Source organism: Lacinutrix jangbogonensis, assembly GCF_000797445.1.
Classification (GTDB): Bacteria; Bacteroidota; Bacteroidia; order Flavobacteriales; family Flavobacteriaceae; genus Lacinutrix; species Lacinutrix jangbogonensis.
In genome coordinates, this window is the sequence record NZ_JSWF01000027.1 from 1 (window position 1) to 115,343 (window position 115,343).

Below are 115,343 nucleotides of genomic sequence, written 5' to 3' on the forward strand. Positions count from 1 at the left end.
TTTTTTTATATTTAAACTAGTATTAGTTTTAGTTTTTAGTTTTGTTGTTAGATTTAGATTTTGAACCTACTCTAGACATTGCACATCTAAACCCAATATAGGATGTAGCCATATTCTGTGGGAAGTAACGTCTTTGAGCTGGATCTAACCAGTACTCTCTATCTCTCCAAGATCCACCTTTAAATACGCGAGCTTCGTCGTTTACTAAAGATGTTCTTTTTTCACTTTTATCCCATTCTCTAATTAAGTTTCCAGCAGAATCAATCTCTGTTGAGTGTTTAGGAGAATTATACATTTTGCTAGTTGTAGAATTTTCTTCTTCACCTTCTTCAAAGTCAGAAAAATTACGTGAAGAGCGTCTGTCTCCATCTCTAAAGTTACGGTTGTCACTTCTGTCAAAATTTGTTCTTAAATAAGTTTCGTCCTCATCAATAGGTGTTTGAGCAATTTCACCAGGTAAATCTCTTGCGATAACTTTTCCGTTTGGTAAAGTATCATAAACGATGTCATCTGTGGTTACAACTTTAACAGTGCCATCTTCCATAATAGCATTTTTGGTATAAACGTTTCCTCTATAGTAGTTAAAATCGTTAAACTCATCATCTACTATTGGTCTGTAAACATCGGCAACCCATTCGGCTACATTTCCAGCCATATCGTATAAACCGTAATCGTTAGGAGCATATTTTTTTACAGAAGCTGTAATATCAGCACCATCATCAGACCATCCTGCAATTCCACCATAATCACCTTTTCCTTGTTTAAAGTTTGCTAACTGATCTCCCTTTATTTTGCGTTTTCCAGAACGTGTGTACTGTCCTTCCCAAGGATATTTTTTACGACCTCTATAAGCATTATAACTTCTAATTTCAGATAAACCTAAAGCGGCATATTCCCATTCTGTTTCTGTTGGTAGTCTGTATTTAGGAGAAATAATACCAGTTTGCCTTGAAGCATAAACATTAATTTCTTCGCCATTAGCATCTGTTTGTGGCTTTAATTTTCCACCTCTTAAAATTTCTTCATTCCCTCCAAAAGTTTGTGTTGGAGCATTGATATAAGTGTCTGTACTAAAATTAGCATCTGCAGTCGATTCGAATTGGCTATCTTGTTTTAAGTATCCTTCTTCTTGTAGCGCTTTTTCTTGAACACGATCCGACCTCCAAGTAGCATACTCGACAGCTTGAATCCAACTTACACCAACAACAGGATATTGTCCATAACCTGGATGGCGTAAATAATTATTTGTCATTACTTCGTTAAAACCTAAACGGTTTCTCCAAACTAGAGTATCTGGCACAACGCCTTCATATATTTTTCTGAAGTTTTCATCTTCTGGTGGATAAACCTGCTTAATCCAATCTAAATACATCAAGTAATTTTGATTAGTTACTTCAGTTTCATCCATATAAAACGATTGAACGTGTTGTTGGTTTGGTGCATTGTTCCAATCATGCATAACATCATCTTGAACGCGTCCTTTTGTAAACGTACCGCCTTCGACAAAAACAGTTCCTGGAGGTGTTTCTTGTTCTTTAAATTTTGTGTTGTATTGAAATCCGCCTTCTTTAGCATTAATTTCCCAGCCAGTTGCACTATCTACATTTGATCCTCCAGATCTAGCACATCCAACCAAGGTGAGTGAAGCCGCTAATAACATTAAAATCCTTGATACAATTACTTTTTTCATACTAATACGTTTATGTAAGCTAAGTTATGTTATGTTTTTTATGGAGACGCAATATAATAATTCTACATAACTCTACAAGCTATTTTGTAAAATTAACTTAAAAAAAAAATCGCGCTTCAACCCACTTTATTTACAATACATCGATGTCTTTATATCTTTCTTTTAAAGATGTTTTGAGTCATTATAACGTGCGTTTTTCTAATTTATTATTGTAATTTTGAAACGTTTTTATGAAAATGTTAAAAATGTAATAATAACATTAAATTAATTACGTTATTTAAAACAATGAAAAAGATATTATTTAGTATTACAGTACTGCTATGTACTTTAGTACACGCTCAACAAAAGAAATTTAGTCTCACTTGGAACACTCCTAAAACCTTAAATACAGAAGGTTATAGCTTGACAGTGCCTGATTTCTTCCCTAAAGAACATTATAGTTTTAATTTTAGTAATGGTCTTAATTTTGTAGCTCAATGGAAAGCTAATAGCTATATTAATGAAGGTAGTATTACTTTAACAAATGTAAAGTATGCTGCTATTTCAAAAGCCGAATTAAAAGATCTTGATTTAAAAACAATTCCCTCTTCAATTAAATATAGTTTAAAAAACACTCAAGCACGTGAAGATAAAAAGGCATATCTAACAGTTTCGGCTATCATTAAAACAGGAAGTAATACGTATAATAAACTACTCTCCTTTACTGTTAATTACAAAAACTCTAATGTTTCTTCAAACAAAAGTTATAAGCGGCCAATTTCAAATTCTGTATTGAGTTCAGGAAGCTGGTTTAAATTTGGAATAAATAGATCTGGAGTATTTAAATTGTCTAAAAGTTTCCTTAATGATTTAGGAATTAATACTAATAGTTTAGACCCAAGGACGATCAAGGTTTTTGGAAATGGAGGCCAAATGATACCTTATTTAAATGATGATAGTTATCCTATAGATCCAATAGAGAATGCTATTAAAGTTGTTGGGGAAGAAGATGGTGTATTTAATGACGGTGATTATGTAATGTTTTATGGTGTTGGACCTAAAGGGATTGTAGACGACCCTTTAATTAATACTAATCTTAACCCATATGAGGACGTTGCGAACTATTATATAAATATTGGTTTTGGTAATGGTCAAAGAATTCAAAATATGGTGGAACCTTCTGGTAATGCTACAACTACCATTTCTACGTTTCAAGATTACCAATTTCATGAAGTAGATGAATATAACATTGCTTTTGTTGGAAGAAGATGGTTTGGAGATAAACTCGATATAGAAACAACAAAAACCTTCGATTTTAATTTCCCAAATTTGGTTACAGCTGTGCCCGTTAAGTTTATTTTTAGTGGGGCATCTACATCAGTAAATACTACCAGTTGGACTTTAGGAATTAATGGTAGTGATATAGCAACTCTTACAACACCTGGAGCGGCAAACGATAACTTTGGAGTTGGAGCTATTTATGAAAATGATATTTCTATTGCTTCAGATAATATCTCTGTACGCGTTGATTTTGATAAACTAGGCGTGCCAAGTGCAGTAGGTTATATAGATTATATCTCATTCGAGGCAACAAGGGAACTCAATTTTAGTGGTAATCAATTTGAGTTTTACAACAATGAAACAGCTCAAAACACTGGTGTTGGTATGTACACATTAACTAATGCTACAGGAGTTTCAGAAGTTTGGGATATAACGGATATTAATAATATTACGAATAAGTTAAATACTGAAGCAACTTTAAATTTTAAAGCGAATTTGGGAAGTTTAAAAAAATATGTAGCAGTAACAATCTCAGATTTATATGATCCCATTTTACTAGGAAATTCTTCTGTTGCAAATCAAAATATTAAAGGAACTATTTTTAATGATAGTCAAGGTAGTTTTGAAGATGTTGATTATATTATTGTAACGCCTAAAACACATTTAAGTCAAGCACAGCGATTAGCACAAATTAATAGAACTCAAAATGATTTAAACGTAAAAGTAGTGACTATAGAGTCCGTTTATAATGAGTTTAATACCGGGAATAGTGATATTGCTGCGATTAGAAATTTAGTTAAGTATGTTTACGACAACGCAAGTGCTCCAGAAAACAGGTTGAAATATTTATGCCTTTTTGGAGATAGTTCATTCGATTATAAAGGAAGAACATCTTCAAATACTTATAATGTCCCTTCTTGGCATGCTTACGATAGTTATAATTTAACTAATTCATTTATTTCTGATGATTTTTATGGTTTGATGGATTCTGGTGAGGGAACCATGGTTGCTTCAGATTTGTTGGATGTTGCAGTAGGTAGAATATTGGCAGATTCTCCAGAGCGCGCCAAACAAATGGTAGATAAGGTTGCTGTTTATTATTCTAAAGAAGCATTTGGTAGCTGGAGAAATAATATTATTGCAATATCAGATGATGTAGATCATTCTTGGGAAAAAATATTACAAGAAACTACAGACGAAATTGCAGATGAAATTACTACAGAGAAACCTTTTTTAAATGCAGTAAAAATTCATTCGGACTCATACCAACAAGAAGCTTCTGCCGGTGGAGATCGTTATCCAGAAGTAACTACGGCTATGGCAAATGCAATTGAAAACGGAGCGTTAGTCGTAAATTATTTTGGACATGGAGGAGAAGACGGATTAGCAACTGAGAGGTTTTTTCAAAAACCAGATGCCCAAAACCTTAGAAACGATTGTAAATTAAACTGTTTTGTAACGGTAACTTGTGAGTATACACGATTCGATAATCCACTTCGTCTTACAGCAGGAGAGTTAATTTATTGGAATAAAAGTGGAGGAGCAATTTCACTAATAACGACCACTCGACAAATTTTTGTGACTGTGGGCGTAACATTTAATAAAATTTTAGAGGAATATTTATTTTCTTATAATGATACTGATGATTTTGGAGATAATGAATATCCAACAATGGCAGAAGCACTTCGTTTAACGAAAAATGATAACAGTATTGCCGGAATTAGTCAAAAATATCTAGTGTTTTATATTGGAGATCCAGCATTAAAATTAGCCTTTCCAAAACCTAACGTGAGATTAACCAAAATAAACGATATACCAGTGGCTAGTAATACTGAAGTTTTAGAGGCTTTAAGTTATGCAAAACTTTCTGGCGAAGTTACAGATGAATTAGGTAACCTCTTAACTAGTTATAATGGGAAAGTAGTTACAACTATATACGATAAACCAATACAAAGAGAAACCTTAGCAAACGATAATACTATTGATGCAGGACAACTTATTAAGTTGCAATACGAAACTTTAGGAGAGGTAATATTTCGAGGCCAGTCTACTGTAACAAATGGTGAATTTGAATTCGATTTTATTGTGCCTAGAGATATTGGTATTCCAATTGGTTTTGGAAAAGTAAGTTTTTATGCATCCACTGAAATTCCACTTAGCGATCAATCTGGAGGAAGTATCAATACACTTCAAATTGGAGGTATTAACGAAGATGCCGCTGAAGATAATCAAGGGCCAAACATAAATTTATTTATGAATGATGAAAATTTTGCTTCTGGTGGAATAACAAATGAATCTCCATCATTGTTAGTGAAATTACAGGACGAAAACGGAATAAATACAGCCAGTGGTATTGGTCATGATATTGTCGCTTTATTAGATGGAGATGAAGTAAATCCATATGTGCTTAATAACTATTATGTAACCGAGTTAGATAACTATACAAAAGGGAGTTTAAGTTTTCCGTTTAGAGAATTAGAACCAGGATTACACACATTAACATTAAAAGCTTGGGATGTTTACAATAATTCATCAACTGCAGAGTTACAGTTTAGGGTTTTCGATGAGGAAGAACATTTAATAATAGAAAATGTACTTAACTATCCAAATCCATTTGTAAACTATACCGAGTTTTGGTTTAGCCATAACAGTTCTGAAATCTTAGATGTTTCAGTACAGATTTTTACAATTTCCGGAAAAATAGTGCGTACGCTAAATGGACAAACTACTGGAGTTGGTTCTAAATCCACAAGCTCAACATCTCGCGATATTATATGGGATGGAAGAGACGATTTTGGAGACAAAATTGGAAAAGGTACTTATGTTTACAAATTAAAAGTGCATTCTAATGCTACAAATAAAACTGTAGAAAAAATCGAGAAACTTGTTATCCTGTAATAAAGAATTATATTTGCCAAATAAATTAATTTATGAAAAAGAATATTTTAATAATAATTGTATTAGTTTTTGCTTTTAAAAGTAACGCTCAAAATTCATTTCAAGTTGAACCTTATCAAGATTCAAGAGTAATAACAACAGGTGTGCCTTTCCTTTTAATTGCTTCAGATGCAAGAGCTGCAGCAATGGGTGATATGGGAGTTGCGACTTCTCCAGATGCTTTTTCACAACAATGGAATGCATCAAAATATGTGTTTTCAACAGATAAATCTGGTATAGCTGTAAGTTATACGCCATATTTAAGTAAGTTGGTTAATGATATATTTCTAGGAAGCGTTACTTACTTTAATAGAATAAATGAGCAAAGTGCTTTTGCTGCAAGTTTTAGATATTTTTCTCTGGGAGACATTGAATTTGTTGAGGATGAAAATTCAACACCACTTTTACAGTCTCCAAACGAATTGGCAATAGACTTATCTTATGCATTGCGATTAAGCGACCAATTTGGTATGGCGGTTGGAATGCGTTATTTGCGTTCAGATTTAAAATTAAATTTTGGGGATAATGATGTCACGGCAGGTAGTACTTTTGGAGTAGACATTTCTGGATACTATCAAAGTGAAGAGGAAGCTTATAACGATTTTAATGGCCGTTGGAGAGGTGGTTTTGCACTTCAAAATTTAGGACCAAAGTTTAAATATGATGAAGGTGGTCAAGAAAATTTTCAGCCTACAACATTGCGTTTAGGTGGTGGTTTCGACTTTATTTTCGATCAATACAATAAATTAGGAGCAACCGTTGAGTTTGCTAAATTATTAGTGCCAACACCTCCAGTTAGAGGTAGAGAAATAGAATATGTAGATGATAATGGTGATGGTATGTATAATGCAGCAGATGACACTTTTATTGGTGAGAAAGACGTTATTATAAGCGGTCAGGATAATAATGTAGATTTCGTTTCAGGTATTTTTCAATCTTTTGGTGATGCACCAGGAGGAGGAAAAGAAGAATTGCAAGAGTTTACTTATGCAGTAGGATTAGAGTATTTATACCAAGACTCTTTTGCTTTTAGAGCAGGTTATTTTAATGAGCATGAAACTAAAGGAGCACGTAAGTTTTTTGCTTTAGGAGCCGGTTTTAAATACAATGTTATTAATATAGATTTATCATATTTATTCTCAGCATCAAAAGTGCAAAGTCCATTAGAAAGTACATTGCGTTTTTCTTTAACGTTTAACCTTGGTGAAGGCGAATATACAGAGTACTAAAGCAAATAATATTTCAAAAAATAAAAAACTATTGCCTAAAGCAATAGTTTTTTTGTCTAAATTAGTTTTTAGCTTTTTAATTATAACATATGAAAGAAGTCAAAATAGAATCGAAACTTTATGTTTTCGATAGTTTAGAAGACACTCCAAAAGACATCCAAGGTTTAATGCAAAATGCAATAGAAGCTAGAGATAACGCTTATGCGCCCTATTCTAAGTTTCATGTTGGTACAGCTTTATTACTCGATAATGGCGAAATAATTTCGGGTAGTAATCAAGAAAACGCCTCTTATCCTTCAGGGTTATGTGCAGAACGTACAGCTATTTTTTATGCAGGTGCTAAATACCCAAAAGCAAAAGTTGTAAAAATGGCTATTACTGCTGCTTCTCAAAATCAAAAAACAAATACCCCAATTCCTCCTTGTGGTGCTTGTCGACAGTCTATTGCAGAATACGAAACAAAGCAAGGTCAACCTATAGAAATCTATTTTATGGGAGAAATAGGTGCGGTAATGAAGTCTAATTCTCTAGCTAACTTATTGCCATTTGGCTTCGATTCTTCTAACCTATAACGTTTTCGTGAAATAAAAGAACGTCTACTTGTTATTTTAGTCAATTTTCACTTTTGCAATACCAAATCAAAGTGTTACTTTTGTTACTCAATTTTTTTGAAACACTTTGTGTATTAAAGTAAATCAAAATATTTTGAGTATAATGGTTTTTAATTTACCAAAAGAAACACCAAAAATGCAGAAAATAACTAAAGAGGTTTACCTTAAATGGTACGAAGACATGTATTTCTGGAGAAAGTTTGAAGACAAGCTTGCTGCAGTTTATATACAACAAAAGGTTAGAGGATTCCTTCATTTATATAATGGTCAAGAAGCAGTATTAGCGGGAGCTTTGCATGCAATGGACTTAACTAAAGATAAAATGATTACTGCATATCGTAATCACGTTCAGCCAATAGGTATGGGTGTAGATCCAAAACGTGTAATGGCAGAATTATTTGGTAAAGCAACGGGAACCTCACAAGGTTTAGGCGGTTCTATGCATATATTTTCTAAAGAACACCGTTTTTATGGAGGGCATGGTATTGTAGGAGGTCAAATTCCACTGGGAGCAGGAATGGCTTTTGGAGATAAATACAATGATATAGATGCCGTAACTATTTGCTGTTTTGGAGATGGAGCTGCTAGGCAAGGTTCGTTACATGAAACTTTTAATATGGCAATGCTTTGGAATTTACCTGTAGTATTCGTTTGTGAAAACAACGGTTACGCCATGGGAACATCGGTAGAGCGTACAGCAAACCATACCGATATTTGGAAATTAGGTCGTGGATACGAAATGCCTTCTGGACCAGTAGATGGTATGAATCCTATTAAAGTTGCTGAAGCTTTCGATGAAGCTATTACACGTGCAAGATCAGGTGGAGGACCAACGTTTTTAGAAGTTAAAACATACCGTTACAGAGGGCATTCGATGTCTGATGCACAACACTATAGAACAAAATCTGAAGTAGAAGAATACAAGAAAATTGATCCTATTAAGCAAGTAAAAGATGTTATTCTAAAAGAGAACTATGCTACTGAAGACGATTTAAAAGCAATCGATAAACGCGTTAAAGCCTTAGTAGCTGAATGTGAGAAATTTGCAGACGACTCTCCATATCCAGAAAAAAGCTTAATGTACGATGTTGTTTACGAGCAAGAAGATTATCCATTTATAGAGCACAAAATAAAATAAGCTATGGCAGAAGTAATAAACATGCCGCGTTTAAGCGACACAATGGAAGAGGGCACTGTAGCAAGCTGGCTTAAAAAAGTGGGTGATAAAATTGAAGAAGGCGATATTTTAGCTGAAATTGAAACAGATAAAGCGACTATGGAATTTGAATCCTTTAATGAAGGAACTTTACTTCACATAGGTATTCAAGAAGGCGAAACTGCAAAAGTAGATACGCTTTTAGCTATTATTGGTGATGCTGATGAAGATATTTCTGGTTTATTAAAAGGAAATACTTCCGAAGGTCAAGAACCTATTCCAACTGAAAACAAAACGGAAGCTATCATTGAGAGTGTAAGCGAAGAATCTAATCAATCTGAAGTTTTACCAGAAGGTGTTATAGTGGTAACTATGCCACGACTAAGTGATACTATGGAAGAAGGAACTGTGGCAACATGGTTAAAGAATATAGGTGATACTGTAGAAGAAGGTGATATTCTTGCCGAAATTGAAACAGATAAAGCCACAATGGAATTTGAATCTTTTCAATCTGGAACATTATTATATATTGGCTTAGAAGAAGGAGATTCAGCAAAAGTAGATGCTTTATTAGCTATTATTGGACCAGCTGGAACAGATGTTTCATCCATAGCTAAAAGCTTTAAAATGTCAGGTTCTTTAGATAGAAATGAAGAAGCGCCAAAACAAGAAGTAGCAAAACAAGTAGTGCCAAAAGCAGAAATAAAGAAAGAAGTACCTAAACAACAAGTTTCGGTTTCGACTTCAAATTCATCTTCCAACGGAAGATTATTCGTGTCTCCTTTAGCTAAGAAAATGGCAGAAGAGAAGGGGATTCAACTTGATCAAGTACAAGGTTCTGGAGAAAACGGACGTATAGTAAAACGTGATATAGAAAACTTTACGCCACCTGTTGCAACGGCATCTGTTTCTACAGAGAAATTTGTAGCAACTGGACAAGAAGATTTCGATGAGATTCCAAACTCAAACATGCGTAAAGCCATTGCTAAAAACTTAGCGAAGTCGAAATTTACTGCACCACATTATTATTTAAATGTGGAGTTTGATATGGAAAATGCAATGGCATTTAGAGTACAATATAACTCGATTCCAGATGTAAAAATCTCTTATAACGATATGATTGTTAAGGCATGTGCTTTAGCATTACGGGTCCATCCACAAGTTAATTCGCAGTGGTTCGACGATAGAATGAAATTAAATAACCACGTACACATTGGTGTAGCAGTAGCAGTGCCGGATGGACTATTAGTGCCAGTAGTTAAATTTGCTAATGAACAGAGTTTGCCTCAAATAGGAGCAGCAGTTAGAGAATATGCAGGCAAAGCAAGAAATAAGAAATTGTCTTTAGACGAAATGGAAGGCAGTACATTTACTATTTCTAACTTAGGAATGTTTGGTATCGAGAGTTTTACTTCTATTATTAACCAACCAAATTCAGCAATATTATCTGTTGGAGCAATTGTTGCAAAACCAGTAGTTAAAAACGGACAAGTAGTTGCAGGAAACACTATGAAATTGACTTTAGCTTGCGATCACAGAACCGTTGATGGTGCAACTGGAGCGCAGTTTTTGGAAACATTAAAAGGGTTTATTGAAAACCCTGTAACCATGTTGGTGTAAATTATTTTCAACTTTAAAACTAATCTTATATTAAATTATAAATATTAAATTTAAATAAAAATGAAAAACTATAAAGGAATAATATTAATAGCATTTCTTGGATTTTTTATGCTAGGTAATGCACAAAAAAAGAAAGTAGCAGTAATTACTTTTTATGCAGACAAAACGATTGATTTGTCGGCCTTAAGTGCATCAGCAGATTTAATAGCAAAAAATACAGAACTAAGTGATGATCCTGATTTTAATTTAACGGAGCCATTAAAAAAACTGCATAAAGCTTTTTTTAGCGAATATGCTAAGAATTTCGATTTCGAAATTATTGATGAAAATGAAGTGTTATCTAATGAAACCTACAAGGCATTTGTGCCAACTTACCAAGAAGGGAATACGTTTTTAACAAATGTAGAAACAACGACAGCTATAGAAGGTTATAATGTAATTCCTTCATATAGAAAAAATATTAAAGATTTAAAAGGTGTAGCAGAAGCTTTAGGAGTAGATGCTCTTCTATTTGTTAATTTATCATTTGGATTTGTAAAAACAGGAATAGGAAGTTTTGGTTATGTTAGTGTACAAGCTAGATATAGTATGGATTTGTTTACAAAAGATAATAATAGTATTTTTCAGTTTAACGAGATTGCAGGTTCTAAAAAGAAGGCTGTTATGGTCGCTGGAATACCTGTTATGAAACCAAATAAAATACAACCAATGTGCGTAAGTGCTGTAGATAAATTAATGAAAGATCTAAATAAGAAAGTACAGCGTTTAGCAAAAAAGGCTAATAAAAAAATGAAATAGGGTTTTACCTTTTTTCAACACATATTAAAAAGCCTGATTCAACAATTTGATTCAGGTTTTTTTTACCTTTAAACTCAAATAAAAAAAAACAAATGAAAACACTTTCAGTACTTAGCTTATTAGCCTTATTTATAAGTTGTGACTCTTCAAAGAAAGCAGCAAGTCAAACTAAGACTACTACGACCACCACAACCACAGTTGAAACCAAACCAAAGGATAAAGCAATAGACTTTGTTAATGCAGACGAGATAAAAGAAATCGTTTCATTCTTGGCTTCAGATGCTTTGAATGGAAGAGACACAGGAAGCGAAGGTATAAACGAAGCTGCAAATTATATAGAAACTAAGTTTAAGACGTATGGTTTAAAGCCTTATTTTGAAACCTATCGCGATAATTTTAAATTTGGAGCACTAGACGCTTACAATGTCGTTGGTTATTTAGAAGGTACAGATCCAAAACTTAAAGACGAGTTTATACTTATAGGAGCACATTACGATCATCTTGGTAGCGCTAAAGATGTAAATGGTGATACCATTGCAAATGGAGCAAACGATAATGCAGCAGGAACAAGTGGCGTATTGTCTTTAGCAAAATATTTCTCTGAAAAGAAAACGAATAAAAGGAGTATTATTTTTGCAACCTTTACTGCTGAAGAAAAAGGATTATTAGGTTCAAAGCATTTAGCTGAAAGACTAAAAGAAAATAATATTAATTTGTATACAATGATTAATATTGAAATGATTGGTGTGCCATTTGTAGGCAGAGATTACGAAGCATTTATTACAGGTTATGAACTTTCTAACCTTGCCGAAATAATGAATAACTATGCAGGCGAAAAGCTTATTGGAGCTTCAGATGTGGCTAAAAAATACGGATTGTTTAAACGTTCAGATAATTATGCGTTTTACCAAGCGTTTAAAACACCTTGTCACACAGTATCGTCTTGCGATTTAACTAACTTCGATTTCTACCATCATGTAGACGATGAGGTCGATAAGTTAGATTATCCTTTTATGGCACGATTAATAAATAAATTGGGACCAGTTTTAGAGCAAATGGCTAATGCTCCAACTCAAGATATTAAAATGAATGAGTAAGAATATAATTATTACAGGAACAAGTAGAGGTATTGGTTTTGAGTTGGTACATTTATTTGCCAATCAAGGACATAATGTGTTAGCGTTGTCAAGAAACGCACAACCAGTTAGTAATTTACATTTCGATAATATCGAGTCTTTTGCTTTCGATTTAAGTAAAAAAGAAGACTATAAAAAAGTAGAAGACTATGTTGCTAAAGAGTGGAAGCATGTCGATATACTTATTAATAATGCTGGAACACTATTAAATAAACCTTTTGCAGAAACTTCTATGGAAGATTTCGAGCACGTTTATAAAACCAACGTTTTTGGTGTTGCAGAGATGACACGTTGCGTATTGCCTTTCATGAAAAAAGAAAGCCATGTCATTACTATAAGCTCGATGGGTGGCGTGCAAGGTAGCGTTAAGTTTCCTGGTTTATCTGCGTACAGTTCTAGTAAAGGTGCTGTAGTGACTTTAACAGAGTTATTGGCCGAAGAATATAAAGAGACAGGACCAAGTTTTAATGTATTGGCTTTAGGAGCGGTACAGACCGAAATGCTAGCTGAAGCTTTTCCTGGTTATCAAGCACCAACAACAGCATTAGAAATGGCGCAATATATTGCAGACTTTTCTTTAAATGGGAATAAATTTTATAATGGTAAATTGTTGCAAGTTTCTAATTCTACACCTTAGGTTTTAGAAGTTAAGCTCTCTTTTCTTCTATTTGTTAGGTTTTTAATAAAAAGAAATGGACTCTAAATTCTCATTCAAAGTCCATTTTTTTTACTAAACTAATAGCGTTTATTATTGCTAATTATATAACAAGCAATAATTGCGCTTTTAGCGCATAGGTTATTTTATAATTTCACCTTAGTAATTTTCCAAAACTGACCATGGTATTCACCAGTTTCAGCAATTTGAATTTTATTTTCTTCACTATCATTAACTATGTCTAAAGATTGATCTGTAAACATCCCATTTGTTATTCGATAATATTCATTATCAATAGGAACAATTGTCCAGATAGTACTCAAATTGTTACTTTCATTTAGTACAGGTCTGTTTTGATTTGGTCCTTCAATACAATCTAATTTTTTAGACATTCCTTGCCAGGCAGTTGTTAATGTATATTTATTTGAGTTATCTACATTTGTAAGCTTCCAAAGCTGTCCAGAGTAACTATTAAATTTTGTTAAAATTGGTTTATTGTTTTTGCCATCGTTAACAATATCTAGTGATTTATGTTCTCCAGGCCATTTAGCGGTTAATTTATAATAAGCATTACCATCGAAAGCATTATCATTAATTTCGTCATCTAGTGCTTCTTCAAAATGTACATCTTCAACATGTTCTTTGTTACCATTACTCCAATTAATTAAATCTACGAAGTTAAACCCATCTTGTGCAGATATGGTCGAAATTGTAAAACATAAAAGGGCACCTAATAATATATTTCTAATTTTCATAAGGGCTAAATTTAACTACGTGATGGAAAAACTCCTTGAAGTGCAATAATATAATTTACAGCTAAATAAGGATTCCTAATGTTGAATGATTGCTGATTACCTGTATTAGAAGCTTCACCTTTAGAATTACTTATTTGGGCATTTGATTGATTACCAACAGTTATAAATGAACTAGAACCTTTAGTAAATTCATCTCCACTTGTTGTCTTTGGGTCTAATTCAAAACCAGGAAGTTGAGTAGAAATACTATGGGTGTGACTTGGCAGATTATTAACAGTTAAAGTGATATTTTCCTGCCCACTTCTTTGCCCAAGTCTAAAAGTTGACAATCCTGGACCAGTTCCTGGAGCTATAGCGCTTCGCCCTCTTAAATCTGGTAAAGCAAAAGTGGTTCTGCCATCACCACCATAAGTAGTGCCTAATATTGAAAACAGAGCACTGTTAGAAGATATAGCTAATAGTCGCCCATCACAAAAAGCCCATCCTCTTGGCGCAAAATTACCTCCAAACAGAGAAACCTCTCCTATAAAAGGTTCAATTGATACAGTTTTTTCTTTTTCATTGTTTTTTAGGTTCGTTATTTCTTGTTTCATATCATCTAGCTCAGCGACTAATTGATCAAGAGCTTTACTATTGGATTGCTCTACAGTAGTTGAAGAAATAAGAAATGTGCTAACAAGAGTGATAACGCACACTGCTATTAGCGAAGATTTAATGAATTTTGATTTTTTCATCTTAAGTGTTTTTAATTAATAGTTAGTGCCTACTCTGTTAGGGTTTTTCGGCTTAACACCCTTTTTGCAAATTAAATATCCATTTTTTTTATTGTAGCTGCTTATTTGGGGATCTCCTTAGCGATAAATATTTCGGAAAAACCAAAACCTAAAACCTCAATTGGAAATTTCTTCTAGGGTAATGAGATTGTCATCAGGAATACGGTCTATCATTTTATTATAAGGATCTATACCTGCTTTTATAGGTAATTTCTCTGTGATATATGTAAATATTGATTTTCCGGGATTTACCCAAATTTTCTCAAGAATCAAGGGTGACTTTATGGTCATCCCTTGTTCGTTTTTAATATCATTATCGAATACTGCGATTTCAAGTAAGTTGGCTTTATCTCCAGTTACTAATAATTTGCCATTACCATCAAAATATTTTTTTGAGCTTTCAACTTCAATGGTTACTTCATATGTGTTGTCTGCGACTTTTTTATAAGTAGCTTCAGTAACTTTGTTAGAGTAAAGTGTAATCTTTTCAAAACTATCTTCTAAATAATATTGTAGAGAATCTGGAGTTGCAGATTTCATATAATCATACCATTCTAAAGTTGTTGTAAAAGGTGCTTTTGCTCTAAACCGAGCAGCCTCCATATAGGCTTTAAAAGCTTCATTTAAATTATTTTCACCTATTAAATCTTGAAGTCCATAAAGTATCAACCCACCTTTTTGATACCAAACGTAGGCTTGGTTATCATTATCAAGTAACGTTTTTTCAAATTTACTTTCGTTAGCTCTACTTCTTAAATAGCGATCTAATTCTTCTTTTAAAAATTTCTGCATCGCATCAACACCATATTCTTTTTTCATAACCATCAGCGAAGAATACTCAGCCATTGATTCTGAAATTTGATTGGAACCTCGTGTAGCAGATGGAGTAACTTGATGTCCCCACCACTGGTGTGCTACCTCATGAGCCGTAACGGTATATACATAATCCAAATCATTTGGATCGCTAAAATCACCTACCCAACCAAAACTTTCAGCAAACGGAACCGTATTTGGAAAGGATTGCGCAAAATTAGAATATCTTGGAAATTCAAGTATTCTCATTTGACTGTATTGATATGGGCCATAATTTTCAGCATAATAATCCATAGAGTGTTTTACGCCTTTTACAAAACGATCAATATTATAGGTATGGGTAGGATGATGAAATATCTCGATATTTACTTTTTCTCCTTTTTTACCTGTCCAAACTTCTCTATGAACGTTATATTCTGCTGATGAAATATTATAGAAAAAATCTAACTCACCTTCCATTTTGTAAGTGTAATATTTTCTACCATTTTCTTCCCATTCATTTTCTAAATAACCAGGCATTATAGCAATTTGATCTGGTGCTGTACTTACAGTGCCTTCAAAAGTTATATAATCTGCATCATCGTTAAATAATAAATTATTCAATCCCCATTCATCTGTTTGTTCAGGTAACGTATAATCCTTAATGGGTAAATCGTGTTTTTTTCTATTTTGGTCACTGGTTAATTCACCTTGAGTATTATAACCAAAAGAAGGAAAGAAGTCGTTATTTAAAAATGTACCATTGTAAACAATCTTAGAGCCTGAGCCTTCATTAGGAAATCCTTTATAAGAACCAGTGACTTCCAAAGTCATGCTAATGGTGTCATTAGGCATTAAAGGTTTATCGAAAGCATAAATTTCATAACCAAAATCATCATAACGTTTACCTAATTTAGGAGCATTACCTTCAATAGTAAATGTATTGACTCGCTTTTTCATTAAGCCTTCTGCTCCCCAGTTTAAATGTAATGAATCAATTGCTACATTCGATTTATTAACCATTTTATAAGTGACCTTTATTTTTGCTGACCTATTTTCAGGAAATAAATCGGCATTAATTTTAACATCAATAACTTTTGGCTGGGCGATTTTATCATATTTGCTCAGTTGTTTTTCATAATCTGCAGATCCAATTGTTCCTTGTTCTGAAGTTGTATAGTTGTTTAATGTTTTTGTGTTGTAATTAATAAAAGCGCCAGAACCAATAAAAATGGCGAACAAAATAGCGAAAGCTGAAATCGTTCTAATATTTATTCTTTCTTTGGCTATTTGCCAACGGGCTTTTCGACCGGAATCTGTTCCTCGCTTCCAAAAAAGATAACCTATAACTAATAAGACGCCTCCACAAGCCAACCAATAGGTTCTAAACCAGAACAACGACTCCGAAAAATGCCCAAATCCATTCATGTCAGACAGCGTATAGCTTGGTGAATAACTATATAAATATAAGTTGTTATTTACATCTGCTAAACTATTTAACCCAAAAAGGAATACCCAAATAGCAATGGCTATTACATGTCCCATAAACTTTTTGGTCACTAAAGAGTGCACGAAAAAGGCTAATAAAACGAAAATGATGTACTTAGGGAATTCAATTAAATACAAATCTGTGAAGTACATTTCAAATTCAAAATTGAAATAACCCTTAATAATTTGATTGATTACACCACTAACTAGAATCATGTTTACTAAAACAAAACTGATCATTACTAAGGCCAAAAATTTAGACCCATATACTAAACGATTAGGTAATGGAAGAGAGCCAAATATTTGATTGTAATTGACATTGCGTTCTCTGTGCAATACTTCACCTGTCATAAATACAATAAGAATAAAAATAAGAATGACATATGTGGCATCTTTCATTTCTAACATATAATAGGTGAGCGGTAACGAGGGTGTTCCATAAATAGGCGCACCAAACCATCCATCAAAAAAGAGGAATAGTACAGCAGCAATTAAAATGGCTCTAAAAAACTTATCTCTAGTAATATTTTTAAACTCCATAAATGCTAAACCAAACAATAATTTAACATTCAGACCTTTGGAGAAAATTTTTGAAACACTAGGAATTTTAGTCAGTGCAGAAGTTACATTGTCTTCATCTACATTGTCTTTTTTCTTTTTTGAGGTATAGTTTTTATTTAAAAATTTCTGAAAGTCAAAACTAAATAAAGTAAATAGAAATACCACTACACCTAAACCAACCCAAATAATACGATTCCAAATTAACATACCAGAAAATGGAACCGTTAAACTATTTTGTTCTTCGGGTGTCCAGTATTGAATGGTGTTTTGATAGGTGCCTAACCCAAATGGATCAAGCAGGCTTACTAAATTTGTGTTTTCAAGATCCTGGGTTAAGGTTAAAGAAATTAAATATGTAATAAAAAGAATTGCGCCACCAGCATAAGCTAGCATTACTTTTTTTGTTAAACTTACCAAAGCAAAGAAAATACAACCCGCAAAGAAAAAGTTAGTCCAATAAAGCATTAATGTAGGTTGAATATAATGCCAGAGATTAAATGCCGTAAAGCGTTCTGGTTCTTCATAGCCCGCAAAAGGACCTATTAAAAAACCAATTATTAATCCAACATGCAAGCCCAAACTGATCATAAAAAGGACAGACATAGAGCCAAAAAACCGACCTAATAAATAGCCTTTTTCACTAATTGGATATGAGAAATAATAATTCTCTGTTTTGTGTTCTATATCTCTATAAACAGGAACACCCATTATGGCACTAGAAAGCATAATACCAAAAATGCTTATGGTTGTTAACATGGTAGCTATGGCGACCGGAGAATTTACAAAAACTTTTTCTGATGCTGGACCGTTTCCTCCAATGGCTACTATCAATCCAAACAACATTAGAATCCCAAAATACGCCCAAGTTGCTGGTCGTTTTAGTCTGTATTTAATTTCGAATAAGAATATTTCTTTAAACATAATTGAATGATTTTAATAAATGAGATTAAACAATTATGCTAAAGTAGCATCCATTCGAGAAGTGATTTCAGTGAAATATACATCTTCTAAATCTGCAGCAGTTGCTTGAAAAGAGGCGTCAGGTTGGTTATCACTTAATACATGAATAACAGTTTTCCCTGCTTTTAAATGTGTAGAAATAACTTGTAAATCTGATTGGTAATTTAATAACTCATTTTTTTCAATCGCTTTTGTCCAAACTTTGCCTTTTATTCCTTCAGTTAAATCACTTGGATTTCCTTTAAGGACTACTTGACCAAGACAAATAATTGCCATGTTATTACATAAGTTAGAAATATCATCAACAATATGTGTCGATAAAATAACGATGGTATTTTCTCCAATTTCACACAATAAGTTATGAAAACGATTACGTTCTGCAGGATCTAAACCTGCTGTAGGTTCATCTACAATTATTAATTTTGGATCACCAATTAAGGCCTGTGCAATACCAAAACGTTGTTTCATTCCACCAGAATATGTTCCTAAACTCTTATTGCGAACATGCCATAAATTAGTTTTATTTAATAGGGATTCTACCAAATCTTTACGCTCTCCTTTGTTCGATATTCCTTTTAAAGAAGCAATATGATTTAACATATTGTAAGAACTTACTTTTGGGTACACACCAAACTCTTGCGGTAGGTAACCCAGAATTTTTCGTACTTCGGCTTTGTCTTTTAAAATATCTAAATCACCTAACATCACGGAACCTGAATCTGCTTGTTGCAAGGTTGCTAAAGTTCTCATTAATGATGATTTTCCTGCTCCGTTTGGTCCTAAAAGGCCAAACATGCCTTGAGGAATATCTAGGGTAACGTCTTTTAAAGCTTGAACACCGTTTGAATAGGTCTTGCTAAGGTTCTTGATTTTTAACTCCATAATTAATAGCTGTTTTTTGGTTGGTTAATATTTGAAAGATAGTTAAAATATTGATAATGAAGACTTTTTGTAATAATTTGAATCTATTTTAATAACTTGTATTGGTTTGGAACCTTAGGTGTCAATGCGGTTATTGTAGCGTTTTTGTGAAATTATTTTTTTTTGATTTGGTTAAAAATCGTGAAGTATATAAAACTCAAATATTACTTAAGGAATTAAATGGGTAGTCCAAGTCCGTTTTATGCATTCTGGAATAGTATTGTATGTTAGCACAACTTTGTTTCCATCATCTAAAACAGTTTTGCTTTAAAGATGTAAAAAAGGAAATGAATTTTATAATAGAAAATTAGTTCAGGTTTCTAATGTTACACCTTGTTTTTTTAGGGTTTTAATATTTAAACAGACATGTCATGGATGGTTTCGTAACTAATTTCGGTAAAAAAAAACCATATAACTCTCCAAGTAATCATTGCTCGGGCAATAAATTAGACACGTCTTAAGTTAGTCTTTCGTTATTTATTTATTTATTATTAATTCTGAATCAATTAAATCAATTAGTTTTTCTGTCATTAAGATCATGTTCTCATATTCAGTAAGAAGCTGTTTATTATTAAAGATGGAAAGTACAAAGCCATTTTTAAATGTTTGGTTTTTTAATAATAATTCAATCTTTTCCTTCGAGAGTTCTGTTTTTGCGCCATCAGTTCCATTTGATACTTGAAAAGTATAGTTTGAAATATCCGATTCTAGGTCTGTAGTACTAAAATATATAGGGTAAATGTAATTTTCAAAATCATATTGCATATGAGTTTCTAAAAAAGATATTTGCTTGTAACCCAATTGTGAATTTATAAGTATGTCCTTAATTAAATCATTAGATATAATAGCAAGATTTCCAGAGTTTATTAGTTCTTGATACGTGTTATCATTTTTTTTTAAAGGATACCAAATTTGGACATTTAAATTATTCAAATTAAATTCATCTGGAATCACTTCTTTTTTATTATTAAAAAAATCAAGGATAGTTTCTGCAGAGCTAACAGATGTTTCTCTTGTTGTGATATAAGTTTTGAGTTCGATTAAATTAAGATTTAAATCAGATTTAATTCCTGATAAATAGTTAAGTTCCTTTATTCTAGTTTTACGTTCTCCGTTATTATTATTTATTGCTAAAGCAATTAAAATTCCAAGAACCACAAGTACAATTTCTCCAATGGCATAAATGAAATACTTACTGAATTTGTTTTCAGTCAACATTTTTTGTCTAATTTTTCTAAAGAATTTTATCATTGGTTGATGGTTGGTCTTAGTGAAGGCTACCGTGTTGTCTTATATAACATCGTTTCAATATTGAAGCAGGTTTGTGCAGATTTTATATCAGTAGTTAGTTTAATTTCGAAGTTCGCCATTTTTTTTGACAAAGTCTAGTTCTAAAAACACAAACATTCACCAATCATACTACAAAAGCCTAAAATAGTACTACCTTTGCTGCTTATTAAAAGAGGTAGCCTACATAAATAGAGTTTATCTCACAAACTAAATTTATGTCATTCAAATTATTGGGCCTTTCTGAGCCTATACTAAAAGCAATTAGTAAAAAGGGATACGATACACCTTCGCCAATTCAAGCAAAAGCAATACCACCTATTTTAGATGGATACGATGTTTTGGCATCTGCACAAACAGGAACAGGTAAAACCGCAGGTTTTACTTTGCCAATGCTTCATATATTAAGCGAAAATCCTAAAGAGAAATTTAGACCTATTCGCGCTTTGGTGTTAACACCAACGCGAGAATTAGCAGCACAAGTATATGCTAATGTTAAGGAATATAGTGAGTTTTTAAATTTGCGTAGTACTGTTATTTTTGGTGGTGTAAACCAGAAACCACAAGTATCAAATATTAGAAACGGAGTCGATATTTTGGTAGCAACACCAGGACGATTATTAGATTTGGTAAATCAAGGACATATCTCGCTTAAACGTATAGAGATATTTGTTTTAGATGAGGCAGACAGAATGCTTGATATGGGTTTTTTGCGCGATATAGAGCGCGTTATGAAATTAATGCCAGACAGAAGACAGAACTTAATGTTCTCTGCAACATTTTCTAAAGATATCAAAAAGTTAGCGTTTACTATTCTTAATAATCCAGTACAAGTAGAAGCAACTCCAGAAAACACAGCTGTAGAAGCTATTTCTCAAAAAGTATATCGTGTAGCAAAAGCCCATAAAACAGGTTTGATAATTAAGCTTATTTCTGATGGTGATTGGAAACAAGTGTTAGTTTTTACACGTACTAAGCATGGTGCCAATAACCTAACTAAAAAGCTGATTGGAGCTGGTATTACAGCAGCAGCTATTCATGGGAATAAAAGTCAAGGTGCGAGAACTAAAGCTTTAAAAGGTTTTAAAGATGGACAAGTTCGTGTAATGGTTGCAACAGATATCGCAGCTCGTGGGTTGGATATTCCATTATTACCACACGTTGTTAATTTCGAAATCCCAAATATTTCTGAAGATTACGTACATAGAATTGGTAGAACGGGTAGAGCAGGAGCAAAAGGAGAAGCAATCTCTTTAGTAAGTGCAGACGAAACTACTTTTTTAAGAGACATACAAAAACTTATAGGCGAAAAACTGCCAGTTGAAATTATGGAAGGTTTCGAGCCCGATCCAAATGCATCAACTACACCAATAAAGCCGGGACAGAATAGACAGCCTAGAAATAGTAAGCCAAAAGGTTCTGGTGATAAATCTAAGAGTAATTCATCTTCTGGAAGCGGAGGAAGAAACCGTAATAAAAACAAAAGTAGAAGCTCTAATAACGACAGACGATCTAATAGTTCTAGAAGTTAAAATGACTAAAGAATTAAAAGAAAAAATAATAGAAGTTTGCGATAAGAAGATTGCACAAAAAGGAAATACCGTTGGTCTTTCCTTTTATGCTTTTTTTAAAAACAAAAACGATAATCCTAAATTATTAATGGAAGCAGCAACTTGGTGGATTGAAACACACCAATTAGATCATTTTGAAAAAGCTGTGAAAATTAAAAATATGATTGCTTAATTATGTCACAACCAAACAATCCACTTCACGGTATTAAGTTAGAGCAAATTGTAACCGATTTAGAAGCTCATTATGGTTGGGAATACTTGGGTTACAACATAAAGATTAAATGCTTTACAGATAATCCCTCAATTAAATCTAGTTTAAAGTTTTTACGCCGTATGCCTTGGGCTAGAACTAAGGTGGAAAACTTATATTTGGAGTATTTAAAGAAAAATAACAAATAGTTTCCTATTACTTTTACACGTATTTAAATCACTCAATTTTGTAGTGTTTCCGAGGTCTCAGTTCTATTCCTAAAACCACTATTTCTTCCCGTATCGTTTTTCTAAAATAGCAATTCGCATGCGATGATGTCTTTGTAATAATATTGGATAGAAATTAAAAATCACATTTATAATTATAGTAAATAATCCAAGTATAAATTTAGCATCAAACAAAAAACAGAAGCTCATTAACGTTAAAATAATAAACGGTATCAAATGACCAAATTCTGATTTTTTAGATTGTATCACAAAACTTTTAAACCCATCTCGGTTACCATTAAAATAGCCTTTTTGTTTGTTTTTGTTTCTCCAAACAGTAGCCAATAAAAAGGATCTAAAAAAATCTACTTTTAAATACTTGAAGGTGCGCTTTAAGGATTTAGAATTTTTAATGCTATAGTAACTTTCTGGTAAGAGTTTTTGAGTAGGAAAAACAAAACCGGTGAAAGCGAAAACACCAGTGACTATAAGATTTAAATATGCGGCCACTAACACTATTACAGCTGATGATTTTATAGGAAAAGTACCTGCGTATACAAATATGGAAATTGTTTGGTAAGCTAAGAAAAGCGCTAAAAGCGAAAACGCGATTTTTTTTATCATAATATTATTCTATTTGTCTTAAACCTTCATAAACAATGATGCCTACGGCGTTAGCTAAATTTAGACTGCGCACATGATTGCTATAGAGCGGAATTTTAAATAACTTATCGGAATATTTCTCAGTGATCGCTTTAGGTAATCCTTTAGATTCTTTTCCAAAGACTAAAAACAAGTCATCTTTATATTCAATATCCCAATGTTTTTTTGTGCCATGACTTGACAGAAACACCATTTTTTGTTTTCATTTTTGGCAAAGAAATCATCAATATTATCGTAATAATGTAAATTGAGATGTTGCCAATAGTCAAGACCTGCTCTTTTTAGTCTCGCATCTGTAATTTCGAATCCAAACGGTTTTACTAAATGTAAATTAGAGCCAGAAGCTAATGCGAGTCTGCCAATGTTTCCAGTGTTATTTGGTATTTCGGGTTCTATTAAAACAATATTAAGCGCCATTTTTTTTGAAGATTTTTATAAATATTATACGAATTAGAAGTACCCAAGGAAAGCCATGAAGTAAAACATCGAACCAGTCTTTTAGTTGCATACCATTTGCACCACCTAAAATCCATTTTATTTTTCCCCAAAGATGAGGTTCTGGAAAAAAAGGAGCTAAACCTAAAGTAAGGCATAATAGAATAATGATTCGATAGTCGTTTAGTATTTTCATGGCGTTATTATAAATACATTTTCATTTCAATCATATGTTTTTTAAAACCATTGTTTTTATACGCTTTTAATGCAGAAGCATTGTCTGAGTAAACTTCTAAACGGACCTCAAAAATATTCTTTGAGATAGACCATTTTTTAAGTTTTGCAATTATATTTTGAATAATTCCTTGACCTCTGTATTCAGGTTTAACATACATAAATCCCATATAGGAATAGTTAGTGTTTTTATGATAAGATTTGCTCTCAATAATTTTTGAATAACCAGATGCGATAATTTCATTTTTAAAACAGGCAACAATAGTTTTAGCATTATTTGAAGTTATCAAGTAGTCTAAATCATAATACGTGCAATTGTCTTTTAAATTACTATCAAAAGGACGTTCGAATGCTATTAAGTCTTGTTCAAAATCTAATAATGTAGGCAGGTCTTCTAAAGTTGCTGATCTATAGGTAATAGGATCCATCATTATTAAGTTTTTATGAATTTAAGATATTATCTACAAACGCTTTTATTTTTTTTGTTCCATTTTTTGATAAGTGTTTTATAAACGCACTCCCAATTATAGCTCCTTTTGCATATTGAGTAGCCTGGCTAAATGTTTCGTTATCTAAAATTCCAAAACCAACAATTTGCGGGTTTTTTAATGTCATATGTGCAATGCGATTAAAGTAGTTTGTTTGTTCTGAACCAAAACCAGAGTTGCCTCCTGTTACGCTTGCACTACTTACCATGTAAATAAAACCGTTAGATATAGAATCGATAAAATTAATGCGTTCTATGCTTGTTTGTGGAGTGATTAGAAATACATTTATTAATCCGTATTTTTCGAATGTCGCTTTATACTGTTCATTATAAACATTTACTGGTAAATCTGGAATTATTAATCCGTCGATGCCAATGTCTTGGCATCTTTTACAGAAGGCTTCCACACCATATTGCAGCATAGGATTAAAATAGCCCATAATTATTAATGGAATTGACACCGTTTTACGAATGTCTTTTAGCTGGTTGAATAGCACTTCGGTTGTCATTCCGTTTTTTAAAGCTTGTGTTGAACTCGCTTGTATTGTTGGACCATCTGCTAAAGGATCACTAAATGGTAAACCTATTTCAATCATGTCTACACCATTTTCTTCTAGGTTTTCTAGTATTGAAACCGTATCGTTTAAATTGGGATAGCCTGCTGAAAAATAGATAGAGAGTAGTTTTTTGTCCTCTTGTAATTTTTTGTTTATTCTGTTCATATTTGTCATTCCTGCAAATTGAGGAATCCATTTTTAATTATTCTTTTTTTTTCTGCGTTAAGGATTGAAAGGTTTGTTTGAGCTCCTCGCAGAGAGCGAGCCTTGAAAGCCTGACCCTTGTGGTAACGCTATAATTATTTTACAAATCGAAATAATCAATGTAATTCTGTAAATCTTTATCACCACGACCAGACAAATTAATCACGACAATATCATCTTCTTTAAATTTTTTATGATCAAAAATAGCTAAAGAGTGTGCTGTTTCAATTGCGGGAATAACACCTTCTAATTGACTTAATTCTAGACCTGCTGTCATAGCTTCATTATCTGTTATCGAAATAAATTCAGCACGACCAGTTTTATATAAATGTGCATGCATTGGTCCAACACCAGGATAATCTAAACCTGCAGAAATAGAGTATGGTTCTGTAATTTGTCCGTCGTCTGTTTGCATGAGTAGTGTTTTACTACCATGTATAATACCTTCTTTTCCTAACACAGAAGTTGCAGCACTTTCACCAGAATGAATACCTTTTCCCGCGGCTTCCACAGCGATTAGTTTTACGTCTGTATTTTCTAAATAATGATAAAATGCACCAGCTGCATTACTTCCACCACCAACACAAGCAACAATATAATCTGGAGTAGTTTTTCCTTCTTTTTCTTTTAACTGCCATTGGATTTCTTCTGAAACTACCGATTGAAAACGGGCAACCATATCCGGATAAGGATGAGGTCCAACCACACTACCAATAATATAATGTGTGTTTACAGGATTATTAATCCAATCTCTTATGGCTTCGTTTGTTGCATCTTTTAAAGTACGGCTTCCTGATAAAGCTGGAACGACTTTAGCGCCTAGCATTTTCATTCTAGCAACGTTTGGAGCTTGACGTGCAATATCAATTTCTCCCATGTAAACAATACATTCCATGCCCATGAGTGCGCAAACGGTTGCAGTTGCTACACCGTGTTGTCCTGCTCCAGTTTCGGCAATAATTCGTTTTTTACCTAAGCGTTGTGCTACTAAAATCTGACCAATAGTATTGTTGATTTTATGAGCTCCTGTATGGTTTAAATCTTCGCGTTTTAAATATATTTTTGTATTGTATTTTGCGCTAAGCCTTTTGGCTAAATAGAGAGGAGAAGGGCGGCCAACGTAATCTTTTAACAATTGATCAAACTCCTCTTTAAAAGACGGTTCTGCCATTATTTTTAGGTAATTCTGTCGTAACTCCTCTACATTAGGATAGAGCATTTCTGGAATGTATGCACCTCCAAAGTCTCCATAATAACCTTTGTTGTTAATGTTGTATTTCATTTTTATAGTTTTAGTCGGTAATGAATTCAATATCTAACACGAGATATTAAATTGCTTTCCTAAACTTATAATATATAATTAGCATCTATTAATTTTTGCTGAAAGGCTTTTAGCTTTGCAGCGTCTTTTAATCCAGCAGCTGTCTCGAACTTACTATTTAAATCAAAAGTGCAACACAAATCTGATTCTGGTCTTTTTAAGAATAGTAATAGTGACTCCATTTCTTTTGGTCCAATTCCACCACTTAAAAAGTAAGGTTTTATAGATGGATATTTTTTTAGAACGTTCCAGTTAAAAGTATAACCGTTTCCACCTGGTTCTTTGCCTTTGGTATCGAATAAATAATAATCGCAAACCTCTTCAAAAGGATCTAAAACTTTAAAATCGAATTGATTTTTTATAGAAAACACTTTAATAACTGTAATGTCTAGTGCTTTAAGTCTTTCACATAATTCTGGTGTTTCCTCACCATGAAGTTGTACGCCTTGTAGCTCGTATTTTTCTACTTTACCTCTTATATAATCGAATGTAGAATTTACGAAAACACCAATTTTATTAATGTCTGCAGAAATTTCTGGAATAATGCCATTAAAGTAACGTGGTGATTTTTCGAAAAAAATGAAACCCATATAATCTGGTTTAAGTTCTGCAACATCAAGGATGTTGTTTTCATTTTTCATTCCGCATATTTTTAGTTTCATAATCTTAAATTTTTTATAAATTGTTTTGCGCTTTCTCCAGCATTATCTGTTTTCATAAAGTTCTCACCTATTAAAAATCCTTTGTAACCAAAAGGTTGTAAAGTTTTGATGGCTTCAATATTACTAATTCCACTTTCTGATACTTTTATAAAGTCGTTTGGAATTAATGAGCTTAATTGTTTACTAGTTTCTAAACTGACTTCAAACGTTTTTAAATTTCTATTATTAACACCTAGCATATCTAAACTAGGCATTATGGATTTGTTTAATTCTTTTTCATTATGAACTTCTAGAAGCACCTCTAAATTTAAGCTTTTTGCAAATTCTGAAAACTGTTTTATTTCCACTTTGGTTAATATACCAGCTATTAGTAGAATAACATCTGCTCCATAAGCTTTGGCTTCCATTATTTGATAATCGTCTATAATAAACTCTTTACGCAGTAGTGGTAAACTACAGCTAGATCTCGCCGTTAGTAAATCGTCAAGTGAGCCTCCAAAATATTTACCATCTGTTAAAACAGACATGCCACAAACTCCAGATTCTTCGTAACCTTTTGCAACATCGAACACGTTTAAATCGTGATTAATAACTTGTTTTGATGGAGATCGTCGTTTGTGTTCAGCAATAATTCCTGTGGTGCTGGCTCCTAATTTCTTAGCCAAAGAGATCGTTTCTCTTTCAAACAAAATAGACTGCTCTAATTGCTTTGTTGGAATGAGTTGCTTACGAAGGTTTACTTCGATGCGTTTGTCTCTTGTTATTTTATCTAATATGTTCATGTTATATCTTGCCTTCAGTTTAATTGATTCCGTAAGTTTTCGGAATTGTATCGATAACTTTTTTTGTAGGTTTTCGATTCAATTTTATAGCAGCTCAAAAATCACTAGAAGTGGCGGTTTATTTTTTACTCAACTCTATTAAGCGTTCTAAACTTTCTTTGGCTCTTCCGCTTTCTAGGCTTTCTTTTGCTAATTGAAATCCGTCTTGGTGCGAAATATTATTTACGGTTGCAATTGCTAACCCTGCATTCGCACAAACAACATTGTTTTGTGCTTCGGTTCCTTTTCCTTTAATTATGTTTTTAAAAATTTTGGCCGCTTCTTTTATAGAGTGACCTCCAAAAATTTCTGATTGTTCAATTTGTTTTACGTTTAAGTCTGAGGGTCTTAACATCGTTTCAGAGTTATTAGAAATTATCTTGGTTTCTCCTGTTAAAGAAATTTCATCATAACCATCTAGCGCGTGAACGATGCTGTAATTTTTATCTGTGTTCTGATAAAGATAACCATATAGTCTTTGTAATTCTAAATTAAAAACACCCACCATTTGGTTTTTTGGAAATGAAGGGTTAACCATTGGCCCGAGCATATTAAAAAAAGTTTTTACACCTAATTCTTTGCGGATAGGAGCAACATTTTTCATGGCTGGATGAAATAATGGCGCATGTAAAACGCATATTCCAGCTTGATCTATAGATTGCTTTAAAAAGTCTGATTTATTAGAGAAATGAACACCTAAAGCTTCCATAACGTTTGAAGATCCTGAGGCAGATGAAACACCATAGTTTCCATGTTTTGCTACTTTAACGCCTGCTCCAGCGGTAACAAAAGAAGATAAGGTAGAAATGTTAAACGTGTCTTTTCCGTCGCCTCCAGTGCCACATAAATCGATAGCATTAAAATCGGATAAATCTATTGCTACACATAACTCTAAGAGTGCGTCTCGAAAACCTTGAAGCTCTTCTAGTGTAATGCTACGCATCATGAAAACCGTAAGAAATGAAGCGATTTGGTTTTGATTGTATTGCCCTTCAGAAATATTAACCAAAACGTTTCTAGCTTCTTTACTGGAGATGTTTTCGTGGTTTATTAACCTGTTTAGTAATTTTTTCATTTTTATTTCTAATGCTTTCCGAAGGAAAGATAACTATTATATTAATTTTAATTGTTTATTTTTATTGACTTGTTTGATTGTGATTGTTTACTGCTATCGCAAGTTGAATACTAGCTATTTATCCAGTTTTCTAAAATCTGTTTTCCATTAGGCGTTAACACACTTTCTGGATGGTATTGTACTCCTTTTACATCGTAAACTCGGTGTCTTAAAGACATTACTTGTCCATTTTTATCAAAAGATGTGGCTTCCAGTACTTCAGGTAAATCAGCATCTACAACCCAAGAATGGTATCTACCAACTTCTATTGTTTTGTCCATGTTTTTAAACAAGGCTTCATCATCAACACAAATTTCAATTTTTGTTGCAACACCATGGAAAACGGTTTCTAAATTCACTAAACTTCCCCCAAAAACTTCACCTATTGCTTGTTGTCCTAAACAAACTCCAAGAATACTTTTTGTTGGAGCATAGCGTTTAATAATGTCTTTTAATAAACCTGCTTCATCAGGGATTCCTGGTCCTGGTGATAATACTATTTTATCGTAGGCATCAACTTCTTCTAAAGTTAATTTGTTGTTTCTTTTTACGGTTACTTCACAATTTAAGTCTTCTAGATAATGGACTAAGTTGTATGTGAAACTGTCGTAGTTGTCTATTACTAATACTTTCATAATATTTGGGTTATTCTCGCAAAACTGAGAATCTTTTTAATTATAGTTTCTAACTTATGTTTTGAGCTAACTCAATCGCTTTTGTAAGTGCTCCTAATTTATTATAAACTTCCTGTAATTCGTTTTCAGGGTTAGATTTTGATACTAAACCAGCTCCTGCTTGCCAATGTAATTCGTGGTTTTTACTTAAGAATGTTCTTATCATAATCGCATGATTGTAATTACCTTTAAAGTCCATAAAACCAATAGCTCCGCCATAAAACGCACGACTCGTTTTCTCGTATTTTTCTATAAGCTGCATCGCTTTATGTTTTGGTGCACCACTTAAAGTTCCTGCAGGAAAAGTGTCAGCAACCACCTGCATCGTTGGTGTATTATTGTGTACTTTTCCAGTGACCTTACTGACTAAATGAATAACGTGTGAGAAAAATTGTGCTTCTCTATACGTTTCAACTTTTACTTGGCTTCCATGTCTGCTTAAATCGTTTCTAGCTAAATCTACTAGCATAACATGTTCTGCATTTTCTTTTTCATCTTTAGCTAATTGCTTTGCTAATTCCGCATCTTTTTCATCGTTTCCTGTACGTTTAAAAGTTCCTGCAATGGGATGAATTTCTGCAATTCCTTCATTGACCACTAATTGTGCTTCAGGAGAGCTTCCAAAAATTTTAAAATCGCCATAATCAAAATAGAATAAATATGGTGAAGGATTAATGCTTCTTAAAGCGCGATAGACATTAAACTCGTCTCCTTTAAATTTTTGAGAGAATTTTTTCGAAAGTACTAATTGAAAAACATCACCTCTAGCACAATGGGTTTTTGCTAATGCTACTTGTTCTTTGTATTCATTATCTGTTAAATTAGATTCGATTTCGGCGTCTGTAGAAAACTTGTAAGATGCAAAGTTTCTAGATTTTATTAAATGCAATATTTCATCAATATTATCATCACCATCATTAAAACAGTGTGCAAAAATGTAAGCTTCATTTTTAAAGTGATTTATGGCAATAATGTTTTGGTAAACAGCGTAATAGATGTCTGGAATATCTATAGAATTTGGTTTTTTTGAAATTTTAATATCTTCAAAATATTTTATAGCATCGTAAGAGGTGTAACCAAAAATGCCATTATTTATAAATTTGAAACTCTCCTTAGAAGTTACTTTGAAGCGTTTTGTGAACTTATGAATCATTTTTGGTACATCTGTAGTCCTATTTCTTAGCTTACTTCCATCTGGAAATGTTTGCTCTATAGTGTCTCCCGAAACTTTTATTGAAGCAATAGGATTGAAACAGATGTATGAAAAACTGTTATCATTAGCATGATAATCGCTACTTTCTAACAAGATGCTATTTGGGAATTTATCGCGAATTTTCAAATAAATACTCACAGGTGTAATAGTATCTGCAAGGATTTTTTTGTAATTAGTGTAAAGGCTAAAAGTCTTCATTTATGCTGAATTTATTTCAGTATCTCAATGCAATGAGATGTTATGTTTGTTTAGGATTCTGAAACAAGTTCAGAATAAAAAAAAAGGCTTGTCGTGAATGACAAGCCTTTTGTATGTTTGGTTAAATATACGTAAGAGTTTATTCACGAATTGAATTTCGGGAAGTCCACCACCATGTATGATTTAAATTTGTGTTCATATTAATTTTAAAATCCAAATATATAAATTGAATGTTAACTTTCAAATTATTTTTAATGTAAATATTTGTTAAAAGAGGTTTGTGTAAGGATTTCTGTATTATTTTTATAAAATGAAGGTGTATGTTTTACTATTAGTTATTTTGTTTTCTGCATGTAAACAAGAAGAAGTTCAAAAATTAGATGCTGATCCGGTTGTAGTAATTGAGAAAAGTAATGCTAAAGATATAGATTTAACGGTTTATAATTTTAATGAACTTGAGCCGCTATTAAATAAGAAAGACGGTAAAGTATATGTTATAAATTTTTGGGCAACTTGGTGCGCACCTTGTGTTAAAGAATTACCGTATTTTGAGACTCTAAATGAAGAGTATAAAAATATAAATGTAGATGTCGTTTTAGTGAGTTTAGATTTCCCTAAACAATACGATACTAAACTGAAACCTTTTATAACTAAGCATAAACTAAAATCTAGAATTGTAGTTTTAAACGATGTCGATAGTAATACATGGATTCCTAAAGTTGATAAAGATTGGACTGGAGCTATTCCTGCTACAATAATATATAACAATAGTAAGAGAACGTTTTATGAAAAATCGTTTAACTTAGAAGAGTTAAAACTAGAAGTTAATAAATTTATTGAATAGAAGTTTTTAACTTGAGATTCCTTTGGTATTCATTGTTTAATTTTTTGTAATAGTGAATTCATGAATCTTTCGATTTCGCGGGAATGACAATATTAAAATAAACCTCAATTAATAGTTAATGCGATGGTATTCGCGGATGTAAATTTTTAAAATAAAATAACATGAAAAAAGGAATTAAATTGATGCTGCTAACAGCAATAGTTTTTGGTGTTTGGTCATTCACTAAAGCAGAAGAGAAAGGAGATAATGGTTATAAAGTTGGTGATGAAGTTACCGATTTTAGATTAGAGAATATAGACGGGAGAATGGTGTCTATGGAAGATTTTAATGAAGCTAAAGGCTTTATTATTACCTTTACTTGTAATACTTGTCCTTATGCAGTGGCTTATGAAGATAGAGTGGAAGGTCTTAATAAAATGTATGCTAAAAAAGGCTATCCTGTAATAGCAATAATGCCTAATAATATTGAGGTTAAACCTGGAGATAATATGGGGGCTATGCAAGAACGTGCTAAAGAAAAAGGATTTACTTTTCCATATTTAATGGATGAAGATCAAAGCGTTTATCCGCAATTTGGAGCTACAAAAACACCACATATTTACGTTGTTCAAAAAATGAATAACGGAAATATTGTAAAATATATTGGAGCTATAGACGATAATTACCAGAATGCAGATCAAGTAAAGAACAAATATGTTGAAGATGCAGTTAATGCATTGTTAGTTGGTAAAGAGGTTGATGTCACTGAAACCAAAGCAATTGGTTGCTCCATAAAAGTATAAAAACAAGTTTATTAAATATTAAATTAAGCCTGAAGTTGTAACACTTCAGGTTTTTTTTCGTCTATATCATAAGGAAACGTTAAATTGATTAACTTTGTACCCTAAAAATTAATAATGTCAGATTTATCACAAGAGCAATGGGCTCAACAACTAAAGGCAGATGATAATGCTTTTTTATTAGATGTAAGAACAGAAGAAGAAGTAGCAGATGGTTTTATTCCAAAGGCTAAGAATCTAAATATATTTAAAGGGCAAGCCTTTATTTATGAATTAGAAACATTAGATAAAAATAAAAACTATTATGTGTATTGTAAAGCAGGAGGACGTAGTGGTCAAGCCTGTGCTATCATGAACCAAATGGGATTTGAAAACACTTATAATCTAATGGGTGGGTTTTCAGAATGGAGAGGTGAAGTAGAAGAATAGAATAATCAATCAATCAATCAATCAATCAATCAATCAATCAATCAAAATATTTTTATTATGAGAAACTCAGCAAAAGTAATCGTGCTAATTTTAATGGTAAGCGTCTTCAGTTGTTCTACGAAAACTAAAAGTGGAATAACAGTTGTTTCTGTAGAAGAAATGGAAACTTTACTAGATATAGATAATGTTCAATTAGTAGATGTAAGAACTCCCAATGAGTATAAGTTAGGGCATATATCACATTCTCAAAACATAGATTTCTTTTCTCCTACTTTTGAAGCTGATATCGTTAAATTAGATAAAGAAAAACCGGTAATACTGTATTGTAAATCTGGAAAAAGAAGTGCAAAATGCGCCGAAAAGATGCTAGAAGCTGGTTTTGAAAAAATTTACGATTTAAAAGGTGGTTTTACAGAATGGCAACATGTAGATTTTAAAATAAAACTTTAAGCTTGACAGACAAAGATATCTATCTTGTTCTATAAAAAAAAAACTCTAAGATTCTTAGATCTTGGAGGTGTTTTTTTTTATATCAAAAGCTAAGCCTTGTAATCTCCAATACTTTTATTTCGTTTTTTTTATGAAAATGGCGTTTTATTAAAGTAGATAATTGTTAATGTTTTGGTAATTAATCATTATTGTTTAATTTTTCACTAAATTTGTTACACAAAATATTTAAATTATGAAACATCAAGCTATTTTCTCATTAGGTCTTATTTTTATTTTCTTAACAACAACGGGTGTGAAAGAAAACATTGATTTTGATAATTTTCAAGCCAAAGCATATTATTTTTCAAAGTCTAAAATGGAACTTGGAAAGTGGGGAGCAACAATGAGTGAAGCTCAGAAAAAAGACGTTGCAGCTCGTTTAAAGAATAGATTAGAAAAAACCTACGTTTTATCTTTTAACAGAGAGGAATCCTTTTTTTATGAAGATGAAAAATTAGATGCATTATCTGGTGCAACAGATTCTTGGGGAAAAAACTTTAGCCCAGGAAAACAATATAAAAATATTAAAACAAATAGTCAGATTCAGAATCAAGAAATCTATGGTAAAAAGTTTTTAGTAAAAGATAGTTTGCAATCTATAAATTGGGAAATGAGTAGTGAAAGTAAGGTTATTGGGAAATATAATTGTATGAAGGCAACAGCCTTAATACCAACCAATGAATTAACTTGGTACTCCTTTTCATGGAGTAAACTAGCAAATGAAAAAGAATCTAAAGGCGACGATGATTCTATTAAGCAAGTAGAAATGACACAAGTAGAAGCTTGGTATACTTTGCAAATTCCTGTAGGGCATGGACCTCTAGAGTATTGGGGATTACCAGGTTTAATTCTTGAAGTAAGTGCAGATAATACAACTTTATTATGTTCTAAAATTGTAATGAATCCAAAGGAAGAAATCACTATTAAAGCACCTAAAAAAGGAGATGTGGTTACAAAAAAAGAATACCAAGATATTGTAGTAAAGAAGATGAAAGATTATAGAAGTAATAGAATGGGAAGACGTTAATACAATTCTAAAATTTTTTATAAAAAAAGCCACAACTTGAAAATTGTGGCTTTTTTTGTGGAGGTCGAGCGACAGAGTTCGAACTTTTTGAATGAAGATATTGAGTTAATAACCTCTAAGACTATTAATTTATAATTTGAAACAACCACCCATTCTTTCTATTTCTGCTCTGGAAATCCTCATTTTTTTAGCAAGGATTTGCCAGTTGGAAACTACCTCAAGGATTTGGTCAATAATTAATTGAGCTTCTTTTGGGTCTAATCTAAAGTAAGGAGCAACCGATAATGCTAGTTCTAAATTTTGAGAGTTATCCTCGCTGTCTATATTCAATTTATGTCCATTACCACCTTCTATTGGGTTTATATCATAGGCAGGAGAAAGTGTCCAACCGCCTTCAGATAATATAAATCCGTGATTACGCAAATGATCATCTGTGTTAGAAACACAAATATTGAACACTACACGTGTCCATAACTTTACTAAATCTTCATCTATGTTTGCACCATTTTGCATCAAGAACTCTACAAGGTCTAAATAGCTTACATCATCTTGATGGTCTACACCATCAGTATAACCCAATAAAGTCATAGCCGATGCGAAGTGAATGCGTTGTCCGTCTGCAGTTCTATCAAAACGTTTGGTAATGAAGGTGTGTTGATGGTGTGAAAACTTCTGTATTCTTGACGCTGCCATATCAATTCCACATTGAATAGCCATTTCATAAATAAGCTGTTCCCAAGCACCAATATCTTTATCGTCGTTACCGCTTGGGAACTTTGCAATCCATAAAGAGCCGTCTGTATCTTGAACATTTGCTTTAGGCCTTGCGCCACCTAAAGAAGAACCAGGAGCCATTAACATATTTAACCATTGTAAATACTCTGGATCATCTGGTGCATCATCTCGTTCTAATTGTAAACTTGCATATTCTAAATCTCTTAAAGCTGTCCACGGAGGAGCTGACATTTGTGCATTGTTGTCTAGAAATGGACCATCTGCAGCAGTTTTAAAACGTAGTGCACCCATTCTATTTGCATCAAAAACACCAAGAACATAATCAGACTCAAAAAGGGTGCGTGGTTTACGCTCTTCTTTTCTAGCTATTGCGGCTTCTTTTCTTCTCATTAATAATCTTCCCCAACGATCTGGAGAGGAGTCCAGAAAAATACCGAAATTGGACTTGTCTTCATTCAAATATTGTGGTCCTGAAAATAGTTGTAAATCTGGATCGATAGCTGTAGCTTCTTTAAGTTTTAGCCATTCTGAATTATACTCAAATGAGAATAGCTCTTTTCCTTTGTTGAGAGAAGCATATAACATTCCCATTAGGGTAGGCTCATTAAAACCTACCCAATGAGCATACACTAATATTTTTTTTCTTTCAGCACTCATTATTTATTGTTTTTCTTTGGAGCTCGTTCTTTAACTGTTAAATCAGCATCTTGAATTTTACGCCCTAAAGTATCATCATTTGCTACTGTTAAAAGATCTTTTTCTAAACCTAAAACTAATAAGGTTTGCAAGTAATTGCCCATAGATACAGATCCTTTACCTTCTTCAATTTTCCAAAGTGTAGACCTACCAATGTTTGCTCTTTCAGCAACCTGCTCTGCGCTTAACTTTCTTCGTAATCGCGCTAGGCGGATATTCTCTCCTAATTGAGAAAGAATTTTCTCTGCTTTAGGTAGTAATATAGTTTTCTTTTTAGGCATAATGTATCATATAAGATACAAATATACCATTTTTTGTTTCATATATGAAACGTTATGTTTATTTTATAAATAAGGGCTAATGAGGAGAGTAGTGTTGATTTAATATAAAAAACCCTCGTAATCTATTGATTATGAGGGTTTGTGGAGTCGGAGAGAATCGAACTCTCGTCCAAACAAGTAAGAAAGTAGCTTTCTACACGTTTATTTTCTTCTTAGTTTTTCGAGTTTAAGCTGGTTAGAAAAAACCCACTTTAACCTTATCTTCTTAATCTCGAAAAGGCAACAAAGCAGTACCTAATCTAAGTTAATATTTACGATGTCTTAAATAGAACGCCATTAACTAAGGCTTTCTGGAGACATAAAGCTTGCTCACCTAGTGAGCCGAGGCTTAATCCTACTATAATTCGGATTAGGCAGCTAAAGCGTAGTTATTCTCGCCGTTTAAAAAGTTGACTTAGCCTTTTACGTGTTTCAAAATCATTACACGACGTGCTTACTAGTTAATTAATCTCGCTGTCAAAACCAGTCGACCCCATTTAAATGAAACAGTGAATTTTTAATTTACAAAATTGAATTTATCCTGAACTCGTGTCAGAATCTCATCAATTATATTTCAAGTGTTTTTTTTATAGCGTTACCCATTTCTGCTTTTAAGATCAAAAATGGGTCAGGCTTTCCGCTATATCTTTTGCTGAAAAAAGCAAAAGGATGCCGCTTCAATCCTTAACGCATCTACCAAGAAACATTATAAAAAGCTTCAAGGACTGCAAAATTACTAAAAATATTAATTCAAAAGCCATACCAAACACCTTTTTTTATAGAATTCAACTAGACTTATTGTTTTAAACCGAAAAGTTTCGCTTTTGTGTTGTAATGAAGTTGTTTTTTATAAATATAGCATCGTTAAGTTGATAAAAAAGAGCAAAATTAGAATTCAAAATTGGGATTTTGCAGAAAAAGAAAAAGTCTAGTTCAGTTCATTTGCGAAACCCTAATTATAAAAGTATTTTAGCAGAAACAAACAGATCCTTCCAAATGAAATTCGCCATAATTAAAGAACGTAAAAATCCACCAGATCGTCGTGTGGTTTTTTCTCCTCAAGATTTAACAACTTTAAAAAATAAATTTTCTGATGCTGAGATTGTTGTAGAGTCTTCAGATATTCGTGTGTTTAGTGATTCAGATTATCAAGACTCGGGTATTAATGTTTCAGAAGATGTTTCAGATGCAGATGTTATGTTTGGTGTAAAAGAAGTGCCAATGGATGCTTTAATTCCCAATAAAAAGTATTTTTTCTTCAGTCATACTATTAAAAAACAACCATATAATAGAACGCTTCTAAAAGCCGTTTTAACAAAAAACATCGAGCTATACGATCACGAAACAATTGTAAAGCAAAATGGAGCTAGGCTAATTGGTTTTGGACGTTATGCTGGTTTGGTTGGCGCATATAATGGGTTTAGAGCTTTAGGATTGCGTGATAAATTATTCAACTTACCAAAAGTAGAAACACTAAGAGATCTTGATGCTGTGAAAGCGGAACTCGATAAAATAAAATTGCCTAATATTAAAATACTACTTACCGGAACAGGTAAAGTGGCTAAAGGCGCTAAAGAAATATTAGATCATTTAAAAATAAAAGATATTAGTGATGCGTTATACTTAACAAGCGATTTTACAGAACCAGTATACTGTATGGTAGATGTTATGGAATATGCAAAACGAAAGGATGGTAAAGTAGGCGATAAGTTTGCCTTTTATAAGGATGCAACAAACTACGAAAGTAATTTTATGCCGTATGCAAAAGTAACAGATTTCTTTATTGCTGGTCATTTTTATGGCGATGGAGCCCCTTATTTGTTTACAAGAGCAGAGGCAAAGCATCCCGAATTTAAAATTAATTTGGTTGCCGATATTTCTTGCGATATCGATGGTCCTGTTGCAAGTACTATTAGACCTTCTACCATAGCAGATCCTTTTTATGGCTACGATGCGTTAACAGAAAAAGAAGTCGCTTTCGACGCTAAAGGAGCTATTACAATGATGGCTGTAGATAATTTACCTTGCGAATTGCCAAAAGATGCAAGTGAAGGTTTTGGAGATATGTTTTTACAACATGTAATTCCTGCCTTTTTTAACAACGACGAGAATGGTATTTTAAAACGTGCTAGAATGACCACAAGTGAAGGTAAGCTAACACCACGTTTTGCCTATTTGCAAGATTTTGTAGATGGAAAAGAGTAGTGCTAATTATATAAAGTAAATATGCAACAAACAGCAGTAGTAACTGGAGCAGCATCAGGTTTAGGATATGAGTTAATGTTATTATTAGCTAAGGATAATTACAATTTAGTTCTAATAGATATAGATGAAGTAAAGTTAGAATTAATACAATCAGAACTTAAAAAAAACCACAGTTGTAATGTAAATATTATACCTGTCGATTTAAGTGAAAATAATAGTGCAGAAACTGTTTTTACTGCAATAAGAAATATTAAAATAGACGTTCTAGTTAATTGTGCGGGTTTTGGAGTTTATGGTTCTTTTATTAATACCAATTGGAAGCAAGAGTCTTCTATGTTAAATTTGCATATTATTACTATTACACATTTAACAAAACTAGTTTTACAGGGCATGATTAAGCAGAATCAAGGAAAAGTGTTAAATGTATCATCAATAGCCGCATTTCAACCTGGTCCAATGATGGCTTTGTATTATGCTTCTAAATCTTATTTGCTTTCATTTTCTGAAGCGATAGCAAACGAACTTAAAGACACTGGAGTTTCTGTCACGGTGCTGTGTCCAGGCCCTACTAAAACGTGTTTTCAAGAAGTAGTGTCTAGCACATCTTCAGAAAATAAAATTGGTTTTAATATGGCTTGCCCTAAGGCAGTTGCCGCTTATGGTTATAAAGCAATGTTAAAAGGTCAAGTAGTTGCAATTCCAGGAGTACTTAATAAGATTTTAGCAAATTTGCCACGCTTTTTAACTAGAAACAGAACAACATCGATTGTTAGAAAGATTCAAGAAAAAAATAGAGAAAAAACTTCAAATACAGAAGTGTTAATAAACGAAGTTTTATAGATTCTAAATTAGGAGATTTTAAATACTAGTTGTTATATTTATAGCGTTAAATAATAAATTATGAAATTAATAAAATATGTATCCGTCTTAGCGTTATTATTTACGTTAGCATCTTGCGATAACGATAACAATATACCTTTAAATGAAAGTACTGTAAGTGGAGAAACAAATCCGTTTTTACAAAATTTTGGAAATGCTATTCAAGCGCGGTTTATAGGAACAGTTGTAAACGAAGAAAATAACCCAATCGCTGGTGCTACTATTAACGTAGGTTCTGTGTTTGCAACTACAGATGCTAACGGCGTATTCTCAATAATTAGTGCCACGGTTTATGAGAAATTTGCCGATATTAAAGTCAGTAAATCAGGTTTTATAACTAGCTCACGCGCTTTAGTGCCAACAAATGGTGTAAACCAAATAAAAGTGATGTTGTTAGCTTTGGAACCAGTGGCGACTATATTTGCTGGTCAAGCACTAACTATAGATTTGCCCGATGGAACAGAAATAGATTTTACTGGAGATTTTACAAATCAATTTGGAGGACCATATCAAGGAGAAGTCGATATTATTCTTAAATCATTAAATGTAGATAATGATGATTTTCAACTTATGATGCCAGGGAATTTAACTGCAGAAAACACAGAAGGAGAGTTAAGAGTTTTAGAATCTTACGGAATGATTGCTGTAGAGCTAAGAGGAGAAGGAGGTGAAGTGTTAAATGTCTCTGCAGGAACCCCTACAATCATTAGAATTCCTATAGGTAGTAGCGTTACCAATCCGCCGGCTACAATTCCACTTTGGTATTTTGATATAGATAATGGGTATTGGAAAGAAGAAGGCTTTGCTACTTTAGAGGGGACAAGATACATTGGTGAAGTAACACATTTTAGTTTTTGGAACTGCGATGCACCTTTTGAAACGGTTGATTTTTGTATGACAATTGTAAACGAAAGTGATAATCCTATTCCTAATATTTTAGTACAGTTAGAAAGAGATGCTTCTGGTTGGTCTTCTACAACTTCTGGTTATACAGATGAAAATGGATTAGTTTGTGGTTTAGCTCCAGCAAATGAAACACTAACATTAGTTATTCCAGATTTTGGGTGCTTGAATAATGATTTTTCAACTTCATTAGGGCCCTATTCTGAAGATCAAAATATTACAGTTACTGTTTCAGGTAGTTCTGTATTGATAACTAATTTTACAGCTACTTTTAACGATTGCAATGGTGCTGCTATTACTAATGGGTATCTAGAACTGTTTTATAATAATCAGTCTCAAATAATACCAATTACAGATGGAGCCATTTCTCAGGTAATAGATTATTGTGCAACAGATAATTTTTATTCTATTCAAGCTGTAGATTTAACTAACAGTCAGTCTACTGCAGTTTTTAGTGGAAACTTTACAGTACCAAATACTGACTTAGGAACCGAAATGTCCTGTGTAGATATCATAGATACCGATGCTGATGGTGTTTTTGATATAGACGAAGATAGAAACGGAAATAATAATTTTGATGATGATGATACTGATGCTGATGGCACACCAGATTATCAAGATGAAGACGATGAAGGTGATGGCATAAATACAGCAGATGAAGATGCCAATAACGATGGGAATCCAAGGAATGATGATACTGATGATGATGGTGCTCCAGATTATTTAGACGATATTGATAACAATTTAAATATCAGTTTAAATGTTTTTAATGCTGAAGTCTATGAGGTGGGTTGTGATATGAACACGTATATCTATGACTTTTCAATTTATTATGAAAACGGCAATTTCCCAAATTTCACTTTTGGTTATTATGAAACTTTTATCGATGCAGAAAGTGAAACAAATCAATTATCGATGCCTTATACAGCGTTATCTGCAACTTCTATATATGTAAGAGTAACAAGTATCATTACAAATCAAAATACTGTTGCTATAATTACTTTATTGGGTTACCAGGATAGCGATCAAGACGGATTGTTTGATTGTGAAGAAATTGGCGGTCTTGACTTTTTTGATTCTTCATGTAATCCAAACGGAAATATAACAGACCCTAATAATGCAGATACTGATGGTGATGGTTTTAATGATTGTTTAGAATCTAATTTTGGATCAGATCCAAATGATGAAAATAGCGTACCAATTAGCCCTATAATTACCGTGAATGATCTTACTGTTACAGAAGGCGATGAAGGCACTGTAACGGTTACTTTATCTAGTCCGGCAATAGATACTATAGAATTGACTCCGTCATTTGGAGCAAGTGATGTCATTGTTTTAACAGCAATCTTTATTTCTCCTGGGGAATCTTCAGGTAGTTTAGTTCTTGTTGCTACAGAAGATACTGTAATAGAAGGAACCGAAACCACTTCCATTACATTTAATATTGATCAAGGTACAGTAGATTCTATAATTCCAGGAACACTTACAATTCTAGATAACGATTAGAGAGTTAAAATTAATTAAAAAAGAGGTGCTTTTGAGTACCTCTTTTTTGTTATAATAAATTCAATATCCTTAAGACTTCAACAGATCTATCATCATATCCATTTCTTGTTTTAGCTTATCGTTATTTCCATTAAAACCAACAGCTCTAAAATTTATTTTTCCACTTGGACCAATAATTATTTTAGTTGGTATTCCTGTAATGCCGTATTTTTTAGCCACTTCATAATCGTTACTATCTTTAACTTTTCCGTCAATTAAAACATGGAAATCGTAGTTATTGTCTGTTATAAATTTAGCAACATCTTTTTCTCTGTTTTTGCCATCTTCAAAAGTATCTACAAATAGTAACACTACATCTTCGTTGTCTTTATATTTTTCTACAACTTGCTGCATACTTGGGAAAGACGCTTTACAAGGGCCACACCAAGTTGCCCAGAAATCTAAAATCACCGTTTTTCCTTTTAAACTTGCTAATGCAATGTCTTCGCCATCTAAGTTTTTAAGTGTAAACTGTGGTGCGTCTTCATCAAGCATAGATTCTTTGAGTTCTGCTAATTCTCTATCATGATTTATTTTGTCGATACCAGAAAGAATAGTTTCAAAATCTTTAGCGTCTGGGTTTAGAGAAGAGTATGCAGTTTTGTACGCCGCTTTCATTTTACTAGAACCATTGCCTTCACTTAAAAATGCTTTTGCTTTATCGGTAGCTAACTTATATTGCTTGTCTGTTACTAAAAATTCAATATAGCGATCGTTTACATCACTACTTCTACCATCACCAATGGCTTCAGCTTGGTATTTAATAGCTTCTTTAATGTTGCCTAATTTGTATTGCAGTAAAGCATAAGTATCAGCATACATGCTGTATGTGCTTTCCATACTTTTTACGTATTGCTTTTCTGTATAGTACGTTGGTTTATTAGCGACATCTTTTTTAGCTTCCATTAGTAAATCTAAAGAGGTTTTAGAAAGTTGTGAAGCCATTTCCATATTTTCACCTTTTTCTGCAGCTGGCCAAGCGACACTATTATAAAGTCCTGCTTTATCACTAGCGCCTTTAATTTTACTAGCATAAGTTTTAAAGCCTTCGTGGTCTCCTGCTTTAAACTTTTCAACAGCTATAGCTCTTGCAGCATAAGATAGAGAAGGGATCACACCAAAAGAAGTTTCTATTGTATTAAAAACAGTCTCTTTTTCTGCTAGTGTTTTTGCATCATAAAAATTGTCCATTAAGGATGCTTGTTTTAATTTTCCTTTTGGAAATTTTGTCATTGCAATCTCAGCTATCGAATCTAAACCTTTTGTGTTTCTTAGGTTTCCGTAAATGTTTCGTATTTGACTATAGTCTTCTTCAGATAATTCTTTTTTAGAAGCTAATTCTGCCAACATTGTACTTGCTAATGCTTTTCCTTTTTTGCTATCACTTCTTATCACATTGCTTAAATACCTAATACCCCAAAGTGCTTTAAGTTCTGGGTTTGCAGTAAGATCGGCTTCCATTGCTTCTGCTAACGCATCTGCATCGCCTTCTAATCCATAGCTTTGGCCATTGCCAGATCTAAAGGCTTCTATACTAGAATTACTTCCAATAATAGCATTTCCGGCCTTATCTAAAACAGGAAATAGATAGCCTTTTTTATCATTATTTAAATAGTCTCCATCTACCTTTAAATTTAAAGCAATAGCAGAAACAGAATCTGGAATTGAAAGTGTTGCTTTACCATTTTCGAAATCTAAATCGTACGGATAGGCTTTGTAGCCATTAAGCATATAGTAAAGACCTTCCATGTTTTTGTCTTCACCATTATACGTAATCGTAATTGGTTTATTATGTGTTACTACATCTGTGGACATTTCAAAATCTCCTATTGTTAACGTATTTACAATTTCTTTTTCTTCCGTTTTACAAGAAAAAACAAGGAGCACTAAAAGTAATAAGCCAGCTGGTAAATGTTTCATTTTTTATGTTTTTAGTGTTTATTTATTTCTATAAAATTAGCAAAAGGAAAATTAACAATGTATTAATTAAATGTATTATTTTGATTTTTAGTGTTTAAACGTTTAAAAATAGAATATCCAAGTTGAAGAAATAGGCCAAACGAGACTGTAAATAACCAAACTTCTTTATTCGTAGTAGGATGAAGCACCATGTCGAAAATGGCCCTAAACAGTTGAAGCGGATCGCTTAGTATTTCCCATGAATTATAGCGTAAAAAACGACCAATATAAACACCAAAGGCGGACAAGTAAATGGTAGTTATAATTAGAGTTTTAGCTATTTTTTGGTTAAAAAAATCGAGCAATGCCCTTTTCATCTGAAATAAAGAAAAATAGAATAATAACATACCTGTAATGGCGAACGCGCTAATGACTAAAGTGTCTATCCAAATGTTTTTAAAACTGCTTTTACTTAAATGAAACAAATCGGTAATTATATAGGGCGCATTGGGTAAAAATGCTAGCCAAATAGCAAAAATGAAAAAGAAACTAATTTTATATGTTTTCTTTGTCTCTGATAAATACATTGTAATTACATAAGGAATAATGGCTAAGAATACATTCCATACCAAAAAAAGATAATACAAGGTTTTGGTTATTGAAATTCTTATAAATAGCAGGCCAAAGCTAAAAAGCATCAATAGAAAGATAATAGGAATTGATTGCTCGCTTTTTGGAAATAGAAAGCTATTTATATTAGGCACACCAATCTTTTTGATCAATTTGAGTTCGTGAATCTTAGATTTCATTTTTAATGTGTTTTTTGTTAATGATTATATCTGTAATCAAAGCGAATACAGCACCTAAAGTATAAGCGATGAGGTCCTGAATACTAAAGAAGGTTCCAAAAATTATAGCAATTAACCTGTTGTCTCTTAAATTAAGAAAGTCTAGAATGTTTGCCAATTGTAATAACTCGATTGCAAATGCAATTAATAGCACAATTATAGCGAGTGGCATAGGTTTAATTTTTATAAAGCTTTTAATAAAAGAGTACAATAGGATTACCACTAGAAAGTCTCCAAAAGTGTGCCGTATAAATCCGCCTTTTAATAGCAGTGCAATGGCAATTTCTATAAGCAGTAAAGTGTAAAATACGGCGAAGTAATAGGGTTGAAATGTCGTTTTCATATTTTTTTTAATTTTGATAGTAATAGGTTGTTCGTTTTTGGTGTTTCTTTTATAGGAGAAAATCTTTAGAAGGCACGTTTCATAGTATTGCTCATTTTTTAGCGAAGTAAATAGCACGTTCGTTATGAAACTTTTGAGAAATAATAGTGCACTTGGTTAAACTGAAAATTTTTTAGCTCTAAGCATAGAATCTAAGGTTCTAAAACCAGCGTAGTCCAGTAAAATTTTATGTTCGGGAATCGCTTTTGAAATTAAATCGTTTTTAAAATCTAAAGGTTCATCGTCGTCTTTTCTACTATTGTCTCCACTTATTAAAACAAATTCAGTTTTGCCCGCTTTATAAAATTTTCAGCGGCTTCAAGGCTGTATTTGTAATATAAATTAATACGATTTTCATTGTTGAATGTGCTTGCTTCTATTACTAATTCAATCTTATTTTTAGGCGCTTTTTCTATTTTTGAAAACGTTTTATCGTCAGTATTAAAAATAAAGATACAGTTACATATTACTGCGAATGTTACTATAAGCAAAGTGATTATAGTTAGTCTTTTTGTATATGCAATAAGTTTATTTTCATTCTTTTTCATACTATAAATTTTTAATAATTTGAATTTGTTTTGTAGAAAATATTACGTGACGTAAGGCATCCATATTAGTCTTTAATAAAGGTTTGAAATCTAGGTTATGAAATACGTTTGCTGCTTTACCTATGTGATATGATTTTAAATAATATGTTAAATAATCTGGAAGAATAATGGTGCCCAAAATTACTGCTCCATATAAATACGGACTTCGTTTTCCATTGCCAAAACTTAAATATTGTAATGCAATTTCATCTTCAACTTCTGTGCTATAACCTGTTAAAACATGGTAACAATCGTGACGCTCTACTTTTGGAATAAGCTCGAAATTATTTTGATCTAGAAACAAGCCTAAGTTAAATCCTAAACTTTCTTTAGAACAGGAGAGGAGTTCTGTTTTAGTAATGTCCCAAGGTTTATGGTTTTTGTATATACGTGTGTATATTTTACTAGAAATGGCGAAGAGCCAATTAATAAGTTGTTTTCTTAATTTTTTCATGCCATCTTTTCTTTCGTGAACCAAACCCAAGATTGAGCCGTTGTTATAAAAGCTGAAACTAAAAAACTTATAAAATAGAGTTCGTAATAAGTTGTGGTTGCTCCTAAAGCACATAATCCAAACATTAGTATTATGTAATAAGGGAAACATCTTTTTGCAAGGGAATAGTTGCTTTCATCTTCCTTTTTTAAAAACCAGAAAACAGGACATATGGTTAAAATAATAACTAATGTAACACAAATACAAATGGGTATTATTGATAATAGAACTAAGCCTAATATATCTTGATCAAATTCTTCAGTAAAATTAATTATCCAGAAAACACATGTAGCTAATAGCGTGGATTTCCCTATGTTCGATGGGAGATTCATTAGTTGTATGGTGTTTCGGAGTTATCGTTTTCTTGGAAGTTGGCGAAGGTGTATTCTTGCCAATTTCTAGTGTTGAGTTCTTTTAAGTAGGCTTTGTGTTTTACAAATATGGCTTGATTATTAACGGGGCCTAATGTTCCTTTTTTGCGTAAATTATTTAAGAGAAAAGCATTGTTATTAGAGAGGCGAATAAGGTAATTTACATCTAGAGATACTGCATTATTAATGTTGTATTTAGTAATAAATGAGTCCCAATTAACTGTGCTTAATCCAATGAGTAAAACAAAAGCGACTTGTGTGTTCATTCTAAAAAGGAACAATAGATTTTTAGTCTGAAGCACTTTTAAGAAGGTTGTAATAAGTCCAATAAACGTTAGTAAAAGATAGATGTAAACACCAACACGTTTATAGGTAAAGCCATAAGCTGTGACGTAGTGGTTGTTTTTTAACGCAATAAGAATGACTAAAGCAGCATTCAAAATAATCCAAGCAAAAGACAAATTTTTCAGAGCTTGAGTGTCTTTATAGAAATTAAGGTTTCCACGAAAAAAATACAGAATGATAACAATAGCTATTATAATTGAAGCTATTAGTGCATTAATACCGCTATGAACCTGGCTTGAAAGCACAACAGCATTTGATGTCGTTCCCGAATTGAGTGCAATAATATCTGTAACCAAATAGAAAACAATTAGTACATTTAGTAATAACATGAGTGTTGTGCCTAATTGTTTTTCTTTTTTTAAATTTTCTTCTGAAAAGTTTTCAGTTTGAATAAGTGTATTCCCAGTTTCTAAATCAGATGTTGTAGCACTTTCTACTTGAACAGGATTAATAATATTGTTGAATAAATAATAGCCTAAAACCGAAAATAAAACCCATTGTAGATTGATGAATTTAAAATTAATTTTAGAGATTAAATCATTAAAAACAGTGTTTCCATTTTTATAAAGTAAAATAAATACGATGCTAAAAATTAACGGAATGCCAATTAGTTTTACCCATTGTAAAATATCTATATCTTGTTTTAGTTTGGGTTGTTCTTTCTTTTCATCATAATCAAAATTACGATGAAAAAATCCGGCAGTAGTTGTATAAATGCCATTTAGCCAGTTTACAAAAACTGAAGATTTGGATTGGCTAATACTACCTACTAAAGTGAAAAAAGCAATACAATTGGTGATAATAGCTACAATAGAATTTTGAAAAAACACTAAAACAGCAGTTATTATGTATAGGCCGGCATACATTAATATTGTTTTATTTTTAAAAGTGTTGGGATTTCCAATAATTAAAATAACAAGTGCTAAAAGGCTAAAAAGTGATAAGTTTAAACCTATACTTTGACCATAAAATAAAGTGCTAAATAAAAGAGACGAGATAATGATGATTGTTTGTTTCATGAGTTTATATTTATTGTTTTTTAAGGGCGCATGTAGTGTGCTTGTAAATTTTTTTTAGGTGATTTAATTTTTAAAAGACTTGTGTTATAAGTTGTGTTAAAAGTACTTTGAAATACAAAGTGAATATGTAAAAAAAAGGATCTAAGTTTTATGTATTAATTTTTCTAGGGCGTTAATGTGTTTTTTGAATTCTGCTTTTCCTAACGGAGTAGTGCTATATCGTGTGTTTGGTTTTTTTCCAATAAACTGTTTCTCAATTTTAATATATTCAGCTTTTTCTAGTCCCTTAGTGTGGCTGGCTAAGTTACCGTCGGTTGCGCCTAATAGTTCTTTAAGCATATTAAAATCGGCATATTCATTCACCATTAATATAGACATAATGCCTAACCTAATTCTGTGATCGAATAATTTATTTATGTTCGTTATTATGCTCATATTACTTCCTGCGAATACAGGAATCTAATTTGTTTTTACTGTTTTCGTTTACTATAATCAATCTCATTATCATCAATACTTTTAATTTTTCTAAATAGAAAAGTTATGCCGTAAGTAAAGCAACCAATTATTATCGAAAAAGGAATTAATACTATAGCACCTTGTTTCGTTGTTTTACGCGTAGTCTGTTGCTTAGCAGTTGCTGCAGAGTTTTTTGTTATTTCTTTGCCATCAATTATACCATTTTTGTCTGTATCGTAGAACGCAACACGGTCATCAAATTTAATGTTCGAATAGTAAGTATAAAGCATACCACAAGAGTAAACTAAAAGGGTTGCTATTATGGCTATTTTCAGTGTTTTACTCATTTTGTATCGTATTTTAAATGCATTATTGTACCATATATTATGTGCATGACACCAAAGCCAAGTACCCAAAAATAAAAACCAAAACTAGGCATTAAAGCGCAGATTAGGCCTAAAATAATCTCAGTATAGCCTAAATATTTAATGTCTCCAATACTATATTTCGATGCGCTCACTAATGCTAGTCCATAAAAAATAAGCATGAGAGCAGCGGTATGCCCATAGCGTGCTTGATTTAATATAATCAATATATAAAGTCCACCAACGAGTAAAGGAATGAGAAAATTAAAAAGTAACCGTTTGGAAGAGATATCCCAAATTTTTTCACCAGTCTTCTTTGCTTTTCTTGTCGTTAAATAAATGCCAGTAATAATACTCAAGGACGCAACGCCAGCTAATATTGCAACGCATATTTTAAAAATAGTGTCATCTAGAAGTAAGTCAGTGCTATAAGAATTAGTTACAATATAATAGGCGGCAGCTGCACCAATTAAGGCATAAACACCAGCTAAAATTCCAGATAAACCACTTAACGATATAAAGCGTGAACTTTTGTTCATCAAGTTTTTAATCTCGCTAATGTCTTTTAAATAATCTTTGTTGTTCATGATAAAGTACTTTGAAATACAAAGTAATATAAAATAATTCATTCTCGCAAGTAAATTGTTTCTCAATATTTAGTAAATTTATATTCTAAACTTAAAAATACAATGGGATTATTATTTGCAATTGCAAACATTTGTGGAGGACTTTTATTAGGACTAACAACATTAGACAAATGGGATGGCGAAAAAAACTTTTTTAATAAAATCGCAGGTTTTTTAGCGCCTTTCCAAACGGTTATAGGTGGTGTCCTGGTCGTTTTAGGTTTGTTAAGTGTAATAAGAAGCGGTGGATTAATTGGTGCTATTTATAGTGTCGCTAGTATTCTTGGTGGACTTTTATTACTAACAGATGTATTTAGTAAGGTGCCAGCGTTAGAAGATGCTTTGAGAAAAATATCAGATAAATTGATGCCTTTTAAGGCAATAATTGGAATTTGTTTAATAGTAATTGGTCTTCTTAGACTGTTTTAATTGAATCCAGCAGAAGATTACATACTAGGCCAACCAGAACCATACCGTACTATCTTATTACACGTTCAGGTTATTATAGAACATACAATTCATGAAGCTGAATTAAAATACAAATGGCGCATTCCATGCTATTATGTTGGTAAGCGTCCCGTTTGTTATCTTAATGCGAGCCATAAAAATCAATTTGTAGATGTTGCGTTTTGGCATTCTAGTTATATCACTAAATACACAGAACATTTAGTAGATGAAAAACGTAAGGTTGTAAAATCTTTGCGTTACAAAACGTTAGATGATGTAAATGATACTGTTCTAATTTCTATTTTGAAACAAGTTAATAGTAATAAAGAGTCTGGTTTTTATAAGAAGTAATACTGTCATTCCTGCCTAGGCAGAAGTCCACAAAAAACAACTTGATGACAATGGATTCCTTTCTTACTAAAATGAATTCAGCACAAGTAGCAGGAATGACAAAACTTACTGCATTGATTTCGGTGCCCGTATTAGGGTTGATAAAAAACTGCTAAAATTATGAGACCCATTGCAATACGGTGGGTTCTTAGTTAATTTACAAGTGCATAAATAGGCTGTTTTGTCTTCTTCAACAGAAAATTTCATTGAAGGCGTTGCTTCTGCTTTTCTATGCGACCCATTGCAAAATGGCTGATCGTCACCATGACCACAAGTACACCAAGAATAGTTTTTTCCTGCTTCTAATTCGCATTTAATTGGCGCATCGCCACCTCTTATGTTATTTTCTTTCTAATCTCCTAAAGTGTATTAACTAACTTTCTAATAGCGACCAAATTAGTCATTAAACCTTCTAAATTATCTAAATGCAACATATTGGCACCATCACTTTTTGCATTTGCAGGATCAAAATGCGTTTCTATAAATATACCATCTACGTTATTTACAATGCCCGCACGTGCAATGGTTTCTATCATATCTGGTCTTCCGCCTGTAACTCCAGCACTTTGGTTTGGCTGTTGTAGCGAATGTGTAACATCTAAAACTGTTGGTGCAAATTCGCGCATGGTTGGAATACCTCTAAAATCTACTATCATATCTTGGTAGCCAAACATGGTACCGCGATCTGTAATCCAAGCCTTATCGCTTCCAGCATCTTTTACTTTTTGCACAGCGTGTTTCATCGCTTCCGGACTCATAAACTGTCCTTTTTTAAGATTGACTACTTTTCCTGTTTTTGCAGCAGCAACCACTAAATCTGTTTGGCGCACTAAAAATGCAGGTATTTGTAAAACATCTACATATTGCGCAGCTTTTGCAGCATCGCTTACTTCGTGAATGTCTGTAACTGTAGGAACGTCGAATTTTTCTGAAACTTTAGCCAGAATCTCTAATGCTTTCTCGTCTCCAATACCTGTAAAACTGTCAATGCGACTTCTATTCGCTTTTCTAAAACTGCCTTTAAAAATGTAAGGGATTTCTAATGTATTACTAATTTCTAAAACACGTTCTGCAATTCTAAAAGCCATGTCTTCGTTTTCAATAGCACACGGACCGCATAAAAGAAAGAAGTTGTCGCTATTTGTATGTTTTAATTTTGGTATGTCTTGCAGTTTCATGTAATGAGTTTTCAAAAGATTAAAGTACAAAGTTAATCAAATTAATAGGTTACACGACTCTTTAAGATTTTGCTTTTATACCATTTATAAACATCCAAATGGACATCATTAAATTTGAAAGTACAAAGAGACCTCCAATTATTAAAAATGCACTAGTGTTCGCAGACACTTCGGTTATTTTAATAACATCACTTAGATAGGCTAATACAAGATAAAAGGATAGACAAATAAATAGACTGCCAAGAATGATATTTACAACCCTGTTAGGTTTTATGAGTTGCCATATAAATGGAGTAACCAAGAGTAATATTAAGTATGGACTCGCGCCTTCATTGTTTCTAATGTCTAAAAACCAATACACAATAATAGCTGTAAAATAAATATGCGGAACATATTTAGAGAGGTGTTTAATGGATTTCATGATTGGTTTAGTTTCAGTTTACAACGCAAGAATTTATGATTTAGTGTGTTGTTATAGTAATAACTTTTTTTAAAAGTTTATTAGAGATACTCGATACAAAATTTTAAAAAAAAATTCACTCGAAATGATACATTAATGCAAAGAATAAAAAGCAATGTTAAGTTATTTGATTGTGTCACTTCGAGTGATTCTGAGGAATGAAGAATTGTATCGAGAAGTCATTAACTAAGTTCTGAACATGATATGTTACCCCTAAAAATTACTTGAACTATTATTTTGACGCTACTTATTGTCAAATTACATTTAAAATCTTGTAATTACTAAGCTTTGCATTAGGGATTAAGGCTTTGTTGAAGCTCCTCGCAGAGAGCGACTGCCGAAAGCCCGACGTTTTGTTGCTCAGTTACTTACCGTGAAATTGGGCTAAAAATGAGCTTGCAACAAAAGGGAATGCCCACATCTCAATACAATTTTGAAAGTATTCAAAATCACTTGATATGACGTAAATAAATTAAAGTATTATAATTCAATAAAAATTAAGTACCTTTGCACGCTTAAAATAAGGCACAAATTATGGCTAAGATTATTAATATTGCAATTATTGCACACGTAGATCACGGGAAAACAACATTGGTAGATAAGATTATGTATCACTGTCAACTGTTTCGTGAAAACCAGAACACAGGAGATTTAATTCTTGATAATAACGATTTAGAACGTGAACGTGGTATTACCATTACGTCTAAAAATGTTTCTGTTGTTTATAAAGACATAAAAATCAACATTATTGATACACCTGGTCACGCCGATTTTGGAGGTGAAGTAGAGCGTGTATTAAACATGGCTGATGGTGTTGTATTATTAGTTGATGCTTTTGAAGGACCAATGCCTCAAACGCGTTTTGTATTACAAAAGGCAATTGATTTAGGTATAAAACCTCTTGTTGTTATTAATAAAGTAGATAAAGAAAACTGTACACCTGATATTGTACATGAAAAGGTTTTTGACTTAATGTTTGAACTTGGTGCAGAAGAGTGGCAGTTGGATTTTCCAACGGTTTACGGTTCGGCTAAGAATAACTGGATGAGTGACGATTGGAAAAATGAAACTGATAATGTTGAACCATTATTAGATATGGTTATCGAGCATGTTCCAACACCTGTTTTTGAGGAAGGAAATACGCAAATGTTAATTACATCTTTAGATTTCTCTTCTTTTACTGGTCGTATTGCAATTGGTAGATTACAAAGAGGAACGCTTATAGAAGGACAACAAGTTTCTTTAGTAAAAAGAGATGGTACGATTACAAAAACTAAAATAAAAGAAGTATTTATATTTGAAGGTCTAGGCCGTAAACGAGTAGAGAGCGTTCAAACTGGAGATATTTGTGCATTAGTAGGTATTGAAGGTTTCGAAATTGGTGATACAATTGCCGATGTAGAGAATCCTGAAGGTTTAAAATCTATTGCGATAGACGAACCTACAATGAGTATGTTATTTACAATTAACGATTCGCCTTTCTTTGGAAAAGACGGAAAGTATGTAACGTCTCGTCATATTAAAGACCGTTTAGAAAAAGAATTAGAAAAGAATTTAGCACTTAAACTAGGTGAAACTGGTAGTGCAGATAAATTTATGGTTTTTGGTCGTGGAGTATTACACTTATCGGTTTTAATCGAAACGATGCGTCGTGAAGGTTACGAGCTTCAAATTGGACAACCACAGGTAATCATTAAAGAAATTGATGGTGTAAAATGTGAGCCTATTGAAGAGTTAACTATTGACCTTCCAGAAACTGTTTCTGGTAGAGCTGTCGAGTTTGTTACATTAAGAAAAGGAGAATTGCTTTCTATGGAAGCGAAAGGAGATCGTATGATTTGCGAATTCTTAATTCCTTCTCGTGGTATTATTGGTTTACGTAATTTGTTACTTACAGCTACTGCTGGTGAAGCGATTATGGCGCACCGTTATAAAGAATACCAACCTTTAAGAGGTGCTATTGCAGGTCGTATTTCTGGATCTTTAGTATCTATGGAAAATGGTACATCAATTCCTTATTCTATCGATAAATTACAAGATAGAGGTAAGTTTTTTGTTGAACCAGGAGAAAATATTTACGAAGGTCAAGTTATTGGTGAAAACTCTCGTCAAGACGATATGAATATTAACATTACAAAAGCTAAGAAGCAAAGTAATGTACGTTCGTCTGGAGCAGATGATAAAGCTAAAATTGTACCAGCAATTAAATTCTCATTAGAAGAAGCTCTAGAATATATCCAAAAAGATGAGTATGTTGAGGTTACACCAAACCACTTACGTTTACGTAAAATTTGGTTAAAAGAAGCAGATAGAAAAAGAAATAAAATCGCTTAAGATTTTAATCTTTAGATAAATTATATATTAGAAAAAGAGAAATGCTGAAAGGTGTTTCTCTTTTTTTTTGTAACATTATTTATCTGCTAGAGAGTCGTCGAAATCTATGGTGTTTAGCGCAAAAACATCCAGAGTGAATAATAAGAATAGGATGGATTTATTTGGAATTACAATTACAGAATACGTTGGTTATTTGGCTTCAGTTACGGTGTTAACATCTTTTATTATGAAAGACGTAAAGAGGCTAAGAACGATAAACATGATAGGTTGTTTGCTATTTGTTACTTACGGTTTTTTAATGCCAACACTGCGTACCGCATTACCAATAATTTTGACCAACATTGCTATTTTTTGCATCAATTTTTATTATTCTTTTTTAAAGAAAACGGAAGTTGAAGCTTAATTTAGATTCGATATAATTTTTAAGAGCGACTATTTAGTCGCTCTTTTTGTTTAGAAAATTAAAATTATTGTATTTTGCTATTCATAGCAATTTTTGTTTGTCATTATTTCAAATAAGTATTATGTATTAATCTTAACCCAAAAACGCTCACTATTTATACTGTTCAAAAATATACGACTGAAAACCTTAAGCTTTGGAACACTTTTGTCTCTAAAGCAAAGAACGCTACATTTCTTTTTCAAAGAGCGTTTATGGACTATCATAGCGATAGATTCGAGGATTTCTCACTTATGGTTTTTAAAGGTGAAAACCTTATTGCTCTATTGCCTGGGAATAAGAAAGGTAAAACCTTGTTTTCTCATCAAGGCTTAAGTTATGGAGGTTTAATTGTTTCAAAAAAGATTAGAACTATAGATTATATTGAAACTTTTAGTACGCTCTTAAAATGGCTAAATACCAAAGGTGTTTTAGAGATGCGAATCAAACAATTACCTTTTATTTATAATAAACATCTAACCCAAGAGTTTGAATATATAATGCATGACATAGATTGTAAAGTGGTCGCAAACAATAGTTATTATGTTTTAGATCAATTACAACAATACAAACCCAATAGAAACAGATTGCGAGGGATAAAGAAAGGCAAAGATGTAATGACGCTTGAGGACTCTGGAATGGATTATTTTTGGGAACATGTTTTAACTAAAAACTTATGCGATAAATTTGGTGTAATGCCAGTGCATACGTATCAGGAAATAGTTTTATTACAGTCTAAGTTTCCTAACCAGATTAAATTTTATTCAGCAAAAGAAGGTGGTATTATTCATGCTGGAGCGTTACTATTTATAACTGACAATGTTGTGCATTTTCAGTACAGTTCTGGTAAGGAGAATAGAGATGAAACTGGAGCGTTAGATTTTTTATTCGATGCTATTATTAGAAAATATTCAGAGTATAAGTATATAAGTTTTGGGAGCTCTGCAACAGATGATACCCTGAAAATAGATTCTGGATTAGCCTATTGGAAAGAGAGCTTTGGAGCATACTTAATACCACAACGTACTTATGCTATTAAAACAAATAGTATTATTAATTTAGAAACTTATATTATATGATAAAGTTTCTAGATCTATATAAAATAAATGCACGTTTTGAAACTTTATTTAAAGAAGAGTTTCAACAGTTTCTAGATTCGGGTTATTACGTTCTAGGAGATGGTACCAAAGCTTTCGAAACTAACTTTGCGAACTATTGTGGAACAAAACACTGTGTTGGTGTTAGTAATGGCTTAGATGCCTTAATTCTTATTTTTAAAGCCTATATACAATTAGGGAAGCTAAGTAAAGGAGATGAAGTGCTAGTGCCTGCAAATACATACATAGCTTCAATTTTATCTATTATGGAAGTAGGTTTGAAACCCGTTTTTGTAGAACCTAATAGTGCTACATTTAATTGGGAAGCTTCAACACTAAAAAAGCACATTACCAGTAAAACTAAAGCTATTTTAACAGTGCATTTATTTGGGCAACTAGCAGATAGTGAAGCTATTTCCAAATTAGGTAAAGAGAATAATTTACTATTAATTGAAGATGCTGCACAGGCTCATGGATCTGAAAACTCTAATGGTAAACGCGCTGGGAATGTAGGTAATGCCGCCGCTTTCAGTTTTTATCCTAGTAAAAATTTAGGAGCTTTAGGAGAGGCTGGAGCTGTTACCACTAACGACGATGAATTGACTAAAGTTATTTCAGAATTAAGAAATTATGGCTCTGCAAGAAAATACGAGAATGTAAGACTGGGTGTAAATAATAGAATAGACGAGCTCCAAGCGCGCATTTTAAATATTAAATTACAACATTTAGAGGCTGATAATGAACGAAGGAGAGTTATTGCCAATCAATACCTCTCTAAAATTAAAAACCAGAAAATTACGCTTCCGTTTTACGATGGTTCTAAAAATCATAATTTTCATTTATTTGTCGTTTTAGTAGAAAACAGAAAAGCATTTATGGGTTATTTAATGGATAAAGGGATTCAATCTTCTATTCATTATCCTAAGCCACCACATAGGCAAAAGGCCTTATTGGAGTTTGAGAAGTTACAATTACCAATTACAGAATACATTCATAAAAACTGTGTGAGTTTACCCATTAATCCTGTGTTATCTCAAGAAGAGGTTTTGAAAGTAATAACTGTTATTAATGAGTTTTAAAAACCTTATATATTCATTTAGAGAACACACTTTACTAAAGATGCTATCTCTAAACTCTATTGTTATAGGTATTAGATTAATTGTTTCTGTTTTTATTCAAAATTTATTAGCAGAAACTATTGGAGCATCAGGATTATCTAAGGTAGGGCAAATTAGAAATTTATTAGGAATATTAACAAGTACCTCTTCACTGGGTGTTTTTAATGGTATAGTAAAATACACTTCAGAATTAAAAGAAGACAAAGGGCTTTTAAAGAAAATGTTTTCAACTACTTTTATTTTTATAAGCGTTGGAGTCTTTTTGAGTGCTTTATTTTTGCTTCTTTTCTCAAATGAAATAGCGACCTATTTATTTGGTAATACTGATTACGTTTTTGTTATTAAATTATTGTCAATTGTTGTTCCGGCTATTGCCCTAAATAGAGTCTTTAGTGGTGTTTTAAATGGTCTGTCTGCATATAAAAAATACGCAAAAATAGAAATTTTCTCTTATTTATTGTCCAGTGTTTTATTAGTGTCTTTTTTATTGAAATTTAATTTGGAAGGTGTTTTAATAGCTATTGCGTTAACACCTGTTTTGCAATTATTAGTTATTGTATTTGTTTTTGGAAAAACATTGAGAAAGTACATAAAAATTGATAGTCTAAAATTAAATAGTTCCTATTCAAGAGCATTATTAGTTTTTATGATAATGTCTTTGGTTTCTACAGTGCTCGTAAACTTTATAGAAATTGATCTTAGAACGCAAATTTCTAATAGAATTAGTGAAGATGAAGCCGGGAACTGGACAGCAATGCTTTTTCTTTCTAAAAATTACATGGTATTTTCTTCAGGATTATTTACACTCTATGTTATTCCAAAGTTTGCTAGAATTCATGATAGAGGCGAATTTAAAAACGAGGTTTTTCATATTTATAAAACGATAATGCCGCTTTTTGGCTTAGGAATGATACTTGTTTATTTGTTTAGAAATATAATTGTAGATGTTATTTATCCGGATTTCAAATACATGGAACCACTATTTAAATGGCAATTATTAGGTGATTTTATTAAATTGGCCTCTTTGGTAGTTGCTCATCAGTTTTTAGCAAAAAAAATGTTGTTGAGTTTTGTGATTACTGAAATAATTTCTTTGGGATTATTTTATGGTTTATCTCTATTTTTAGTGAACGACTATGGCACAGAAGGCATAGTTATGGCTCATTTTTATAGATATATAATTTACTTCTTAATGGTGTTAATTATTATTTGGTATTCTTTTAAGACTAAAAAAGACTAGCGCGTCCAAGTGTTAATATATTTTTTTGCTGAAGCAATATAATCATGTTCGTCCTCAATAAATTGACGCGCATTTTTAGATATTTCTAAAATATTTTCAGGATTTAATATTAGCCATTCTAATTTTTGAACCAGATAATCTACATCGGGAAGCGTATTTATTGCAACAGTATCTTCCTCTAGTTTGTAATGCGTTAACCACTCTTGCTCCGCACCTGTAAAAACAACTTTACCTTTAGCCATTGCTTCTAAAGCGTTGTAACCCTGATCGTAGGCATAAACTTGGTCTAATAAGATATGAGCTTTATTGTATATTTTTATATAATCGCTATATGGTAAGTTTTCGGTGATTTTTATTGCTACTTTTTCTGAATATTTATCTTCAATAACCGCTAAAGCTTTTTCGAAAAAAGTAATACCTTTTTTTATTTTCGAATGTGTGTTTATGCCTAAAAAGATGTTTATTTTACTACTAATTACAGGTTTGCAATAAGTTAACTTGTCTGTGTTTATTGGGTTTGCAATTAATCCTAAATAATTAGGTTGTTCTTGCATAGGTAGATGATAGTCCATATCTGTTGCGATTTTACCAGAACTATTCAACTTTAAAAAGGTATGTAGTTTTTTGTAAGGTTTTGTTGTGTATTTTAAAGAAAAAACAAACCGGTCTTTTAGGCTGTTATCTTTTAAATAGGGTGTTAGAATGGAATATTTAAGATTATCATTTAAATAATAATTGACAGAAGTAAAGTCGTCTCCACAACATAAAACAAATAGTTTTTTGTTTTGTGAAATAAGGTGTTCTAGTATTGTTATTTGCTTTTCTGGTTCTATAAAAAGGGCGTCTTCATTTATAAGTTGAACAATATCAAAACCTTGAAATTGAGGTAATAGTTTTTTAAACCGATAGGCATTTTCAATTTTAATGCAATCGGTATTTAAATACCTAATGCAAAGGCTGTTAAGTTTATTTAATACAAATGATGCTTTAATTTTAGAGTTAAAATTAATATCGGTTTTAAATTTTTTCATGCCATCACCAGAGCTTACAATAGTAACTTCGTGACCTAATTTAACTAGACCTTCTTTTAAAGAACTATGCAACCGACTGTATTCTCCAACTAATAGAATTTTCATTTATATTTTATACATTTGTTTTCAAAGATAATTTAATGAGTAATGCTACCAAAACTAATTTAAAATTAGAAATTCTGTTATCAACAATGAACAGGGTTTCTTTAGATTTTTTGGTTAAACTTTTTCCTAATGAAAGCTTTCAGGACTATAATTTACTAATTATTAATCAAACCACAGGAGATAGGTTGTTAGAATCTAAACTCGAAAATATTCGTGTAATAAATTCATTTCAAAAAGGGTTAACAAATAGTAGAAACCTAGCGTTGGAAAATGCTACTGGCCCAATTTGCTTAATTGCAGATGATGACGCTATTTATCATTCTAATTTTGAAAAGAGTATTATAAATAGTTTTAATAGTAATACAGATGCAGATGTTATTACCTTTAAAATGAAAGACCTTGATGGGAACGATTTTAAAAGTTACACAGAAAGTAAATGGCATACTATTGAATCTTTAAGACAAGTAAATTCTGTTGTTATCGCTTTTAAATTAAAACGTATTAACGATAATAACCTCCGGTTTAATAAACATTTTGGATTAGGTTCTACATTTGAAACAGCTGATGAATATATTTTTCTTCGAGATTGTTTAAAAGCAGGATTAAAACTGTGGTTTCAATCCAATTATATTTTATCTCATGATGTTAATAGCTCCGGGAAAGCGTCTGGAAGCGACCGTTTAATATTTGCTAGAAGCGCACTTTTTTATAAGTATGATGGTATTAAAGGATATTTAAAATTATTACACTATCTTTTTTTAATTAAACGAGATAAATTAATAACTAATAAGGATTTTTTTGATAAGTTAAAAATAGGACTACAAGGTATTTCAACATATAAAAAACTACTAAAAGCAGAACAACAAACAAGAAGTTAATGAAAAATACCACAATAGATAACGTAGAGGTAATTAATATACCAAAAATTAAAGACGCAAAAGGAAGAGGTAATTTGTGTGTAATTGAAAACGCCGTTTTGCCTTATACAGTGGAGCGTATTTATTATTTGTTTGATGTGCCTAGTGATGCTAGTAGAGGAGGACATTCTCATATTGCTTGTCATGAGCTGCTAGTTGCTTTAAGTGGTAGTTTTGATGTAGTAGTTAAAGATGGGGAAAACTCTAAAACGGTTACATTAAATAAACCTGATAAGGGCTTGCTAATTGTTGATGGTATTTGGAGGGAATTAGATAATTTTTCTTCTGGAGCTGTTTGTTTGGTTCTAGCTTCAAATAAATATGAAGAAGAAGATTACATTCGGGAATATTCTAATTTCGTAAAATCTAAGCAGTAGTTTTAGTGTGATAAGCAAAACACATAAAAGTAATTCTGTAAAGCTGTAAAAGGTGTATTGAAGGCGTGTTACTTAGTAAGTTTTTCTTCATATTGTTTTTAAAAAGACTGTAAAATAAACTTAAAAGCCAAACGGACTTAAAGCGATTTAATTTAGAAAACAACTGAAGCAAATCGTTGCTATGGTTATTAAAACCTTCAGTTTTATAAAAATGAAGTAACGTTAACGCAGCTTGCTCTTTCTTTTTTAAATAGAGTTCGCTTTTTTCAATACCAAGATGGTAGACTTCATTATCTAAATGCCATACTCTAGCTTTATTATCTTGAAGTAACGCACCGAAATAATTATCAAAACCGTAACCTTTATTGTCTTCGATTTTGCTATTTATAGTATTAAAAACTTCTTTTCTAATTAAATAATTAGCAGAAATAATGATTTTATAAGGTGATTTATTTCTTATGGAAGCAGGAATTTGTTCTTTGGTTTTTCCATATTTCCACCGTAAAACAAATGCCTGCTCAGGCTTGTTTTCATAATAGGTAAAACCACCAAAATAAGCATCATATTCAAGAATAATCGCATCGATATAGTTAGAAATAAATTGATTAGATTTTGGTAAAACATCAGCATCTAAAAACAGAAGCCAATCGTATTTTGCTGTCAATGATAATTCTTGTCTTGCTTTTACACGACCTATATTATTTGTATTTATAATAATCGTTGTATTGCTTAAGTTATTACTAGAATTTAGTTTTAAAGTACTGCCATCTTCTAGAACTATTATTTCAAAATCTATTCCATTTTTAACTAATTGCGAATGGATAATCGCAATTAATTTTGACAGATCGTAGTTGTATGTTGGGATTAATACTGAAAGCATAATTTTATGTGTTTAAAAATACAGTTTTTTAATAGTAAGCTATAAGAAATTGTCTTTTAATTTTTTTTTCATAATAATTCTTTAGAAAACAGTAAATTGCTTAAAATTAACTTTAGAAACTTTCTTTTGGATAAACAAGCCATTTCAGATATAATCTACAAACATATTTTTGCTAATAAGCAGACTTTAAACGAGCAGTTTTGTTTAAGTGAAAATACTATTGGTTATTTCTATATTGATAATGTTTTGCCTGAACAATTGGCATTAGAGTGCGCTAAGGTGTTTCCTAAACCAGAAGAAATGAAATTGCTTAAGTCTATAAAGGAGTATAAGCATATTTCTGCTCAAATGGATAAACATCATCAACTTTTAGAAGATGTCACTTATGCTTTTCAAAATAAAAAAATAGTAAAACTTATTGGTGAAATTTGTAATATTTCATCACTAGTTCCAGATGATTCTTTGTATGCTGGTGGTTTATCTTTAATGGCGAAGGGTAATTTTTTAAATCCGCATTTAGACAACTCTCACGATGCAGAACGTAAACGTTGGCGCGTTTTAAACCTATTGTATTATGTTACTCCAAACTGGAAACAACAAAACGGTGGGCATTTGGAGTTATGGCCAAATGGACCAAAAAACGAACCTATAGAATTAGTAAGTAGATTTAATAGACTAATAGTTATGGCTACACATTCTAGCTCATGGCATTCTGTAAATAAAGTGACAGTAGATGACTGTCGCTGTTGTATTTCTAATTATTATTTTAGTGACAATGCATTACGTGAAACAGATAAATTTCATGTTACTAAATTTAGAGGTCGACCAAACCAAACGGTAACCAATTTGCTTTTGGATTGTGATGCTAGTTTAAGAATGTTAGTTAGGAAAATCTTTAAAAAAGGAGTGCGTAAAAATCCACATATTTATAAAAAGAAGTAATTATGCTCTTCTTTGCACAACTTCATAAACCTGATTCTCATCACATTTTAAAGTTTTACTTGGGTATTTTAATAACAAAGCATAATCGTGAGTTGCCATTAAAATGGTGTTACCATTTTTGTTAATCTCTAGCAAAACTTCCATGATTTCAATACTTGTTTGAGGATCTAAATTTCCTGTCGGCTCATCGGCAAGAATAAGTTCTGGATTATTTAGTAAAGCTCGAGCAATAGCTATACGTTGTTGTTCTCCACCAGACAATTCATGCGGAAACTTAAAGCCAGTAGTTTTCATACTCACTTTTTCTAGAACGGCTTCTATTCTGTTTGCCATAGCAACTTTGTCTTTCCAACCAGTAGCTTTTAATACAAATTCTAAATTAGCGTTAACAGTTCTGTCTGTTAATAATTTAAAATCTTGAAAAACAACTCCAAGTTTGCGTCTTAAAAACGGTATGTCCTTTTCTTTTAAAGTATTTAAGTTAAAGTCCACAATACTGCCTTCTCCTTTTTTTAAAGGAATGTCTGCATATAATGTTTTCATAAAACTACTTTTTCCAGAGCCTGTTTTACCTATTAAATATACAAAATCACCTTTGTTAATTTCGACATTAACATTAGATAGTACTAAACTATCACCTTGAAAAATAGAAGCGTCTTTAAACTCTAGAACAGTATTAGCCATAAAATTATTTTTAGTAGTACAATAATAGTAACAAAGAAAAAGAAAAAAAATGACAGATAAATAGTTTCATCAATTATTTAAAAACTAAAATGTTAATTTAGCATTTTCATTTTATACTTATGCTCAAACAATTACCAAAACAGCCACTAATATTTTACCTATTAATATATTTTCTAGCAGGTATTTTAGTTTTACTAATTGGACCCATTTATTATCCAGATAGTTATGCGTTTTTGGATATGGCTATAAATAGGTCTCCAGTCTATTCAGCTTTTTTAAAATGTTTTACATCTTTATTTGGAGATGCTTTTGAAATTCCTGTATTAATTAGTCAATACCTAATTATGGTTTTGGCAACACATTTTTTGCTTAAAACGCTATATAAAAGTTTGAAATTACACGCTTATAGTGTGCTTTTTTTTCAATTGGTACTGCTTGCTAATACTGTAATATGGTATTATTCGGTAAATAAAATATTGTCTGAGTCTTTGGCGTTTCCATTGGTTCTTGTATTAGTAACTCTTTTGTTTCAAACGCTTATCGGCAACTCTTTTAAAGCGCTTTTTAAAGCAATATTGGTTTTGTTTTTTCTTCAGTTTTTAAGAGGCCAGTTTATTATTTTTATTCCTATAGTTATATTAATTGCTATCTATATTATTTATTATACTAAGAAGATTACAAAAGGGACTTTAGCTATAGCGCTATTAGTTTTAATTCCTGTTTTAATTAGTTTTTCGGAACGGGTGTACAATAAAATTGTCATTGATCAATATAAAAATTATGCGATGACATACGTGCACTTTATTAGTGCGCCGTTTTATATTGCAAGTAGTGATGATGTTTCTGTTTTTGAAACAGAAGAAGAAAAGGCGTTTTTTAATAGAACTTTTTCCCAATTAGAAGAACAGGAAATCACGATAGAATTTGGTTATGAATCGGTGGCACCGTATATGTTTTTTGAAAGAAATTTCACTAAAATTTGTAATGCCACAGTGCACCAGTATAATATGGATTATTATAGAGACAAAGGACTTAATGAATTCGAACAGCAATATAAAGTAGACGAACTTACTACTAAAATGTTTTTACCATTACTAAAGGCAAATTTTAAAAGTTGGGTTAAACACGTTAGAAGAAGCTTTACAAAAGGTGTTGGAGGTAAAGCTATATTTTTAATGCTATTATTAATATTAGCATGTAGCTCATGGTTATTTGTGAAAAGTAAGGATTATAGATTCGCGTTTTTAATACTTGCTATAACTCTAAAATTCGCAAATAATGTTGTTATTGCAATGGTTGTACACTCTATAGAGCGCTATACTTATTATTTCGATTGGATAATTTTTGCGGCGCTAATCTTGTTATTTAATCCTTTAATAAAAAAGTATAGTAAATTTAATTAGACCGTAAGAACTTCAATAGTGTTTCTGCTTTAATGAAAGCTAGATTAAATACTATAAAAAACAATTATAACAAATTTCTAACGTTAACATATTAGTATTAATTTATCTTTGATTTCAAATTTAAAACACATAGTCAATGACTAAAAAATATATTTTATCTCTACTAATCGGCTTTAGCTTTACTTTAGGTTCTATTGCACAACAATCTGCAGTATATACTAACGATTTTGTTGCGTATCAAAAAGCACTTTCGCTATACAATAATCAACAATATTTAGCAGCTCAATCTACTTTTAAACGCGTAAAAAAAACATCTAAAGTTGCTGCTATAGAGTCAGATTGTGCTTATTACATTGCTAATTGTGCAGTGCGTTTAAACCAGAAAAATGGAAATACTTTAATCGAAGAGTTTGTTGAAAATTATCCAACGAGTACCAAGAAAAACACTGCTTTTATAGATGTTGCAGATTACTATTTTGAAAACGGAAAATATGCCTATGCCGAAAAATGGTACAGTAAAGTAGATGAAAACGCGCTCTCACAAACCGATCACGAAAAATTTAATTTTAATAGAGGCTATACCGCTTTTTCTTCCAAGAATTTTAACGAAGCCCAAAAGTATTTAAATAGAGTTGAGAATTCACAAGAGTATGGTTCGCAAGCTAAATATTACATTGGTTTTATGGCTTATGAAGGTAATGATTATGATAAAGCTAACGAGTATTTTACGCAAGTTGAAGACGAAGATAAATATAAAGAGAAGCTAAGTTATTATCAAGCAGATTTAAATTTCAAACTTGGAAAATTCGATAAAGCGATTGCACTTGCGAAAGCGCAATTAGAAAAAACCAATGAAAAAAATGAAGTATCCCAACTGAATAAAATTATTGGAGAAAGTTATTTCAATTTAGAAAAATATGCTGATGCCATTTCGTATTTAACCGCATATAAAGGGAAGAAAGGAAAGTGGAATAACACAGATTATTATCAGTTAGGCTATGCTTACTATAAGCAAAAAGATTACGTAAATGCCATTTCCGAATTCAATAAAATTATTGATGGTAATAATAGCGTAGCTCAAAATGCATACTATCATTTGGGAGAAAGTTATGTGAATTTAGATAAAAAACAGGAAGCTTTAAATGTGTTTAGAAGCGCATCGCAAATGGATTTCGATTTAAAAATTCAAGAAGATTCTTGGCTTAACTACGCTAAAATCAGTTACGAAATTGGTAACCCATACCAGTCTGTACCGCAGGTTTTGACGAGCTATTTAGATAAATATCCAGAAACAAAATACAAAGAAGAATTAGAAACGCTATTAATAGATTCTTATATCACTTCTAAAAACTACAAAGAAGCGTTGGTTTTATTAAAAGGGAAAAAGAGTTTCGAAAACAAAGTAGCATATCAAAAAGTAGCATATTATAGAGGAATTGAATTGTTTAACGATACTAACTACGTAGCCGCAGAAAATATGTTCGATGCGTCTTTAAGCGAATCTCTAGATGCAAAATATACAGCAAGAGCAACCTTTTGGAAAGCAGAAACAGATTATAATTTAACAGATTATGACGATGCTTTAATTGGTTTTAAACAGTTTAAACAGCAAATAGAGGCGAACCAAACGCCAGAATATATAAATTTAGACTATAATTTAGCATACACTTATTTTAAGAAAAAAGAATACGCTCAGGCTATTCAGTATTTTAAGTCGTTTACCGCTAATAATAGAGAGGATAAAATAAGGCTAAATGACGCTTACTTACGTTTAGCGGATAGTTATTTCGTTACTAGTGTTTATGAAAACGCAATTACCGGGTATAGCGATGCGCTAGGCGTTAATAAAATTGAAATGGACTATGCATACTTTCAAAGAGCACTGAGTTTTGGTTATTTAGGGCAATCGGAAAAGAAAATCTCAGAATTAGAAACCTTTATTTCTAAATATCCACAATCGAAATTGCGAGACGATGCTATGTATACTTTAGGTAATGCGTATGTGAAATCTGGTAATACAGATAAAGGTGTTACTATGTATAGTCAACTAGTTTCAGAATATAATGGTAGTCTGTTTACATCAAAAGTCTTATTACGTCAAGGTTTGGTTTATTATAATAAAAGTGATAATGAAAAGGCTTTAAACAAGTTTAAAAAGATTGCTAGCGATTTCCCTAATTCTCCGGAATCTAATCAAGCAGTAGCAACAGCACGTTTAATTTATATAGATTTAGGACGTGTAGATGATTATGCCGCTTGGATTCAAACCTTGGACTATGTAGAAGTTACAGATGGTGATTTAGATCATGCAACTTATCAATCTGCCGAAAAACAGTATTTAGATACCAATACAAATCAAGCTATTAAACTGTTTAATGGCTATTTAAATGATTTTAAAAACGGATTGCATGCTAACCAATCTCACTTTTACTTGGCGCAGTTATATTTCAAGAAAGATTTAAAAGAAAATGCGAAACCACATTATAAAGCGGTTACAGATGCCTCTCAAAGCGAATTTACAGAAGAAGCCTTGTTGCGTTTATCTCAAATTACTTTAGAGCAGAAAAATTGGGAAGAAGCCATTCCTGCTTTAAAACGTTTGGAAGCCGAAGCTAATTTTCCTCAAAACAGTCTGTTTGCGCAGTCTAACTTAATGCAGGCAAATTATCAATTAAACAAATACTCTGAGGCTGTCGCTTACGCGGAAAAAGTCCTGACTAATCTTAGCTTGGATAATAAAGTAAAAAGTGATGCTCACCTCATTATTGCGCGTTCTGCAATGCAAACTAACGATGAAACTAAAGCAAAATTAGCCTATGCTAAAGTAGAGGAAACAGCAACGGGAGAAACAGCAGCTGAAGCGTTGTATTATAACGCGTATTTTAAAAATAAAGCGGAAAGCTATGCTGCATCAAATACTATAGTGCAGCGCTTAGCAAAAGACTATTCTGGTTATAAACTATATGGAGCAAAAGGTTTAGTTATTATGGCTAAAAATCAATATGCATTAGCCGATGCGTTTCAAGCAACTTATATTTTAGAAAGTGTAATTACCAATTTTAAAGAATTTCCAGAAGTGGTTGCAGAGGCGCAAACCGAATTAAATATAATAAAAACAGAACAGGCCAAGACGAACGCTTCTGTAGAGACTGAGGATTAAAAACAAGTAAGTAGTTTTTAATCATAGTTTACAGTCGATCACTAAAGTGTTAACCTCTAGGGTTTTTTACACCTAACAGGTTTCTATAAAAATAAAAAAACAAAAAAGAATATATGTTTCAAAAAAAGCAATTCTTATTACTAATAGCAACCTTTACTATAACTGTAATTTTTGCGCAAGAACGCGAGCAAGACACGTTGAATTCGGATGTGATTAACGTCATAAAACCATATGCGCCAACAATTTCAGACGCTTTTAAAGTAAAGGAAATACCAACGTTAGATGATGTTGAAACAGCTATAAAAAAAGAAGTGAATTATAATATATTTTCATTTCCTGTGGCTTCAACTTTTACACCAGCAAAAGGAAAAGCTGCGGTTGTTGATAAGGCTAAAAAAGTAAAATTATTCGATAATTATGCTAGTTTAGCTGTAGGAACTTATACCACGATTTTAGGTGAAGCTTATATAAATCATGAAATTGGGAGAGGACAAAATTTAATAGCGGAGATTAACCATCATTCTTCAGGAGGCGGTATTGACGACTTGCTAACAGATGATGATTTTTTAGATTCAAAAATAGACCTAACTTGGATTGAACAAGGTAAAGGCTTCGATTGGTCACTAATAGGAGGTTTTGGTATTCAATCTTACAATTGGTATGGTATAGAACAGTCAATATTTACACAAATAGACGCAGATGTGTTGGATGTAAAGCATAATTTTACCGATGCTCATATTTCTGGAGCATTAAATTTTGATGACGGTATTTTTAAAAATGCAGATCTTTTATTTAGACGTTTTGGAGACAATCAAGGTTCTGTCGAAAATAGGTTTAAATTAAGTGGAGCAGTAGATATTCCTGTAAAAGACGAGACTGTTTCTACAGTTGTGAGTTTAGATTATTTAAGCGGAAATTTCGATAGAAATTATTTTACAGATACAGAAATAAACTTCGGAAATATTCAATTAAGTGTAGCGCCAACTTACCAATTAAAGAAAGACGATTTAACAGTGAATTTAGGTGTTACCCTAACCTATTTAAACGATACTGAGGCTAGCAAAAGTAGTTTCTTCATCTATCCAAATATTAGTGCTAGTTATAGAATAGTCGATGAAGTTATTATTGCTTTTGGAGGTGTAAAAGGTGGGTTAATTCAGAATTCTTATTTCGATTTTGCCACCGAAAACCCATTTGTGTCACCAACCTTATTTATTGCGCCAACAGATCAGCAGTACAATGTTTACGCAGGTTTAAATGGAAAATTATCGAATACCATTGGTTATTCGGTTAGCGGAAGTTATATCTCTGAAAAAGGGAAGGCTTTGTTTCAAAATAATTTAGTACCCTATGGTTTCGACAACAATGAAAGTTATCATTATGGCAATTCTTTTGGTATTACTTATGATGATGTTACAACCTTATCAGCAACAGGAGCATTAAATGTTGATATTAATAGAAATTTTACTTTAGGAATAAAAGGAGAATATTTTGTGTACAATACTAAAAATGAAGCCGAAGCTTGGAATTTACCAGATTTTAAAGGCTCTTTATTTATGGATTATCAAATTAACGAACATTGGTTTGCCGGCGCAAATTTGTTTTTTGTTGGAGCGCGTAAAGATATAGCAGGTTTTAATGTTATAGAAAATCCAAGTGTACCTACTTTTTTAAATCCAACACGTGTAATAACTCTAGATAGTTATTTTGATGCAAACGCTCATGTTGGATATCATGTAAACGATCGCATTTCTGTCTTTGTAAAAGGAAATAATCTTGTAGGCGAGAATTATACTAAATGGCAAAATACACCAGTTCAAGGTATTCAGTTTTTAGCTGGCGCTACTTATAAGTTTGATTTTTAGAATGCTTTTTTTATTTTCACGAAGTAGAAAATCACATAAAAATTAAGTCATTGTGAGGAATGAAACAATATTAAGAATAGAAATACAGTTAAAAATATAACCTAGTACTTTAAATAAAATACCATAAACGTCCTCTGGCCAGAGGACATTTTTTTTATTACTATATTTATGCTCCAAAATTATTAAGAAAAAACGTCTTTTTAATTATTGCGCTTTTAATAATATTCGGTTGTGATAATTTTAAAAAGGAAGTGAAGAAGCAGGGAAGTATGCCAATTATAAAATCTTAAATCGCGATATTATGGGAATATTGTGGTTCAGTAATTTACTTTGGAATACAAATCAATGAAACGAGCATATTCAACATTTTTTTTAATTCAAGTGAATAATGAATAGCGAATAGCAAGTGACCATGGGAAAAAACAAAAACAAATACATGAAAAGATTGTTTATAGTATTGTTTTTAAGCTTATCGACATTAAGTTTTGCTCAAGTAGATGCCTTTAGCGAAGATGTTAAAGAGTGTATTAAAAGTAATGGTACAATGTCCCACTTCGAAGATGTAATGCAGCAAATGTATACTATGCTTACAGTACAATTTGCAGATGCTAATGTCCCAGATACCATTTGGATAGAAGTGAAAAAAGGCAAAAATGAAGCAATGGATGAATTGGTACAAATGATAGTTTCTGCCTATACAGATCACTTTACACATCAAGATGTAAAAAACATGAATAACCTATACACTTCTAAAGCGGGAAAAAATATGTTTCTTACAGATGCTTTAACAAAAGGGGATAAAGTTGTTTTAAACACATTTTATGAAAGCGAAACGGGACAGAAGATTTTAGGCTCTCAAGAGTCTATGAACGCCTCAATGAGTAAAATTTCCGAATTATGGAAGAGTGCTACTTATCGTAATTTTATTGCTGTACTATCAGATAAAGGGTATAATTTATAAGGGCTTTTTTGAGTTTTAAATTAAATGCCTAAAGCTATTAAATACTAAGCTTAGCTAAATAATTAAAATGGTCACCTTCAGCTAATAATTCACATTGTAATCCAGCCGAAGCACACGCCATTTTTAAAGTACTAAAATCAAGATACAACCACTTTATTGGTGTTTCTTCTTCATCTTTATATTTTAAAAAATAATCTAATTCACCATAATATCCAGAATTTAGATCTTGCCAAAACCCGCCATCTTCATCTTCATACATGTATTTAATATCGCTAGAGTCAATCAGGATTTGTCCATTTTTATTCAACAAGCTTTTTAAATGCTCTAAATATTGAGGTAAAGCTTTTAAAGTTTGAAAAACCCCAGTACCATTCATTAATAGAAGGATAGTATCGAAAGTTTCTTTTTCGTCTAAAAGCGAAAGTAAATTAGCATTTAATACGCCTCTTTTTTTACATACTTCAATAGCGCCTTTAGAAATATCAATAGCTTTCACCTCTAATTCTTTTTTCTGGAGATATAAACTATGACTTCCGGCACCGCAGCCTACATCTAAAACATATCCTTGGGTAAGTTTTAGAGCTTCTTGCTCTAGTTTAGGCATTTCAGAATAATTTCTAAATAGATAATCTAGAGGTAAAACATCTTCATCAGAAATATTTGTAGACGTAATAATATCTTCGGAAACGTTTCCGTTGTAAAAATCTAGTAAAGCTTTTCCAAATAAGTCTTTTGTCATATAATTGTCATTGCGCGACTTTCATCGTGGCAATCTATTAATTTATAGTTCCATTTTTAAAGATTATTTCAGTCATTCCTGCTTCGTAATAACGAAAATCATATTTTTACACCATGCAAGACATCATCAACAATCTCCCAAAGCTGGCCAAAGATAAGCATAAGGAAAATAAAATCTTTTTTACAAAGCTTAAAAAAAAGCCGCCAAAACAATTGGATTATATCATGCAGGAATTACACGAACAAGAATTCCGGAAAACCGATTGTCTAGACTGTGCTAATTGTTGTAAAACGACTGGACCTTTATTTACAGATAGAGATGTTACTAGGATAGCTAAGCATTTTAAAATGAAGACTCAAAAGTTTATCGAACAGTTTTTAAGAGTAGATGAGGATAATGATTACGTATTGCAGAGCGTGCCTTGTACGTTTTTAGGCGCAGATAACTATTGCTCAATATACGAAGTGAGACCAAAAGCTTGTAGCGAGTTCCCACATACCGATAGAAAAAAGTTTCAGCAGATTTCTAATTTAACCTTGCAAAATGTTGCTATTTGTCCTGCAGCTTTTAATATTGTTGAGAAGATGAAAGAACGTATTAAGTTGTAGTTCTCAGTCATCAGTCATCAGTCGTCAGTCAATTTGAAGATTTTTAGTTTTTAAAAAAAGAAGCAAATATCAGTTTATAGTAATCTCGAAACGGTGTCTTTTCCTCCGGAAAAGAGTCAGATAAGGAGTTTAGGTACTCACAGGAAAACAAAAGTAATCCGCCGTAAACCTCTATGTAAAATCGGCTAGTCTCAGTATGAAAATTCAGATTTCAATATTCAGTTGTTAGTCAATAATCTTCGCAAGAAAATTTGATTATCTTTAAATCAAAAACACTTGGAAAACATAATCACCTATTTTGAAAACATTCCAACACTACACAGAAGTATTCTTCTCGTTGGTGGTATTACTTTATTTTGGCTATTAGAAGGACTATTACCATTATTCAATTTTAAGTATAAAAAATGGAAGCATGCATTGCCTAATTTATTTTTTACGTTAACAACCATCATCATTAATTTTGCATTGGCTTTTGTTCTAGTGGAAACAGCAGATTGGGTTAACTTAAATCATTTTGGAATTATTAATTGGCTGCCAGAAATGCCATTTTGGTTATATGTTATTTTAGGCGTATTGCTATTAGATTTTGTAGGTGCATATTTGGCGCATTTTACAGAGCATAAAATTAGTGTGTTATGGATGGTTCATTTGGTTCACCATAGCGATCATGAAGTAGATACTACATCTGCAAATAGGCATCATCCTTTAGAGAGTGTTATTCGTTTTATATTCACTTTAGCAGGTGTTTTTATTATAGGTGCACCCATTGGGATAGTAATGTTGTATCAGTCTATGTCTTTAGTGTTTACTCAATTTACACATGCTAATATTAAAATGCCAAAGCAGTTAGATAAACTATTAAGTTATATAATAGTGTCTCCAGATATGCACAAAGTACATCATCATTATAAGTTGCCTTATACAGATTCTAATTATGGCAATATCTTCTCAATTTGGGATCACATTTTTGGTACTTATATGTACTTAGATAGAGCAAAAATAATCTATGGAGTAGATACGTTTCCTAATGCTCAAGAAAATGGTAGTTTAAAGCATCTTTTAAAACAACCTTTTCATAAATATTGAAAGCTTACTTAAATAGTATAAGTTATTATTATTATTATTATTATTGTAGTCTAAAATTTACACTTTGGATTTTCAATAACTAAAAAACGATTATGAAAAAAATTACATTATTACTTTTACTCTTTACTGCTGTTGCATTTTCGCAGGAAAACTTTATTCCAGGAACTGTTACCAGTATGGATGGAAGTATAAAAACAGGTATGATAAACTATCAAGACTGGAAGATAATACCAGATGAAATAGAGTTTAAAGTGAATGAGAATATTGAAAAATTATCTCCAAAAGATATTCTTGAGTTCGAAGTTGAAGACGATAAATTTATTTCAAGAGAGGTAACTTTAGATGTTACAGAACAAAATTTACAGAGGTTAACAAGAAGTCATAAAGCCGAGTTTAAAAATACACGTGTGTTTTTAAACGTTTTACAACTTGGGGAAGTTAGCCTTTATGAATATTATGACTCAAGACCACATTATTTTGCTGAGAAAGGTGACGTTTTTATGGAGTTAACAAACCGAATTTTAATTGACTTTAAAACTGGAGACATTAGTAAGAATAGAAAATACCTAGGAGAATTAAATGTATTTCTATCAGACTGTTCTTCTTTTAAAATATCTAATAACTTAGAATATAAAAGAAAATCACTATCTAATATTGTAGGGAAGTATAATATGTGTACAGGAACTTCAGTGCCAAAAGACAACTACACTAAAGATTTGAGTAGTAAAAAAGGAAAGTTCTACGCAACAGCAGGAGCGAACTTTTCAACTTTTACTGTAGAATCAATTAGGTTTTATGCTAAAGATTTTAAAGGAAGCTCGTCTGTAAATCCTTTTGTAGGTTTAGCTTATGAATTTCTTTTAACTAAAAATAGACAAAAGTGGTCTTTATATACAGAGGCAACTTACAATAAATACTCTTTATCAGAAAAGAACGAAAAGAAAAATTTATTTAGAACTTACGATCCTTTTGAATTAGAGTTTAGCACAATAAATGTTAATATTTTATTTAGATATAAGTTTTTAACAAAAAGCGAAATCACAAGTCCATTTTTAAACTTTGGTATTGGGAGGTCATTTGTTGTTTCTCAAAACAATGTTGTTACCGAGACTACATTTTCAAGTGGACAACAAAAAGAATTTGAATTCGAATTTGATAATCCATCTCAGTTTAATTATATAATTGGAGCAGGAATAACGCATTCAAATTATGGTTTAGAATTAAGATATACTCTCTTCGATAAGTTAACAAAAGTATCAAATGAAACGAGTAAACTCAGCAACCTTAGTTTAGTGTTTAGTTATAAAATATTATAAAGTAAATATTTATTTCTAATTTTTTTAAAATTATCTAAGCCATCTTTCCAGGTGGCTTTTATTTTTGATTCATCCCAACCATCAATAATTTGTTGTTGTAACTTAGCTGTACCAGCATGTTTTGTAAAAGAAGCGGTCTTAAAAAAGGTCTTCTTAGTTGTACTATTATTATAGGCCTTAATAATATATTTTAATGTTACATTATTTTTAGTTTTAATATTAGAAAGATCTTCACCATAACATAATTTGTTTTTGTGTTTTGGGAATTTGGCACCAAAGTTTTCTTTTGGTGCATATGTGAAATTGAAAACTGTACTGTCTAAAGAAGGTGCTCCATAACGTTGAAACTGAAATTCTGTACCACGACCAGCATTAATTGTTGTGCCTTCAAATAAGCCTAATGATGGATATAGTTTTATGGATTGATCATTTGGTAAATTTGGTGATGGTCGCTGAGGTAAGCTATAGGTCATGTCATGCGTGTAGTTCTTCATTTTAACTATAGTTAAATCACACTTAATGCTATTTGCTAGCCATTTTTCTCCATTAAGCATTGTCGCGTATTCTCCAATAGTTAAACCATGAACAAGAGGTATAGTATGCATGCCTAAAAAGCTAGTATGTTCTGTTTCCATTGTTGGCCCATCTACATAATTACCATTAGGATTTGGCCTATCTAAAACGATAACAGAAATATTGTTTTCCGCGCAAGCTTCCATAACATAATGTAATGTGGAAATGTAAGTGTAAAAGCGCACGCCAACATCTTGAATATCAAAAACGACAACGTCTAAACCTTTTAATTGTTCATTAGAAGGCTTTTTGTTTTTGCCGTAAAGAGATACAATTGGGAAACCTGTTTTAGTATCCAAACCATCTTTCACTAATTCTCCTGCATCTACATTTCCTCTAAAACCATGTTCTGGTGAAAACACTTTTTTAATATCAACATTCAATGCTTTTAAAGAATCTATTAAATGAATGTAATTGTCATTGCCAGTAGTAAGTGACGAAGCAATCTCATCCTTAAAAATAACACTCGTTTGGTTAGCAACAATTCCAACACGCTTGCCTTTTAATAGTTTCAAATACGCTTCCGTTTGGTTTGCACCAGTTATTATGGTTTTTTCATTCCTAGCCGGTTTCCCAATCTTATCATTAGAGACATTACTTAAAGCGACAACATCTAGCGTATCACTTTTTACATCACGCGTATTAGTCTTTCCGCAAGAAATTCCTAATAAAAGAAATAATAAAACTGTATTTTTACACCACATTAATTGTACACTCATAACTTTTTTGAATTTCGAATATTTTATAGCTAAACGCATTATTGATAGTAAAGCGTATAAAAGTAGTATATCTGCACCAATAATAAAAATTGGAATTGTTGCAATTGCGCTTGGTATTATCGTTATGATGATTGCTATTGCTACAGGAATGGGCCTTCAGCAAAAAATAAGAGATAAAGTTGTAGCCTTTAATGGTCACGCAACAATTAGTAAGTATGATACTAATAACTCTCAAGAAAGCGAAAACCCAATTTCTATAAATCAAGATTTTTATCCAGATTTTAATAGTGTAGAAGGCGTTACACATGTGCAAGGTGTTGCTACAAGATATGCAGTTTTAAGGCAACCAGATACTTTCGAGTTTGTTGTAATAAAAGGTGTTGGTGGAGATTACCATTGGCAGTATTTACAAGAGTTTTTAGTTGAAGGTGTTCTGCCAGACTATACCAAAAAGCGAAACGAAGACCTTTTAATATCTCAATATTTTGCAAAGAGACTCAATCTAAAAGTTGGCGATAAAGTAAACGCGTATTTTTTAAGCAAAGACTCAAACAAACTTCCAAGACCTCTTGCGTATAGCATAGTTGGCATTTATAACTCTGGTTTTAAAGAGTTCGATCAACAATTTGTTATTGGAGACCTAAAGCATATTCAAAGGTTAAATAAATGGGAACCAGACCAAATAGGTAATTTTGAAGTTTTTATAGACGATTTCGATGCCTTAGATGCTAAAGCAATAGAAATTTTTAAAAACACACCATCAACATTAAATACCGTTTCGGTAAAGAAAAAATTTGGTACAATATTCGAGTGGATTGGTATTTTCGATAAAAACATTATTGGTATTATTGGCATCATGATTCTTGTTGCAGGTATTAATATGGTAACAGCACTATTAGTATTAATACTAGAGCGCACACAAATGATAGGGATTCTAAAAGCCCTAGGGAATAGTAATAATAGTATTAGAAAAATCTTTGTTTACAATGCAACCTATCTCATATTGGTAGGTTTGTTTTGGGGAAATTTAATAGGTTTAGGCTTGCTGTATTCTCAAAAACAGTTTGGCTTTCTAAGTTTTCCAAACCCAGAAGAATATTACATGACAACCATTCCAGTGTATATAAATCTCGATTATATTATACTCTTAAACCTAGGTACATTTGTTCTCTGTTTAGCCATGTTATTAATTCCATCGTATATCATTACAAAAATATCTCCCGTAAAAGCAATGCGTTTCGAGTAGATTGTAAAGCAGTCAGAACTTAATTTTCAAGTTGGGCGTTACCTAAAGGTCGGGCTTTCGGCAGTCGCTCTCTGCGAGGAGCTTCAACAAAGCTTTTACTGCGAAGCAATCACTAGTACTTATTTATCAAGTAAGAATGAGCGAGTAATCCCTAACGCGGTCTTAATCAGTTAAGGTTTTTTATCCAGGTAAACTTGAAAGTAATCGAGTACGCCTTTAGTAACAATTAAAAGTGCTTGCTATTCCAAAGTAAAAGCGAATGCCCCTCAGGAATTTCCTGAGTTAGACTTGTTTTTGCTTCGTTTATTCACCTTTAGCTAGCCTTTTGGATCTCATGATTACTACATAATTTGCATCAAAGAAAAATGAACAGCCATAAAAAAAAATATTACAATCATATTTTCTACTTTTGCAAAATCAAAAGCAAAAAAAAACAGACATGCAATACGCAGAAAACATTCTTGGAACTATAGGTAACACGCCATTAGTAAAAATAAACAAACTAACAGCAGAGCTACCATGTTTGGTACTTTCTAAATACGAAACCTTTAATCCAGGAAACTCGGTTAAAGATCGTATGGCATTACAAATGATTGAAGATGCAGAAGCAGACGGTAGATTAAAACCAGGAGGTACCATTATAGAAGGAACTTCTGGAAACACAGGAATGGGATTAGCATTAGCAGCCATAATAAAAGGCTACAAATGTATTTTTGTAATGGCAGATAAGCAGTCTAAAGAAAAAGTAGATATTTTACGCGCAGTAGGCGCAGAGGTTGTAGTTTGCCCAACAGCAGTAGAACCAGAAGATCCAAGATCGTACTACTCAGTATCAAAAAGATTAGGAGAAGAAACACCAAACTCTTGGTATGTAAACCAATACGATAACCCTAGTAATTGTAAAGCACATTTTAAAAGTACAGGACCAGAAATTTGGGAACAAACCGATGGTAAAATAACACACTTTGTTGTTGGTGTTGGAACAGGTGGTACAATTTCGGGTGTTGGAAGTTACCTAAAAATGAAAAATCCAAACATTAAAATTTGGGGAATAGATACTTATGGTTCGGTATTTAAAAAATACCACGAAACAGGAGAGTTCGATGAAAAAGAAATCTATCCTTATGTAACCGAAGGTATTGGAGAAGACATATTACCACTCAATGTAAATTTTGGCGTTATAGATGGTTTTACAAAAGTAACAGACAAAGATGCCGCAGTATATACCCAACGCTTAAGTAAAGAAGAAGGTATGTTTTTGGGTAATAGTGCAGGAGCAGCTATAAAAGGTGTGCTACAATTAAAAGAACACTTTACAAAAGACGATGTTGTTGTTGTATTATTTCACGATCATGGTTCGCGTTATATAGGTAAAATGTTTAACGACGATTGGATGCGTGAGATGGGTTATATAGATTAGTGTCATTGCGAGGCGTTTTTAGCTCGTGCTGAGCGCAGTCGAAGTATGGCAATCTCATTACATTGTCATTGCGAGGACGAAGGACGTGGCAATCTCATAAAATATAGAAAAAGCAAAAGCACAGTTTAATAACTGTGCTTTTTTTATATAATGTTTTGAAGGTTCGTCTAACGTGATGTGTATGGCACGTTGTTTTGGTTTAGGACTAAATTAGCAAAAAGAAACGAACCAGAGGAAAATCCGCAGGATTTTCCGAGTACACACAAAGCAAACAATGGGTTATACACGTTGTTGGCAGTAGTTATTTTTTGCTCCAATGACTATCAATTTTACATCCACTTGTGCGAAGTAAGGCTAATATTGGACAACGTGCATCAACTTTTTGCCCCAAGCTTCTGATTTGTTCATCAGTTACTTGTCCTTGTACTATGGTATCAAGTCGAACATTCTTGTAACTTCCATTTGAATTATCTGATGTTCCCATAAAACCAGAAAGATCAAGATCAATTTCAATATTTATATTAATTTGTTCAATATTTAAAGAGAGTTCTTCAGCAACAACCTGAGCTTGTTCATTTTGACATCCAGCTAGGGAAGCCGTAAAATATTGCATGGGATTTGGACCAGAATTTAATCCACCATCTTCAATAGGTTCATCCAATTGAAGCTTCCATTCTGTATTTATAATTTCTACTTTAGTTGGCCAACCATTCCCTTGTGCTTGTGCTTTGAAAGTCTCCAAATGTAAATTCTCCATTTTTTATTTTATTTTTTTGTTTATTTAATTCAGTTTTCGGCTCCCCAGTTTTTTTAATTACTGCCAACGTCACATTGATAAAAAAGCGTTTCAATGTTTTTTATCAGATGTTAGACGAAGTTAGTGGTTTTTTTGATAAAGTTAAGTTTGTCCTACTTGAAAACAGGTACGTTTAAACGTGTTTATTTAAGTACCTTCCTCTGGGCGCATTACCTTCATGGAGAACAATCTCAGAATGTAGGAACTTTGCAGCAGCAGCAGAATCTTTTACTTTAGGAGCACTACGTTCTATCATTTCTAATTCGAAATCAGTCAAAACGCTTTTTCTTATTCCAGCTTCTCTCCATTGCGATAAAGGTCTACATCCTAAAGAGATTCCTCGAGCCAGTGCCAACGCATCCAGCAGTGCTTGATTAGCACCTTGTCCTTTAAACGGACTCATTGGGTGCGCTGCATCTCCTAATAGCGTTACTTGACCAGATTTCTCGAGCAATTTTGAATCGAGTAATTCTCGGTCGTATACAGGATAACCAGAAACTTGAGCTTCTAGAGTCGCTGTTAAAATTTGAGGAATAGGTTCGTGCCATTGCGTTCTGCGGCAAGCTTCTGCCTTGAGTGCTTGAGGACCTTGAGCACTTAGTGCTTTAGCTTCTTTTTCTAACATTGGAAAACTAAGTTGCCACATTACCGAGTCTAAGGTATAAGGCATCATATAGATACGCTCATGACCATTAGCGGTTTGAAATACCGTTGCAGAGTCTAATAAAGCACTATCAATACCTTCGAGATTTGCCAAAGGACAAATACCCAATATTACAATACAACCTAAGTAGTGTAATGGGCTAGTGGTTTCATCAATTATTAAGTGCCTTACAGTACTGCGAATACCATCGGCACCAACTACAAGATCAGCTTTGGCATTCTTAATTTTTCCGTCCACTTGAAAACTAAGAGCAATACGTTCACCTTTACATTCTTTAAAATCTAATAATTGGTGTCCCCAATTCACCTTATCGTGTCCGCCGAGTTGCTCAAGCAGAGCTAAGCGCAAAGACTGTCGTGCTATATGGATATTTGTATGTTTCAAAGCTTTGTTTGTATTGGACTGCATCCATTTTCTCATGCCCCATTCGCCAATCACTTTTCCTTCTGTAGTATGAACCACATGCCGTGTTGAAACCACTCCGTCTTCCAATGAAAATAATCCCAATTCTTTTATTGCTTTACTCGCTTGTTGCAAAGTAAGTCCGTAGCCTTGAGATCGTGCATCGAAGCTACTATCGCGTTCGTAAAGCGTAAATGGGATTCCACGGTGCAAACACGCCACAGCTAAGGCAACTCCTCCAATACCGCCACCTATAATCGCGACATGTGGGTAATTTTCTTTATCTACTCTAGGATGGTTAGCAGAAGAAATTAAGCCAGATCCAGAACAGTTTATGCATGAGTAAAGGTGGCCTTTAGGGCGAATAGGAACCGTTCCTTCTCCATTAGTTTTTTCAAATTGATCTAATGCCAGCTGATGAAGGAGTCGCACTTTTTTGCGGAGTCGTCGGCTTCTTTTGCCGCGTCCTTGACATGCCTTGCAAATTGTCCAGAACCCTTCTTTATTTTTCATCTTCTTTATTTAATCTGATAGTCTTCTACTAAATAAAAACTTAGCAATACAATTGGTATTCAGTCTTCCTGTAAAGTAATACTTATGGTTTTGCTTAAATCTTTTTTAGTACATTTTTTTTAGTAATTGCCATTGATGTTAGAACACCAGAAAACAAAGCGCCACCAACACCAGCTGTAACAATGTCTTGTCCAGTTAGGTAAAAGTTTTTAATAGGTGTTCTTGGTTTTAAAAACGATTGTCTAAAACGAGATGGACTATGGTCTAATCCGTAAACTTCACCTTTATGGTAATTAACAAAATGTTTTGTGGTAAGTGGAGTAGACAATTCATAACAATCTATTTTTCCTTCTACTTGTGGTAATTGTTTATACAATTCCTTTAAAAGACGTTGTGCAATGTCTTCTTTAATTTTTTCATAATCTTCACCTCTTTTTTTCCATGAGGAGTCTTCCCATTTTTCAAAAAGTTCGTAAGGCACTAACGTAATAATGTCAATAGAACTTTTATCAGGATAGCGATTTTTCCAGTCTGGATCTTTAGCACAAGGAAAAGACATGTATACTACTGGAAATGGTTGCGATAAATCTGCTAAATAGTTTTCCACACAAGTATCATGGTCTCCTTTTGCTGGATAAACCCAATAATTTGTTTTAGGAATGTTAAGTGTTTCCGGTGAACCTTTTAATCCAATATATAAACTAACATGAGCTACGGAAGGCTTTACTTTTTTTAAATGGCTATTTAAATTATGTTTTTTAACGATACGAGGAGGTAATAATGTATTGAAAGTGGTTATTATACCAGCGTTACTGACTATATTTTTAGCTAGAATGTGTTTTCCATTTTTCATCTGTACACCAATTGCTGTATTATTTTTTATAATAATTTCATCAACTTCTGCACTAACTAATAGTGTTCCTCCTGCTGCTTCAATAACAGGATCTATTGTTTTAACAATTTGTGAAGAACCTCCAATAGGAAAGCTTCCTCCATTAAAATAATGTCGCGCTACAGAGGCGTGCATTGAAAAACTACTTTGCTTTGGTGGTAATCCATAATCGCCATATTGACCAGTTAAAACTTTTATTAAGTCTTCATTATTGGTTAACGACCGTAGTACTTCGTATGTGGTTTTATCTGAATATTTGTAAAATGGGTTTTTTAAAAACCGCCCAACGAGTGCAATAGTTAAAGATGACATGGTTTTACTAATATAATAGTTCTTGCTCGTTTTTACGGCTTTAAAAACCATGTTAACATAAGCTTCTATGGCTTGCTCTTCTTCAGGGAAATAGGAAATCATTTTTTCTTTAAAGTTTTTAACGCCTTTAACAAAATCATAGTGTTTATCACCAATTATAATTCGGTCATAAACGTCTCCCATATCTTCCCATTTTAAGTTCCCATCACTCACATAATCAAACAATTTTTTTAAGATACTGTTCTCTCTTTGTACTTCACCTATATAATGAATGCCCACATCCCATTCGTAACCTTTACGTTTAAAAATATGTGTAAAGCCTCCTGCAGTGTAATGTCTTTCTAAAACTAATACCTTTTGACCTTCTTTTGCTAAAATAGCAGCAGTGGCAAGACCACCCATTCCAGAGCCTATAATAATAGTGTCATACTTTTCTTGAAGCAACGGTTTCTTCTTATAAGATTGAATCATTTGGTTGTTTTTCTATTTTGATAAAATATTTAATTGATAAAGAAATAGTTCAATACTGAAACAAGTTCAGCACAAGTAAACGAAGTTAGCTTAAAAAATAATAATAAAGTGAAATTTAATGTTTAAGTAAATTTGTACATTTAAACATGCAAGAAGACTTTCTACATTACCTCTGGAAACATAAAAAGATAATAACTACAAACCTCAAAACTACCACAGGAGAATTAGTTACAATTAGTAAAGTAGGAGAACACAACCAAAACGCAGGACCAGATTTTTTTAATGCACAATTAAAAATTGGTAAGCAACTTTGGGCAGGAAATCTAGAAATCCATATAAAATCGAGCGATTGGTATTTGCATAACCACGAAACAGATAGTAATTACGATAACGTAATTATACATGTGGTTTGGGAACATGATACCGAAATATTTAGAAAAGACAACACAGAAATACCAACACTAGAATTAAAACACTACGTAACTCAAGAGGCTTTAAACAATTATCAAAAATTATTTAACAACACTCAAAAATGGATAAACTGTGAGAACGACTTTGGCTCAATAGATAGCTTTACCATTTCAAATTGGTTAGAACGCTTATATTTTGAACGCTTAGAACGTAAAGCAAACGACATTTCAATGGTCTTAGAACAAAGCACTAATAATTGGGAAGCCGTTTTGTTTAAAATGTTGTCTAAAAACTTTGGCCTAAAAGTAAATGGAGAAGCGTTTGGAAGTATTGCAAATTCGTTCGATTTTTCAATAATTAGGAAACAACAATCCAAACTTTTAAGTTTAGAAGCGCTATTATATGGTCAAGCAGAATTATTAGAAGACGATTGCCAAGAACCATATTATTTGGCACTCGAAAAAGAATATCAATTTTTAAAACAGAAATTCAGCTTGTCTTCTCAAAATATAACTCCATTACAATTTTTTAGGTTGCGTCCTCCAAATTTCCCAACCATTAGGTTGTCGCAATTAGCTAATTTGTATTATGTACATCACAATCTTTTTTCAAGAATTATAGCAGCCAAAACTTTAGAGGATTTTTATAATTTGTTTTCTGTAGAAACTTCTGTGTTTTGGGAAACGCATTATACTTTTAGTAAAGCATCTAAAGTATCAAAAAAGAGATTAACAAAATCGTTTATAGATTTGCTTTTGATTAATACTATTATCCCAATAAAATTTAGTTATGCCAAACAACTTGGTAAGCCCATAGGCGAAGAGATTGTCCATTTACTGCGGCAGATTGCTTCAGAAAAAAATAGCATTGTAAATAAATTCAATAGTTTAAAAATGGTTTCTAAATCAGCTCTAGATTCTCAGGCTTTACTTCAGCTGAAAACAGAATATTGCAATAAAAATAAATGCTTACAATGTAAAGTTGGAAATGCTGTTTTAAACAGAAATTAAACGCTGAAAAATTATATTTATTTGAAGTTTAAAAAGCAGAATTTTATAATTACCTTGCAATATGCAATTAGCACATACTTTATTATTATATTTTCAAAAACACGGCTATCATGTTTGTCAGCGTATTGCAGACAGAATTGGAATTCGTGCAAAAATTGTGCGTACCACTTTTATGTACTTAACATTTGTAACGGTAGGATTTGGTTTTGCGTTATACTTATTTATGGCTTTTTGGATGCGAATAAAGGATATAGTTTACACTAAAAGAACATCGGTTTTCGATTTGTAAAAAATGATAAATTCACTTCTTAAGTTTTTCAGAACTAAAATATATTTGGCATTAACACTATTAGTAATGGTTTTACTAATAGGTATTTTAGGTTTTAAACTTATTTCTGGATATTCTTGGGTGGATGCTGTTTATATGACGGTTATAACTATTACAACCGTTGGTTTTGGAGAAGTAAAGCCACTTGATGATATTTCAAAAATGTTTACTGTGTTTTTAATACTATCTAGCGTAGTAATTGTAGGTTACGCGCTTTCTATTATTACAGAATACATTTTAAGTGCTAATAATCTTGACGATTTAAAAAGAAAAAAGATGCAAAAGAAAATTGATGGTTTCGAGAATCATACCATTATTTGTGGTTATGGACGTAATGGAAAACAGGCGGCAAAGAAATTAATGTCCTATAATAGACCATTTGTAATTATCGAAAGAGATAAAGAGGTTCTCGAAAAGAGTCAAAGTGAAATGGTTCCAATGGTTTTAGGTAATGCAAATGAAGACGAAGTACTAATGTTAGCAGGTTTAGAGAGAGCAAGTACTCTTATTTCTGCTTTGCCTAGTGATGCAGACAATTTATTTGTAGTGCTATCAGCTAGACAACTAAATAAAGATGCCTGTATAATTAGTCGTGCTTCAGAAGAAACATCATATCAAAAATTAAAACTTGCAGGAGCTAATAATGTCATTCTACCAGATAGAATTGGAGGAGATCATATGGCTTCTTTGGTAGTTGTTCCAGATTTAATAGAATTTATAGATAATCTTTCTATTGGCGGAAACGAAAATGTAAATATTGAAGAAATAGATGTAGATAAACTCTATAATACTTCTGGTAAACTAAAGACAATTAAAGACTTAGACTTAAGAAATAAAACAGGTTGTACCGTTATTGGTTTTAAAGGAAACGATGGTGAGTACATTGTAAACCCTGAAGCCGAAATAAAATTAGTGCCACATTCTAAGGTTATTGTTTTAGGTCGACCAGAGCAAATTCAAGAGCTTAATTCTATTTATGATTTAGACTAGAATAAATCTTTTTAACAACTAGCATTTTATAAATTCAGCAATTTTTCGCATATTGCTATTCTTAAACTAACAATTAACTAACAAAAACTAAATTATGAAGAAATATCTTCTTTCAATTTTCTCACTAATATTACCACTGTTGTCTATTGCTCAAGACGCAACAGAGGTTGGTATCGATCAAAAAATCGATAATGCCTTTGGCTCTGCTACAGGTTGGTTTGTAGATATTATATTTTATAAAATTGACTTTGGTGGCGGCATAGAAGTATTCTGGGTTTTATTTCCTTTAATTATTGGTGCTTTATATTTTACATTTTACTTCAACTTTATAAACTTTAGAGGCTTCTTAACTTCAATTAATATTGTAAGAGGTAAGTATGACCATTTAGATGGTGCGGATGATAAAAGTGTACAAGATCTGCATGTTGCTGGAGATCCATCACCAGATGGAGATGCAATTGAAACTATTAAAGTTGAAAATCATGAAGGAGAAGTAACCCATTTTCAGGCATTAACAGCTGCGCTATCTGCAACGGTTGGCTTAGGGAATATTGCAGGTGTAGCTATTGCAGTTTCAATAGGTGGCGCAGGAGCGACGTTTTGGATGATCATTGCTGGGTTCTTAGGAATGGCATCAAAATTTGTAGAATGTACTTTAGGTGTAAAATATAGAGATATTGAAGCAGATGGAACCGTTTACGGTGGGCCAATGTATTACCTTACCAAAGGATTAAAATCTAAAGGTCTTGGTGGTTTAGGTAAAGTGTTAGCAGTATTATTCGCCATTTTTGTTATTGGTGGCTCTTTTGGAGGTGGAAACATGTTCCAAGTAAATCAAGCTTTTCAATTAGTAGAAAATATTACTGGAGGAGAACAATCTTTCCTTCATGGTTATGGTTGGGCATTTGGTCTTGTTATGGCAATTTTAGTTGGTATCGTAATTATTGGTGGTATCCAGAAAATCGCAAAAGTAACCGACAAAATTGTGCCATTTATGGTCGTAATTTATGTTGCAGCATCACTATTTGTAATCATTTCTAAATACGATATGATAGGCTCTGCTTTCGCTGCAATATGGAATGGAGCATTTAGTCCAGAAGGAATTGCTGGTGGTGTTGTTGGTGTATTAGTTCAAGGATTTAGACGTGCAGCATTCTCGAATGAAGCAGGTATTGGTTCGGCTTCTATAGCGCACGCAGCAGTAAAAACAAAATATGCAGCAAGTGAAGGTTTAGTGGCATTATTAGAACCATTTATAGATACCGTTGTTGTTTGTACAATGACGGCTTTAGTTCTAATTATTACTGGTTTTGTAGACCCATCAAATCCTCCAGGAAGTGATGCTCAAGCAATATTATTAACGTCTAGTGCTTTCGAATCTTCAATCTCATGGTTTCCTTATGTATTAACAATAGCTGTTGTGTTATTCGCATTTAGCTCAATGATATCTTGGTCTTATTACGGTTTTCAAGGGTGGTCTTACCTATTTGGACGCTCTAAAAGGGCAGAATATACTTATAAGGTTATTTTCTGTGTGTTTGTAGTTATTGGTGCAGCGGCAAGTTTAGGCTCTGTTATTGGTTTCTCGGATGCCATGGTATTTGCCATGATGGTTCCAAACATGATTGGTCTTGTCCTTCTTGCGCCTAAAGTAAAAGAAGAGCTTGTAAGGTATAGGTCTGCCATTAAAGCTAAAAAAGAATAATATATTAATATTATTATGAAAAATATAAGGTCCCATTTCAAGTTCACTAAGGAACAAAGAAATGGGATTTTTTTATTGCTATTACTTATCATTACTTTGCAATGCGTGTATGCATTTATGAATTTTTCTTCGGAAGAAATAATAGTAGATTCAAAAGAATTACAATTATTTCAAACAGAAATAGATTCATTAAAATTGGTTGAAATTGAAAATCGTAAACCAAAAATTTATCCTTTCAATCCAAATTTTGTTACCGATTATAAAGGCTATACTTTAGGCATGTCTAGTGATGAAATTAATAGGCTTTTAAAGTTTAGAGCTAAGGGGCAATGGGTGAATTCAGCAAAGCAGTTTCAGCAAGTCACAAGAGTTTCAGATTCTATATTCAATAAAATATCACCTTATTTCAAATTTCCAGATTGGGTAACAAACCCAAAACCTAAAAAGCAATACACTAAGTTTTTCAATACTAATAAACCAAAATCTGAAGCCGAGAAAATAGATTTAAACACGGCAACAGCGTTGCAGCTTCAAAAGGTTTATGGCATAGGTGAAGCCTTTTCGGAACGGATTATTAAATACCGTACAAAACAAAATGGTTTTGTTTCAATACTAGAATTAGGTCAAGTCTACGGCTTAAAGCCTGAAACGATAGAAGAGCTTAAAAAATCATTTAGCCTAAAAACACCAAAGCGCATTAATCAAGTTAATATAAATACAGCAACAAAGGCAGAGTTGGTAATCGTTAGATTTGTAGATTACGAAATTGCCCGCAATATTATAGAGTACAGGACGCTACACGAGGGCTTTAAGTCGCTTAATGAATTAACAAAAGTTAAAGACTTTCCTGTTAAAAAAATAGAGATAATTAAGTTATATTTGCATCTAAATTAGAATACAATAAAATGGATAGCAGATACTTCACTGAAGAGCATAATTTATTTAGACAAAGTTTAGCAGATTTCTTGCAAAAAGAAGTTGTTCCACATATAGATAAGTGGGAAAAGACAGGACACATTGAGCGTTTTATTTGGGAGAAATTTGGTGAAATGGGCTTTTTCGGGATAGCGTATCCAGAAGCTTATGGAGGTATGGATTTAGATCTGTTTTACACAGTTATCTTTTTAGAAGAACTTCAGAAAATAAATTCAGGTGGTTTTGCAGCTGCGATGTGGGCTCATGCGTACTTAGCAATGACTCATGTAAATGCTGAAGGTAGCGAAGAAGTTAAACAAAAATACTTAGCTAAAAGTATCACTGGTGAGTTAATTGGTGCCATGGCAGTAACCGAACCTTTTGGAGGTAGTGATGTTGCAGGAATGAGAACAACTGCTGTTAAAAAAGGAGATGTTTATGTGTTAAATGGTTCAAAAACATTCATTACAAATGGTGTCTATAGCGATTACATAGTTGTCGCTGCTAAAACAAGTCCAGAACTTGGTAACAAAGGGATTAGTATTTTTATTGTAGATAGAGATGCTAAAGGTGTAAGTGCAACCAAATTAGATAAATTAGGTTGGAGAGCTTCGGATACTGGTGAAATTGCTTTTGATAATGTTACCATCCCTGCAAGTCATTTAATGGGAGAAGAAGGAAAAGGGTTTCCATACATTATGCAACACTTTGCTTTCGAACGTTTAATAATGGGAATCAACGCACATGCTAGAGCAGAATTTGCTTTAGAGTATGCAGTAAAATATATGGGAGAACGCCAAGCTTTTGGTAAAACTATAGATAAGTTTCAAGCACTACGTCATACAATGGCAGATTGTTTTGCAGATATGGAGGTGTGTAAAGAGTTTAATTACACAGTCGCAGCAAGATTGGATAAAAATGAATATGTTGTAAAAGAAGCAACCATTTCAAAATTGCGTTCTACAAAAATGGCAGACGATGTTATTTATCAATGCCTTCAAATGTTGGGAGGTTATGGTTATATGGAAGAGTATCCATTGGCACGCTTATTGCGTGATAGTAGGTTAGGACCTATTGGTGGAGGAACTTCAGAAATTCTTAGAGAGATTATCGCTAAAATGGTGATTGACAAGAAAGAGTATAAAGCAGCTGTGAAGCACTAAATTTCCGATAACGTAGGAATCTCTTCTTAAATAGAGAAAGGTCATAATGAAGGTCAAAAACATTATAAATTTTTTTAACATGAAATACCCAAGTCAAATTGTTTACCTGTTATTCTTTTTATGCTCTACAATATCATTCGCACAAAAAGAAATAAGCAATCAAGTTGTAGATTTTTTTAATGAAACACCAATTGAAAGTGCCAGTGTTTATATTAAAAGTACAGCTATTGGAACAGTAACAAATGCCGATGGTAAATTTGTACTTAGAATTCAAAAAGAAAATATAGCAGATACTTTGGTGGTGTCCTCCATTGGGTATTCAACAGAAAAAATTCCTTTAGAACAGTTCGATCCTTCGGAACCAATATACTTAGTAGAAGAAGTAGCATCGCTTGATGAAGTCACAATAGAAGCAGAACCAAGACCAAAAACAGGAAACGATATTGTACTTAAAGCAATTGAAGAGCTTCCCGAGACTATGCCAGACTCTTCTTATATTCAAAAAGGTTTTTTAAGACACAAAGAGCGTAATAAGAGAGAGTTTAAATGGCTTATAGAAAGTGCTATTTCTGTATACGATTCAGGGTACAGTGTACCCGCAAAAAAGCATTTAAAAATAAATGTAGATCAAATGCGAAAGAGTTACGATCTAAGAGACATAGATAGTTTATTTACTTACACTTCTTATTTAAATCAGACCTCTTCATTTAGAACAAATCCTAAAAACCTAAAAAGGAGTCAGGTAAAAACAGCCTTATTGAAGAAAGCTATTAAGTGGAATGATAATAGAATTAACGGACTTCAAAATATATTCCAAGGCAAACTAAACATGTTTAGAAATGTAGATGGAAAAAAAGCGCTATTTGGCGAAAATATATTGGATACTCATCAATTTAAATTGGATACCATTTTAATGGATAATGAACGTAAACTGTATAAAATAGAAATAACTAAAGGTGAAAACCATGTAGGTTTAGATACTAAAGGTATTTATAACGAAGGTTATCATGCTAAAGGTTGGGTCTATATCTATTACGATAATTATGCCATAAAAAAATTGGAATATGAATTAGTTGCAGCTTCAAAAGAACAAAAACATAGAAGTAAGCGTCTGTTCGATACACAAGTCAATCATAAATTAGTAATCAATTACAAGGAGTTTAAAGGTAAAATGTATCCTAATTATATTTATTACGAAACACCAAAACTTGTCAATATTGGTTATAAAGCAAAAAACAGAGAAGAGGAATTACTTGCAGAGCAATACAACAAAGAGGAACGATACTACTACACCATACAGGAAATATTATTTTCAGATATTATCATAGATCACGATAAAATTAGTGCGGAACTTAAACATAAATGGGATATGGATATTTTCTCTCCTAAGCCCTATAACAAAGAGTTTTGGGAAACATACAACGTCTTACTAGAAAGTGAAGATGAAGAAAAATTGATTCAAGATTTAAGCCAAAGAGCCTCGTTGTTTAAAGAGTAATATACTTTCGTTATCTTGGTGTTAAATTTAGTTCTATGTCCATTAAAGCCTTTACAGATTACCTCCAGTTGGAAAGAAACTATTCTCAGCTTACTGTAAAGGCGTATATAAACGATATCAATTCTTTTCAATCTTTTTTAATTGAAGAATTCGGCGATTCACAATTAAACAAAATAAACTACACTCAAATAAGAAGTTGGATTGTGCAGTTGGTAGAGTCTAAAATTTCAAACCGAAGTATTAATCGTAAAGTTTCAGCATTAAATTCTTATTATAAATTCTTACTAAAAATAGGAGATATAGAAATTAACCCACTGTTAAGACACAGGGCCTTAAAAACAAGCAAAAATATACAAGTACCATTTTCTGAAGCTGAAGTTGCTATCGCTATAGATGAATTAAAACACGAAGATGATTACGAAGGCATTAGAAATAAGCTAATTATCGAATTGTTTTACACTTCAGGAATTAGAAGAATAGAGCTAGTAAATTTAAAACTATCAGATGTCGACTTTAGTAATAAAACATTAAAAGTTTTGGGAAAGCGAAATAAAGAACGCTATCTGCCTTTATTGAATTCAGTACTAAAGACAATAAATAGGTATTTAAAAGAACGAAAAGAATTAGGTGTAATTGAAGATAATCAAGCTCTTTTTTTAACAAAGAAAGGAGTTAGAATTTATGAAACTCTTGTTTACCGCATTATAAAAGAGTATTTTAGTTTAGCGTCTAATAAGGTAAAAAAGAGTCCACATATATTAAGACACTCATTTGCAACGCACCTATTAAATCAAGGTGCCGATTTAAACGCTGTTAAAGAACTTTTAGGGCATTCCAGTTTAGCTGCAACACAAGTCTATACTCATAATAGTATAGCTGAACTTAAAAAAGTGTATTCAAAGGCACATCCAAGAAGCAAAAAATAACAGTTATGGTATAACCAATACTTAAAACCCATTTGTTTTGAGTGTGGTAATTACCATGGTTATGAAAGTTAGTGTTCATGCAGTAAAGTTCAATGTAAATCAATAAATAGTAAAGTGCTTTCAAGAATAAATTAGTGAAACACCTAACTATTTATGATAAAGTGATAAAATCTGATGTGTTTTTATGAATTAAAAGGTCTAGAGGTAAAGAAAATAAAATAATCGATGCTCGCGTTACTGCTTCAGAATATCGTGTTGTTGAAAAAAGCAATCTAAATCTTATAAAAAAGATGCAGATATCGCAATTGCATCGTTAGAAAGGCAATTAAAAAAGCGAAAACCCAAATTAAGAGCACATTTATAAAAATATTTGTAAAAAATGTTTTTGAATAACTAAATAAATATCTACATTTGCAGTCCGTTAGAAATAGCGGACTTTTTTTATACGTAAAAAATGTAATAAAAGCCGATGTAGCTCAGCTGGCTAGAGCAGCTGATTTGTAATCAGCAGGTCGTGGGTTCGAGTCCCTCCATCGGCTCTAAAATAAAGGAGTTGCAAAGCTTTTTTATAAGTTCTTTAAAATATTGAAAAATTTAAAATTGGGGAGATACTCAAGCGGCCAACGAGGGCAGACTGTAAATCTGCTGACTACGTCTTCGCAGGTTCGAATCCTGCTCTCCCCACTTATTTTGAAATACAAATATTAAGAAAGCTCGCTTTGTTAATATTTAATTTTTACAGTAAGGTTTGTACACCCAAAACAGGATCACTGAGCAAAGCAAAGTAATCTGTACCAAATGAAAAGGTGTTCATTTAATAAACGAATTTTAAATTTAAGAATTATTAAATAATTGCGAGAGTAGCTCAGTTGGTAGAGCGTCAGCCTTCCAAGCTGAATGTCGCCAGTTCGAACCTGGTCTCTCGCTCTAATATTTAAGCCGGTGTAGCTCAGGGGTAGAGCGTTTCCTTGGTAAGGAAGAGGTCACGGGTTCAATTCCCGTCATTGGCTCAATTGATTAAGTACAAAAAGTAGAATACAAATATTATTATTATATAACTAAGATTAAAATTATTTAAAACATGGCAAAGGCAACTTTCGATCGTTCAAAACCACACTTAAACATTGGTACAATTGGACACGTAGATCACGGTAAAACAACTTTAACTGCTGCTATTACTAAAGTATTAGCTGATGCAGGTTTCTCAGACGCACTATCTTTTGATCAAATTGATAACGCACCAGAAGAAAAAGAAAGAGGTATTACAATTAATACTTCACACGTAGAATATGCAACAGCAAATCGTCACTATGCGCACGTAGATTGTCCAGGTCACGCCGATTATGTAAAGAACATGGTTACAGGTGCTGCACAAATGGATGGCGCTATATTAGTAGTAGCTGCAACAGATGGTCCAATGCCACAAACACGTGAGCACATCCTTTTAGGACGTCAAGTTGGTATTCCTCGTATGGTTGTATTCATGAATAAAGTGGATATGGTTGATGATGAAGAATTAATTGAATTGGTAGATATGGAAGTAAGAGAATTACTTTCGTTCTACGAATATGATGGAGATAATGGACCTGTAATTGCTGGATCTGCTTTAGGAGCATTGAACGGTGAGAAAAAATGGGTTGATTCTGTTTTAGAATTAATGGAAGCTGTTGATGCTTGGATTGAAGAGCCGTTAAGAGAGGTTGATAAGCCATTCTTAATGCCTATTGAGGATGTATTCTCTATTACAGGTCGTGGAACTGTTGCTACTGGTAGAATTGAAACTGGTATCGCTAACACTGGAGATCCTGTAGAGATTATTGGTATGGGTGCTGAAAAATTAACTTCTACTGTGACTGGAATTGAAATGTTCCGTCAAATATTAGATAGAGGTGAAGCTGGTGATAATGCTGGTATTTTATTAAGAGGTATTGAGAAATCTCAAATCTCTAGAGGTATGGTAATCTGTAAGCCAGGTTCTGTAACACCACATGCTAAATTTAAAGCTGAGGTTTATATCCTTAAAAAAGAAGAAGGTGGACGTCACACTCCATTTCATAATAACTACCGTCCACAGTTTTACGTTCGTACAACTGATGTAACTGGTAACATTGCATTGCCATCAGGAGTAGAGATGGTTATGCCTGGAGATAACTTAACAATTCACGTTGAGTTAATTCAAGCAATTGCTTTGAGTATCGGTCTTCGTTTTGCTATCCGTGAAGGAGGTAGAACAGTTGGAGCAGGTCAGGTAACTGAGATTTTAGACTAAATTTTAGTCTTATCAATATAGAGTTAAGGTGTCCCGTTTTGCGTGGCACCTTGACTTATATTTACGGGTTTAGCTCAGTTGGTAGAGCACTGGTCTCCAAAACCAGGTGTCGGGAGTTCGAGTCTCTCAACCCGTGCTTATAGTGATTTAGGTTCTTGAAGAGCCTTTCTTTCTAAAATGAATTAGAGAAATGTTGTAATACATCTTTCGTTAAATAAACATTAAAATGGCTGGAATAGTAAATTATATAAAAGAATCATTTGGTGAATTGAAAAACAACGTGACTTGGACACCTTGGCCCGAAGTGCAAAGGTTAACAATATTAGTTGCTGTGTTTTCAATCATATTCTCTATAGCAATTTGGGGAGTTGATACTGTTTTCAGTAGAGTTATTAGTGAATACTTTAAATTAATTAGTTAATATAAAGTTTATGGCTGAAGTAGGAGAAAAAAAGTGGTACGTAGTTAGAGCGGTAAGTGGTCAAGAAAATAAGATTAAAAGTTATATCGAGAACGAAATTACTCGTTTAGGCTTAGAAGATTATGTTGAGCAAGTATTGGTCCCTACAGAAAACGTAGTACAAATAAGAAACGGTAAGAAAGTAAACAAGGAGAAAGTTTATTTTAGAGGTTATATAATGATCAAGGCTAACCTTACAGGAGAGGTGCCTCACATTATTAGATCAATAACTAATGTAATAGGTTTCTTAGGCGCTACAAAGGGAGGAGACCCTTTACCATTAAGACAGTCTGAGGTTAATAGAATGTTAGGTAAGGTAGATGAGCTAGCTGTAGATATGGATGCTAGTGTTGCTATTCCATTTACTAAAGGAGAAACTGTAAAAGTTATAGATGGCCCTTTTAATGGCTTTGATGGTACTATCGAAAACATTAATGAAGAAAAACGTAAGCTTGAAGTAATGGTTAAGATTTTTGGAAGAAAAACACCATTGGAGTTAAGTTACATGCAAGTAGAAAAAATTTAATAATTGTTACAATAAAGAAAGTGTTAAATCGGCTTCAAAAAAGATTTAATACGAAACTAAATTATTTAAAATGGCAAAAGAATTAGGCAAAGTAGTCAAATTACAAGTAAGGGGAGGTGCAGCGAATCCGTCGCCACCGGTTGGACCCGCTTTAGGTGCTGCTGGTGTTAATATCATGGAATTCTGTAAGCAGTTTAATGCTAGAACCCAAGATAAAGCTGGTAAAGTTTTACCAGTTGTGATTTCTGTTTACAAAGACAAATCATTTGACTTTGTAATCAAAACTCCTCCAGCTGCAGTACAATTATTAGAAGCGGCCAAAGTGAAAAAAGGATCAGGTGAACCTCATGTGCGTAAAGTAGCTAAGGTAACTTGGGATCAGGTAAAAGCAATTGCAGAAGATAAAATGGTAGATTTAAATGCCTTTGAAATTGGAGCAGCAATGAAAATGATCGCAGGAACTGCAAGATCTATGGGTATAACTGTTAAAGGTGGTGAAGCACCTAATTAACCTAAAAAGATTTTAAAATGGCAAAATTAACAAAGAAACGTAAAGAGGCAGTAGCTAAAATTGATAAGGATAAAGTTTATTCTGTACAAGAAGCTTCAGCTTTAATAAAAGAAATTTCAAATACTAAGTTCGATGCTTCAATCGATTTAGCTGTGCGTTTAGGAGTAGATCCTAGAAAAGCAAACCAAATGGTGAGAGGTGTTGTATCTCTTCCTCATGGTACAGGTAAGGACGTAAAAGTATTAGCATTAGTAACTCCAGACAAAGAAGCAGAAGCTAAAGAAGCTGGTGCAGATTTCGTTGGTTTAGATGAGTACCTTGACAAAATTAAAGGTGGTTGGACAGACGTTGACGTTATCATTACTATGCCAAGTGTTATGGGTAAATTAGGTCCTTTAGGACGTGTATTAGGTCCTCGTGGTTTGATGCCTAACCCAAAGACAGGTACAGTAACTATGGATGTTGCAAAAGCTGTTACAGAAGTAAAAGCTGGTAAAATTGACTTTAAAGTTGATAAAACTGGTATCGTTCATGCTGCAATTGGTAAAGCATCTTTTAGTGCTGATAAAATTGAAGGTAACGCAAACGAATTATTAACAACATTAATGAAACTGAAACCAACTGCTTCAAAAGGAATCTATGTAAAGAGCATTTTTATGTCATCTACAATGAGTCCTAGTATTGCAATTGATACAAAAATCGGTTAGTAGTTAAATAACTTTTATTATGACAAGAGAAGAAAAATCACAAGTTATTGAAGAATTAACTGCACAATTAGCCGATAATGCTAATATCTATTTAGCTGATATATCAGGCTTAAATGCAGGTACTACTTCAGATTTACGTCGTGCTTGTTTTAAAGCAAACGTAAAATTAGCAGTTGTAAAAAACACATTACTTGAAAAAGCAATGGAGGCTTCAGACAGAGAGTTTGGAGACTTACCAACAACGCTTAAAGGTAATACATCAGTAATGTATTCTGAAACTGGAAATGCTCCAGCGAAAGTTATTAAAGCTTTCCGTAAGAAATCTGAAAAGCCTCTATTAAAAGGAGCTTTTATTGAAGAAACGGTATACATAGGAGATGATCAACTAGATATGTTAGTTGATATCAAATCTAAAGAAGAATTAATAGGAGATATTATTGGATTATTACAATCTCCTGCTAAGAATGTTATTTCTGCACTTAAATCAAGTGGAGGAAAGCTCTCAGGGATTCTTAAAACATTATCTCAAAAAGAGGGATAATTTAAAAAGTACGCACTTTACACTTAAATATTAAAAATTAAAAACATTATTACAAAATGGCAGATTTAAAAGATTTCGCAGAACAGTTAGTTAACCTTACTGTTAAAGAAGTAAATGAGTTAGCAACTATCTTAAAAGATGAATATGGTATCGAGCCTGCTGCTGCTGCAGTAGCAATGGCAGGACCGGCTGCAGGTGGAGGAGACGAAGCTGAAGCTCAAACTGAATTTGATGTAATCTTAAAAGCAGCAGGTGGCGCTAAGTTAGCTGTTGTAAAATTAGTTAAGGAATTAACTGGTTTAGGATTAAAAGAAGCTAAAGGATTAGTTGATGATGCACCAAGTGCAATCAAAGAAGGTGTTTCTAAAGATGAAGCAGATGCTCTTAAAACTCAATTAGAGGAAGCAGGAGCAGAGGTTGAGGTTAAGTAATCTTAACAACCAAAATTAACAAAGGTTTAGGTCTGGAGCATGTGCTCTTAGGCCTAGACCATTTGTCGTATATAGGTAATACCTATAAACAAGTATTTTTTTTTAATCAAAATTTCGTCCATTGATGTTAGTAACACAAGCTGAAAGATTAAATTTCTCGTCTATTATTAATAGAACTGAATATCCAGATTTCATGGATATCCAAATAAAATCCTTCCAGGATTTTTTCCAACTTGAAACAAAATCTGAAGAAAGAGGTAATGAAGGATTGTATAATACCTTCATGGAGAACTTTCCAATCACAGATACTCGTAATCAATTCGTTTTAGAATTCCTAGATTACTTTGTCGATCCACCAAGATATGCTATTGAAGAGTGTATAGAAAGAGGACTTACATATAGCGTTCCATTAAAAGCAAGGTTAAAACTGTACTGTACAGACCCTGAACATGAGGATTTCGAGACCATTGTTCAAGATGTGTATTTAGGAACAATACCTTACATGACACCATCAGGTACTTTTTGTATCAATGGTGCAGAACGTGTTGTAGTATCTCAATTACATAGATCTCCAGGTGTATTCTTTGGTCAATCATTCCACGCAAACGGAACAAAATTATATTCAGCAAGAGTTATTCCTTTTAAAGGATCTTGGATTGAGTTCGCTACAGATATCAATCAAGTGATGTATGCGTATATCGATAGAAAGAAAAAATTACCTGTTACTACTCTATTTAGAGCCATTGGTTTCGAAAGAGATAAAGACATTTTAGAGATTTTTGACTTAGCCGAAGAGGTTAAAGTATCAAAATCTGGACTAAAGAAAATATTAGGTCGTAAACTTGCTGCTCGTGTATTAAATACATGGCATGAAGATTTCGTTGATGAAGATACAGGTGAGGTTGTATCTATCGAGCGTAACGAAATTGTACTTGATCGTGATACAGAATTAGACAAAGACAATATTGAGGAAATCCTAGAAGTTGGTGTAAAAACTATTCTTTTACATAAAGAAAGTGCACAACAAGGAGATTACGCAATTATACATAACACGCTTCAAAAAGATCCAACAAACTCGGAGAAAGAAGCAGTAGAACATATCTATAGACAACTACGTAATGCTGAGCCGCCAGATGAGGAGACAGCACGTGGTATTATAGATAAATTATTCTTTAGTGATCAACGTTACTCTTTAGGAGAAGTAGGACGTTATAGAATGAATAAGAAATTACAGTTAGATATCGGTATGGATAAGCAAGTGCTTACCAAAGAAGATATCATTACTATTATAAAATACTTAATTGAGTTAATAAACTCTAAAGCAGAGATTGATGATATCGATCACTTATCGAACCGTCGTGTACGTACAGTAGGTGAGCAGTTATCGTCTCAATTTGGTGTTGGTTTGGCACGTATGGCTCGTACTATTCGTGAACGTATGAACGTTCGTGATAACGAAGTGTTTACGCCTATAGATTTAATTAATGCTAAGACATTATCGTCTGTTATTAATTCTTTCTTTGGTACAAACCAGTTATCACAATTTATGGATCAAACGAATCCTCTTGCCGAGATTACGCACAAGCGTCGTCTTTCAGCATTAGGACCAGGTGGTTTATCAAGAGAAAGAGCAGGTTTCGAAGTACGTGATGTTCACTATACTCACTACGGACGTTTATGTCCTATTGAAACACCTGAAGGTCCAAACATTGGACTAATTTCATCTTTATCTGTATATGCGAAAGTGAATTCTATGGGATTCATTGAAACACCATATAGAAAAGTAACAGATGGTGTAGTAGATATTAAAGGAACGCCTATTTATTTAAGTGCTGAAGAAGAAGAAGAGAAACTAATTGCTCAAGCAACTGTAAAAGTTGATGAGAATGGAAAAATTCTGCATGACAAAGTAATTGCACGTATGGAAGGTGATTTCCCAGTAATGGATCCAAAAGATATTCATTATACGGATGTTGCACCAAACCAGATTTCATCTATTTCGGCTTCATTAATTCCTTTCTTAGAACATGATGATGCCAACCGTGCATTAATGGGATCTAACATGATGCGTCAGGCCGTACCATTATTACGTCCGCAAGCACCAATTGTTGGAACAGGATTAGAAAGACAAGTAGCATCAGATTCGCGTGTATTAATTAATGCAGCTGGAGAAGGTGTTGTAGAATATGTTGATGCTAACGAGATTATAATTAAATATAAGCGTAGTGATGACGAGGCTAAAGTGAGTTTTGAGAGTGATACAAAATCTTATCCTTTAGTTAAATTCAGAAAAACAAACCAAGGAACTTCTATTAACTTAAAACCAATCGTTAAGAAAGGTGATGAAGTAAAGAAAGGTCAGGTACTATCTGAAGGTTATGCGACCCAAAAGGGAGAATTAGCTTTAGGAAGAAATATGAAAGTAGCCTTTATGCCTTGGAAAGGGTATAACTTTGAGGATGCAATTGTAATTTCAGAAAAAGTGGTTCGCGAAGATATATTCACTTCTATTCATATAGATGAATATTCTTTAGATGTAAGAGATACTAAATTAGGTAACGAAGAATTAACTAACGATATTCCTAACGTTTCAGAAGAGGCTACAAAAGATCTTGATGAGCATGGAATGATTCGTATTGGTGCGGAAGTTAAACCAGGTGATATTCTTATTGGAAAAATTACTCCAAAAGGAGAAAGTGATCCTACACCTGAAGAAAAATTATTACGTGCTATCTTTGGTGACAAGGCAGGTGATGTAAAAGATGCGTCTTTAAAAGCATCTCCATCATTACATGGTGTAGTAATTAATAAAAAGTTATTCGCTCGTGCGATTAAAGATAAACGTAAAAGAGCTCAGGATAAAGAAGATATTACAAAACTTGAAGGACTTTATAATAATAAGTTTGATGATTTACAAGCTACATTAGTAGAAAAGCTTTTCACTATTGTAAATGGAAAAACATCACAAGGTATCTTTAACGATTTAGGGGAGGAAGTTTTACCAAAAGGTAAAAAATTCACTTTAAAAATGTTAAATTCTGTAGATGAGTATACGCACTTAACGTCTGGTACTTGGACAACAGATGATAATACTAATAAGTTAGTTGCAGATTTAATTCACAACTACAAGATTAAAGAAAACGACTTACAAGGTTCTTTACGTCGTGAGAAGTTTACTATTTCTGTAGGAGATGAATTACCAGCAGGTATTATTAAATTAGCTAAAGTTTATATCGCTAAGAAACGTAAACTTAAAGTTGGTGATAAAATGGCAGGACGTCATGGTAACAAAGGTATTGTAGCACGTATTGTACGTCAAGAAGATATGCCTTTCTTAGAAGATGGAACTCCTGTAGATATCGTATTAAATCCATTAGGTGTACCATCGCGTATGAACATTGGACAGATTTACGAGACCGTATTAGGTTGGGCTGGACAAGATCTAGGTCGTACTTATGCAACACCAATTTTTGATGGAGCAACTATTGATCAAATTAACGAATTAACAGACGAAGCTGGAATTCCAAGATATGGTCATACTTATTTATACGATGGTGGAACTGGAGAACGTTTCGATCAGCCAGCAACAGTTGGTGTAATCTACATGCTTAAATTAGGGCATATGGTAGATGATAAGATGCACGCACGTTCAATAGGACCATACTCATTAATTACACAACAACCATTAGGTGGTAAAGCACAATTTGGTGGACAGCGTTTTGGTGAAATGGAAGTTTGGGCACTTGAGGCTTACGGAGCATCTGCGACATTAAGAGAAATCTTAACAGTGAAATCTGATGATGTAGTTGGTAGAGCCAAAACTTACGAGGCAATCGTAAAAGGTGAACCAATGCCAGATCCAGGATTACCAGAATCTTTCAACGTACTTATGCACGAATTGAAAGGATTAGGATTAGACATTAGATTAGAGGAATAAAAAAACTAGTAATCAATATTCAGTCAGCAGTAAGCGCTGTCGACTGAATATTGAGTACTCAATACTAGAAAAATGGCAAGAAAGCAAGATAAGAATACAGTAAAGAGATTCAACAAAATCTCAATTGGTTTAGCATCACCAGAGTCTATTTTAGCAGAGTCTAGAGGTGAAGTATTAAAGCCAGAAACTATTAATTATCGTACACATAAACCAGAAAGAGATGGTTTATTCTGTGAGCGTATTTTTGGTCCTGTAAAAGACTACGAATGTGCTTGTGGTAAATATAAAAGAATTCGCTACAAAGGTATTGTTTGTGATCGTTGTGGTGTAGAAGTAACAGAAAAGAAAGTACGTCGTGATCGCGTAGGACACATCAACCTTGTTGTACCTGTAGCTCACATTTGGTATTTCCGTTCGTTACCAAACAAAATAGGATATTTATTAGGTTTACCATCTAAGAAATTAGATATGATTATTTACTACGAACGTTATGTAGTAATACAACCAGGTAATGCTAAAAATGAAGAAGGAGAGCCAATTCAAAAAATGGACTTCTTGACCGAAGAAGAGTACCTTAATATTTTAGAAGTACTTCCTCAAGATAATAATTATTTAGAAGATTCAGACCCAAATAAGTTTATAGCTAAAATGGGAGCTGATTGTCTTATCGATTTATTAGCACGTATAGATTTAGATGCTCTATCTTTTGAATTACGTCATAAAGCAAATACAGAAACGTCTAAACAGCGTAAAACGGAAGCTTTAAAACGTCTTCAAGTTGTAGAAGCTTTGCGTGAGTCTAATTTAAATAGAGAGAATCGTCCAGAATGGATGATTTTGAAAGTAGTGCCAATTATCCCACCAGAATTAAGACCTTTAGTGCCTTTAGATGGTGGACGTTTTGCAACTTCAGATTTAAATGATCTATACCGTCGTGTAATTATACGTAACAACCGTCTTAAGAGACTTGTGGAAATTAAAGCTCCAGAAGTAATCTTACGTAACGAGAAACGTATGTTACAAGAATCTGTAGATTCATTATTAGATAACACACGTAAGTCATCTGCTGTAAAAACAGATTCTAATAGACCATTAAAATCTTTATCAGATTCACTTAAAGGTAAGCAAGGACGTTTCCGTCAAAACTTATTAGGTAAGCGTGTCGATTATTCTGCACGTTCGGTAATTGTTGTTGGACCAGAATTAAAGTTATTTGAATGTGGTCTTCCTAAAAATATGGCTGCAGAGCTTTATAAGCCATTCATCATTCGTAAATTAATCGAAAGAGGAATTGTAAAAACTGTAAAGTCAGCTAAGAAAATTATAGACAAGAAAGAGCCAGTGGTTTGGGATATCTTGGAAAACGTTCTTAAAGGACATCCAGTATTACTTAACCGTGCGCCTACGCTTCACCGATTGGGTATACAGGCATTCCAGCCAAAGCTTATTGAAGGTAAAGCAATACAATTACATCCTTTAGCGTGTGCTGCATTTAATGCCGATTTTGATGGTGATCAAATGGCAGTGCATCTACCACTAGGACCAGAAGCGATTTTAGAATGTCAATTATTAATGTTGGCTTCTCATAATATCTTAAACCCAGCAAATGGAGCTCCTGTTACTGTACCATCTCAGGATATGGTACTTGGTCTGTATTATATGACTAAATTACGTACATCAACTGAAGAAGTTGCTGTAAAAGGTGAAGGTTTAACATTCTACTCAGCTGAAGAAGTAAACATTGCATACAATGAGAAGCAAGTCGATTTAAATGCACAAATTAAAGTACGTACAATTGACTTTAACGCAGCAGGAGAATTAGTGCCACAAATTATAGAAACCACTACAGGTCGTGTACTTTTTAATGAAAAAGTACCAGCTGCAGCTGGTTATGTTAATGAAGTATTAACTAAGAAGTCTTTAAGAGATATTATTGGTGAAATATTAAAATTAACAAGTGTACCTGAAACGTCTGCTTTCTTAGATGAAATTAAAACTTTAGGATATTTATTTGCTTTTAAAGGCGGATTATCATTTAGTTTAGGAGATATTATTATCCCACCAGAAAAGCAGTCTATGATTGATGCTGCAAATGCTAAAGTAGATGGTATTAAGGCAAACTATAACATGGGACTTATAACAAACAACGAACGTTATAACCAAGTTATTGATATATGGACTTCTACAAATGCAGAATTGACAGAATTGTCAATGAAACGTATTCGTGAAGACCAACAAGGATTTAATTCAGTATATATGATGCTTGATTCTGGAGCTCGTGGATCTAAAGAACAAATTCGTCAGTTAACCGGAATGCGTGGATTAATGGCTAAGCCTAAGAAATCTACTGCAGGAGGTGGATCGATTATTGAAAATCCAATTCTTTCGAACTTTAAGGAAGGACTTTCAATTTTAGAATACTTTATTTCTACTCACGGTGCACGTAAAGGTCTTGCCGATACAGCACTTAAAACTGCCGATGCAGGTTACTTAACACGTCGTTTGGTTGATGTTTCTCAGGATGTAATTGTAAACAGTGTAGACTGTGGTACATTAAGAGGTGTAGAAGTTTCTGCTCTTAAGAAAAATGATGAAGTTGTAGAGAAATTAGGAGCACGTGTTTTAGGACGTATTGCACTTAATGATGTTTACAATCCATTAACAGAAGAGTTAATAGTTGAAGCAGGAGAATTAATTGAAGATGATATTGCTGCGGCAATACAAGCTTCTCCTCTTGACGTAGTTGAAGTACGTTCACCCTTAAGTTGTGAAGCTAAAAAAGGTATTTGTGCTAAATGTTACGGAAGAAACTTAGCAACTAATAAAATGGTTCAACGTGGTGAAGCTGTTGGTGTTGTAGCAGCTCAATCTATTGGAGAACCGGGGACACAGTTAACACTTCGTACATTCCACGTAGGAGGTATTGCAGGAAACATTTCAGAAGAAAATAATTTCGCAGCTAAATTTGATGGTGTTGCAGAGATTGAAGAACTGAAAACTGTTAAAGGTACAGACAATGAAGGTGAAGAAATAAATATTGTTATTTCTCGTACTTCAGAGTTGAAAATAATTGACAAGAAAACTGGTATTACATTAAGTACAAATAATATCCCTTATGGTTCTACTATATTCGTTAAGGATGGAGATAAACTAAAAATTGGAGATGTTATTTGTCAATGGGATCCATATAACGGTGTAATTATTTCTGAATTTGCAGGAAAAGTGCGATATGAAAATATCGAGCAAGGTGTTACGTATCAAGTTGAAATTGATGAACAAACAGGTTTCCAAGAAAAAGTGATTTCGGAATCTAGAAATAAGAAGATTATACCAACACTTATTGTTGAAGATGCTAAAGGCGAAGCTATTCGTTCTTACAACTTACCAGTAGGTGCGCACATTATGATTGACGATGGAGAGAAAGTTAAGATTGGTAAAGTCTTAGTTAAAATTCCTCGTAAATCTTCTAAAGCAGGTGATATTACAGGTGGTTTACCAAGAGTAACAGAATTATTCGAAGCGCGTAACCCATCTAATCCAGCAGTAGTAAGTGCAATTGATGGTGTTGTGTCTTTCGGGAAAATTAAGAGAGGTAATCGTGAGATTATTATAGAATCTAAATTGGGAGATATTAAGAAATACTTAGTGAAGTTATCGAGTCAGATTCTTGTACAAGAAAACGATTTTGTAAAAGCTGGTATGCCCTTATCTGATGGTTCTATAACGCCAAACGATATCTTAAACATAAAAGGACCTGCAGCTGTACAACAATACTTAGTGAACGAAGTTCAAGAAGTATACCGTTTACAAGGTGTAAAAATTAATGATAAGCATTTCGAGGTTGTTGTAAGACAAATGATGCGTAAAGTGAGAATTATTGACTCTGGAGATACTATCTTCTTAGAAGATCAATTAGCACATAAAGCTGACTTTATCGAAGAAAATGACGCTATTTTTGGTAAAAAAGTAGTAGAAAATGCAGGAGATTCTACAAACTTAAAAGAAGGTCAGTTAATTACTGCTTTTGAACTAAGAGATGAGAATTCTTTATTACGTCGTGAAGATAAAGCATTGGTTGAAGCTAGAGATGTTAAACCAGCAACAGCGACTCCAATACTTCAAGGTATTACGAGAGCATCGTTACAAACTAAATCGTTTATTTCTGCGGCATCGTTCCAGGAAACAACGAAAGTACTTAACGAAGCTGCTGTAGCAGGTAAAATTGATTCTTTAGAAGGTCTTAAGGAAAATGTAATTGTAGGACATAGAATTCCAGCAGGTACAGGAATGCGTTCTTATGAGAAGATTATAGTAGGATCGAAAGAAGAATTCGACCAAATGATGCAAGCAAAACAAGAGGTTAACTACAATTAGTAGTTTTATTTCTGCGCAGGCAGGAATCTCTTAAATTGAAACGATAGTTTTAATATAATATCAAAAAAGTCCTGCTATTACAGCAGGACTTTTTAATTTTAGAGAAAGATTGAAATTCATTTTAAAAAACATAAAAATTACACATTATGGCAGATAATAAAGATAATAAAACTAAACAAGGCCAAATTAATATTGAACTTGATGAAAAAGTAGCGGAAGGTATATATTCTAACCTTGCAATAATTAACCACTCGGTTTCTGAGTTTGTTGTGGATTTTGTAAGTATTATGCCCGGAACTCCTAAAAGCAAAGTCAAATCAAGAATAATATTAACGCCTCAACATGCTAAGCGATTATTAAAAGCTTTAGGCGAAAACGTACAAAGATTTGAAAAAGCACATGGAGAAATTAAGGATTATGAGCAAGCTCCAATTCCATTAAACTTTGGACCAACCGGACAAGCATAAAGTTTAGTCTTTAAGAAGTATTATAAAAAGAGGTTTGTTAGTTTTGCTAATAAGCCTATTTTTTATATTCGCTATTAGATGATCTTTTTTCTACGTCTTCAATTAAGTACGATATTCACTGAGTTTCTAAGTATTCTTGAAAGTTATGGAGTACCACTTGTAGGCTAATGCATTGAGTTTAGGATAGCGACAATAGCGTTATTCCTGTAAACAATGGATTTGGTATTTAGAATTAGATCACGTTTTAAGTAGCGTAATCTAGTCTAAAGAAATATCGAAGTGATTTTATTATGTATTAAAAAAGTTGATGTTATAAGGTTGTGCAATGCCCTAAAAATAGTTGATAGTAATAGCTACTTGATAATAATAAATTCACAACGTCTATTAATGGAATGTTCTTCTTCACTACAGTTTTTTCCACAATCGACTAACAACTGACTTTCACCATAACCAATTGATGATAATCTCTTCTTCTCTATTCCTTTAGAAAGTAGATAGCCCATTGCAGATTTTGCTCTATTATCTGATAAGATCATATTATAGTCGAAAGAACTTCTGTTGTCTGTATGTGCACTAAGCTGTACTTCCATACGAGGATATTTTTTCATTAAATTTACAAGAACGTCTAGTGTTCTGCCACCATCTGGTTTGATGTCCCATTTATCAAGATCGAAATAAATATTTTCTAATTCAATATAGATGTAACCGTCTTCCTTTTCTACTACAATTTCTTCTGCGTCATCGTAAGACTCAATTTCTAATTCAATATTTAATTCTATTCTTCCAGAATCATCCGTTTCAAAACTAATTGAGTTTGGAATATAAAATGGTCTGTGACCTTCTATTTTAAATAAGCCAAATGGACTAACCTTAAATAAATACTTTCCATCTTTACCTACTTTAAACGAATCGATAACTTTATTGTTTTCACCAAGTAGTGTAACCATGGTTTCAGGAAGAAGTTCTTTCGAATTTTTATCTCTTACCGAGCCTTCAACGATTATTTTTCTGTTGTTTTTTACTCTTTTTAAATAATACAGGTGATCTTCTCCTTCTCTGTTGGAAGATAAAAAACCAGTATTTTTTTCTGAATCTACTATATATGCAAAGTCATCTAAATTGCTATTAATTGTGTTTCCAAGATTTAATGGTGTACTCCATTTTTCATCATGGTATTCACACATAAATATATCTAGTCCACCCAATCCTTGTAATCCGTTTGAAGCGAAATACAAGCTACCTTTATTTGAAATAAAAGGAAACTGTTCTAAATGAGGTGTATTAATTGATTCTCCTAAATTTACTGGCTTACCATATTCATGATCGTTAATGTCGACATAGTATATGTCAAAAGAGCCTTTTCCACCAGATATATCACTTGAGAAATAAAGTTTTGTATTATCTTTATTTAGACTTGGGTGCTGTACAGAATATAATTCACTTGAAAAGGGTAGCTCTTGAATGTTTGTCCATTCATCATCAATTGACTCTGCTTTAAATAGTCTGACGGTGGCTATTTTATTGTTTCCAATTTTTACTCGTTTTAGGCTTGTTCTAGAGAAATACAAAGTTTTTCCGTCATTTGTAATAATAGCATTGCTTTCATGAGTTTTCGAATTAACATCTTCATTAAAAGGGATAACATTTTCTAAAGCTCCAGTATCAGAAAAAGTTGCTGAATAAAGATCTAAATAGGGTTTGTCGTTCCAGCTATAGTTCTGATTATTTGTATTTCTTAAGGATGAAAATGCAAGTTTTTCTCCAAAATAAGTAATACCGAAATCACCAGATGTTGAGCCTACGCTAATTTTTTTTAATTCATTGATAAAAGGGTTTGCTAAATTGACTTTACTAATGAATGAGGGTGTATGAATTTTTTTTTTAGTTAAAATGGACATTATCGAATCTGCATTGCCAAGAGCATTTGTTGCGTATAGTGCGTGTGCATATTTAAAGTAAATATCATTTGAATTTAAAGGTTGAGATGAGATGACTTTTGAATAGTTTGCTACTGCTTTATCCATAATAGAATTATAGTAGTATGCGTCACCTAAATTTATTAGTAAACTATCTTCTGTAATTTTTAATTCTTCATAAAGCTCTGCTGCTTGTACATAAGAATGATTTGCGAATAGTTTATTAGCTTTTTTAAGTTTTGCATTTTGGGAATGCGCTACTTGATAAATGCATAACAGGAAAATAAATATTTTTAATATTCTCATAATAAATGTTTTAAAAGAATCTTGGGGATTTATCATAACCACCGCCAAATTTAGAGAGGTCTAATAACAACATAATTTCATGCGAACCCGAATTAAAATTGCCTAAATTAGAAATTGTATAATCATAGGCATAGCCTATTCTGATGGACTTGGATGCTTGAAAATTCGCCAAACCACTAATTCCATCTCCAAATCTGTAACCAACACCAAACTCTACAAGATTGTTAATTAGTACATTTGCAGTTAAATCTAATGTTAAAGCCGCTCCGTTTACTCCAATGGCCATGAAAGCAGGTTTTAGTTTTAAGTTTTTATTTAAATTGAAAATGTAGCCACCAGTTAAAAACATGTGTAATTCTTCGCTAGCAGTTGAAACAACACCACTACTTTCATTAATATATTTTGACTTTAATAAATTGGGTGCTGAAAAGCCTAAATAGTAATGGTCTGAAAAATAAAATGCGCCAACTCCTAGGTTTGGAAAGGTTCTAGTAAAATTCTCTGCAAAAGTTGGATCCGGTAATGGATCAGAATATACAAAACCATCAAAATTCGTAGAATAAAAAGATAGCCCAGCTTTAACACCAAAAGATAAATTTGATTTATCGTTAACTGGTATAACATAAGCAATATCAGCAAATAGGTTAGTGTTTTGGACTACATCACCAATTTGATCATGAAATATTGAAATACCGCCTTCTAATCTATCGGTTATAGTGGAGTGGGCAAAGAATGTTGCTGTCGAAGGCGCTCCAACTGCTCCAACCCATTGAGATCTATAAAGTAATCCAAAGTTTATAGCCTCGTTGTTGTTAGTGGCATATCCAGGGTTAACAATACTCATGTTATACATATACTGGGTATAATGAGGATCTTGCTGACTATAGCTAGAAAAAACACTTCCTATCAGAAATAAAAAAACGGTTAATATGTTATTTTTAATCAGCATTTATTTTACATGTTTAAATATACTCGACCTTGAAGAGGTTCTTGATTATCATCATTAAATTCTAAAATAAAGAAATAGACACCTGCAGGAACGGTTGAGTTTCCAAAACGAGAACTCGTATTTGATACTCCATCCCATTCAGGTGTGTTAAGGTCTCCACTGTAAAGTTTATTACCATATCGATTATAAATAGTCAATTTGAAATTAGGATATAATTCCTTTAAATTTTTAATTTGAAATGTGTCGTTTATAGTATCTCCGTTTGGAGAGAATCCATCGGGAATTATCAAATCATCTTGGCAGACTGTCAATTCTACCGTAACAATTAACCTGTTTATACTTGGGCAATTTTGAAAAGTCATCATAGATGCAAAATATGTTTCTCCATCAATTAGATATGAATTTGGTGGTAATACATTTCCGTCTTCATACCTGTCATACCAAATTATGTCATCACTGTTAATAATATTGTTAGAGAGGTCTTCAATGGTTGGTTCATCGTTGATACAAAAAACATTTCCTTGATTTATTAGAATTGGTGTTATACTTTCATAAACTTCAAACGTAATAGGAATAATTAAAGATGCATCTGCATCACAATTACTAGATTCAGAAATAACATCAGTAATGGTCAACTCATATTCTCCAGTAATAGTCAACACATCGGCTAAAATTATGAATGTGCCTTCGCCATCAATTATTTCGACTAGCACTGAATCTGTAAAGCTATCATCAGCTGTTATATTATAAATTATTACATAATTACCGTTTTCAAGGGAACTAGCATTGATAACGTTTACTGTGAGATCTTCTCCTTTACATATATTATTAACACTTATTTCTAAATCTATGATATTAGGTAATTCTAAAAAGAAAACTATAACTTCAGCTGAATCAAATAAACTACATTCTGGAATGCTAATAGAATACGTATATGTTCCTGGTATATCAATAGTAGGATCAAAAACACCAGTAGTACTATTAAGAGCAGGCGACCATGTGCCACCAGTATCAGGAGAACCACCTAAACTGTCAAATAAATCATAGGTATTGTTGTCATCTTCACAAATTTCCAGATTACCATCGTCACCAGCAATAGGTGGGATAGGGAAGGAGACCGTTATTGAAGCCGAAGCATCACTGCAAACAGGATTAGAAGTAGCAACCGTATAGGTATAAGTTCCAGGGGCATCAATAGTAGGATCAAAAAGACCAGTATTACTATTTAGAGTAGGTAGCCATGTACCACCAGCATCAGGAGAACCGCCTAAATTATTAAATAAGTCGTATGTATTAGTATCATCTTCACAAATGTCCAGACTACCATCGCTACCAGCAACAGGAGGAATACTAAAAGAAACAGTTATTGAAGCCGAGGCATCACTACAAACTGGATCAGAAGTAGCGACAGTATAGGTGTAAATTCCCGGTGTATCAATAGTAGGGTCAAAAATACCAGTAGTACTATTAAGAGCAGGTGACCATGTTCCACCAGCATCAGGAGAACCACCTAAATTGTTAAATAAATCATAGGAATTGGTGTCACCTTCACAAATGTCCAGACTTCCATCGCTACCAGCAACAGGAGGAATACTAAAAGAGACTATTACCGAAGCCGAAGCATCACTGCAAGCAGGATTAGAAGTAGAGACTGTATAGATATATGTTCCCGGTGGATCAATACTAGGATCAAAAATACCAGTAGTACTATTTAGAGTAGGCAACCATGTTCCACCAGCATCAGGAGAACCACCTAAATTATTAAATAGGTCGTATGTATTAGTTTCATCTTCACAAATATCTAGACTTCCATTGCTACCAGCAACAGGCGGAATACTAAAAGACACGGTTACCGAAGCCGAAGCATCACCGCAAGCAGAATCAGATGTAGAGATTGTATAAATATAAGTTCCATGTGAATCAATAGTAGAATCAAAAATGCCAGTAGTACTGCTAAGAGCAGGTGACCATATTCCACCAGCATCAGGAGAACCACCTAAATTGTTAAATAAATCATAGATATTAGTATCATGTTCACAAATCTCCAGACTTCCATCGCTACCAGCAACAGGTGGAATACTAAAAGAGACTGTTACCGAAGCCGAAGCATCACTGCAAGCAGGATTAGAAGAGGTGATCGTATAGGTATAAATTCCCGGTGTGTCAATATTAGGGTCAAAAATACCATTAGTACTATTTAGAGTAGGGAACCATGTTCCACCTAGATTAGGAGAACCGCCTAAATTATTAAATAGGTCATGGGTATTGGTATCATCTTCACAAATGTCTAGACTACCATCGCTACCAGCAACAGGAGGAATATTAAAAGAGACTATTACCGAAGCCGAAGCATCACTACAAGCAGGATTAGAAGTAGCAACAGTATAGGTATAAGTTCCTGGTGTATCAATAGTAGGATCAAAAAACCAGTAGTACTATTAAGAGCAGGTGACCATGTTCCACCAGCATCAGGAGAACCACCTAAATTGTTAAATAAATCATAGGAATTGGTGTCACCTTCACAAATGTCCAGACTTCCATCGCTACCAGCAACAGGAGGAATACTAAAAGAGACTATTACCGAAGCCGAAGCATCATTGCAAGCAGGATTAGAAGTAGAGACTGTATAGATATATGTTCCCGGTGGATCAATACTAGGATCAAAAATACCAGTAGTACTATTTAGAGTAGGCAACCATGTTCCACCAGCATCAGGAGAACCACCTAAATTATTAAATAGGTCGTATGTATTAGTTTCATCTTCACAAATATCTAGACTTCCATTGCTACCAGCAACAGGCGGAATACTAAAAGACACGGTTACCGAAGCCGAAGCGTCACTACAAGCAGGATTAGAAGTAGCAACAGTATAGGTATAAGTTCCTGGTGTATCAATAGTAGGGTCAAAAAGACCAGTAGTACTATTTAGAGTAGGGAACCATGTACCACCTAGATTAGGAGAACCACCTAAATTATTAAATAATTCGTATGTATTAGTATCATCTTCACAAATATCTAGACTTCCATTGCTACCAGCAACAGGAGGAATACTAAAAGATACTGTTACCGAAGCCAAAGCATCACTACAAACAGGACTAGAAGAGGTGACCGTATAGGTATAAATTCCCGGTGTATCAATAGTAGGATCAAAAAGACCAGTAGTACTATTTAGAGTAGGCAACCATGTGCCACCAGCATCAGGAGAACCACCTAAATTGTTAAATAAATCATACGAATTGGTGTCATCTTCACAAATGTCTAGACTGCCATCGCTACCAGCAACAGGAGGAATATTAAAAGAGACTATTACCGAAGCCGAAGCGTTACTACAAGCAGGATTAGAAGTAGCAACAGTATAGGTATAAGTTCCTGGTGTATCAATAGTAGGATCGAAAAGACCAGTAGTACTATTTAGAGTAGGGAACCATGTACCACCTAGATTAGGAGAACCGTCTAAATTATTAAATAGGTCATAGATATTAGTATCGTCTTCACAAATGTCCAGACTACCATCGCTACCAGCAACAGGTGGAATACTAAAGGAGACTATTACCGAGGCCGAGGCATCATTACAAATAGGATCAGAAGTAACAACCGTATAGGTATAAGTTCCCGGTGAGTCAACATTAGGATCAAAAAGACCAGTAGTACTATTAAGAGCAGGTAGCCATGTGCCACCAGCATCAGGAGAACTACCTAAATTATTAAATAAGTCGTATGTATTGTTGTCATCTTCACAAATTTCCAGATTACCATCAGAGCCAGCCGAATTTTGATTTATTAATTCTACAAAGACTTCTAACCTGTTAGAATTTTCACATGGAGGATCTGAAGAAGTTGCAAAGTAACTCTGCTCATTTATTAATGACGTACTAGGATCTAAAGGAATAGCAGATGAATTTGAAGAGTACCATTGTATGTTATTGCCGGTTCCTACTAAATCTGATACTATTGGAAGATTTAAATCTGTAATAACACAAAAACGCTGTATAGCATTACCTGTTGGTAAAGGAACAAAACCCACATTGACTAGGACTGATAATCTCGATGTTCTACAGCCTGATACTGGGTTGGATTGGTCTGCATAATAGATAGTAGTATCTATTATAATTGAATTAGGATTTAATGCTGTACCACCTGTTGGAGTTAAATACCATTGAATATCATTTCCTGATACTACAAGATCTGAAATGGTAGCTTCATTTAGGGCTTCTACACAAACTCCTTGAAAGTTTAAACCTATAGGAGGTCCAATAATATTTACAATAACACCTTCTCTAATACCACAACCTCCAGTGTTATCGTCAGCAAAATAATCTTCACCATTAATAAGAAAAGAAGAATTATTAAGTGGGATTACTGAATTGACGGTGTCATACCAAACAATACCTCCGCTATTATCAAAAGCTTGCAAATCAGAAACAAGAAGTGATTCTACATCACAAAAATTTTGAGTAGTATTAACAATCGTAGGACATTGAGCATAGGAAAATAATATATTTCCTAAAAGTGCAAATACGACAACAACAAAAAACGTTTTGGGTTTCGTCATTAGTTTGGGTCTAACACCATGAGATAATTGTGAATTCTCGATATGGTTCAGTTTCTAATATTTATTATTAAAAAGTAAAGCTACGATAATAAGTTAAGTTTTACCGATAAACGGTAAAAAATATCTGTTTTTAGTGTTTGACTTTATGCTAACTGACTGGTTATTTGTATGATTTCAGCAAGAAATTATTCAAGTTTTCATCAAAACGATAGATGAAAATAGTTTTATTAATAAATTGTTGGTTTGATCCGTCATATTCAAGAGGTATTCCAAGAGTGTTAGACGAATTACCCTTAAAGTTATCATATTCAGTGAAATAAATTTGATAAAGCGCATTATAGATCATGCCAAATCCAAAAGCAATAGCATCACTATCATTTTCACTAATGTTTTCTGAATAATTATTTAATAGAATTCTTTTTTCATTATAAAATTTTGAAGAAAAACAAGATGGATAAATTAATTTTAGAATACGAAATCGTTTACTAGAAACCTTCTCAACTTCGGGAATGTAATTTGCATTTAAGACAACAAGTTCAATATTATAGTTCGCTAATTGTTTTAATAATGTATTTGTTGCACTCAAGAAAACTCCATCACGTGAGCTTTCAATTATAACATAGTTTTTTGTCTTAGAATTTAAATAATCCTTTAAGTCTTGACTATTAAATATGCCTTTTTTATTTACAAGGATCGTTTTTAGATTTGCAATTTGACTTTCAACAAACTCTTTTGTGTCATTTTTGTCTTTATCATAAATTAGAATTTTATTCCCATCATTTTCATTTAAATACTTAATAATACCCTTTTGCATTTCAGACTCGTCAGTTAAGCCTTTATAATTAATATTTATAACGCTTCCATTCTGAAGTGTTGAAATACTCAAGTTATTAAATTTTTCATTATCACTTGTTTCCGAAGAAAAAGGTTTAATAATAAACTGTGAAATTAACTTAGAATTATCTGCGTCTTCAATAGATAATGAGTTTGAAGTATTACTGATCTTCAAATTAATATTTGGGACTATGTTTTTAATGGAATCAATAGCCATTTGCATACCAATTTTGTAGTTTTCTACAAAAGTTGGATTATTAGATGTCTCAGAAGTTTCATCACAAATAATTTGTGTAATAATATTTTGCTTTGTTAATGCGTAAATTTTTTCAGAAGGTTTATTGCTCTCGGTATTACTTATCTCACTATTCTTTGGCATTTTAATGATGGTACCTATTAAAACCGATTTAGAAAGTTGTGGATTTAACTTTAGAAATTTATTAATTGACATTCCTGCTTTTTGTGATAAACCATAAAGCGTTTCTTTTGATGTTATAACATAGTCAATATATTCAACATTAAGTTTAGTACTAGAATGAGATGGAATGTTTAGCGATTCTTCTGTTTTTACATTAACTGTAGTACGTTTTGGTTTAGTTGTGACAGAAATAGGATTTTTATAATTCGAAGTCTTTATCTGTTTTTTTGAACCACCAAGACTATTAAATAGATCGTAAGTATTGGTGTCGTCTTGACAAATTTCTAAACTACCATCTCTACCAGCAATAGGCAGAATATTAAAAGACACACTTACTGAAGCCGAGGCATCATTACAAGCAGTATCAGAACTTGAGACTGTATAAGTATAAGTTCCCGGAGGATCAAGAGTAGGATTAAAAACACCCGTTCCACTATTAAGTGTTGGTGTCCATATACCACAAGAATCAGGTGAGTTCCCAAGACTATTAAATAGATCGTGGGTATTAGTGTCATCCTCACAAATTTCTAGACTTCCATCGCTACCAGCAACAGGAGGAACACTAAAAGACACACGTACTGAAGCCGAGGCATCATTGCAAGCAGTACCAAAACTAGAAACTGTATAGGTATAAGTTCCCGGTGTATCAATAGTAGGGTCAAAAATACCTGAACTACTATTAAGAGATGGCAACCATGTACCACCGGCATCAGGAGAACCACCTAAATTTTTAAATAGGTCATAGGTATTGGTGTCATCTTCACAAATTTCTAGACTGCCATTGTTACCGGCAATAGGAGGAGTACTAAAAGACACCGTTACCGTAGCCGAAGCATCACTACAATCAGGACCAGAACTAGAGACTGTATAAGTATAAGTCCCTGCTGAATCAATAGTAGGGTCAAAAGCACCAGTAGCGCTACTGAGAGCTGGTAACCATGTGCCGAGAGTATCTGGAGTACCACCTAAACT

The 115,343-nt window shown here is 32.8% G+C and carries 100 protein-coding genes, 5 tRNA genes, 1 other RNA gene and 1 pseudogene (1 of these 107 running past the window's edge); 62 read left to right on the forward strand and 45 right to left on the reverse strand.

Annotated features, from left to right (window positions below; all coding sequences use genetic code 11):
• Positions 1-28: 28 nt before the first annotated feature.
• On the reverse strand, positions 29-1,696 hold the full coding sequence (gldJ, locus tag RH82_RS08455; RefSeq protein ID WP_241148029.1) for a gliding motility lipoprotein GldJ: 1,668 nt from the start codon (positions 1,694-1,696) through the stop codon (positions 29-31).
• A gap of 279 nt (positions 1,697-1,975) precedes the next feature.
• Between gldJ and porU the strand changes: the two genes are divergently transcribed.
• The 8 genes from porU (at position 1,976) to RH82_RS08495 (ending at position 13,074) form a co-directional block, all read left to right on the forward strand.
• A complete protein-coding gene (gene porU / locus RH82_RS08460; protein WP_034059853.1) occupies positions 1,976-5,848 on the forward strand; it encodes a type IX secretion system sortase PorU in 3,873 nt (1,290 codons plus the stop codon).
• Positions 5,849-5,880: 32 nt separating this feature from the next.
• Positions 5,881-7,116 carry a type IX secretion system outer membrane channel protein PorV gene (gene porV, locus RH82_RS08465; RefSeq protein ID WP_034059855.1) on the forward strand — a complete coding sequence of 412 codons (1,236 nt, stop codon included), beginning with the start codon at positions 5,881-5,883 and terminating at the stop codon, positions 7,114-7,116.
• Positions 7,117-7,205: 89 nt separating this feature from the next.
• Complete coding sequence (gene cdd, locus RH82_RS08470) at positions 7,206-7,688, forward strand: cytidine deaminase (protein WP_034059857.1); 483 nt, start codon at positions 7,206-7,208, stop codon at positions 7,686-7,688.
• A gap of 175 nt (positions 7,689-7,863) precedes the next feature.
• The gene (pdhA, locus tag RH82_RS08475; protein ID WP_034060010.1) at positions 7,864-8,865 is read left to right on the forward strand and encodes a pyruvate dehydrogenase (acetyl-transferring) E1 component subunit alpha; all 1,002 of its coding nucleotides are present in this window, start codon (positions 7,864-7,866) and stop codon (positions 8,863-8,865) included.
• A 3-nt stretch (positions 8,866-8,868) separates the two neighbouring features.
• Positions 8,869-10,503: a pyruvate dehydrogenase complex dihydrolipoamide acetyltransferase gene (locus RH82_RS08480; RefSeq protein ID WP_034059859.1), complete on the forward strand. Its 1,635-nt coding sequence runs from the start codon at positions 8,869-8,871 to the stop codon at positions 10,501-10,503.
• A gap of 60 nt (positions 10,504-10,563) precedes the next feature.
• Positions 10,564-11,301, forward strand: a complete 738-nt coding sequence (locus tag RH82_RS08485; RefSeq protein ID WP_034059862.1) for a hypothetical protein — start codon at positions 10,564-10,566, stop codon at positions 11,299-11,301.
• Positions 11,302-11,393: 92 nt separating this feature from the next.
• On the forward strand, positions 11,394-12,398 hold the full coding sequence (locus RH82_RS08490; protein WP_034059863.1) for a M28 family metallopeptidase: 1,005 nt from the start codon (positions 11,394-11,396) through the stop codon (positions 12,396-12,398).
• A complete protein-coding gene (locus RH82_RS08495; RefSeq protein ID WP_034059864.1) occupies positions 12,391-13,074 on the forward strand; it encodes an SDR family NAD(P)-dependent oxidoreductase in 684 nt (227 codons plus the stop codon). The genes RH82_RS08490 and RH82_RS08495 overlap by 8 nt, the downstream gene beginning before the upstream one ends.
• A 164-nt stretch (positions 13,075-13,238) precedes the next feature.
• Here the strand turns inward: RH82_RS08495 and RH82_RS08500 are convergent, their stop codons facing one another.
• From RH82_RS08500 to RH82_RS17805, 5 genes are all read right to left on the reverse strand, one after another.
• Positions 13,239-13,847, reverse strand: a complete 609-nt coding sequence (locus tag RH82_RS08500; protein WP_034059865.1) for an RICIN domain-containing protein — start codon at positions 13,845-13,847, stop codon at positions 13,239-13,241.
• Between the two features lie 11 nt (positions 13,848-13,858).
• Positions 13,859-14,386: a phage tail protein gene (locus tag RH82_RS08505; protein WP_034060012.1), complete on the reverse strand. Its 528-nt coding sequence runs from the start codon at positions 14,384-14,386 to the stop codon at positions 13,859-13,861.
• A gap of 351 nt (positions 14,387-14,737) precedes the next feature.
• A complete protein-coding gene (locus RH82_RS08510; RefSeq protein WP_034059867.1) occupies positions 14,738-18,382 on the reverse strand; it encodes a M1 family aminopeptidase in 3,645 nt (1,214 codons plus the stop codon).
• 33 nt (positions 18,383-18,415) lie between these two features.
• Entirely contained in the window at positions 18,416-19,303 is an 888-nt protein-coding gene (locus RH82_RS08515; protein WP_034059868.1) for an ABC transporter ATP-binding protein, read from the reverse strand.
• 516 nt (positions 19,304-19,819) lie between these two features.
• On the reverse strand, positions 19,820-20,593 hold the full coding sequence (locus tag RH82_RS17805; protein WP_052158273.1) for a DUF6090 family protein: 774 nt from the start codon (positions 20,591-20,593) through the stop codon (positions 19,820-19,822).
• Between the two features lie 254 nt (positions 20,594-20,847).
• Here RH82_RS17805 and RH82_RS08525 point away from each other — a divergent pair, with 254 nt between their 5' ends.
• From RH82_RS08525 to RH82_RS08535, 3 genes are read left to right on the forward strand one after another with little or no spacing between them, the layout of a single operon-like run.
• On the forward strand, positions 20,848-22,161 hold the full coding sequence (locus RH82_RS08525; RefSeq protein WP_034059870.1) for a DEAD/DEAH box helicase: 1,314 nt from the start codon (positions 20,848-20,850) through the stop codon (positions 22,159-22,161).
• 1 nt (position 22,162) lies between these two features.
• On the forward strand, positions 22,163-22,372 hold the full coding sequence (locus RH82_RS08530) for a DUF6500 family protein (protein ID WP_034059873.1): 210 nt from the start codon (positions 22,163-22,165) through the stop codon (positions 22,370-22,372).
• Between the two features lie 2 nt (positions 22,373-22,374).
• The gene (locus tag RH82_RS08535; protein WP_034059875.1) at positions 22,375-22,599 is read left to right on the forward strand and encodes a VF530 family protein; all 225 of its coding nucleotides are present in this window, start codon (positions 22,375-22,377) and stop codon (positions 22,597-22,599) included.
• A 78-nt stretch (positions 22,600-22,677) separates the two neighbouring features.
• Here RH82_RS08535 and RH82_RS08540 read toward each other — a convergent pair whose 3' ends face one another.
• The 11 genes and pseudogenes from RH82_RS08540 to RH82_RS08590 form a co-directional block, all read right to left on the reverse strand.
• Positions 22,678-23,241 (reverse strand): glycosyl-4,4'-diaponeurosporenoate acyltransferase CrtO family protein, encoded by a 564-nt coding sequence (locus RH82_RS08540; protein WP_034059877.1) that lies wholly within the window; start codon positions 23,239-23,241, stop codon positions 22,678-22,680.
• A gap of 4 nt (positions 23,242-23,245) precedes the next feature.
• Positions 23,246-23,697: pseudogene (locus tag RH82_RS08545) on the reverse strand (tRNA (cytidine(34)-2'-O)-methyltransferase).
• The gene (locus tag RH82_RS08550; protein WP_034059879.1) at positions 23,687-23,911 is read right to left on the reverse strand and encodes a hypothetical protein; all 225 of its coding nucleotides are present in this window, start codon (positions 23,909-23,911) and stop codon (positions 23,687-23,689) included. The pseudogene RH82_RS08545 and the gene RH82_RS08550 overlap by 11 nt, the downstream one beginning before the upstream one ends.
• A gap of 7 nt (positions 23,912-23,918) precedes the next feature.
• The gene (locus RH82_RS08555; RefSeq protein ID WP_241148026.1) at positions 23,919-24,380 is read right to left on the reverse strand and encodes a GNAT family N-acetyltransferase; all 462 of its coding nucleotides are present in this window, start codon (positions 24,378-24,380) and stop codon (positions 23,919-23,921) included.
• A 10-nt stretch (positions 24,381-24,390) separates the two neighbouring features.
• A complete protein-coding gene (gene trpA / locus RH82_RS08560; protein WP_034060017.1) occupies positions 24,391-25,158 on the reverse strand; it encodes a tryptophan synthase subunit alpha in 768 nt (255 codons plus the stop codon).
• Between the two features lie 139 nt (positions 25,159-25,297).
• The gene (trpB, locus tag RH82_RS08565) at positions 25,298-26,479 is read right to left on the reverse strand and encodes a tryptophan synthase subunit beta (RefSeq protein WP_034059883.1); all 1,182 of its coding nucleotides are present in this window, start codon (positions 26,477-26,479) and stop codon (positions 25,298-25,300) included.
• 65 nt (positions 26,480-26,544) lie between these two features.
• Positions 26,545-27,180: a phosphoribosylanthranilate isomerase gene (locus RH82_RS08570; protein WP_034059885.1), complete on the reverse strand. Its 636-nt coding sequence runs from the start codon at positions 27,178-27,180 to the stop codon at positions 26,545-26,547.
• Positions 27,177-27,962 (reverse strand): indole-3-glycerol phosphate synthase TrpC, encoded by a 786-nt coding sequence (gene trpC, locus RH82_RS08575; RefSeq protein ID WP_034059886.1) that lies wholly within the window; start codon positions 27,960-27,962, stop codon positions 27,177-27,179. The genes RH82_RS08570 and trpC overlap by 4 nt, the downstream gene beginning before the upstream one ends.
• Positions 27,963-28,080: 118 nt before the next feature.
• Positions 28,081-29,076: an anthranilate phosphoribosyltransferase gene (gene trpD, locus RH82_RS08580; RefSeq protein WP_034059889.1), complete on the reverse strand. Its 996-nt coding sequence runs from the start codon at positions 29,074-29,076 to the stop codon at positions 28,081-28,083.
• A 110-nt stretch (positions 29,077-29,186) separates the two neighbouring features.
• Positions 29,187-29,753 (reverse strand): anthranilate synthase component II, encoded by a 567-nt coding sequence (locus RH82_RS08585; RefSeq protein ID WP_034059891.1) that lies wholly within the window; start codon positions 29,751-29,753, stop codon positions 29,187-29,189.
• 46 nt (positions 29,754-29,799) lie between these two features.
• Positions 29,800-31,200: an anthranilate synthase component I family protein gene (locus RH82_RS08590; protein ID WP_034059893.1), complete on the reverse strand. Its 1,401-nt coding sequence runs from the start codon at positions 31,198-31,200 to the stop codon at positions 29,800-29,802.
• Positions 31,201-31,510: 310 nt separating this feature from the next.
• On the opposite strand from RH82_RS08590, the gene RH82_RS08595 reads away from it, so the two are divergent.
• The 5 genes from RH82_RS08595 to RH82_RS08615 all read left to right on the forward strand — a co-directional run bounded on the left by RH82_RS08595 (position 31,511) and on the right by RH82_RS08615 (position 34,768).
• The gene (locus RH82_RS08595; protein WP_034059895.1) at positions 31,511-32,044 is read left to right on the forward strand and encodes a TlpA disulfide reductase family protein; all 534 of its coding nucleotides are present in this window, start codon (positions 31,511-31,513) and stop codon (positions 32,042-32,044) included.
• Between the two features lie 161 nt (positions 32,045-32,205).
• On the forward strand, positions 32,206-32,826 hold the full coding sequence (locus RH82_RS08600; protein WP_034059897.1) for a thioredoxin family protein: 621 nt from the start codon (positions 32,206-32,208) through the stop codon (positions 32,824-32,826).
• 114 nt (positions 32,827-32,940) lie between these two features.
• On the forward strand, positions 32,941-33,252 hold the full coding sequence (locus tag RH82_RS08605) for a rhodanese-like domain-containing protein (protein WP_034059898.1): 312 nt from the start codon (positions 32,941-32,943) through the stop codon (positions 33,250-33,252).
• Positions 33,253-33,309: 57 nt separating this feature from the next.
• Entirely contained in the window at positions 33,310-33,702 is a 393-nt protein-coding gene (locus tag RH82_RS08610) for a rhodanese-like domain-containing protein (RefSeq protein ID WP_034059899.1), read from the forward strand.
• Between the two features lie 232 nt (positions 33,703-33,934).
• Entirely contained in the window at positions 33,935-34,768 is an 834-nt protein-coding gene (locus tag RH82_RS08615) for a GLPGLI family protein (protein WP_034059901.1), read from the forward strand.
• A gap of 129 nt (positions 34,769-34,897) precedes the next feature.
• On the opposite strand, the gene RH82_RS08620 is transcribed toward RH82_RS08615, so the two are convergent.
• The 3 genes from RH82_RS08620 to ssrA all read right to left on the reverse strand — a co-directional run bounded on the left by RH82_RS08620 (position 34,898) and on the right by ssrA (position 37,014).
• Positions 34,898-36,160: a type II toxin-antitoxin system HipA family toxin gene (locus RH82_RS08620; protein ID WP_034059902.1), complete on the reverse strand. Its 1,263-nt coding sequence runs from the start codon at positions 36,158-36,160 to the stop codon at positions 34,898-34,900.
• Positions 36,160-36,480, reverse strand: a complete 321-nt coding sequence (locus RH82_RS08625) for a helix-turn-helix domain-containing protein (RefSeq protein ID WP_028873142.1) — start codon at positions 36,478-36,480, stop codon at positions 36,160-36,162. Before RH82_RS08625 ends, RH82_RS08620 begins: the two co-directional genes overlap by 1 nt.
• Before the next feature lie 139 nt (positions 36,481-36,619).
• Positions 36,620-37,014, reverse strand: a transfer-messenger RNA (tmRNA) gene (ssrA, locus tag RH82_RS18165).
• A gap of 501 nt (positions 37,015-37,515) precedes the next feature.
• Here ssrA and RH82_RS08630 point away from each other — a divergent pair.
• The 3 genes from RH82_RS08630 to RH82_RS08640 are packed head-to-tail and all read left to right on the forward strand — an operon-like array spanning position 37,516 to position 42,012.
• Positions 37,516-38,724, forward strand: a complete 1,209-nt coding sequence (locus tag RH82_RS08630; protein WP_034060019.1) for an NAD(P)-dependent oxidoreductase — start codon at positions 37,516-37,518, stop codon at positions 38,722-38,724.
• A gap of 21 nt (positions 38,725-38,745) precedes the next feature.
• On the forward strand, positions 38,746-39,564 hold the full coding sequence (locus RH82_RS08635) for an SDR family NAD(P)-dependent oxidoreductase (RefSeq protein WP_034059905.1): 819 nt from the start codon (positions 38,746-38,748) through the stop codon (positions 39,562-39,564).
• A gap of 60 nt (positions 39,565-39,624) precedes the next feature.
• Complete coding sequence (locus RH82_RS08640; protein ID WP_034059907.1) at positions 39,625-42,012, forward strand: carboxypeptidase-like regulatory domain-containing protein; 2,388 nt, start codon at positions 39,625-39,627, stop codon at positions 42,010-42,012.
• Positions 42,013-42,081: 69 nt separating this feature from the next.
• On the opposite strand, the gene RH82_RS17810 is transcribed toward RH82_RS08640, so the two are convergent.
• The 10 genes from RH82_RS17810 to RH82_RS08685 form a co-directional block, all read right to left on the reverse strand.
• Positions 42,082-43,971, reverse strand: coding sequence for a TlpA family protein disulfide reductase (locus tag RH82_RS17810; RefSeq protein WP_052158274.1), 1,890 nt, complete (start codon positions 43,969-43,971; stop codon positions 42,082-42,084).
• Positions 43,972-44,033: 62 nt separating this feature from the next.
• A complete protein-coding gene (locus RH82_RS08650; protein WP_052158275.1) occupies positions 44,034-44,759 on the reverse strand; it encodes a DUF1361 domain-containing protein in 726 nt (241 codons plus the stop codon).
• A complete protein-coding gene (locus tag RH82_RS08655; protein WP_034060023.1) occupies positions 44,749-45,141 on the reverse strand; it encodes a ribosomal maturation YjgA family protein in 393 nt (130 codons plus the stop codon). Before RH82_RS08655 ends, RH82_RS08650 begins: the two co-directional genes overlap by 11 nt.
• A 311-nt stretch (positions 45,142-45,452) precedes the next feature.
• The gene (locus RH82_RS17815) at positions 45,453-45,728 is read right to left on the reverse strand and encodes a hypothetical protein (RefSeq protein WP_052158277.1); all 276 of its coding nucleotides are present in this window, start codon (positions 45,726-45,728) and stop codon (positions 45,453-45,455) included.
• Position 45,729: 1 nt separating this feature from the next.
• The gene (locus RH82_RS08665; protein WP_034059909.1) at positions 45,730-46,221 is read right to left on the reverse strand and encodes a Coq4 family protein; all 492 of its coding nucleotides are present in this window, start codon (positions 46,219-46,221) and stop codon (positions 45,730-45,732) included.
• Complete coding sequence (locus tag RH82_RS18380; protein WP_156112443.1) at positions 46,218-46,592, reverse strand: hypothetical protein; 375 nt, start codon at positions 46,590-46,592, stop codon at positions 46,218-46,220. Before RH82_RS18380 ends, RH82_RS08665 begins: the two co-directional genes overlap by 4 nt.
• Positions 46,592-47,995 (reverse strand): DUF4153 domain-containing protein, encoded by a 1,404-nt coding sequence (locus RH82_RS08670; RefSeq protein ID WP_052158278.1) that lies wholly within the window; start codon positions 47,993-47,995, stop codon positions 46,592-46,594. The genes RH82_RS18380 and RH82_RS08670 overlap by 1 nt, the downstream gene beginning before the upstream one ends.
• 141 nt (positions 47,996-48,136) lie before the next feature.
• The gene (locus RH82_RS08675) at positions 48,137-48,430 is read right to left on the reverse strand and encodes a winged helix-turn-helix domain-containing protein (protein ID WP_034059911.1); all 294 of its coding nucleotides are present in this window, start codon (positions 48,428-48,430) and stop codon (positions 48,137-48,139) included.
• Positions 48,431-48,465: 35 nt separating this feature from the next.
• Positions 48,466-48,798 (reverse strand): hypothetical protein, encoded by a 333-nt coding sequence (locus RH82_RS08680; RefSeq protein ID WP_034059913.1) that lies wholly within the window; start codon positions 48,796-48,798, stop codon positions 48,466-48,468.
• The gene (locus RH82_RS08685; protein ID WP_034059916.1) at positions 48,795-49,403 is read right to left on the reverse strand and encodes a hypothetical protein; all 609 of its coding nucleotides are present in this window, start codon (positions 49,401-49,403) and stop codon (positions 48,795-48,797) included. Before RH82_RS08685 ends, RH82_RS08680 begins: the two co-directional genes overlap by 4 nt.
• 102 nt (positions 49,404-49,505) lie before the next feature.
• Here RH82_RS08685 and RH82_RS08690 point away from each other — a divergent pair, with 102 nt between their 5' ends.
• Positions 49,506-49,871, forward strand: a complete 366-nt coding sequence (locus tag RH82_RS08690; protein ID WP_034059917.1) for a hypothetical protein — start codon at positions 49,506-49,508, stop codon at positions 49,869-49,871.
• Complete coding sequence (locus RH82_RS08695; protein ID WP_034059918.1) at positions 49,872-50,240, forward strand: DUF1801 domain-containing protein; 369 nt, start codon at positions 49,872-49,874, stop codon at positions 50,238-50,240.
• Between the two features lie 398 nt (positions 50,241-50,638).
• On the opposite strand, the gene kdsA is transcribed toward RH82_RS08695, so the two are convergent.
• Both kdsA and RH82_RS08705 read right to left on the reverse strand, forming a co-directional pair.
• The gene (gene kdsA, locus RH82_RS08700) at positions 50,639-51,457 is read right to left on the reverse strand and encodes a 3-deoxy-8-phosphooctulonate synthase (RefSeq protein ID WP_034059919.1); all 819 of its coding nucleotides are present in this window, start codon (positions 51,455-51,457) and stop codon (positions 50,639-50,641) included.
• Between the two features lie 61 nt (positions 51,458-51,518).
• A complete protein-coding gene (locus tag RH82_RS08705) occupies positions 51,519-51,878 on the reverse strand; it encodes a hypothetical protein (RefSeq protein ID WP_034059920.1) in 360 nt (119 codons plus the stop codon).
• 573 nt (positions 51,879-52,451) lie between these two features.
• Between RH82_RS08705 and typA the strand changes: the two genes are divergently transcribed.
• From typA to RH82_RS08730, 5 genes are all read left to right on the forward strand, one after another.
• Entirely contained in the window at positions 52,452-54,251 is a 1,800-nt protein-coding gene (typA, locus tag RH82_RS08710) for a translational GTPase TypA (protein ID WP_034059922.1), read from the forward strand.
• A 133-nt stretch (positions 54,252-54,384) separates the two neighbouring features.
• The gene (locus RH82_RS08715) at positions 54,385-54,654 is read left to right on the forward strand and encodes a uroporphyrinogen decarboxylase (RefSeq protein ID WP_316930917.1); all 270 of its coding nucleotides are present in this window, start codon (positions 54,385-54,387) and stop codon (positions 54,652-54,654) included.
• Between the two features lie 251 nt (positions 54,655-54,905).
• Positions 54,906-55,769, forward strand: coding sequence for a hypothetical protein (locus RH82_RS08720; RefSeq protein ID WP_052158279.1), 864 nt, complete (start codon positions 54,906-54,908; stop codon positions 55,767-55,769).
• The gene (locus RH82_RS08725; RefSeq protein WP_034059925.1) at positions 55,766-56,866 is read left to right on the forward strand and encodes a DegT/DnrJ/EryC1/StrS family aminotransferase; all 1,101 of its coding nucleotides are present in this window, start codon (positions 55,766-55,768) and stop codon (positions 56,864-56,866) included. Before RH82_RS08720 ends, RH82_RS08725 begins: the two co-directional genes overlap by 4 nt.
• Positions 56,856-58,145, forward strand: a complete 1,290-nt coding sequence (locus tag RH82_RS08730; RefSeq protein ID WP_034059928.1) for an O-antigen translocase — start codon at positions 56,856-56,858, stop codon at positions 58,143-58,145. The genes RH82_RS08725 and RH82_RS08730 overlap by 11 nt, the downstream gene beginning before the upstream one ends.
• On the opposite strand, the gene RH82_RS08735 is transcribed toward RH82_RS08730, so the two are convergent.
• On the reverse strand, positions 58,142-59,281 hold the full coding sequence (locus tag RH82_RS08735) for a glycosyltransferase (RefSeq protein ID WP_034059930.1): 1,140 nt from the start codon (positions 59,279-59,281) through the stop codon (positions 58,142-58,144). The two genes, RH82_RS08730 and RH82_RS08735, sit on opposite strands and share 4 nt — an antisense overlap.
• Before the next feature lie 35 nt (positions 59,282-59,316).
• Between RH82_RS08735 and RH82_RS08740 the strand changes: the two genes are divergently transcribed.
• On the forward strand, positions 59,317-60,159 hold the full coding sequence (locus tag RH82_RS08740) for a glycosyltransferase family A protein (RefSeq protein WP_034059931.1): 843 nt from the start codon (positions 59,317-59,319) through the stop codon (positions 60,157-60,159).
• Positions 60,159-60,575, forward strand: coding sequence for a sugar 3,4-ketoisomerase (locus RH82_RS08745; RefSeq protein WP_034059932.1), 417 nt, complete (start codon positions 60,159-60,161; stop codon positions 60,573-60,575). The genes RH82_RS08740 and RH82_RS08745 overlap by 1 nt, the downstream gene beginning before the upstream one ends.
• On the opposite strand, the gene RH82_RS08750 is transcribed toward RH82_RS08745, so the two are convergent.
• Positions 60,565-61,455 carry a glycosyltransferase family A protein gene (locus RH82_RS08750; RefSeq protein WP_034059933.1) on the reverse strand — a complete coding sequence of 297 codons (891 nt, stop codon included), beginning with the start codon at positions 61,453-61,455 and terminating at the stop codon, positions 60,565-60,567. The two genes, RH82_RS08745 and RH82_RS08750, sit on opposite strands and share 11 nt — an antisense overlap.
• A gap of 96 nt (positions 61,456-61,551) precedes the next feature.
• Between RH82_RS08750 and RH82_RS08755 the strand changes: the two genes are divergently transcribed.
• Positions 61,552-62,397, forward strand: a complete 846-nt coding sequence (locus RH82_RS08755) for a 2OG-Fe(II) oxygenase (protein ID WP_241148027.1) — start codon at positions 61,552-61,554, stop codon at positions 62,395-62,397.
• Here RH82_RS08755 and RH82_RS08760 read toward each other — a convergent pair whose 3' ends face one another.
• Entirely contained in the window at positions 62,398-63,081 is a 684-nt protein-coding gene (locus tag RH82_RS08760; RefSeq protein WP_034059935.1) for a cell division ATP-binding protein FtsE, read from the reverse strand. It abuts the gene before it with no gap.
• Between the two features lie 119 nt (positions 63,082-63,200).
• Between RH82_RS08760 and RH82_RS08765 the strand changes: the two genes are divergently transcribed.
• The 4 genes from RH82_RS08765 (at position 63,201) to RH82_RS08780 (ending at position 70,470) form a co-directional block, all read left to right on the forward strand.
• Positions 63,201-64,484, forward strand: a complete 1,284-nt coding sequence (locus tag RH82_RS08765) for a hypothetical protein (protein WP_034059937.1) — start codon at positions 63,201-63,203, stop codon at positions 64,482-64,484.
• A 136-nt stretch (positions 64,485-64,620) separates the two neighbouring features.
• Entirely contained in the window at positions 64,621-67,644 is a 3,024-nt protein-coding gene (locus RH82_RS08770) for a tetratricopeptide repeat protein (RefSeq protein ID WP_034059938.1), read from the forward strand.
• A 113-nt stretch (positions 67,645-67,757) separates the two neighbouring features.
• Positions 67,758-69,509: a TonB-dependent receptor gene (locus tag RH82_RS08775; RefSeq protein ID WP_034059939.1), complete on the forward strand. Its 1,752-nt coding sequence runs from the start codon at positions 67,758-67,760 to the stop codon at positions 69,507-69,509.
• 436 nt (positions 69,510-69,945) lie between these two features.
• Positions 69,946-70,470: a DUF2059 domain-containing protein gene (locus RH82_RS08780; protein WP_162182453.1), complete on the forward strand. Its 525-nt coding sequence runs from the start codon at positions 69,946-69,948 to the stop codon at positions 70,468-70,470.
• Positions 70,471-70,507: 37 nt separating this feature from the next.
• On the opposite strand, the gene RH82_RS08785 is transcribed toward RH82_RS08780, so the two are convergent.
• Positions 70,508-71,209 (reverse strand): class I SAM-dependent methyltransferase, encoded by a 702-nt coding sequence (locus RH82_RS08785; protein WP_034059944.1) that lies wholly within the window; start codon positions 71,207-71,209, stop codon positions 70,508-70,510.
• A 113-nt stretch (positions 71,210-71,322) separates the two neighbouring features.
• On the opposite strand from RH82_RS08785, the gene RH82_RS08790 reads away from it, so the two are divergent.
• The 3 genes from RH82_RS08790 (at position 71,323) to RH82_RS08800 (ending at position 74,219) form a co-directional block, all read left to right on the forward strand.
• On the forward strand, positions 71,323-71,817 hold the full coding sequence (locus tag RH82_RS08790) for a YkgJ family cysteine cluster protein (RefSeq protein ID WP_034059946.1): 495 nt from the start codon (positions 71,323-71,325) through the stop codon (positions 71,815-71,817).
• 276 nt (positions 71,818-72,093) lie between these two features.
• Positions 72,094-72,903 carry a sterol desaturase family protein gene (locus RH82_RS08795; protein WP_034059947.1) on the forward strand — a complete coding sequence of 270 codons (810 nt, stop codon included), beginning with the start codon at positions 72,094-72,096 and terminating at the stop codon, positions 72,901-72,903.
• Between the two features lie 92 nt (positions 72,904-72,995).
• Positions 72,996-74,219 carry a porin family protein gene (locus tag RH82_RS08800; RefSeq protein WP_034059948.1) on the forward strand — a complete coding sequence of 408 codons (1,224 nt, stop codon included), beginning with the start codon at positions 72,996-72,998 and terminating at the stop codon, positions 74,217-74,219.
• Here RH82_RS08800 and RH82_RS08805 read toward each other — a convergent pair.
• The gene (locus RH82_RS08805) at positions 74,204-75,511 is read right to left on the reverse strand and encodes an exo-beta-N-acetylmuramidase NamZ family protein (RefSeq protein ID WP_034060029.1); all 1,308 of its coding nucleotides are present in this window, start codon (positions 75,509-75,511) and stop codon (positions 74,204-74,206) included. The two genes, RH82_RS08800 and RH82_RS08805, sit on opposite strands and share 16 nt — an antisense overlap.
• A 7-nt stretch (positions 75,512-75,518) precedes the next feature.
• Here RH82_RS08805 and RH82_RS08810 point away from each other — a divergent pair, with 7 nt between their 5' ends.
• Positions 75,519-76,757, forward strand: a complete 1,239-nt coding sequence (locus tag RH82_RS08810; RefSeq protein ID WP_034059949.1) for an ABC transporter permease — start codon at positions 75,519-75,521, stop codon at positions 76,755-76,757.
• Positions 76,758-77,196: 439 nt separating this feature from the next.
• Complete coding sequence (locus RH82_RS08815) at positions 77,197-78,177, forward strand: PLP-dependent cysteine synthase family protein (protein ID WP_034059951.1); 981 nt, start codon at positions 77,197-77,199, stop codon at positions 78,175-78,177.
• A gap of 301 nt (positions 78,178-78,478) precedes the next feature.
• Here the strand turns inward: RH82_RS08815 and RH82_RS17820 are convergent, their stop codons facing one another.
• The 3 genes from RH82_RS17820 to RH82_RS08830 all read right to left on the reverse strand — a co-directional run bounded on the left by RH82_RS17820 (position 78,479) and on the right by RH82_RS08830 (position 82,227).
• Positions 78,479-78,934, reverse strand: coding sequence for an OsmC family protein (locus tag RH82_RS17820; RefSeq protein ID WP_052158280.1), 456 nt, complete (start codon positions 78,932-78,934; stop codon positions 78,479-78,481).
• A 172-nt stretch (positions 78,935-79,106) separates the two neighbouring features.
• A complete protein-coding gene (locus tag RH82_RS08825; protein ID WP_034059953.1) occupies positions 79,107-80,552 on the reverse strand; it encodes an FAD-dependent oxidoreductase in 1,446 nt (481 codons plus the stop codon).
• Positions 80,553-80,646: 94 nt separating this feature from the next.
• Positions 80,647-82,227: a phytoene desaturase family protein gene (locus RH82_RS08830; RefSeq protein WP_034059955.1), complete on the reverse strand. Its 1,581-nt coding sequence runs from the start codon at positions 82,225-82,227 to the stop codon at positions 80,647-80,649.
• A 146-nt stretch (positions 82,228-82,373) separates the two neighbouring features.
• Here RH82_RS08830 and RH82_RS08835 point away from each other — a divergent pair, with 146 nt between their 5' ends.
• The 23 genes from RH82_RS08835 (at position 82,374) to RH82_RS08945 (ending at position 105,396) form a co-directional block, all read left to right on the forward strand.
• Positions 82,374-83,648, forward strand: coding sequence for a DUF2851 family protein (locus RH82_RS08835; RefSeq protein WP_034059957.1), 1,275 nt, complete (start codon positions 82,374-82,376; stop codon positions 83,646-83,648).
• Positions 83,649-83,709: 61 nt separating this feature from the next.
• On the forward strand, positions 83,710-83,937 hold the full coding sequence (locus RH82_RS08840) for a PspC domain-containing protein (protein WP_034059960.1): 228 nt from the start codon (positions 83,710-83,712) through the stop codon (positions 83,935-83,937).
• Between the two features lie 3 nt (positions 83,938-83,940).
• Entirely contained in the window at positions 83,941-84,966 is a 1,026-nt protein-coding gene (locus RH82_RS08845) for a potassium channel family protein (RefSeq protein ID WP_034059962.1), read from the forward strand.
• A gap of 94 nt (positions 84,967-85,060) precedes the next feature.
• Positions 85,061-86,671, forward strand: coding sequence for an alanine/glycine:cation symporter family protein (locus RH82_RS08850; RefSeq protein ID WP_034059963.1), 1,611 nt, complete (start codon positions 85,061-85,063; stop codon positions 86,669-86,671).
• Positions 86,672-86,788: 117 nt separating this feature from the next.
• Positions 86,789-87,565 carry a ComEA family DNA-binding protein gene (locus RH82_RS08855; RefSeq protein ID WP_241148028.1) on the forward strand — a complete coding sequence of 259 codons (777 nt, stop codon included), beginning with the start codon at positions 86,789-86,791 and terminating at the stop codon, positions 87,563-87,565.
• Positions 87,566-87,576: 11 nt separating this feature from the next.
• Positions 87,577-88,749, forward strand: coding sequence for an acyl-CoA dehydrogenase family protein (locus RH82_RS08860; RefSeq protein ID WP_034059967.1), 1,173 nt, complete (start codon positions 87,577-87,579; stop codon positions 88,747-88,749).
• A gap of 79 nt (positions 88,750-88,828) precedes the next feature.
• Entirely contained in the window at positions 88,829-90,247 is a 1,419-nt protein-coding gene (locus RH82_RS08865; protein WP_034059970.1) for a carboxypeptidase-like regulatory domain-containing protein, read from the forward strand.
• 35 nt (positions 90,248-90,282) lie between these two features.
• A complete protein-coding gene (locus RH82_RS08870) occupies positions 90,283-91,173 on the forward strand; it encodes a tyrosine-type recombinase/integrase (RefSeq protein WP_034059971.1) in 891 nt (296 codons plus the stop codon).
• Positions 91,174-91,638: 465 nt separating this feature from the next.
• Positions 91,639-91,712: transfer RNA gene (locus RH82_RS08875), tRNA-Thr, on the forward strand.
• Positions 91,713-91,775: 63 nt separating this feature from the next.
• Positions 91,776-91,857, forward strand: a tRNA-Tyr gene (locus RH82_RS08880).
• A gap of 170 nt (positions 91,858-92,027) precedes the next feature.
• Positions 92,028-92,100, forward strand: a tRNA-Gly gene (locus RH82_RS08885).
• An 11-nt stretch (positions 92,101-92,111) separates the two neighbouring features.
• A tRNA-Thr gene (locus RH82_RS08890) sits at positions 92,112-92,183 on the forward strand.
• Between the two features lie 71 nt (positions 92,184-92,254).
• Positions 92,255-93,442: an elongation factor Tu gene (gene tuf / locus RH82_RS08895; protein ID WP_034059974.1), complete on the forward strand. Its 1,188-nt coding sequence runs from the start codon at positions 92,255-92,257 to the stop codon at positions 93,440-93,442.
• Between the two features lie 63 nt (positions 93,443-93,505).
• A tRNA-Trp gene (locus tag RH82_RS08900) sits at positions 93,506-93,578 on the forward strand.
• 90 nt (positions 93,579-93,668) lie between these two features.
• On the forward strand, positions 93,669-93,863 hold the full coding sequence (gene secE / locus RH82_RS08905; protein ID WP_034059976.1) for a preprotein translocase subunit SecE: 195 nt from the start codon (positions 93,669-93,671) through the stop codon (positions 93,861-93,863).
• Positions 93,864-93,873: 10 nt separating this feature from the next.
• Positions 93,874-94,428, forward strand: coding sequence for a transcription termination/antitermination protein NusG (gene nusG, locus RH82_RS08910; protein WP_034059978.1), 555 nt, complete (start codon positions 93,874-93,876; stop codon positions 94,426-94,428).
• 70 nt (positions 94,429-94,498) lie between these two features.
• Entirely contained in the window at positions 94,499-94,939 is a 441-nt protein-coding gene (gene rplK, locus RH82_RS08915) for a 50S ribosomal protein L11 (protein ID WP_034059980.1), read from the forward strand.
• A 17-nt stretch (positions 94,940-94,956) separates the two neighbouring features.
• Complete coding sequence (rplA, locus tag RH82_RS08920; RefSeq protein ID WP_034059981.1) at positions 94,957-95,646, forward strand: 50S ribosomal protein L1; 690 nt, start codon at positions 94,957-94,959, stop codon at positions 95,644-95,646.
• A 19-nt stretch (positions 95,647-95,665) separates the two neighbouring features.
• Positions 95,666-96,187, forward strand: a complete 522-nt coding sequence (rplJ, locus tag RH82_RS08925) for a 50S ribosomal protein L10 (protein WP_034059982.1) — start codon at positions 95,666-95,668, stop codon at positions 96,185-96,187.
• Positions 96,188-96,243: 56 nt separating this feature from the next.
• Positions 96,244-96,618, forward strand: coding sequence for a 50S ribosomal protein L7/L12 (gene rplL / locus RH82_RS08930; protein ID WP_034059984.1), 375 nt, complete (start codon positions 96,244-96,246; stop codon positions 96,616-96,618).
• Between the two features lie 124 nt (positions 96,619-96,742).
• Complete coding sequence (gene rpoB / locus RH82_RS08935) at positions 96,743-100,555, forward strand: DNA-directed RNA polymerase subunit beta (protein WP_034059985.1); 3,813 nt, start codon at positions 96,743-96,745, stop codon at positions 100,553-100,555.
• A gap of 72 nt (positions 100,556-100,627) precedes the next feature.
• Positions 100,628-104,929, forward strand: coding sequence for a DNA-directed RNA polymerase subunit beta' (gene rpoC / locus RH82_RS08940; protein ID WP_034059987.1), 4,302 nt, complete (start codon positions 100,628-100,630; stop codon positions 104,927-104,929).
• A 146-nt stretch (positions 104,930-105,075) separates the two neighbouring features.
• Complete coding sequence (locus RH82_RS08945; protein WP_034059990.1) at positions 105,076-105,396, forward strand: DUF3467 domain-containing protein; 321 nt, start codon at positions 105,076-105,078, stop codon at positions 105,394-105,396.
• A 353-nt stretch (positions 105,397-105,749) separates the two neighbouring features.
• On the opposite strand, the gene RH82_RS08950 is transcribed toward RH82_RS08945, so the two are convergent.
• The 3 genes from RH82_RS08950 to RH82_RS08960 are packed head-to-tail and all read right to left on the reverse strand — an operon-like array spanning position 105,750 to position 110,414.
• A complete protein-coding gene (locus RH82_RS08950) occupies positions 105,750-107,618 on the reverse strand; it encodes an OmpA family protein (protein WP_034060032.1) in 1,869 nt (622 codons plus the stop codon).
• Between the two features lie 10 nt (positions 107,619-107,628).
• On the reverse strand, positions 107,629-108,567 hold the full coding sequence (locus RH82_RS08955; protein ID WP_052158282.1) for a PorP/SprF family type IX secretion system membrane protein: 939 nt from the start codon (positions 108,565-108,567) through the stop codon (positions 107,629-107,631).
• A gap of 5 nt (positions 108,568-108,572) precedes the next feature.
• Positions 108,573-110,414 (reverse strand): gliding motility-associated C-terminal domain-containing protein, encoded by a 1,842-nt coding sequence (locus RH82_RS08960; RefSeq protein WP_034059993.1) that lies wholly within the window; start codon positions 110,412-110,414, stop codon positions 108,573-108,575.
• Positions 110,415-110,727: 313 nt separating this feature from the next.
• On the opposite strand from RH82_RS08960, the gene RH82_RS18385 reads away from it, so the two are divergent.
• Entirely contained in the window at positions 110,728-110,955 is a 228-nt protein-coding gene (locus RH82_RS18385) for a hypothetical protein (protein ID WP_156112444.1), read from the forward strand.
• On the opposite strand, the gene RH82_RS08965 is transcribed toward RH82_RS18385, so the two are convergent.
• Positions 110,903-113,119, reverse strand: coding sequence for a hypothetical protein (locus RH82_RS08965; RefSeq protein WP_034059995.1), 2,217 nt, complete (start codon positions 113,117-113,119; stop codon positions 110,903-110,905). The two genes, RH82_RS18385 and RH82_RS08965, sit on opposite strands and share 53 nt — an antisense overlap.
• Positions 113,120-113,279: 160 nt before the next feature.
• Positions 113,280-115,343: the 3' portion of a LysM peptidoglycan-binding domain-containing protein gene (locus tag RH82_RS08970; protein WP_034059996.1), read on the reverse strand. 477 nt of this gene lie beyond the right edge of the window; the window shows 2,064 of its 2,541 coding nt (coding positions 478-2,541); its start codon lies beyond the right edge, outside the window; the stop codon is at positions 113,280-113,282.

What these genes read in the sequence shown, in the direction of transcription:
- RH82_RS08675 (WP_034059911.1), bottom strand. Translation starts at nt 48,430, where the DNA reads ATGAGCATAATAACGAACATAAATAAATTATTCGATCACAGAATTAGG.
- rplL (WP_034059984.1), top strand. Translation starts at nt 96,244, where the DNA reads ATGGCAGATTTAAAAGATTTCGCAGAACAGTTAGTTAACCTTACTGTT.
- RH82_RS08615 (WP_034059901.1), top strand. Translation starts at nt 33,935, where the DNA reads ATGAAACATCAAGCTATTTTCTCATTAGGTCTTATTTTTATTTTCTTA.
- RH82_RS18380 (WP_156112443.1), bottom strand. Translation starts at nt 46,592, where the DNA reads ATGAATCTCCCATCGAACATAGGGAAATCCACGCTATTAGCTACATGT.
- RH82_RS08805 (WP_034060029.1), bottom strand. Translation starts at nt 75,511, where the DNA reads ATGAGTGTACAATTAATGTGGTGTAAAAATACAGTTTTATTATTTCTT.
- RH82_RS08800 (WP_034059948.1), top strand. Translation starts at nt 72,996, where the DNA reads ATGAAAAAAATTACATTATTACTTTTACTCTTTACTGCTGTTGCATTT.
- rpoC (WP_034059987.1), top strand. Translation starts at nt 100,628, where the DNA reads ATGGCAAGAAAGCAAGATAAGAATACAGTAAAGAGATTCAACAAAATC.
- RH82_RS08510 (WP_034059867.1), bottom strand. Translation starts at nt 18,382, where the DNA reads ATGTTTAAAGAAATATTCTTATTCGAAATTAAATACAGACTAAAACGA.
- RH82_RS08720 (WP_052158279.1), top strand. Translation starts at nt 54,906, where the DNA reads ATGGACTATCATAGCGATAGATTCGAGGATTTCTCACTTATGGTTTTT.
- rpoB (WP_034059985.1), top strand. Translation starts at nt 96,743, where the DNA reads ATGTTAGTAACACAAGCTGAAAGATTAAATTTCTCGTCTATTATTAAT.
- RH82_RS08950 (WP_034060032.1), bottom strand. Translation starts at nt 107,618, where the DNA reads ATGAGAATATTAAAAATATTTATTTTCCTGTTATGCATTTATCAAGTA.
- RH82_RS08845 (WP_034059962.1), top strand. Translation starts at nt 83,941, where the DNA reads ATGATAAATTCACTTCTTAAGTTTTTCAGAACTAAAATATATTTGGCA.
- RH82_RS08495 (WP_034059864.1), top strand. Translation starts at nt 12,391, where the DNA reads ATGAGTAAGAATATAATTATTACAGGAACAAGTAGAGGTATTGGTTTT.
- trpB (WP_034059883.1), bottom strand. Translation starts at nt 26,479, where the DNA reads ATGAAATACAACATTAACAACAAAGGTTATTATGGAGACTTTGGAGGT.
- RH82_RS08670 (WP_052158278.1), bottom strand. Translation starts at nt 47,995, where the DNA reads ATGAAACAAACAATCATCATTATCTCGTCTCTTTTATTTAGCACTTTA.
- RH82_RS08840 (WP_034059960.1), top strand. Translation starts at nt 83,710, where the DNA reads ATGCAATTAGCACATACTTTATTATTATATTTTCAAAAACACGGCTAT.
- RH82_RS08480 (WP_034059859.1), top strand. Translation starts at nt 8,869, where the DNA reads ATGGCAGAAGTAATAAACATGCCGCGTTTAAGCGACACAATGGAAGAG.
- RH82_RS08850 (WP_034059963.1), top strand. Translation starts at nt 85,061, where the DNA reads ATGAAGAAATATCTTCTTTCAATTTTCTCACTAATATTACCACTGTTG.
- RH82_RS17820 (WP_052158280.1), bottom strand. Translation starts at nt 78,934, where the DNA reads ATGGAGAATTTACATTTGGAGACTTTCAAAGCACAAGCACAAGGGAAT.
- RH82_RS08855 (WP_241148028.1), top strand. Translation starts at nt 86,789, where the DNA reads ATGAATTTTTCTTCGGAAGAAATAATAGTAGATTCAAAAGAATTACAA.
- pdhA (WP_034060010.1), top strand. Translation starts at nt 7,864, where the DNA reads ATGCAGAAAATAACTAAAGAGGTTTACCTTAAATGGTACGAAGACATG.
- nusG (WP_034059978.1), top strand. Translation starts at nt 93,874, where the DNA reads ATGGCTGAAGTAGGAGAAAAAAAGTGGTACGTAGTTAGAGCGGTAAGT.
- RH82_RS08595 (WP_034059895.1), top strand. Translation starts at nt 31,511, where the DNA reads ATGAAGGTGTATGTTTTACTATTAGTTATTTTGTTTTCTGCATGTAAA.
- RH82_RS08945 (WP_034059990.1), top strand. Translation starts at nt 105,076, where the DNA reads ATGGCAGATAATAAAGATAATAAAACTAAACAAGGCCAAATTAATATT.
- RH82_RS08610 (WP_034059899.1), top strand. Translation starts at nt 33,310, where the DNA reads ATGAGAAACTCAGCAAAAGTAATCGTGCTAATTTTAATGGTAAGCGTC.
- RH82_RS17810 (WP_052158274.1), bottom strand. Translation starts at nt 43,971, where the DNA reads ATGAAACATTTACCAGCTGGCTTATTACTTTTAGTGCTCCTTGTTTTT.
- RH82_RS08630 (WP_034060019.1), top strand. Translation starts at nt 37,516, where the DNA reads ATGAAATTCGCCATAATTAAAGAACGTAAAAATCCACCAGATCGTCGT.
- RH82_RS08785 (WP_034059944.1), bottom strand. Translation starts at nt 71,209, where the DNA reads ATGACAAAAGACTTATTTGGAAAAGCTTTACTAGATTTTTACAACGGA.
- RH82_RS08525 (WP_034059870.1), top strand. Translation starts at nt 20,848, where the DNA reads ATGTCATTCAAATTATTGGGCCTTTCTGAGCCTATACTAAAAGCAATT.
- trpA (WP_034060017.1), bottom strand. Translation starts at nt 25,158, where the DNA reads ATGAACAGAATAAACAAAAAATTACAAGAGGACAAAAAACTACTCTCT.
- RH82_RS08750 (WP_034059933.1), bottom strand. Translation starts at nt 61,455, where the DNA reads ATGCTTTCAGTATTAATCCCAACATACAACTACGATCTGTCAAAATTA.
- RH82_RS08530 (WP_034059873.1), top strand. Translation starts at nt 22,163, where the DNA reads ATGACTAAAGAATTAAAAGAAAAAATAATAGAAGTTTGCGATAAGAAG.
- RH82_RS08780 (WP_162182453.1), top strand. Translation starts at nt 69,946, where the DNA reads ATGAAAAGATTGTTTATAGTATTGTTTTTAAGCTTATCGACATTAAGT.
- RH82_RS17805 (WP_052158273.1), bottom strand. Translation starts at nt 20,593, where the DNA reads ATGATAAAATTCTTTAGAAAAATTAGACAAAAAATGTTGACTGAAAAC.
- RH82_RS08830 (WP_034059955.1), bottom strand. Translation starts at nt 82,227, where the DNA reads ATGATTCAATCTTATAAGAAGAAACCGTTGCTTCAAGAAAAGTATGAC.
- RH82_RS08865 (WP_034059970.1), top strand. Translation starts at nt 88,829, where the DNA reads ATGAAATACCCAAGTCAAATTGTTTACCTGTTATTCTTTTTATGCTCT.
- RH82_RS08600 (WP_034059897.1), top strand. Translation starts at nt 32,206, where the DNA reads ATGAAAAAAGGAATTAAATTGATGCTGCTAACAGCAATAGTTTTTGGT.
- RH82_RS08955 (WP_052158282.1), bottom strand. Translation starts at nt 108,567, where the DNA reads ATGCTGATTAAAAATAACATATTAACCGTTTTTTTATTTCTGATAGGA.
- RH82_RS08690 (WP_034059917.1), top strand. Translation starts at nt 49,506, where the DNA reads ATGGGATTATTATTTGCAATTGCAAACATTTGTGGAGGACTTTTATTA.
- RH82_RS08500 (WP_034059865.1), bottom strand. Translation starts at nt 13,847, where the DNA reads ATGAAAATTAGAAATATATTATTAGGTGCCCTTTTATGTTTTACAATT.
- tuf (WP_034059974.1), top strand. Translation starts at nt 92,255, where the DNA reads ATGGCAAAGGCAACTTTCGATCGTTCAAAACCACACTTAAACATTGGT.
- RH82_RS08705 (WP_034059920.1), bottom strand. Translation starts at nt 51,878, where the DNA reads ATGAAATCCATTAAACACCTCTCTAAATATGTTCCGCATATTTATTTT.
- RH82_RS08860 (WP_034059967.1), top strand. Translation starts at nt 87,577, where the DNA reads ATGGATAGCAGATACTTCACTGAAGAGCATAATTTATTTAGACAAAGT.
- RH82_RS08570 (WP_034059885.1), bottom strand. Translation starts at nt 27,180, where the DNA reads ATGAAACTAAAAATATGCGGAATGAAAAATGAAAACAACATCCTTGAT.
- RH82_RS08490 (WP_034059863.1), top strand. Translation starts at nt 11,394, where the DNA reads ATGAAAACACTTTCAGTACTTAGCTTATTAGCCTTATTTATAAGTTGT.
- RH82_RS08635 (WP_034059905.1), top strand. Translation starts at nt 38,746, where the DNA reads ATGCAACAAACAGCAGTAGTAACTGGAGCAGCATCAGGTTTAGGATAT.
- RH82_RS08535 (WP_034059875.1), top strand. Translation starts at nt 22,375, where the DNA reads ATGTCACAACCAAACAATCCACTTCACGGTATTAAGTTAGAGCAAATT.
- RH82_RS08735 (WP_034059930.1), bottom strand. Translation starts at nt 59,281, where the DNA reads ATGAAAATTCTATTAGTTGGAGAATACAGTCGGTTGCATAGTTCTTTA.
- RH82_RS08590 (WP_034059893.1), bottom strand. Translation starts at nt 31,200, where the DNA reads ATGAAGACTTTTAGCCTTTACACTAATTACAAAAAAATCCTTGCAGAT.
- typA (WP_034059922.1), top strand. Translation starts at nt 52,452, where the DNA reads ATGGCTAAGATTATTAATATTGCAATTATTGCACACGTAGATCACGGG.
- RH82_RS08770 (WP_034059938.1), top strand. Translation starts at nt 64,621, where the DNA reads ATGACTAAAAAATATATTTTATCTCTACTAATCGGCTTTAGCTTTACT.
- RH82_RS08665 (WP_034059909.1), bottom strand. Translation starts at nt 46,221, where the DNA reads ATGAAAAAATTAAGAAAACAACTTATTAATTGGCTCTTCGCCATTTCT.
- RH82_RS08625 (WP_028873142.1), bottom strand. Translation starts at nt 36,480, where the DNA reads ATGCCTAAAAAGAAAACTATATTACTACCTAAAGCAGAGAAAATTCTT.
- RH82_RS08745 (WP_034059932.1), top strand. Translation starts at nt 60,159, where the DNA reads ATGAAAAATACCACAATAGATAACGTAGAGGTAATTAATATACCAAAA.
- rplA (WP_034059981.1), top strand. Translation starts at nt 94,957, where the DNA reads ATGGCAAAATTAACAAAGAAACGTAAAGAGGCAGTAGCTAAAATTGAT.
- RH82_RS08550 (WP_034059879.1), bottom strand. Translation starts at nt 23,911, where the DNA reads ATGAAAATACTAAACGACTATCGAATCATTATTCTATTATGCCTTACT.
- RH82_RS17815 (WP_052158277.1), bottom strand. Translation starts at nt 45,728, where the DNA reads ATGAAAAAGAATGAAAATAAACTTATTGCATATACAAAAAGACTAACT.
- RH82_RS08835 (WP_034059957.1), top strand. Translation starts at nt 82,374, where the DNA reads ATGCAAGAAGACTTTCTACATTACCTCTGGAAACATAAAAAGATAATA.
- kdsA (WP_034059919.1), bottom strand. Translation starts at nt 51,457, where the DNA reads ATGAAACTGCAAGACATACCAAAATTAAAACATACAAATAGCGACAAC.
- RH82_RS08775 (WP_034059939.1), top strand. Translation starts at nt 67,758, where the DNA reads ATGTTTCAAAAAAAGCAATTCTTATTACTAATAGCAACCTTTACTATA.
- cdd (WP_034059857.1), top strand. Translation starts at nt 7,206, where the DNA reads ATGAAAGAAGTCAAAATAGAATCGAAACTTTATGTTTTCGATAGTTTA.
- porV (WP_034059855.1), top strand. Translation starts at nt 5,881, where the DNA reads ATGAAAAAGAATATTTTAATAATAATTGTATTAGTTTTTGCTTTTAAA.
- RH82_RS08485 (WP_034059862.1), top strand. Translation starts at nt 10,564, where the DNA reads ATGAAAAACTATAAAGGAATAATATTAATAGCATTTCTTGGATTTTTT.
- RH82_RS08555 (WP_241148026.1), bottom strand. Translation starts at nt 24,380, where the DNA reads ATGATGGATCCTATTACCTATAGATCAGCAACTTTAGAAGACCTGCCT.
- RH82_RS08825 (WP_034059953.1), bottom strand. Translation starts at nt 80,552, where the DNA reads ATGAAAAATAAAGAAGGGTTCTGGACAATTTGCAAGGCATGTCAAGGA.
- RH82_RS08730 (WP_034059928.1), top strand. Translation starts at nt 56,856, where the DNA reads ATGAGTTTTAAAAACCTTATATATTCATTTAGAGAACACACTTTACTA.
- RH82_RS08965 (WP_034059995.1), bottom strand. Translation starts at nt 113,119, where the DNA reads ATGACGAAACCCAAAACGTTTTTTGTTGTTGTCGTATTTGCACTTTTA.
- RH82_RS08685 (WP_034059916.1), bottom strand. Translation starts at nt 49,403, where the DNA reads ATGAACAACAAAGATTATTTAAAAGACATTAGCGAGATTAAAAACTTG.
- RH82_RS08605 (WP_034059898.1), top strand. Translation starts at nt 32,941, where the DNA reads ATGTCAGATTTATCACAAGAGCAATGGGCTCAACAACTAAAGGCAGAT.
- trpD (WP_034059889.1), bottom strand. Translation starts at nt 29,076, where the DNA reads ATGAAAAAATTACTAAACAGGTTAATAAACCACGAAAACATCTCCAGT.
- RH82_RS08655 (WP_034060023.1), bottom strand. Translation starts at nt 45,141, where the DNA reads ATGAAAACGACATTTCAACCCTATTACTTCGCCGTATTTTACACTTTA.
- porU (WP_034059853.1), top strand. Translation starts at nt 1,976, where the DNA reads ATGAAAAAGATATTATTTAGTATTACAGTACTGCTATGTACTTTAGTA.
- rplJ (WP_034059982.1), top strand. Translation starts at nt 95,666, where the DNA reads ATGACAAGAGAAGAAAAATCACAAGTTATTGAAGAATTAACTGCACAA.
- RH82_RS08740 (WP_034059931.1), top strand. Translation starts at nt 59,317, where the DNA reads ATGAGTAATGCTACCAAAACTAATTTAAAATTAGAAATTCTGTTATCA.
- trpC (WP_034059886.1), bottom strand. Translation starts at nt 27,962, where the DNA reads ATGAACATATTAGATAAAATAACAAGAGACAAACGCATCGAAGTAAAC.
- RH82_RS08650 (WP_052158275.1), bottom strand. Translation starts at nt 44,759, where the DNA reads ATGAAATCTAAGATTCACGAACTCAAATTGATCAAAAAGATTGGTGTG.
- RH82_RS08515 (WP_034059868.1), bottom strand. Translation starts at nt 19,303, where the DNA reads ATGGAGTTAAAAATCAAGAACCTTAGCAAGACCTATTCAAACGGTGTT.
- RH82_RS08725 (WP_034059925.1), top strand. Translation starts at nt 55,766, where the DNA reads ATGATAAAGTTTCTAGATCTATATAAAATAAATGCACGTTTTGAAACT.
- RH82_RS08640 (WP_034059907.1), top strand. Translation starts at nt 39,625, where the DNA reads ATGAAATTAATAAAATATGTATCCGTCTTAGCGTTATTATTTACGTTA.
- RH82_RS08680 (WP_034059913.1), bottom strand. Translation starts at nt 48,798, where the DNA reads ATGAGTAAAACACTGAAAATAGCCATAATAGCAACCCTTTTAGTTTAC.
- RH82_RS08760 (WP_034059935.1), bottom strand. Translation starts at nt 63,081, where the DNA reads ATGGCTAATACTGTTCTAGAGTTTAAAGACGCTTCTATTTTTCAAGGT.
- RH82_RS08620 (WP_034059902.1), bottom strand. Translation starts at nt 36,160, where the DNA reads ATGAGTGCTGAAAGAAAAAAAATATTAGTGTATGCTCATTGGGTAGGT.
- RH82_RS08540 (WP_034059877.1), bottom strand. Translation starts at nt 23,241, where the DNA reads ATGATAAAAAAAATCGCGTTTTCGCTTTTAGCGCTTTTCTTAGCTTAC.
- RH82_RS08765 (WP_034059937.1), top strand. Translation starts at nt 63,201, where the DNA reads ATGCTCAAACAATTACCAAAACAGCCACTAATATTTTACCTATTAATA.
- RH82_RS08790 (WP_034059946.1), top strand. Translation starts at nt 71,323, where the DNA reads ATGCAAGACATCATCAACAATCTCCCAAAGCTGGCCAAAGATAAGCAT.
- rplK (WP_034059980.1), top strand. Translation starts at nt 94,499, where the DNA reads ATGGCAAAAGAATTAGGCAAAGTAGTCAAATTACAAGTAAGGGGAGGT.
- RH82_RS08870 (WP_034059971.1), top strand. Translation starts at nt 90,283, where the DNA reads ATGTCCATTAAAGCCTTTACAGATTACCTCCAGTTGGAAAGAAACTAT.
- RH82_RS08815 (WP_034059951.1), top strand. Translation starts at nt 77,197, where the DNA reads ATGCAATACGCAGAAAACATTCTTGGAACTATAGGTAACACGCCATTA.
- secE (WP_034059976.1), top strand. Translation starts at nt 93,669, where the DNA reads ATGGCTGGAATAGTAAATTATATAAAAGAATCATTTGGTGAATTGAAA.